This window comes from Mesorhizobium sp. CNPSo 4689, from assembly GCF_057784325.1.
On the sequence record NZ_JBWLUZ010000003.1, the window covers coordinates 164,778 to 278,008 of the forward strand.

Below are 113,231 nucleotides of genomic sequence, written 5' to 3' on the forward strand. Positions count from 1 at the left end.
GGCCTATGCGATGTCGCGCTTTCGTTTTGCCGGCTACGGTGCCTTCCGCCAGTTCCTGCTGGTGTCGCAGATGATCTCGCCGATCGTGCTGGTGCTTGGCCTGTTCCGGCTGATGGCCGCCTGGGGCCTGGTCGAATCAACCACCGCGCTCGGCTTCATCTACATGGCCTTCAACGTAGCCTTCACCGTGTGGATGCTGCAGAGCTATTTCGACACCATCCCGCGCGATCTCGAAGAGGCCGCATGGATGGAGGGAGCCGGCCGCTGGCTGACGCTGCGCAAGGTGTTCCTGCCGCTCTGCCTGCCGGCGATCGCGGTGACGGCCATCTTCACCTTCATCAATGCCTGGAACGAGTTCGTCGTCGCGCTCACCATGCTGCGCAGCCAGGAAAGCTACACGCTGCCGATCCAGGTCTTCTCGCTGGTCGCCGGCCGCTACACGATCGAATGGCACCATGTCATGGCCGCCACGCTGCTCGCCACCCTGCCGGTGGCGATCCTGTTCATCTGGCTGCAGCGCTACCTCGTCCGGGGCCTGGCGCTCGGGGCCGTCAAATAGCCTTCACTTTCCACGGAGCTTTCATGCGCATCTTCACCGCCTCGCTGGCGACGGAAACCAACACTTTCTCGCCGGTGCCGACCGACCGGGCCTCGTTCGAGATGGCCTTCTATGCCGGGCCAGGCAAGCACCCGGAAACGCCGACTTTGTGCTCGTCGCCGATCGTCGCCTTGCGGCGGCGTGCGGCCAGCGAAGGGCTGACCGTGATCGAAGGCACCGCCACATGGGCGGAGCCCGGCGGCCTGGTGCAGCGGCAGACTTTCGAGGCGCTGCGCGACGAGATCCTCGATCAGCTGAAGGCGGCGCTGCCGGTCGATGCGGTGATCCTCGGCCTGCATGGCGCGATGGTGGCGCAAGGCTATGACGACTGCGAAGGCGACCTGCTCGAACGCGTGCGTGCAATCGTCGGTCCGCAGGTGGTGATTGCCTCGGAGTTCGACCCGCACAGCCATCTGACGCCGAAGCGCGTGGCGGCGTCGGATATCATGGCCTACTTCCTCGAGTTCCCGCACACCGACTTCTACGAGCGTGGCGAACATGTCGTCGAACTAGGGCTGGCCGCGGCGCGCGGCGAGATCAAGCCTTTGATCTCGACCTTCGACTGCCGCATGATCCAGGTGCTGCCGACCAGCCGCGAGCCGATGCGTTCCTTCGTCGACCGCATCAAGGCGCTGCATGGCAAGGACGGCGTGCTGTCGGCCTCCGTCATCCACGGCTTCATGGCCGCCGACGTTCCGGAAATGGGCACGCGCATCCTGGTCGTCACCGACAATGACAAGGCCAAGGGCGATGCGCTGGCGGAAAGCCTGGGACGCGAGCTCTATGCGATGCGCGAAAAGACGGCAATGACGATGCTGAGTGCTTCCGACGGCATCGAGCGGGCGCTGGCCGTGCGGAAGGAAAACACGAACAAGCCAGTGGTCATCGCCGACATCTGGGACAATCCTGGCGGCGGCGTCGCCGGCGACGGCACCATCGTGCTGCGCGCCATGCTGGAGCGTGGCGTCAGCAATGTCGGCGTGGCGACGATCTGGGATCCGATCGCGGTGACGTTCTGTCAAGCCGCGGGCGAGGGCGCCGTCATCGATCTGCGTTTTGGTGGCAAGGCCGGCCCGCTGGCGGGCGAGCCGATCGACGCGCGGGTGCGCGTGCTGAGAGCGGTCACGGAAGGGTGGCAGAGTTTTGGGCCGAGCCGGGTGACGCTCGGATCGACAGCGCTGGTCCGCATCGAAGGCACCGAAGTCGATATCATCCTCAATACCAACCGCACACAGACCTTCGAACCCGATATTTTCTCCAATCTCGGCGTCAATCCACTCAGCAAGGACCTGTTATTGGTGAAATCGACCAATCACTTCTACGCCGGCTTCGCCCCGATCGCCGCCGAGATCATCTACGTCTCGGCGCCGAGTTCGTATCCCAGCAATCCGGCGGTCACCAACTACACGAAGCTGACGCGGCCGGTGTGGCCGCGGGTGGCTGATCCGTGGAAGGGGGCGGCCGGCGAGGCTGCCGATCTCCCCCCTCGTGGGGGAGATGCCCGGTAGGGCAGAGGGGGCGCGAAGGATCGCCAACCCTTCATCACCCTGCGAACCGGCGATAGCAAGCCCGTCGGCGCAAAAAGCCATCAATTGAGAGGCCGGAGGGACAGCGCCCCCCTCTGGCCTGCCGGCCATCTCCCCCACGAGGGGGAGATTGGCTAATTTACACCAGCCCCCGCTTCACCATCATCGCCTCCGGCGACGGCATCTTGCCGCGGAAGGCGGTGTAGAGTTCTTCCGGGTCCTTTGAGCCGCCGGCGGCGTAGATGTTCTTCCTCAGCCGCTCGGCCAGCGCCGGGTTGAAGGGGTCGCCGGTCTCCTCGAAGGCAGCGAAGGCATCGGCATCGAGCACTTCCGACCACATGTAGGAATAGTAGCCGGCTGAATAGCCGTCACCGGAAAAGACGTGGCCGAAATGCGGGGTGCGGTGGCGCATCGCGATGGTGTCGGGCATATCGAGCTTGTCCAGCGTTTCGGTCTCGAAACGAAGCGGCTGTTCCGGTGCATCCGGGCGCGCGTGATAGGCCATGTCGATGAGCGCCGAGGCCGTGAATTCGACCGTAGCGAAGCCGGCGCCAAAAGTGCGCGCCGCCAGCATCTTGTCGAGCAGCGCCTTCGGCATCGGTTTGCCGGTCTTGACGTGCAGCGCGTGCTTTTCCAGCACCGCCGGCACCGTCAGCCAATGCTCGTAGAGCTGCGAAGGCAGTTCGACGAAATCGCGGCTCACCGAAGTGCCCGACACCGAAGGCCAGGTGACGTCGGTCAGCATGCCGTGCAGTGCATGGCCGAATTCGTGGAACAGCGTCTTTGCCTCGTCGACCGACAGAAGCGCTGCCTCGCCGGCCGGCGGCTTGGCGAAGTTCATTATGTTGTAGATCACCGGCTTCGAGCCATCGCCGAGCTTGTAGCCGGATTTCAGCGCGCTCATCCAGGCACCGGAGCGCTTCGAAGGCCGGGCGAAATAGTCGGCGAGGAAGATGCCGCGCTCGCTGCCGTCGGCGTTCTTCACCACAAAGACTCGGGCATCAGGATGCCAGGCGGCGATGCCTTTCCTTTCCTCGAAAGTGATGCCGAACAGTTTTGCCGCCACGTCGAAGCAGGCGTCGATGACGCGCTCGAGCTGCAGATACGGTTTCAGCTCGGCCTCGTCGAAGGCGAATTTCTCGGCGCGCAGTTTCTCCTGGTAGAAGCGCCAGTCCCAGGCGGCGAATTGTTCGTTGCTGCCGGCCGCGGTCGCCAGCCGCTGCAGTTCGGTCTGGTCGTTGGCGGCCTTCTCCAGCGCCTTTTCCCAGACGGGATCGAGCAGCGCGTGCACCGCCTTCGGCGTCTTGGCCATGGTGTCGTCGAGCTTCAGCGCCGCGAACGAGCCGTAGCCGAGCAGTTTTGCCTTCTCGGCGCGCAGCTTCAACATATCCCGAACGACATTCGTGTTGTCGCTGGCGCCGCCATTCTGGCCGCGCATGGTGAAGGCGCGGAAGGCGGTCTCGCGCAGGTCGCGCCGTTCGGAGAAGGTGGTGAACGGCTCGTAGATCGACCGCGACAGCGTGACGGCGTAGCGGCCTTTCTGGCCGCGCATCTCGGCAGCCTCGGCCATGGCGCTCTTGAGGAAGTCGGGCAGACCGGCAAGGTCGGCCTCGTCGAGGAACAGCGCCCAGTCGCGCTCGTCGGCCAGCACGTTCTGGCCGAAGCGGGTGCCGAGTGAGGACAATTCCTCATTGATCCTGGCCAGCCGCTTCTTGCCATCGGCGTCAAGTTTCGCGCCGGAGCGGACGAAGCCTTTCCAGGTCTTTTCCAACACGCGCAGCGTTTCGGAGTCGAGCTTCAGGGATTCACGCCGTTGGTAGAGGTCGTCGATGCGGGCAAACAATTTCTCGTTCATCGAGATCGCCGAGAAATGCCTCGACATCTTCGGCGAAATGTCGCGCTCCAGCGCCTGGATCGCCTCGTTGGTGTGGGCGCCGGCCCGGCACCAGAAGATCGACGAGACATGGTCGAGCGGCTCGCCTGCAAGTTCGAGCGCGGCCAGCGTGTTGTGAACCGTCGGCGCGTCTGCGTTGCCTGATATCGCCTCGATCTCGGCTTCATGCGCCTTCAGCGCCGCGTCGAACACTCCGGAAAAATCACTGTCGCCGATGCGGGAGAAGTCGGGCAGGCCAAGCGGCCCTTGCCATGCGGTCAGCGGATGGGCGGCGAGGTCGACATCTTTGGTGGATGGCATGGATGATCTTTCGGCTGTTGGCGGCAAGGCAGGGCGGGATCGCCACCGATGTAGGGCGCGGGCCTGTTGCGCGCAACATCGCGGCCAGTCAGGTTTTCGTCAGTAACCGTCGCAGCTTTCCGCGATCGCGGCCTGCGAACTGGCGGTGATGCGGCTGTCGGTGACGGAGAACGTCTCCTGCATCAGCATGTCGTTGTTGGGGAAGTCGTAGCAGGCGATCACCGTGGTGACACCGCCTTCGCTCTTGGCGATGCGATGCCGGATCGCCGCACCGGCGACAGCACCTTGCCAGTTATCGATCGAGGCGATGAACTCCTGCTTGTTCTGCACGACGCCGAGGTCTTCGAGCTTGATGCGCACGTCGTCGGCTAGCAGGTCCGACAATTCGGTGCGGTCGGCGACAAGCAACGCCGAATACCAGCGGTCGATGATCGCACCGTCATCGGCGCGAGCAGCGGTGAGCGTCGGCATCAGTGCCGCCACGACGAAAGTGATCGCACGCCAATTCCGCATTGCCACCTCCATGTTTGACCATGATCCTATCCGAAAACCGGTCCCGCTTTTCGCTGACGCGGACCTTCGGTTCCGGGATCATGGTCTATGCCATCTCCGGCCGTTCGAAATCGCCGGTCTCCTTGTTCATCACCCAAAGCTCGCCGGTCGAGATGTCGAACCAGGCGCCGTGCAGCGACAGCCGGCCCTTGCCTTCAAGGATGGAGACGCAAGGAAAGGTCCTGAGATTGGCGATCGAATAGCGGATCGAGATGCGCTCCAGCGCGGTTTGGCGCTCCGTCGCCGTCATGAAGGTGCTGGACGACACGGTTTCGGCCGCCGGCGCGATCAGGCTCATCCATTTGCCGATGAAGTCGCCAGGCGACAGTGGCGCGGAGTTGGTGTCGAGTGCGGCGCGGATGCCTCCACAGCGGCCGTGCCCCATCACCACGATGTTTTTCACCTTGAGGCTCTGCACGGCGAACTCGAGCGCCGCCGAGGTCGAGTGGAACTGGCCGTCCGGCGCATAGGGCGGCACCAGATTGCCGACATTGCGCAGCACGAACAGCTCGCCCGGCCCGGCGTCGAAGATCGCCTCGGGCGCCGAGCGCGAGTCGCAACAGGCGACGATCATGGTTTCCGGCGCCTGGCCCTCGCGGGCGAGCGAGCGGTAGCGTCCGCTTTCGGCAAGGTAGCGGCCCTTCATGAAATTGCGGTAGCCGGCGAGCAAGTGTTCAGGGAGGTGAGGCATGGGCGGCGTCTGGACCCTTTCCGGGTTGGATGCGGCGGCACGTTTCAGTTTGGAATGGCTCTAACGGCAAAAGCCCGTCGCGAGCAATGCCGAATTGCGGATGGTTTCGTCGCAAAACGCGATGCGGCGCGCATAGCTCAGGCGTCGCTTCACGCCCAGATGGCGACGGGAATGCCGAAACGGTCGGTCAGCGGCGGGTCCGGGAACGGCCGTGCCTCGCCGCTGGCGATGCGGCCGGCGATCAGCATCATCACTGCTGCGTCGAGGAAATCGTCGGCGGCCGCGCCCTTCGGCGGCGCCCCGTCGAGGAAGTCCTTCTCATAGCCATGCCGGCACAGCAGCGCCTTGCGCTCTGCCATGCCGGCGGGGTTGACCATACCCTTGATCTTCTTCGGCAGCGACATGGCCTGACCGTCGTTCAGCCTGCAGAAGGCGACTTCCGGATGTGATTCGAAGATGCGACCGCGCAGCTCCGGCCGGGAGATCAGAAGTGAGTCGATCTCGCGGATCTTGGCGAAGATGCCAAAAGCCTGGATCGAGACGCCGCGTGGCGGATCGGAGGTCGTCTTGGCCACTTCGCTGGCGCGGCGATGCGCGACATACCAGGCTTCGACCGTGGTGAAGTCATCCGTGTCTGTGTAAAGGGCGGCGCGCGATGGAATGGCGAAGACGCTGGATTGGCGCTGCCCGAGCAGCGGCCGCACCAGCGCTTCCGGCCCGCGTCCGCCTTTTTGCGAATGATCCGGCAGGCCGATCGGCATGTCGACGGCGACCACGGCATCGGCGGGCAATGCGTCGACCAGCATCGCGAAGGTTGGAAAGACCGAGACCGACGGCCAAGCGCCCGGATCGCGGCGGACGGCGATCCAGCCGGCCTTGCAGCCGTCGACGCCAACAAGAGTCACGCCCTTTTGTCCCGCCCCGGGTGCAGGAGGTGGCGAAGCTGCACCATTGCCATCGGGTGCGACAGGCTCTGGGCGTCGGTCTCGAGCTGCAACTCGTCGCCGCCGCGCTTGGCCGTGCGCGCCAGAATCTCGTAGACCGCCGCCGTGGTCGACTGCAGCGCCTTGATCGCCGGCTGGCCGGAGAGGATGCGCGCCAGATAGACAGCCGCTGTCAGGTCGCCCAGCCCGTTGGGCGGTTTGTCGATGAGGCGGTGCTCGGCGAGCAGCGCCTGTCTGGCGTCGAGCAGCAGATTTCCGGTACCGCCAGCCATCATCGACGGCGCCGAGGTGACCAGCATGGTCCCAGGCCCCGCGTGAAGGGCGGCCGCGATCACCGATTTGAGGTCGGGCAGCGGCGCGCCGGCCATCCATTCCAGCTCGTAGCGATTGGGGGTGGCAATGTCGGCGATCGGCATCAGCCGGTCGCGTAAGGCGATCGCCGTCGCTTCAGGCACATAGAGCCCGCCCGAATCGCCCATTACCGGATCGCAGATATAGACGGCATCCGGCGTCCTGTCCTTGACCGCGGCGACCAGCGAGGCGACGGCTTCGGCCTGGCCGGCCTCGCCGAGATAGCCCGACAGCACTGCGCCGACCTCACCCAGCCAGGGCGCGCGCTCGAGATCGGCCATCAGCGCCTTGAACTGGTCGAGCGGCGGCACGATGCGGGTGGCGCGGCCATGGCCGGGGTGCCAGGGCAGCACGATGGTCGGCACCGCCCATACCGGAAAGCCGAGCGTCTCCAGTGCGAAGACGGCGGCGCGGTTGCCGACCGAGCCGCGGGCGACATGGCTGGAAATGACGATGACCGCACGCGGCGCGTCGTTTTTTTCGTTCATTGATCCTGATTCCTAACGGGTGGCGAAATACACGAGCCAGGCCAACAGGCCGATTGCAATGATGAGCCCCAGTCCCCGGCCGATGCGGGTGCCCCAAACTTCGATAGGGTCCGCGCGGTCGGCATCCGCGGCCGTGACGTGGTCGCTCGCGCTCTTCGCGGTCCGCGCGACGAACGAGGTGCCGCCAGGCGCGGTTTCGTGTTCCACACGCTCGAGAATGCGGCGCGATTCGGTGTCGCTGTCCTGGCGCTGCGCCATGGCAATATCCTGTTTTGCCGGGACCTTAGCCTGTTCGCGAGGCCATTCACAGGGCCTCGTGCCGGACGCGGAGATGCCAGCGGAGGCGTCCGGGCCGAGGTCATTTTCTTGCGCGCAGATTGTGGTAATGCTTCGCGTGCAACTTCCGACGAGGGATCCAAATCATGTTTGCCCAGCGCCTCACTTCACCCTCCATTGCCCGCAAGCTGCCGGCCTTCCTGATGATGGCGATCGTGCTGCCGCTGCTTGCCGGCTGCGGCTACAACACCATTCCGACGGCGGAGGAGAATGCCAAGGCGGCCTGGAGCGAGGTGCTGAACCAGTACCAACGCCGCGCCGACCTGATCCCCAACCTGGTCGAGACGGTCAAGGGCTATGCGGCGCATGAGAAGGATACGCTCGACGCGGTGGTCGAGGCGCGCGCCAAGGCGACGCAGGTGACGGTGACGCCGGAAACATTGAAGGACCCGGAAGCTTTCAAGAAATTCCAGGACAGCCAGTCCAGCCTGACCAGCGCGCTGTCCAGGCTGCTCGCGGTGGTGGAGAACTATCCCGACCTCAAGGCCAACCAGAATTTCCTGGCGCTGCAGGCGCAGCTCGAAGGCACCGAGAACCGCATCGCGGTGGCGCGGCGCGACTATATCCAGGCGGTCAGGGACTACAATTTGACGCTGAGGACCTTCCCGTCGGTGCTGTGGGCAACCTTCTGGTTCCGGAGCAACGAGCCGTTCGCGAACTTCACCATCGAGGAAGACAAGCTGCAGACGCCCAAGGTCGATTTCGGGACGAAACAGGGCGGGTGAACGGCGAAGCCGGCAAATCCAATACTTGCGACGAGACGGACCGCAGGCGTGTCCACACCCCCCTCTGTCCTGCCGGACCCAGCCCTCCGCTATCGCTCCGGGCGTTCGTCGTTCGGAAAGCCAAGCAATTGGCTTCCCGTCCGCTGCGCGGAGCACTCCTCACCCCCCTCAAGGGGGAGATGGCCGGCAGGACAGAGGGGGGTGGGACGGAACGCCACTCTGACGTTTCTGGCGATCATTCTAAGCTTCCTTTTCTTCCCCCTCGCCGCCTTCGCCGCCGATCTTCCCGCCCTCACCGGTCGCGTCGTCGACAATGCCGGCATCATCGATGCCGCGACCAAGGCGGTGCTGACGCAGAAGCTCGCCGATTTCGAGAAAAAAGGCTCCGACCAGATTGTTGTGGCGACGATCCCCAGCCTCGACGGCGAGGAGATCGAGCCCTACGCCAACCGCCTGTTCCGCTTCTGGAAGCTCGGCCAGGCCAAGGAGAACAACGGCGTCCTGCTGCTGGTGGCGCCGAACGACCGCAAGATGCGCATCGAGGTCGGCTATGGGCTGGAAGGCACGCTGACCGACCTGCACACCAAGCTGATCATCGAAAACGACATGGTGCCGGCCTTTCGCGCCGGCGATTTCTCCGGCGGCATCAGCAAAGCCGTCGACGACATGATCATGGTGCTGGAAGGCAATCCGGAGGAACTGGAAGCCCGCGGCGAGCGCAACCAGCAGGCACCGTTCAATTCCGACGACCTGTTCTTCACAATTTTCATCGCCATCTGGATCACCATCCTGGTCGGCAGCCTAGCCGCCTCGATCCTGCCGCCGATCTTCGGGCAGAAGATCGGACCCGGCCGCTATCGCTGGCTGGGCATGACCTTCGAACCCAGCCGGCGCTCGTCCAGCGGCTCGAGAAGTTCCGGCGGCGGCTGGTCGTCGGGGTCAAGCGGCGGCGGTTTTTCCGGTGGCGGCGGCTCGTCCGGCGGCGGCGGCTCCTCGGGAAGCTGGTGACGGCATGACGGGACGCGCCCTCGCAACATCCGGCTCTGTCGCCACGCGGATCGATGCCGCCCTGCTGGCCCTGGCGCTGCTGCTGTTCCTCGGCTTCACGGCTTTCGCCGCGGAGTTGCCGGCGCTAACCGGGCGGGTCGTCGACAATGCCGGCATCATCGATGCCGCGACCAAGGCGGCGTTGACGCAGAAGCTCGCGGATTTCGAGACGAAAGGTTCGGAGCAGATCGTCGTCGCGACGATCCCCAGCCTCGACGGCGAGGAGATCGAACCCTACGCCAACCGACTGTTCCGCTTCTGGAAGCTCGGCCAGGGCGGCGAGAACAATGGCGTGCTGCTGCTGGTGGCCAAGAACGACCGCAAGATGCGCATCGAGGTCGGCTATGGGCTGGAAGGCACGCTGACCGACCTGCACACCAAGCTGATCATTGAAAACGACATGGTGCCGGCCTTCCGCGCCGGCAATTTCTCCGGCGGCATTTCCAAAGCCGTCGACGACATGATCATGGTGCTGGAAGGCAATCCGGAGGAGCTCGAGGCGCGCGGCAAGCGCAATCCGGCTGACGACAGCTCGCCCATCGACCCAATCGTCGCGCTGTTCCTCATCCTGTGGGCGACGATGTTCTTCGGCGGCATGGCGATGGCCTTCCTGCCGCCGATCTTTGGCACGAAGCTGTCGCCGGGCGTGTATAAATGGCTCGGCATGACCTTCCGCTATGGCTCTTCGTCTTCCGGCAGTGGCTGGGTGACGGGATCCTCATCCGGCAGCGGCTGGTCGTCGGGCAGTTCCGGCGGCGGCTGGTCTTCCGGCTCGAGCAGCGGCGGTGGCGGATTTTCAGGTGGCGGCGGCTCGTCCGGCGGCGGCGGGTCTTCAGGGAGCTGGTGAGACGAGATGGCAACACGACCGATCAGCCCGCTGGACCATGACCGCATCGCCGAGGCGATCCGCGCCGCCGAGACCAAGACCGACGGCGAGATCTATTGCGTCGTGGCGCAGGCCAGCGACGGCTATTTCTTTCCGGCCGCCTTCATGGCGACACTGGCGATGCTGATCGTCAGTCTCGCCGTCGCCTACGGGCTGGAGGTCTGGTGGCTGTCGATCCGCCTGCCGCATTTCGTCTTCGACCAGCTGCTGGCGCTGGCCTCGGTGCTTGTCCTGCTGTGGGCGCTGCCCGGCTTGCGCATCCATCTCGTGCCGCGGCGACTGCGCTACCAGGCGGCGCATGCCAACGCGATCAAGCAGTTCCTTGCCCGCAACGTCCACCGCACCACGGCGCGCACCGGCGTGCTTGTCTTCGTCTCGATCGCCGAGCGCTATGCCGAAGTGATCGCCGACAGCGGCATCGACGCCAAGGTCGGCCAGCATGTCTGGGATGACGTGGTGGGCGACCTCACCCGGCATGCCGGCGACGACCGGCTCGCCGACGGTTTCGTCAAGGCGATCGAATCAGTCGGCGCGGTGCTGGCCGAGCATTTTCCGGTCACGGCCGGCGACGGCAACGAGTTGGACGACCACCTGGTCGAAATCTAACTCTTCAGTCAGCTCAACCGCGGCTTTTGCCTGCCGATCGTCTGTGCGAAAGCGTTGCAGCCGGCGACCGGACTCTTTGCAATCGGCCGATGCGGGTTTATGGTTAAGCAATTATGAACACGCTGACCATCGACATCAGGAAAGCCGAGCCGCGCGACGCCGGCGCCATCGCCGACGTGCACCAGGAGGCCTGGCGCGGCGCCTATTCCGGCATCATCCCGCACCGCACGCTGACATCGATGATCAACCGGCGCGGCCCCGACTGGTGGGCGAACGCCATCCGCCGCGCCGCCACCGTGCTGGTGGTCGAAATCGGCGGCAAGATCGCCGGCTATGCCACGATCGGCAAGAACCGCGCCCGCGAACTCAGGCAGCAGGGCGAGATCTACGAGCTTTACCTGCGCCCGGAATACCAGGGCATCGGGCTCGGCAGCCGGCTGTTCAAGGCGGCACGCGCGCGTCTCGCCGACCACGGCCTGAAAGGCATGGTGGTGTGGGCGCTGGAGGACAACCAAAACGCTCTCTCCTTCTATGCCGGCGCCGGCGGCCGCGATGTCGCCGAAGGCGTCGAGATCTTCGAACAGAAGGCGCTGAAGAAGGTCGCTTTCGTCTGGGAATGACGGCCTGAAAGCCTGCCGCCAGGTCCTGAGCACCATTCGCCGCATTGCACCATGCCGCGTCGCCCGCTATCGATCTCGGAAATCGAGAGAGGGAAAACCATGCGTATCGAAGCGATAGCCACCGGAAAGAACCCGCCGGAAGACCTCAACGTCATCATCGAGGTGCCGATCGGCGGCGAGCCGATCAAGTACGAGATGGACAAGGAGGCCGGCACGCTGTTCGTCGACCGCTTCCTGCACACCTCGATGCGCTATCCCGGCAATTACGGCTTCGTGCCGCACACGCTGTCGGGCGACGGCGACCCGATCGACGTGCTGGTCTGCAACACGCGCGCGCTGGTGCCGGGCTGCGTCATCAATGTGCGGCCGATCGGCGTGCTGATCATGGAAGACAATGCTGGCCAGGACGAGAAGATCATCGCCGTGCCGTCGCCCAAGCTGACGCTGCGCTACGAGAACGTCACCGAGTACACGCAGCTGCCCGACATCACGCGCCAGCAGGTGCAGCACTTCTTCGAGCACTACAAGGATCTCGAACCCGGCAAATGGGTCAAGATCGAAGGCTGGCACGATTCGAAATATGCCAAGAAGATGATCGTCGAGGCGATCGAGCGGGCGAAGGCGAGCAAGTAGTCGACGTTCGAGGTTGCGAGCAGGCGCTAAGCGCGGCGCTGCCCCTCATCCGCCTGCCGGCACCTTCTCCCCGTATAGTGACGGGGAGAAGGGGATGTCCGCAGCCTTGGTGCACTTTCTGCAGCGCTGACGATTGGCGAAATCCGTGACCGCAGCGTCTTTCTCCCCGTCACTATACGGGGAGAAATGCCCGGCAGGGCAATGAGGGGCGGCGCGGACCGACGATATGCGATCAACTTGCTCCGCAAGGCGTCTTAAGCGCAACTCGCTTTAATTATCCACCCGGCCGAAATCGGGCGCGTCGCCGATCACAACGCGCTTGTCCTTGCCGCAGGCAAAGCTCCTTGCCTTGTCGTCGGCCAGCTTGCGTGCTTGGTCGTTGGCTTGCGGGTTGCCGGTGGCCAGCACCAGTCCGACGGTGCAGCCGTCATGGGCCTCCGGCTGCGCGACCTTGGCCACGACGAGCACCTCGGCCGGCTTGTTCTCGTCCTCGGGATTGCTGATCGAACGACGGTGGATGACGGCGAAGGGGATGGCGATGTCGCCCTTGGTCTCGATGCGCCATTCGATCTTGGGACCGGCCGAGTTGAAGCCGGAAAAGCTCTCCCAGACCGCGGTCATGTCGTCGGACGGGAAGCCGTAGTAAAGCGACTCGCGGGCGTCGTCATAGGCGACCAGCACCGGATAGCCGCGATAGCCCGAGCAGGCGAGATTGGCCCAGTCGCCTTCGCCTTCCTCGGCTTTCGCATAGGTGACGCAATCCTTCTTCCAGTCGAGGTCGGTGTAGGCGCTGGATATGCCGTCGGCGTGGGCCGCCTGGCAGAGACCGGCGAGAGCAAGCGGGATCAGAAGAAAGCGCATGCGGACAACTCCGTTTCGAGCTGCCGCAGCGTATCGTCAAACGCTATTTCTTCAAGCTGGCTTCGATCAGCAGGTCCGCGTTGCGCGCCACCGACTGCGCCGGTCCGCCTAACCCGAACAGCTGGCCGCTGATATAGGCGCCCTCGATCAGGAGCAGCAGTCCGTCGCCGAGCGTGTCGGCGTCGGCGGCGCCCATGGCCCTCGCCATGGCGCGCAGGCGGCGGCGTAGTTCCTGCTTGTTGGCCTCGCTCACCACGCGGGCCGGGTGGCCGTGCTCGGGATATTCGATCGCCGCATTGGTCATACCGCAGCCGCGATAGTCGGGTCTTTGCGTGCGCTTGCCGACGCGGGTGAGGAAAGCGTTGATCTGCGCGCGCGGGTCGCCGGGATGGGCGGCCACCGCCTCGTCGAAGCGCTCCCAGAACTCAAGGTCGTATTGTCGCAGGTAGGATGCGGCCAATTCGTCCTTGGACGGAAAGCTGCGGTAGAGACTTGGCTTGGTGACGCCGGCGCGCTTGACGATCTCGTCGACGCCGATCGCCCTGATGCCTTGCCGGTAGAAGAGGTCGCGGGCCACGTCGAGGATCTTCTCGCCGGCTCTCGGCAGGACCGACGCGTGAGGGTCCTTGATGGACGGTTCAATTTTATTGTCCGATGGCATGCAAAAGACTCGCTTGACAATGTTACTGACCGGTACGTATGGGTATTGCCATCCAATTGCAACGTACCGGTCAGTAACATGATAGCTCAATCCCATCCGTTTGGCCAGCGCTACGCTTTCGTCGTGGTCGGCGTCATCTTCCTCTGCCTGCTGATCGCGGCCGGGCTGCGCTCGGCGCCCTCGGTCATGATGCTGCCGCTGGAAGAGAGTTTTGGCTGGCGGCGCGATGTCGTTTCGCTGGCAGCGGCCATTGGCATCTTCCTCTACGGCCTGACCGGGCCGTTTGCCGCGGCTCTGATGGAGCGCATCGGCCTGCGCCGCACGCTGCTCGCCGCGCTGCTGATCATGTCGGGCTCGACGGCGCTCAGCCTGCTGATGACCAAGCCGTGGCATCTGCTGATCACCTGGGGCGTGTTTTCCGGCATCGGGTCGGGTGCGGTCGCCACTGTGCTCGGCGCCACCATCGTCAATCGCTGGTTCAAGACCAATCGCGGCCTGGTGATGGGGCTGATGTCGGCCTCCAGCGCCACCGGCCTGCTGGTATTCCTGCCGCTGCTGGCTGCGCTCGCCCAGTCGGGCGGTTGGAAGCCGGTCGCCATCGCCATCGCGATCGCCACCGCCGCTCTGGTGCCGCTGGTCTGGCTGCTGGTGCCGGAGCGTCCGGCCTCGATCGGCATGGTGCGCTTTGGCGCGGAGGCCGACGACGTGCCGCCGACATCGCCGGCATCGCAGGGCAATTTCCTCGCGCATACGCTGGGCACGCTGCGGCGTGCCGCCGGCACGCGTGTGTTCTGGTATTTGTTCGCCACCTTCTTCGTCTGCGGCTTCACCACCAACGGGCTGGTCGGCACGCATCTGATCGCTTTCTGCGGCGACATGGGCATCGGCGAGGTGCAGGCCGCCGGCCTGCTGTCGATGATGGGTATCTTCGACCTGATCGGCACGACGCTGTCGGGCTGGCTCACCGACCGCTTCGATCCACGCAAGCTGCTCGGCGTCTACTATGCCATCCGCGGCCTGTCGCTGATCTACCTGCCCTATTCCGGCTTCTCGGCGACCAGCCTGATCATCTTCGCCGTGCTCTATGGCCTGGACTGGATCGCCACCGTGCCGCCGACGCTCAGGCTCGCCAACGAGGCGTTCGGCGACCGCAGCGGCCCGATCGTGTTCGGTTGGATCGTCGCCGGGCACCAGGTCGGTGCAGCCAGCGCCGCCTTCTTCGGCGGCACCATGCGCGAACTGCAAGGCAATTACGAACTCGCCTTCATGATCGCTGGCATGACCGCGATTGCCGCGGCCTGTCTTTCGCTGCTGATCAACACCAGCAGGCCGGCCTTCGATCCGGAGCCGCAGGCGGCCTAAGGCGGCTGGGCTAGGCTCTCCCTTCTCCCACAGGAGGAGAAGGGAAGAGGCCTGTTCACTGTTACGAAACCTTCATGGTTCCGAGATGCGCCTGAAACATTGAGGCTGGACCTTGGTGGCACCGTTCGCAGCCATCCAGGAGACAGCCATGAACACAATTTCCCGCCGCGCTTTCGTCACTTCCGCCAGCGCCCTTGGCCTGGTCGGCGCCTCGGGCCTCGCGATGCCCTATTATTCGCGCGCCAATCAGCGGCCGGGCTTCACCCATGGCGTCCAGTCGGGCGACGTCGACGCCGCCAGCGGCATGGTTTGGACGCGCACCGACCGTCCGTCGCGCGTCATGTTCGAAGTCTCGACGACGGAGAATTTCGCCAATGCGACGCGGCTGGCGCCGCTCGATACCTCGCCGGCCAGCGACTACACGGTGAAGCGGCTGCTCACCGAGCTTGCTTCCGACCAGGACATTTTCTACCGCATGATCGCCGCCGATCTCGCCGACATCAACGCCGTCTCCGAACCTATCGTCGGGCGCTTCCGCACGGCACCGGCCTCCAAGCGCGACATCAAGTTCGCCTGGTCGGGCGATACCGCCGGCCAAGGCTGGGGCATCGACGAGACCGGCATGAAGACCTACGCCACGATCGGCAAGCACACGCCCGACTTCTTCCTGCATTCCGGCGATACCATCTATGCCGACGGCGCGATGAAGGACGAGGTCGACCTGCCCGGCGGCGGCAAGTGGAAGAACGTCGTGCTCATCGACGGCAAGCGCAAGGTGGCCGAGACGCTCGACGAATACCGGGACCAGTGGAAGTACAACATGATGGACAGACATGTGCTCGGCCTCAGCGCCATCTGCCCGACCTTCTACCAGTGGGATGACCATGAGGTGCTGAACAACTGGTCGGATTCGAAGGATTTGAGCGCCGACAACCGCTATTCGGAAAAGTCCATCCATGTGCTGGCGGCCCGCGCTGCGCGCGCCTTCCATGAGATGACGACGATCCGCTACGAGCCGTCCGAGCCCGGCCGCGTCTATCGCAAGATCGCCTACGGACCGCTGCTCGACGTGTTCTTCCTCGACATGCGTTCCTATCGCGGCCCCAACGGCCCGGACATGCAGGACACGATGACGCCGCAGTCGCGCATGCTTGGCGAACAGCAGACGAAATGGCTGAAGCGCGAGTTGGCCAACTCCAACGCGACCTGGAAGATCATCGCCGCCGACATGCCGCTCGGCCTCGTCGTCTGGGACGACGGCACCAAGAAGGCCGGCGCCGAAGCGGTCAGCAATGGCGACAATGGTGCGCCAAAGGGTCGCGAGCTCGAGATCGCCGACCTGCTGCGCTACATCAAGAATGCCAGCATCAGCAACACGGTGTGGCTGACCGCCGACGTGCACTACACGGCGGCGCATTACTACAACCCGGACAAGGCACAATTCCAGGATTTCAACCCGTTCTGGGAATTCGTCTCCGGCCCGATCCACGCCGGCACGTTCGGCCCCAATGGTTTTGACATGACCTTCGGGCCGGAGCTGAAATTCATCAAGGCGCCGACCGCCGAACAGGGCCAGAACCTGCCGCCGTCGGCCGGCCTGCAGTTCTTCGGCCTCGTCGACATCAACGGCGCCAGCGAACAGATGACGGTGCGGCTGATGGATCGTGACGACAACGAGCTCTACAAGGTGACGCTCGATCCGGTGCGGTCGGCGTAAGCGACCGGCCGCAGGCGGCGGTCGTCAATCCGGATAGCAGGCGACGGGAATCTTCGGCCAGACCGCACTGTCGCAGCCGGCGGCCTTCTGCTGTTGCTTGAAGGCGGCGCTGACCGGGCCGGTCACCATGGGATCGACGCCATCGGGAGCGTCGGCGTAGAGCTGTTCGGCCGTCTGCGTGTCGGACGGCAAGGCAGGATTTCCCTTGAGCGTCGCGGCGGACTGCGCACCACTTGCCGCAAGTACGACGGCGAGCGCCGCCCAAGCGAGAATCGGCCGGAATTTGCTGACTTGATCGGTCATGACGTTCGAACTGCCCGGACCCCGAAAGGTTCCGCCTTGGTTAACAGAATCATTTCACACGCGGATGTTTAAGATTTGATGAGTATTTGGTGACGAGCCTCCTCTTTCGCAAATGCGAAAAACCCTGTATGAGCCGCGCAACCGAAAGAGGCTGCGCCTTTGGGCCTGCTGCCTGCAACGCTCCCGAGACCGTAAAATGAAAATTCGTAATATCGCGATCATCGCGCACGTCGACCATGGAAAAACCACCCTCGTCGACCAGCTTCTGAGGCAGTCCGGCTCCTTCCGCGACAACCAGCGCGTCGCCGAGCGCGCCATGGATTCCAACGACCTCGAAAAGGAACGCGGCATCACCATCCTGGCCAAGGCGACCTCGGTCGACTGGAAGGACACCCGCATCAACATCGTCGACACCCCCGGCCACGCCGACTTCGGCGGCGAGGTCGAGCGCATCCTGTCGATGGTGGATTCAGCCATCGTGCTGGTCGACGCCGCCGAAGGGCCGATGCCGCAGACCAAGTTCGTCGTCGGCAAGGCGCTCAAAGTCGGGCTGAAGCCGATCGTCGTCATCAACAAGATCGACCGGCCGGATGCCCGCCATGTCGAGGTGGTCAACGAGGTGTTCGACCTGTTTGCCGCACTCGACGCCACCGACGAGCAGCTCGACTTCCCCATTCTGTACGGTTCAGGCCGCGACGGCTGGGTCTCGGAAAACCCCGAGGGCCCGAAGGACCAGGGCCTGGCGCCGCTGTTCGACCTCGTCATCAAGCATGTGCCGGCGCCGACCGTGCATCCCGGCCCGTTCCGCATGATCGGCACCATCCTGGAAGCCAATCCCTTCCTCGGTCGCATCATCACCGGCCGCATCGAATCCGGCACGTTGAAATCCAACCAGCCGGTCAAGGTGCTGCACCATGACGGCACGCTGGTCGAAACTGGCCGTATCTCCAAGATCCTCGCATTCCGAGGCCTCGAGCGCCAACCGATCGAGGAAGCGCAGGCGGGTGACATCGTCGCCATTGCGGGCCTGTCGAAGGGCACTGTCGCCGACACGTTCTGCGACCCGGCGGTGACCGAGCCGCTGCATGCGCAGCCGATCGATCCGCCGACGGTGACGATGTCGTTCCTCGTCAACGATTCACCGCTGGCCGGCACCGAAGGCGACAAGGTGACCAGTCGCGTCATCCGCGACCGCCTGCTGCGCGAAGCCGAAGGCAATGTCGCGCTGAAGATCGAGGAATCGCCCGACAAGGATTCGTTCTTCGTTTCCGGGCGCGGCGAATTGCAGTTGGCCGTGCTGATCGAGACGATGCGCCGCGAAGGTTTTGAGATCGCCGTGTCGCGGCCGCGCGTCGTCATGCAGAACGGCGACAATGGCGAATTGCTGGAGCCGGTCGAGGAAGTCGTCATCGACGTCGATGAGGAGCATGCCGGCATCGTCGTGCAGAAGATGTCGGAGCGCAAAGCCGAGATGGTCGAACTGCGCCCGTCCGGCGGTAACCGCCAGCGCATTGTCTTCCACGCGCCGACACGCGGACTGATCGGCTACCAGTCGGAGCTGCTGACCGATACGCGCGGCACCGCCGTGATGAACCGGCTGTTCCACGCCTATCAGCCCTACAAGGGCGAATTGCCGGGCCGCACCAACGGTGTGCTGATCTCCAACGAACAGGGCGAGGCGGTGGCCTACGCCATGTGGAACCTGGAAGACCGCGGCCCGATGGTCATCGATCCGGGCGTCAAGGTCTATCAGGGCATGATCATCGGCATCCACAGCCGCGACAATGACCTCGAAGTGAACGTGCTGAAGGGCAAGAAGCTGACCAATATCCGTGCCGCCGGCAAGGACGAGGCTGTCAAGCTGACGCCGCCGATCCGCATGACGCTGGAGCGTGCGCTGGCCTGGATCCAGGACGACGAGTTGGTCGAGGTGACGCCGAAGACCATCCGGCTGCGCAAGCTCTATCTCGACCCGAACGAGCGCAAGCGTTTCGAGAAGTCGGCCAAGGTGGTCGGCGCGGCGTAAGTTTTTCGTCGAAGCATTTTCAGGGAGGGAGCACGCGCGTGCTCCCTCCCTTTGTTTTGTCTGCCGTTACCCCAGCGTTGAACCGTTTGCGGTGACGTAGACCGCGTACAGCGATGTCGTCGCGGTGATGAAGAGCCGGTTTCGGCGGGCACCGCCGAAGGTCAGGTTGGAGACGGCTTCGGGGATGTGGACCTTGCCGATCAGCGTTCCGTCCGGATCGTAGCAATGGACGCCGTCGCCTGCGCTGCACCAGAGGCGCCCCTTGGTGTCGACGCGGAACCCGTCGAACAACCCGTTCGTGCATTGGGCAAAAACCTCGCCGCCGCTCAGCCTGCCGTCATCGCCGACCCTGAAGCGGCGGATGTGGCGCGGCCCGTCCGGCAGATGCGAGGCGCCGGTGTCGGCGACATAGAGAAGCGTTTCGTCGGGTGAAAAGGCGAGGCCGTTCGGCTTGGCGAAATCATCGGCGACACGCATCACCTCACCGCTCGCGGGGCCGGCCCGGTAGACGTGGCAGCCGCCGATTTCCTCCTCGCCATACTCGCCCTCATAGTCGTGCATGATGCCGTAGGACGGATCGGTGAACCAGATTGCGCCGTCGCTCGCCACCACGACATCGTTGGGCGAATTGAAGCGCCTGCCTTCGAAGCGGTCGGCGATCACCGTCACCGACCCGTCGAATTCGGTGCGCGTCACCCGCCGCATCAGGTGCTCGCAGGTGACGAGCCGCCCTTGCCGGTCGACCGTGTTGCCGTTCGAGTTGTTGGCGGGCTGGCGAAACACCGAGACGGCGCCTGTGGTCTCGTCCCAGCGCATCATGCGGTTGTTGGGAATGTCGGACCAGACCAGATAGCGGCCCGGCGCGAACCACGCCGGCCCTTCGTGCCAGCGTCCACCCGTCCACAGCCGCTCGACCCGTGCATGGCCGACGAAGCAGCTGGCAAAGCGCGGATCCAGCACCTCGAATCCCGTACCCTCGATTTCTCCGAACATTCCGATTGCCTCTCTGCCGCGTTTCACTTTCCCGGCGCCGCGCGCTTTGCTAATTCGGGATCGAACTTCGCGGCGTGGTTGTTGTCAGATCGATGTGATATCGATAACATACCTAACACAATCCGATTTCCAAGGGGGATGCATGAACGACGCCGGACGCCCGATGCAGCCGCCGTCCAGTGGCCCGGCATCCGTCTGGACCGGGTCGACGCCGGCGGCTTGCGAGGAACACTGATGGGCAGGGCAGCATCGCCGAGACCGGGGGAGAACCAGACGCCGACGATGGCCGACGTGGCCGAGCGGGCCGGTGTGTCCGCAATGACGGTCTCGCGGGCGCTGAAGGAAGGCAGCCGTGTCTCCAAGGCGACGCGTGAAAAGATCATGGCCGCCGTCAACGAGCTCGGTTACGTGCTCGACCAGTCGGCCGGCAGCCTGTCGTCGCGCAAGACCGGCTTCGTCGCGGCGATCGTTCCCTCGATCAACAATTCGAACTTCGCCGACACGGCGCGCGGAATCACCGACGAGTTGGAGAGCACCGGGCTGCAGCTGCTGCTCGGTTACACCGACTACACCGTCGAGAAGGAAGAGAGGCTGATCGAGGCGATGCTGCGGCGACGGCCGGAAGGCATCATCCTGACCGGCGGCGCCCATACCGACCGCGCCCGCCGGCTGCTGGAGAGCGCCGGCATCCCGGTGGTCGAAACCTGGGAATTGCCGGCCAAGCCCATCGACCAGGTGGTCGGGTTCTCCAACGAAGAAGCGATGGGGCTGCTGGTCAAGACGCTGGCCAGAAAAGGCTACCGCAAGTTCGGCTATATCGGCGGCACGACGTCGCGCGATACGCGCGGCAGCCAGCGGCGCGAGGGTTTTGTCAGGGCCATCGAGGAGCTCGGCCTGCCGCCGGGCCGGCTGGTTTCCTTCGGTGTGCCGCCCATCTCCATCGAGCAGGGCGGCCAGGCCGTCGTCTCCATGCTCGAGCGCTGGCCCGACACCGAGGCGGTGCTGTGCGTATCGGATCTTTCGGCCTTCGGCGCGCTGATGGAATGCAAGCGCCGGGGCATGCGGGTGCCGCAGGACATCGCCATTGCCGGCTTCGGCGACTATGAGGTTGCCGCCTTCTGCCATCCCGGCATCACCACCGTGAATGTCGATTGCTACGGCATCGGCCGCGAAGCGGCGCGCCGGCTGATCCAGCTTATCCGCGGCGGCGAGAAGCAGCGCGGGCAGGAAATCGTCCTGACCAGTTATCGCATCGTCGAGCGCGAGAGCACCTGATTTCGCTATCATGCTCTAGCTAAATGCGATCTGGACTTTCATCGATTTGTTGCGGTCGCCGGCGATTTCGAACGCCGCGACCGCCTCGTCCATCGGATAGATGCCGGTCAGCAGCGGCTTGACGTCCACGCGACGGCGATTGATCAGGTCGACGGCAAGGGCGAACTCGTCGTGGAAGCGGAAGCTGCCGCGCATCTCGATTTCCTTGGCGACGATCTGATTCTGCGGCAGCGACACATCGCCGCCAAGGCCGAGCTGCATGAGCACGCCGCGCGGCTTCAGGACATCGAGCCCCGCCCACACCGCGCGCTCGTTGCCGGAGGCCTCGAACATTACGTCGAAACTGCCCTTGTCGGCATTGTAGGCGGCGAGCTTGTCGCCGTCGGTGGCGACATTGATGGTGCGGTCGGCGCCGATCTCACTAGCCTTGGCCAGCACGCCGTCCATGACATCGGTGGCGACGATCTCGCGCGCGCCATGGGCGCGTGCGGCGAGGATGCACAGCGCGCCGATCGGGCCGCAGCCGGTGACCAGGACCCGTTTGCCAAGCAGCGAGCCGGCGCGGTTCACGGCATGCAGCGTGACCGCGAAGGGCTCGGCGAAAGCAGCCTCGTTGATGGAGACATGGTCGGCGATCTTGTGGCATTGCCATGCTTCTGCGACGAGGCGCTGGCGGAAGGCGCCCTGGATATGCGGCATCGGCATGGCGCTGCCGTAGAAACGCATGTTGAGGCATTGGTTCTGCATGCCCTGCAGGCAGTAGCGGCAGGCATTGCAGGGTCGGCTGGGCGAGATGGCGACGCGGTCGCCGACGGCGAGGCTCGAGACGCCGGCGCCAAGCGCCTTCACCGTGCCGGCGACCTCGTGGCCGAGGATCATCGGCTCGCGAAGGCGAACCACGCCGAAGCCGCCATGGTTGTAATAATGTAGGTCCGAGCCGCATATGCCGCCGGCCTCGACAGCGATCTCGACCTGTCCGGCGCCAAGCATGCCCGGCTCGGTCTCTTCGATCCGCAGGTCCTTTGCCGCGTGGATGACGATCGACTTCATGGCCACGATCCTTTCTCAAACCACCGGCGTCAGCAAGGACTGGCCGCTGAAATGGGCGGCAAGATTGTCGCGCACGAGCTGGCCCATGGCCTTGCGGGTCTCCACCGTGCCGCTGGCGTGGTGCGGTTGTAGCACGACATTGGCAAGCCGCAGGAAGCGCTCGTCGATGGTCGGCTCGTTCCAGAACACGTCGAGTCCGGCGCCCTTGATGGCGCCGGTTTCCAGGGCGGCGAGCAAAGCGGTCTCGTCGACCGTGCTGCCGCGCGAAATGTTGATCAGGATGCCGTCCGCTCCGAGCGCGGCGAGAATCGCCGCATCGATTATGTGCCTGGTGCTGTCACCGCCGGCGAGCGTCACGATCAGGAATTCGCTCTGCCGCGCCAGCTCGACCAGATCACCGATGAATGCGTAGGGCAGGTCGTCGCGCTCATTCCGGTCGAAATAGGCGATGGTGCAATCGAAGGCCGCCGCACGCCTGGCCACCGCGGCGCCGACGCGGCCCATGCCGACAATGCCAAGCTTTTTTCCGCAGACGCGCGTGACCAGCGGCATGTTGCCCTTGCGCCAGCTGTTATTGCGCACATGGGCGTCGGCCTGCGGGATCTTGCGCGCCACGGCGAGCAGCAGCCCGATGCCGATATCGGCCACGTCCTCGGTCAGCACGTCGGGCGTGTTGGTGACGCGGATGCTGTTTTCCCTGGCATAGGCAAGGTCGATGGCATCGGTGCCGACACCATAGCAGGAGACGATCTCCAGCTTCGGCAGCTTTGCCATCAATGCGGCACTCGCGCCGAGCTCGCCGCGTGTCGCGATGGCGCGGATTGCGCCGGCGTGGCTTGCAATCAGCGCGTCCTTGTCCTCGACCTGCCACAGCTTGTGGACGCGATATCTCGCTTCCAGGTCCGCCATGTCCCAATCCGGGTAGGGGCCGGTCATCAAGATCTCGGTCACGGCGTCGTCTCCTCCAGCAGCGGCAATTTTTCCATTGACTATGTTATCGATAACATTCATGTCAATAGGCACTGGCGGTGGCGCGGCGGAAATCGTATCCGCTTCAGGCGACATGTCCTCAGGAGGAGCAGGTGAGCGGTTCTTTGTTCAATTTGTCCGGCATGCGGGCTTTGGTTACCGGCTCGGGGCAGGGCATCGGCCTGGCGCTGGCGGAAGGGCTGGCGCAGCACGGCGCCGAGATCGTGCTCAACGGGCGCGGCGCCGAAAAGGTCGCGGCCGCCGTCGAGACGCTGATGGCCAAGGGGCACAGGGCGCATGGCGCGGTCTTTGATGTGACCGATCACGCGGCGGTCGCCAAAGGTGTCGAAGAGATCGAAACCACCATCGGCGCCATCGATATCCTCATCAACAATGCCGGCATGCAGTTCCGCACGCCGCTCGAGGATTTTCCCGTCGACAAATGGGACGAATTGCTGCGCACCAACATTTCGAGCGTCTTCTTCGTCGGCCAGGCGGTGGCGCGGCACATGATCCCGCGCAAGCGCGGCAAGATCATCAACATCGCTTCGGTGCAAAGCGAACTGGCGCGAGCGAACATCGCGCCCTACACGGCGACGAAGGGCGCCGTGCGCAATCTGACGCGCGGCATGTGCGCGGACTGGGCCAAGCACGGGCTGCAGGTCAATGCCATCGCACCGGGCTATTTCAAGACGCCGCTCAACCAGGCGCTGGTCGACAATCCCGAATTCTCGGCCTGGCTAACCAACCGTACACCGGCTGGGCGCTGGGGCGATGTCGGCGAACTGGTCGGCGCGGCGGTGTTCCTGGCCGGCCCGGCCTCATCCTTTGTCAACGGACACACGCTCTATGTCGATGGCGGCATCACAACCTGCCTTTGAGGCTTCGCTCATCGTCGTGATGGGCGTCAGCGGCTGCGGCAAGACCAGCGTCGGCATCGACATCGCCGCGCGGCTAGGCTTTAGCTTCGTCGAGGGCGACACGCTGCACCCGCGCGGCAATGTCGAGAAAATGTCACTGGGCATCCCGCTCTCTGACGACGACCGCTGGCCCTGGCTCGATCTGGTGGGCGCCGCCTTGCGCCTAGCGCATGAGGAGGGAAGCGGGCTCGTCGTGAGCTGCTCAGCGCTGAAGAAATCCTATCGCGACCGGCTTCGCCATGCGGCGGGCGGGCCTGTGTTCTTCGTATTCCTTCAGGGGTCGCGCAGTGTCCTGCAGGCCAGGATGGCCGACCGCCGCGGGCACTTCTTTCCGCCGGCCTTGCTCGACAGTCAGCTCGCCGCGCTGGAAAATCCGGCCGGCGAGGAGCTGGTGGTCACTGTCGACATCGATGCTCCGGTCGACAGGATCGTCGATCGGGCGCTGAACGGGCTTGGCGCCGCACCCGCTGCCAGGACCAGGAAAGAGGCACGTTGAGATGACGCAAGCAGCAAAGGTCGCCCTTGTCGGCGCCGGCATCATGGGATCGGCAATCGCCACCCGGCTGATCGAAACCAAGCAGACGGTCACGGTGTTCGATCTCGACAAGGTCAAGGTCGCCGCGCTCGCCGCAAAAGGCGCTGCCGCCGCCGCGTCGGTCGCCGAGGCAGTGCGGGCGAACGACTTCGTCATCCTCAGCCTCAACCATGCCGATATCGTGCGTTCAGTGGTGTTCGGCGACGACGGCGTCGCGACTGCTGCTTCGCCGGAGAAGCTCTTGATCGACATGTCGTCGATCGACCCAGCCGACACCGCGCAGATGGCCAAGAAACTAGCGGCCGAGACCGGCATGAAATGGGTCGACTGCCCGCTTTCAGGCGGCGTTCCCGGTGCGCTCGGCGGCCGCTTGACGGTTATGGCAGGCGGCGAAACGGCAGACTTCGAACGCGCCCGCACGGTGATGCAGCACCTTTGCGCCAACTACACGCTGATGGGGCCAAGCGGCGCCGGCCAGACGACGAAGCTGATCAACCAGCTTTTTTGCGCGGTTCAGTTCCAGGCGGTTGCCGAGGCGGTGAAGCTCGCCGAAGCCGGCGGCGTCGATCCCAAGGTGATCCCCGCCGCACTCAAGGGCGGCCGTGCCGATTCCAGCATCATGCAGGAGTTCATGGCAAAGTTCGCCGCCCGCGATTTCTCGCCGACCGGCCGCATCGACAACATGCTGAAGGACCTGGATTCTTTGCAGTCATTTGCGCTGAAGACCAAGACGCCGTTGCCGATGACTGGCCAGCTTGTCGAGATTCACCGCCTGCTTTGCGCGGCTGGCCTGGGGCCGAAGGATTCGGCCGAAATGATGCGCCTGCTCGACGGCAAGATCGGCTGATCGGGGCCCCCTGATTTTGTTGCTTGACGCTCAGAAATGTTATCGATAACATCATTTGGCGATCTCGGGAGGAACGCGTTTTGGCCGCAGAGAAACTGATCGAGTTCAAGTCGATTACCAAGGAGTTCGGCGGCACCCGCGCGCTCTCCGACGTGTCGCTCGATCTCGGCAAGGGCGAGATCCTCGCGCTGCTCGGCGAGAACGGCGCCGGCAAGTCGACGCTGATCAAGACGCTTGCCGGCATCTACCGGCCGGATGGCGGCAGCATCCTGTTTCGCGGCGAGCCCTATCACCACCGCCCGCCGCAGCCGAACCAGCGCCAACCCGTCGCCTTCATTCACCAGGATCTCGGCCTTATCGAATGGATGACCGTCGGCGAGAACGTCGGCCTCGCCCAGGGATTTTCGCTGCGCTCGGGCCTCATCGACTGGCGCACCACCGAAGAACGGGCACGCGAGGCGCTAAAGCTCGTCGGCTGCGATTTCGATCCGACGACGCGGGTCCAGGACCTGACCCGTACCGAGAAATCACTGGTCGCCATCGCGCGCGCCTTGGCCACCGAGGCCGATGTGCTGGTGCTCGACGAACCGACCGCCAGCCTGCCCGCCGACGAGGTCGATCGCCTGTTTGACGCCATCCGCCCGCTCAAGCAGCGTGGCGTCGGCATGATCTATGTCTCGCATCGCCTCGACGAGATTTTCCGCATCGCCGATCGCGTCGCCGTGCTGCGCGACGGTCGGCTGGTCGGTCAAAAGAAGGTCGCCGACACCAGACCGGACGAACTGGTCGAGATGATCGTCGGCCGCCCGGTCAGCCAGGTCTTCACCAAGGCAGAGACGCAGGCCGGCGAGACGGTGTGTGCTGTCCGCGACCTCGTCTGCGCCGGGGCCGGGCCGGTGTCGTTCGACGTGCGCATGGGCGAGTTGCTCGGCCTCGTCGGCCTGCGCGGCGCCGGGCAGGAACTGGTCGGCCGGGCGCTGTTCGGCTGCCAGGGCTTTTCCGGTTCGGTGACGATCAACGGCGTCGTGCCCGATTTGTCGAGCCCGATCGCCGCCATGGGCTCCGGCGTCGGCCTGATCGCGCGCGACCGGACCGAGGAATCGATCGCCGCTTCACTGTCGATCCGCGAGAACAGCTTTCTCAATCCCGGCGCCGGCAAGCGCGGCCTGTTCTCGTTCCTGGCGCCTTACAAGGAGGCCGCGCTGGCGCGCGAGATCGGCGGATCGGTCGGGCTGCGTCCCAATGATCCGAGCCTGCCGATCGAGTCACTGTCGGGCGGCAACCAGCAGAAGGTGGTGGTCGGTCGCTGGCTGCATACCGGCCGCAAGCTGCTGATCGCCGAAGACCCGACCGCCGGCGTCGATGTCGGCGCCAAGGCCGAGATCTACCGGCTGATCGGCCGCGCGCTCGAAGCTGGCCTCGCCGTCGTCGTGGTGTCGACCGACTTCGAGGAGATCGCCCATATCTGCCATCGCGCTTTGGTGTTTTCGCGCGGCCGGATCGTGCGCGAACTCACTGGACCCGAACTGACCACGTCCGCGGTGATCACCGCGGCATCGGCTTCCGAAGCCGCCTGACTGTCCCGGAGGATCTCCATGCCATCGATCGAATCCAGCGCACTCGAGCCGACCCGCGGTGAAATGGCCAGCCTGCCGGCACGGCAGAAGATCACCCGGCTGCTGCCGGTCTACGGCCTGGTGATCCTGACCGTGTTGCTGATCCTGTTGTTTTCGATTCTTTTGCCGAATACATTTCCGACGCTGCTCAATTTGCGCTCGATCATCTCCGACAAGGCGATCATCGCGCTGCTCTCGCTGGCGGCCATGATCCCGATGGCCTCAGGTCGCATTGATCTGACCGTCGGCTACGGCATCGTGCTGTGGCACATCCTGGCGATCAGCCTGCAGACCATGTTCGGCATTCCCTGGCCGCTGGCGGTGCTGATCGTGCTTTTGCTCGGCGCCGCGACCGGCTTCCTCAACGGCCTGCTGGTCGAGGTCGCCCGTATCGACTCCTTCATCGCCACGCTGGGCACCGGCACCGTGCTCTATGCGCTGGCGCTTTGGCACACGGGTGGCAGGCAGGTCGTCGGCGTGCTGCCGGAAGGTTTTTATGCGCTCAACGGGACGATGGTGTTCGGGCTGCCGGTCACCGGCCTCTATGTGCTGGCAATCGCCGTAGCGCTGTGGGTCATCCTCGAATATCTGCCGATCGGCCGCTATGTCTATGCCATCGGCGCCAATCCGAAGGCGGCGGCGCTGAACGGCATTCCGGTGCGCCGTTTCGTCATCGGGGCCTTCGTCTCGTCCGGCTTCCTGACGGCGCTGACAGGCGTGCTGCTGGCGTCCAAGTTGCGCATCGGCCAGGCCAGCGTCGGGCTGGAATATCTTCTGCCGGCACTGGTCGGCGCCTTTCTCGGCTCAACCACCATAAAACCAGGGCGCGTCAACGTCTGGGGCACGATGACCGGCGTCATCATCCTGGCCGTCGGCATTTCCGGCATCCAGCAATTCGGCGGCTCATTCTTCGTCGAGCCGCTGTTCAACGGCGTGACGCTGCTCGTTGCCATCGGCATCGCCGGCTACGCCCAGCGCAAGCGCGGCGCGGCCGGAATTGTCCGCAAACCAGATCCGTCCGGAGGCTGAATACCGGACGGTCAGTCTGTTTCAAAAACCCAAGGGAGGAACCCAGCATGCAGCGCAGAACATTCCTGAAATCGTCCGTCGCCCTGATGGCGGTGGCCATCGCCGCACCGGCCCTGTTCGCCGGCCAGGCACGGGCAGACGCGATGGCCGACGCCATGGCGGTCGTGCAGAAATACGCCCAGAAGGTCACCGCTTGGGACGGTCCGACCACAGGTCCAAAGGCGCAGGAAGGCAAGACCATTGTCGTGCTCGCCGGCGATCTCAAGAATGGCGGTATTCTCGGCGTCACCACCGGCGTTGAAGAGGCGGCCAAGGCGATCGGCTGGGAAGTCAAGGTGATCGACGGCGCCGGCTCGATCGGCGGCCGCACCGCGGCCTTCGGCCAGGCGATGGCGCTGAAGCCGAACGGCATCGTCATCAACGGCTTCGACGCGGTCGAGCAGGCGCCGGCGCTGGAACAGGCGAAGGCCGCCGGCATTCCGCTGGTTTCCTGGCATGCCGGGCCGGTGATCGGACCCGACGACAAGAACGGCGTGTTCGCCAACGTCTCGACCGATGCGATGCAGGTTTCCACGGCCGCCGCCGACTGGGCCTATGCGGACGCCAAGGGCAAACCGGGAGTCATCATCTTCACCGATTCCACCTATGCCATCGCCATCGCCAAGGCCGACAAGATGAAGGCCGAGATCGAGCGGCTGGGCGGCAAGGTGCTCGAATATGTCGACACGCCAATCGCCGAGACGTCGCAGCGCATGCCACAGCTCACCACCTCGCTGCTGCAGAAATACGGCGATGCCTGGACGCATTCGCTGGCGATCAACGACCTCTATTTCGACTTCATGGGACCCTCGCTCGCCGCGGCGGGCAAGGCCGGCACCGACGCGCCGATCAATGTCGCCGCCGGCGACGGTTCGGAATCGGCCTATCAGCGCATCCGCGCCGGTCAGTTCCAGAAGGTCACGGTCGCTGAGCCGCTCAACCTGCAGGGCTGGCAATTGGTCGACGAGCTGAACCGCGCCATCGCCGGGGAAAAATGGTCCGGCTATCTGTCGCCGCTGCATGTCGTGACGGCCGACAATGTCGAATTCGACGGCGGACCAAAGAACGCCTTCGACCCCGACAACGGCTATCGCGACCAGTACAAGAAGATCTGGGGCAAATAGGCATCCACCGAAGCGGGCGCATGACAGGCGCCCGCGTCCCTACCCAAATCCAACCGGTCCTACAGGCCGTACGGTTGTTCGCCGTACGGCCGCGGAATTCTGTCGTGCAAGGAGAGACCATGATCGTCCGCTATGCCCTGTTCGAGGGCGAGATTCATCCGGGCAGCGAGGCCGAGTTTCGTCGCTTCGTGAAGGAGAGGCTGGTGCCGCTGTGGACGCAGTTTCCCGGAGCGCAGGAAATCCGCGTCCTCGACGGCGCGGCGCGTGACGAAGGCGCGCCGGTCTACGCCATGGCGCTCGCGATCCGCTATCCCGACATGGCGACGTGCGAACGGGCGCTTCAATCCTCGGTCCGGTTCGAGAGCCGCGAAGTGACCGGCGAACTGCTGAAGATGTTCACCGGCCGCGTTCACCACCATGTCTTCGATATGAACGAATACGCGCCGGCGGGATGATCCTACCGCGCGATGCGGCCGCGTACTCCCGTGCTTGCCGGCTCATCCGCCTGCGGCCGTCATGATGGCTTGCCGGTCGGGTTCGCTGAACAGATCGATACGGACCACCGTTCCGGTTCGGACCGGCTTGCGCAGAGCCTTTGCGCCGTCCGAGTCGACGCTCAGCGAGCGCCGCTGCTCCAGCGCCTGAAGGCGCGACCTGGAGATGCCGAGCTCGCCGGCGAGCAGGCGGTCAAGCCGCAACGACGTTGGCGTTTCAAGCGCGAGCCGAAGCTCGAGAGCGGTTGCGGCTTTCGGTCCATCGCCGAGCCTCTGCTTGTGGACGGCGACTTCTGGAAATTCCTCGATGCGCCCAGTTCGGCTGCGCAGCGCAACGACATCGAAGGCATGGCGGCGCGCCAGTGCCGGATCGTTGCTTTCGAAACCCTGCAGCAGGTCAGGTTCGATGTCGCGGCGGTTGCAGCGCTCCAGAATGCCGAAATTCCAGGAATTGTCGCAATCGATGCAGCGGTAGATCAGCCAGGCGTCGATGCGCTTGCCGTTGGCGTTGACGCGGAATTTGCCGCTGCATTGATACGCCTTGGTGCCGCCGCAGCGGTTGCAGTTGATGAGAGGTCGAGGCGCCATTTTGGGCGTGATCGCCCAGCGGATACGCAAGTAAGAAGACATGCCGATAAGCCCTTCCCGTCGGGAAGTTCGTCAGATCGGCGATGTCGAGAGCCCATGCGGGCACGGCGTGGCGAGAGGCTGCGGCGATTGGAAAACAGGCGTCACGGGCGGCTTGCGCGCGCGACAGCGGTTCAGCAGTGCCAAACCGGTCTCGAACCGCCACCCTGAGGAACATATGAAATGAAAACAGGCGCCGCGGATGCGGTGCCATGCATTGTGTCGGGGGAGTTGACGAGACCGGCGGTTACGTAGGCAAAGTGAAGCTCGAAAATCGTGTCGGGGCGGCATTTCTAGCCGCGCAGCGCCGGGCCGGCAAGGCTCCTGATTCCACAAACGCCGGCGCTGCCCCTCATCCGCCTGCCGGCACCTTCTCCCCGTGAACGACGGGGAGAAGGAAGAAGCTCCAACGTCGGCGGCGCCTCTCCCCGCTTTTTACGGGGAGAGGGTAAGGGTGAGGGGCAGCACCAACCCACGCGATTGTCTTGCCTTGCCAGCCTCCACAGTTGGGCTAGTCTTGGGCCGACCGCCTCGGAACAGGGATCCCGCCATGCAGCTCACGTCGCTCATGATCTTTGCCGCCGCTCTCTTCGTCGCTGCCGGCTCGCCCGGACCGTCGATCGCCGCCCTTGTGGCGCGGGTGATCGCCAAGGGGTTTCGCGATGTGTTCCCGTTCCTGCTCGCCATGTGGATCGGCGAAGGCATCTGGCTGTCGCTGGCGGTGTTCGGGCTGGCGGTGGTGGCGCAGACCTTCCATTTCGCTTTCGTCATCGTGAAATGGATCGGCGTCGCCTATCTCGTCTATCTGGCCTGGAAGATGTGGACCGCACCAGTCGAGGCGAAGGAAGGCGAGATGCCGCGCGAGGATTCACCGGCAAAGCTCTTCCTCGCCGGCATAGCGGTGACATTAGGCAATCCCAAGATCATGATGTTCTATCTGGCGCTGCTGCCGACCATCATCGATCTCGCCTCGGTCAGCGTCGTCGGTTGGGTCGAGCTGACGGCGACCATGGCCGTAGTCCTGGTCGCCATCGATCTTGCCTGGGTGCTCGCCGCGGCGCAGGCCCGCAAGCTGCTCAAGAGCAAGCGCGCGATGAAGATCGCCAACCGCATCAGCGCCGGCACCATGGCCGGCGCCGCTGCTGCAATCGCCGCGCGCTCCTGAACACGTCACGTCATTTCGATGATCGGCGCGATCTCGACGCTGAAGGCCGGATCCATCAGGATCGGGCAATCCTTGGCCTTGGCGACGGCATCGTCGATGTCCTTCGCTTCGACGATCGTGTAACCGGCGGTCGGATTGCTGCCGCCATTGTTCTCGACCTTTCCGCCGGGCAGCACCATCTTCGACATGCCGACCGGATTGCCGCCGTCGACCACGGCCGAGCCGAGCTTGCCGTACCAGCCGGTCCAGGCGTCCATTGCGGCCTTCCGCTCGGCCTCGTCGGTCGGCATCTTGCCCGAGCCATGATAGACATAGAGAAACTTCGCCATGTTCTCCTCCCTTGATCAGCGGCATCGAACCGGCATGCGGTCCATGCCGCCCGCTGATCATCGGACCAAACTGGCGAACACGCAACGAGAATGCGTAACTTCTAATGTACGGTGCGAGATCGTTACCGCGCCATGGCGTGGTATTCGTCGTTGGGCCGCATGTCGATTGCCGCCGCCACCCGGTTCGACATGTTGAAGAAGGCGGCGGTCGAAGCGATGTCCCAGATGTCGCGGTCGGAGAAACCGGCCTTTCGCAACGCTGCCCGGTCGGCCTCGACGATCTTTGCCGGCTCTTCGGTCAGCTTGACCGCGAATTCGAGCATGGCGCGCTGCCGGTCCGACAGGTCGGCGGCGCGGAAGTTCATCACCATCATTTCGCCAAACGTCGGGTCGCCGGAAAGCTGGCGCACGGCCGCGCCATGCGCAGTCAGGCAGTAGTAGCAATGGTTGATCGAGGAGACGACGACCGCGATCATCTCGCGCTCCAGCTTCGACAGGCCGGAGTCGCCCAGCATCAGATCGTTGTACGTATCGGTGAAGGCGCGCAGCTTCTTCTCGTCGAAGGCATAGGACAGCAGCACATTGGGAACGAGGCCGAGCTTCTCCTCGCATTTGGCGAAGTAGGCTTTTGTCGTCTCGCTCAGCTCCGCCTGTGCAAGGTCAAGCGCCATAATCTTGCCGGTCATCGGTATTCCTCCTCATGCGTTCGACGGTCAGTTTCGGCGCTGCGATATTTCTTCGCAAGCCGTCAAACCTTTGTCGCCAAATACCGGTCATCTGCTACCATAGTCGCAAAAGCATATGACGGGAGGGATTTGACACCATGGCCAGCCTCAAAACAGCAAGCCAGTCGAAAAAGGCGAGTCCGGCCAAGAAGGACGCGGCAAGGGGGAGCGAAAAAGCCGGCAAGCTTGCCGATTACCTGCTTGCCCGGGCGCCGGCCGAAGACGTCGCTGCCTATGATTCCTCCGACCTCGAACGCGCCGCCGATCTGGCCGGCCGTGCCGTCGCCAGGCACAGGAAGGGCGAATGCGTCGTCGCCATAGACGTCGAGTCCGGGGTCGTGCGCCAGGGCCGGCCGCTGACGGTCATCACCGTCGTCAACGACAACATGCCGTTCCTGTTCGATTCGATCCTCGGCGAGATCACCGAGAGCGCCGGCGAGCCGCTGCTGGTCACCCATCCGGTCGTCGTCGTCAGGCACGGCAAGAGCGGCGTCGATGAAATCCTCGGCGATGGCGGCTTTGCCAAGGGCGATCTCAGCCATGACCGTCTGAGCGTCGTCCATGTCCATATCGGTCGCATGTCCGCTGACCAGGCCGAGGCTTTGGCCGGACGGCTGAAGAAGCTGCTGGGCCAAGTGCGCGCCGCAGTCACCGACTGGAAGCCGATGCTGGCCCGCCTCGACCAGGCAATCTCGGAGTTCCGCTACGCGCCGGTGCCGCTCGACAAGGCGCATGTCACCGAGGCAATCGCCTTCCTCGAATGGCTGCGCGACGACAATTTCACCTTCCTCGGCATGCGCGAGTTCAAATATACCGGCGGCGAGAAGAGTGGCACGCTGGAGCGCGCCGAGAAGCCCGGCCTCGGCATCCTGTCCGATCCGGACGTGCTGGTTTTGAGGCGCGGCACCGAAGCGGTGACGACCACGCCCGAGATCCGCGCCTTCCTGCATGGGCCGGAACCGCTGATCGTCACCAAGGCCAACGCCAAGTCTTCCGTGCATCGGCGCATCTATCTCGATTACATCGGCGTCAAGACCTACACCGCCAAGGGCACGCTTTCGGGCGAACTGCGCATCGTCGGCCTGTTCACTTCGACCGCCTACACGCGCTCGGTGATGAAGATCCCCTATCTCAGGTCGAAGGCCGAGACCGTCATCACGAAATCCGGCTTCAATCCCGGCGATCACTCCGGCAAGGCGCTGATCAACGTGCTGGAAAGCTATCCGCGCGACGAGCTGTTCCAGGTGCCGATTCCGATCCTCAGGAAGCACGCCGAGGCGATCCTCGGACTGATCGAACGGCCGCGCGTCAGGGCGCTGGTGCGCGCCGACCAGTTCGACCGTTTCGTCTCGATCCTCGTCTTCGTGCCGCGCGACCGCTACGACAGCGTCGTGCGCGAGAAGGTCGGCACGTACCTCAAGACGGTGTTCGAAGGCCGGCTGTCGGCCTATTACCCGGCCTTCCCGGAAGGCGGGCTGGCGCGCGTGCATTTCATCATCGGCCGCTCCGGCGGCAAGACGCCGAAGGTCGAGCAGGCGGCGATCGAAGCGGCGATCCGCGACATCGTGCGCACCTGGGACGACGCGCTGCGTGAAACTGCGGCCGAGACCGGCACGGAAGCGGCGCTCACCGCGATCGCCGCGCGCTTTTCGGAAAGCTATCGCGATAGTTTCCCGCCGGCGGTGGCGCTGGCCGATGCCGGGAGCATCGCCAGGATCAGTGCCGCCAATCCGATCGCCATCGACTATTACCGGCATGCCGACCAGCAGCCGCACCAGGCGGCGCTGAAGATCTATCACCATGGCAGCCCCGTGGCGCTGTCGAGGCGGGTGCCGGTGCTGGAAAACATCGGCTTCCGCGTCATCAGCGAGCGCACCTTCGAGGTCGGTGAGGAAGCGACCGACAAGGTCTTCATCCACGACATGGAGCTCGAGAACAGCTACGGCAAGCCGATCGACCTCGGCGATGGCGGCGGGCTGTTCGAGGACGCCTTCCTGTCGGTCTGGCGCGGCGACATCGACAATGACGGCTATAACGGCCTGGCACAGACCGCCGGACTGTGGTCGGACGAAGTCACCATCCTGCGCGCCTATGGCCGCTATCTGCAGCAGGCCGGCATCCCGCAGAGCCAGGATTTCATCGCCGCAGCGCTCAACCGCTATCCGGATATCGCGCGCGGCCTGCATGCGCTGTTCGTCGCCCGCCTCGGGCCAACGGCCGAGACAGAAGGCGTGGTGGCGGCCAAGCACCTCAAGGCCAAGATCAGGGATGCGCTGGAAGAGGTGCCCAACATCGATGACGACACCATCATCCGCCGCTACCTCAACCTGATCGAAGCTTCGCTGCGCACCAATCATTTCGTTGCCGATACGAAAGCGAAGGGCCAGTCGCTGGCGATCAAGCTCGACTCGCAGGCGGTCGACGGGCTGCCGGCGCCACGGCCGTGGCGGGAGATCTTCGTCTATGGCTCGGAGGTCGAAGGCGTGCATCTGCGCTTCGGCCCTGTCGCGCGCGGCGGCCTGCGCTGGTCGGACCGCGCCCAGGACTACCGCACCGAGGTGCTCGGCCTGGTCAAGGCGCAGCAGGTCAAGAATGCGGTGATCGTGCCGGTCGGCGCCAAGGGCGGTTTCTATCCGAAGAAGCTGCCGATGAGCGCCGGCCGCGACGCCATCTTCGAGGCCGGAACCTCGGCCTACAAGAACTTCGTCTCCAGCCTGTTGTCGATCACCGACAATATCGGCATCGACGAGGTCATTCCGCCGGCCGGCGTGATCCGGCGCGACCAGGACGATCCCTATTTCGTGGTCGCCGCCGACAAGGGCACGGCGACCTTCTCCGACACCGCCAACGCGATAAGCGAGAAGCACGGCTTCTGGCTCGACGATGCCTTCGCCAGCGGCGGCTCGGCCGGCTACGACCACAAGAAAATGGGCATCACCGCCAAGGGCGGCTGGGAAGCGGTGAAGCGGCATTTCCGCGAGATGAACCGCGACATCCAGACCGCGCCCTTCACCGTCGTCGGTGTCGGCGACATGTCGGGCGACGTGTTCGGCAACGGCATGCTGTTGTCGCCGCAGACAAGGCTGATCGCCGCCTTCGACCATCGCGACATCTTCATCGATCCCGATCCGGACATGGCGGCCTCGATGGCGGAACGCCAGCGCGTGTTCGCTTTGCCGCGCTCGAGCTGGCAGGACTATGACAAGACCAAGCTGTCGGAAGGCGGCATCATCGTCTCGCGCAGCCAGAAGTCGATCACGCTGCCGGCGGCGGCTGCCGCGGCCATCGGCCTTGGCAAGACCACCGCGACGCCGGTCGAGATCATGAACGCCATTCTCAAGGCGCCGGTCGATCTTTTGTGGTTCGGCGGCATCGGCACCTATCTCAGGGCCTCCACCGAAACCAATGCGGATGTCGGCGACCGCGCCAATGACGCCATCCGCATCACCGCGCTCGACGTGCGCGCCAAGGTCATTGGCGAGGGCGCCAATCTTGGCGTGACGCAGCGGGCGCGCATCGAGTTCGGGCTTGCGGGCGGCCGCTGCAATTCCGACGCCATCGACAATTCGGCGGGCGTCAACTGCTCCGACGTCGAAGTCAACATCAAGATCGCGCTGGCTTCGGCCATGCGCAAGGGATCGCTGACCCGGCCGGCGCGCAACAAATTGCTCGCCGAGATGACCGATGAGGTCGGCTCACTGGTGCTGTCCAACAACTACCAGCAGACGCTGGCGCTTTCGATGGCGCGCAAGCGCGGGCTCGCCGATATCGCGCATCAGAGCCGGTTCATGTCGGCACTCGAAGCACGCGGCCTGCTCGATCGCGCCGTCGAGACGCTGCCGTCGCCGGCGGCGCTTGCCGAGCGCGAGGCGCGCGGCGAGCCGCTGACCCGAGCCGAGCTCGGCGTGCTGCTCGCCTATGCCAAGATCGTGCTGTTCTCCGACATCGTCGCCAGCGACGTGCCGGACGATGCGCATTTCGACCGCGACCTGATGGGCTATTTCCCGGACCGGATGGCGAAGAAATACGCCGCCGAGATCCGCGGCCACCGGCTGCGCCGCGAGATCATCACCCGCGTCCTGGCCAACGACCTGGTCAATCGCGGCGGACCTTCCTTCGTCAACCGGCTGCAGGAAGCCACCGGCCGAACCGCCGCAGACGTAGTGCGCACCTTCGCCGTGGTGCGTGACGGCTTTGCCTTGCCGGCGCTCTACAGCGAGATCGACGCGCTCGACAACCAGATCGACGGCCAGGTGCAGCTCGACCTCTATCAGGCGATTAGCCGGCTTATCTTCGTGACAAGCGGCTGGTATCTTAAGAACGATGCCGGCACGGCAACGCTCGGCCAGCGGATTGCCGAGCTCCAGGAGGCGCGCAAGGCACTGGAGCCGAAACTCGCCTCGCTGCTGCCCGCCTTCTCGCGCGAGCGGATAGAGGAGCGGCGGCATGGTCTGTTCAAGGCCGGCGCGCCGGAGAAGCTCGCCGCGCAGCTGGCGCTGACCGATGTGGCGGAACTGATCCCCGACATCGCGCTAACGGCGCGCATGGCCAATGCCGATATCGTCGTCGCCGCCAAGGCCTTCTTCGCCGTCAGCGACGCCTTCCGCATTCCGCGAGTCGAGGATGCGGCGCGCTCGATCACGCCCTCCGACTACTACGACCAGCTCGCTCTGTCGCGCGCGACCGACACGATCGGCGCGGCCAGGCGCGGCATAGCGGTGGCGGCGCTCACCGGCCATGCCAAGGCGGCCGACCCGGTGGCGGCCTGGCTGGAGGCCGGTGGCGAGCGGGTCGGGCGCATCCGCGAGCGGCTGCAGGCGCTGACCGAGGGCGGCGACATCACCGTGTCGCGGCTGTCGGTGGCGTCAGGGCTGATGAGCGATCTGACGGGGATGTGAGCCAGATCGGGCGAGATTGCTGGCAGGAACTACGCTATAGAGCTACACGGCGCCCTGCTTCGGGCGCCGTTCTGCGGGAGGGGACATGACCGAGGTGGCAGTGCAGCGGGCATCGGGACGCGGCATCTGGGGATGGATGCTGTTCGACTGGGCGGCGCAGCCGTTCTTCACGGTTGTCACCACCTTCATCTTCGGGCCCTACTTCGTCTCGCGCATGGCCAGCGATCCGGAGACGGGCCAGGCGGCCTGGGGTTACGGCATAGCAGCGGCGGGCCTGGCTATCGCCGTGCTGTCGCCGATCCTCGGCTCGATCGCCGACCAGACCGGACCGCGCAAGCCGTGGATCGCGTTCTTCGCTGCGATCAAGATCACCAGTCTGACCCTGCTTTGGTTCGCCGCGCCCGGTTCGAACCTTTTCCTGATCGTGGCGCTGTTCTCGATCGCCTCCGTCGCGGCTGAGTTCTCGACGGTGTTCAACGATTCCATGATGCCGCGCCTGGTGCCGAAGAGCGAGATCGGCCGAATTTCCAACATGGCCTGGGGCCTTGGCTATCTCGGCGGCATGATCGCGTTGATCTTCGTCGTCGCCTGCATGGCCGGTTCGCCGGAGACCGGCAAGACCATCGTCGGTCTCGATCCCATCTTCGGGCTCGATCCGAAGCTCGGCGAGGATGCGCGGGCCACCGGACCGCTCTCGGCCGGCTGGTACTTCCTGTTCATCCTGCCGATGTTCTTCTTCACGCCGGACGCCATCAGGGGCATTGCGATCGGGCCGGCAGTGCGCGAGGGCCTGTCGGAACTGAAGTCGACGCTCGCCGAAGTGCGCCAGCGCAGCGGCATCTTCCGGTTCCTCATTGCCCGCATGATCTATCAGGACGGCGTCAACGCGCTGCTGGCACTGGGCGGCACCTTTGCGGCGGCAATGTTCCATTGGTCGATCACCGAGATCGGCATGTTCGGCATCATCCTCAATGTCGTCGCCATCGTCGGTTGCCTGGTTGCCGCCCGTCTCGATACGGCGCTTGGCTCCAAGACCATCGTGCTTATCTCGCTCGTCCTGCTCAGCATCGCCACCATCGGCATCGTCTCGACCGGCCCGGGCTATACGCTGTTCGGCGCCTGGATGATGCCCGAAACCGATAGCGGCGGATTGTTCGGCACGCCGGCTGAAAAGGCCTATATCTTCTACGGCCTGCTGATCGGGCTTGCCTTCGGTCCGGTGCAGGCCTCATCGCGCTCCTATATGGCGCGTAGCGTCACCGCCGCCGAATCGGGCCGCTATTTCGGCATCTATGCGCTGGCTGGTCGAGCGACCAGTTTCGCCGCACCCTTCATGGTGGCAACCATCACCTTGGCCAGCGGCTCATCGCGGCTCGGCATGGCGGCCATAGTGCTGTTCCTGGGCGCTGGCATGGCGATATTGATCAGGACGCCATATCCGGCCGACCAGCCAGTGGAGTGAGCCCTTTTTCCCTCTCCCCCTTGTGGGAGAAGGTGTCGCCGAAGGCGACGGATGAGGGGTGCTGGACAATGAGGCGTTGAGTTTCTTCCAACACCCCTCATCCGTCTCGGCGCTGCCCGCCGATCCACCTTCTCCCGCAAGGGGAGAAGGAAAGAGCGCGCCTCAATGCCGGAAGTGCCTCACACCCGTAAACACCATGGCGATGCCATGTTCGTCGGCGGCGGCGATGACGTCGTCGTCGCGCATCGAGCCGCCCGGCTGGATGACGGCGGTGGCGCCGGCTTCGATCGCCGATAACAGCCCGTCGGCGAAGGGGAAGAAGGCATCGGAGGCGACGACCGAGCCCTTGGTCAGCGGTTCCGCCAGCCCGGCCGCCTCGGCGGCGTCGAGCGCCTTGCGGGCGGCGATGCGCGAGGAATCGACGCGGCTCATCTGGCCGGCGCCGATGCCGACGGTGGCGCCGTCCCTGGCGTAGACGATGGCGTTCGACTTGACATGCTTGGCGACGCGGAAGGCGAATTTGAGATCGGCCATCTCGGCCGGCGTCGGCGCGCGCTTGGTCACCACCTTCAGCTCAAGGTCGTCGATCACCGCATTGTCGCGGCCCTGGACGAGCAGTCCGCCGGCGACGGATTTGACCGTCGTGCCGGCGGCGCGAGGATCGGGCAGGCCGCCCGCGACCAGCAAGCGCAGGTTCTTCTTGGCGGCGACGATGCGAGCCGCTTCCTCGGAGGCGTCGGGCGCGATGATCACCTCGGTGAAAGTCTTCACGATCTCCTCGGCCGCTTCGGCGTCGAGGATGCGGTTCATGGCGATGATGCCGCCATAGGCAGAGACCGGGTCGCAGGCCAGCGCCTTGGCATAGGCCGCCTTCAGCGACGCCCCCTCGGCGACGCCGCACGGGTTGGCATGCTTGATGATGGCGATCGCGGCCGAGCGGGCCGGGTCGAACTCGCCTGCCAGTTCGAAGGCGGCGTCGGTGTCGTTGATGTTGTTGTAGGAGAGCTGCTTGCCCTGCAACTGGCGGGCGGTGGCGACGCCCGGCCGCTTGTCGCCGTTGACGTAGAAGCCGGCGCCCTGGTGCGGGTTCTCGCCATAGCGCATCACCTCGACCAGCCGGCCGCCGAAGGCGCGCCATGTCGGATGTTCGATCTCCAGCGCCTCGGCGAACCAGCCGGAAATCGCCGCATCGTAGCTGGCGGTACGGGCGAAGGCCTTGGCCGCCAGCTTCTTGCGGAAATCCAGCGACAGCGAGCCGATATTCATCTCCAGCGCGTTGAGCACCGATGCATAGTCGCCGGGGTCGGTGACGATGGCGACATAGGCGTGGTTCTTGGCCGAGGCGCGGATCATCGCCGGGCCGCCAATGTCGATGTTCTCGACGATCGAAGCATAGCCGGCGCCGGAGCGGCGGACCTCCTCGAACGGATAGAGGTTGGAGACGACGAGGTCGATCGGCTCAATGCCGTGGGTCCGCATCGCGCTGGCATGCTCGGCGTCGTCGCGTATGCCGAGCAGGGCGCCATGCACCGACGGATGCAGCGTCTTGACGCGGCCGTCCATGATCTCGGGAAAGCCGGTCAGCTCGGAGACGTCGCGCACGGCCATGCCGGCTTCGGCGATCGCCTTCGCGGTGCCGCCGGTGGAGACCAGCTCGACTCCGGCCGCGGCGAGCGCCTTGGCGAAATCGACGAGGCCGGTCTTGTCGAAGACGGACAGCAGCGCGCGGCGGATCGGGACGAGGTCGGGCGCTGGAATGTTTTTGCTGGCGACGGCCATGGGCTGGCGGCCTTTCACGGCTGGATTGGGAAGCGTGACCGGGCCGTAGCATATGAGGCCCGGAAATCAAGCCGGGCGCTTCGTCACGGCAGGCACTTAAAGCGCGTCGATCCAAACGGATTCATACGCCGCGCATTAAGTTCTTGGTTCTTTGCATGTCGTTATCGCAAAACCGCTGCGCACTTTTTGCGCGACATGCACTAGTTGTTTTCGGGATAGCCGGCGATGCTGGTCCGTGTCAGCTGCCAGTGAACCTCCGATATCTCGGAGGCCTTGAAGGCCAGCACGATCTGGCGGCTGCGGCGCGGGCCGCCAAGGCCGGCGAAATAGATCGATTCCTCGACCTCCGGCACGACCTCCTTGCAGGTCAAGACCCAGGTGTCGGTCTGATCGCCGGTCAGCACCAGCCGGTCATGCTCGTCCTGCAGCAGATCTACATCGGGATGGATGTGGAAGCGCACCGTGACAAAGTCGCGGCCGTTGTTGCGGATCGCAGCACCGCCGGGGCGCAGGAAGCGGTCCCTGCCGGTCAGTACATTGCCGTTGTTCGCCAGCGTCAGCTCGCGCTCGTGCAGGAAGCCGAAGCGCGCGGCATAGCCGTCGTGGCGGGCGATGAAGCCCTGGCTGCCCTTCTGGTCGGTGCGTTTGCAGGGCGTATGCTGCGGACCGCCGATCAGCGGCGAGCCCAGGAGATCGTTGACGCGTAGCGAATGGCTGAAACGCGCCGACGAGGTGTCGTTGATGGTGGCGGTGGAGTGCGCGGCCGTGGCGCGGGCCAGCGGCCGGAATTCGGCGGCGCCGTAGGTGTCGATGCCGGCATTGACGACATAGTGCTGGCGGCCGGAGGAGAGTTCGAAGGCGAGGCAGCCGGCATGCGCGGCGTTGGAAACATCGATGGGCGGCGGCAGGCCGGTGTCGGCGATGACGGTCACGCCGCCCATCGACAGGCGCTCATAGCCCGAATGCGGCGCATGCAGCAGCGGCGCGCCGACAGTGTCGTCGTGGCGCAGGATGGTGGCGATGCGGTCGTGGATGGTGGCGCCCATGCCGTTGAAGCGGGCGAGGCTGCCGTCCTGGTGGCGAAAGAAACGCAGCGCCGGCAGCATGCGGTCGATGGCGCCCATCAGCGCCGGCGGCGGCGTCTCGGCCTGGTTGGCGTAGGTCTGGCGCAGCGGAAGGAGGTCGGCGAGAAGTTCGAGCACCGTCATCGGGTTGCGCGAAATATGGCCGCCATCCGGGAGGATCTGGCGCTCGAGCTCCTCCGCCAGGTTGCGGGTGGCAATGCGCAGCGCCGATGCCGGCGCTGGCAGGGATAAAGCGGCGAAGGCGAGCGCGATACGGGCGCGCAGCCTGTCCTTGCCATCAGGCATTTCGCGCGCCATCGACCGGAGATAGCGTATCTGCATGGCAAGTGATTTCAGGAAGGCGCGATAGAAGGGAAATTCCGCACCTTGCAGCACCACTGACGAATGCTGCAGCCAGGCAATGACCCGCTTGGCCGTCGTGCCGGGTTCCCAGGCGATGCCCGAAATCTGGTTGCCGTGTATGGCGATCCAGTCGGAAACCAGGGCGCGGGCGTTGGCGGCGGCAAGCTCGGTGCCGGCGGCGCGCATGTGGCGAAGCCAGCGAAAACCGTGCAGCGTCTTTTGCCAGCCGCGATTGGGCACGGCGATCTGGAACGGCGACTTGCCGCCGGTCTCGACCATATGGCCCGACAGCGGATAGCGGCCGTAATAGATCTCGAGCGCAATCTGCGGATCGGCGAGCCTCAGGTCCGGTGGTGCGATCAGGACGCGTTCGGGCGTGCGGCCGGAGTAGCGCCAGCGATAGATCGGCCCGGCACGCAGGCGCCGGCGCGTCTTGCGCCAGAACTCCCTCGCGACAAGCGTCCAAAGACGCGTCGTGCTGCCGGCAGCAAGTGCCAAATCCCCTCCTGGTCGTCCATACCCAAGGACAAGCTTATATGATTCAAGAACTTATGCGAAGGTGGATTTCGCCATCGTGAAGGAGTTCACGCTGCTGCGGCCTGATTCTCCTTAGAAAAGTCAGCAAATTTTAGTGAAAAACGATTTTAGCCGGCCCGGCGCATGCGGGCGGCGAAGAAGCCGTCGAGACCGGAAATCCCAGGCGTTTCAAGCATCAGATCGGCGGGCGTGGTGCGCAGCGTGCCCTGCGGCGTCAGGAACGCATCGATGCCGGCAAACTCGCCAGGCCGAACGGGATCGTCGACGACATCAGCCGTGCCAGCAAGGAAGGCGCGGTAAAGGTCCTCGCCTTCGATCGGGTCGAGCGAACAGTTGGAAAAGACGATCCGCCCGCCCGGTTTGACCAGGCTGACGGCGCGGGCGAGCAGCCTTGCCTGCAGCCCGGCGAGCTTTTCGACATCGGCCATGGTCTTGGTCCATGGCACGTCGGGATGCCGCCGCACCGTGCCGGTCGAGGAGCAGGGCGCGTCGAGGAGAATTGCTTCGAACAATTCCTCCGGTTGGTAGTCGAGCAGGTCGGCCTGGACGATCTCGGCGGAGAGGCCGAGCCGCTCGAGATTCTGCGTCAGCCGCGCCAGCCGGTTTTTCGACGTGTCGACCGCGGTGACCTTGGCGCCGGCAAGAATGAGCTGCGCGGTCTTGCCGCCGGGGGCGGCGCAGAGATCGGCGACACGAAGCCCTTTCACTTCGCCGAACAGCCGGGCCGGCAGGCTGGCGGCGGCGTCCTGCACCCACCAGGCGCCGTCGGCGAAGCCGGGCAGGTCGGGGACGGAGGCACAGAGTTTTTCCACGCGCACCGTGCCGGTCGGCAGCACTATGCCGCCGAACCGTTCGGCCCAAAGTGCCGGATCGGACTTGGCGGTGAAATCGACCGGCGCCTCATGGCGATGGGCAGCCAGGATCTGCCCGGTCCTGTCGGCGCCATAGGCCGCCTTCAACCGGTCGGAAAACCATTTTGGCGCTTCGTCGGTGGCGGCAAGGGCGGCAGGCAATTCCGCCTCCTTGGCGCGCGCCAAGGTGCGCAGCACGCCGTTGACGAGGCCAGAAAAGCGCAGCGTGCGCGGGTCGGACTTGGCGTGGGTGACGGCGAGGTCGACAGCGGCGCTGTCGGGAATGTCGAGGAACAGGATCTGCGCCGCTGCCACATGCAGTATGTGCGACAGCACGGTGGCATTGGCCGGCAGCGGCTTTTCCAGGCGCCGCGCCAGCAGGCCCGCAATCGTCATGCGATAGCGCAGCGCGGTGACCAGTATGGCGCGCACCAGCGCGCGGTCGCGCAGGTCGAGCGCCTTGTATTGCGGGTGGCCGTTCTCGTGATCGGTCAGTCCGTCGAGCGGCGTGCGCGCATCGATGACGGCGGCGAGCAGGCGCGCCGCCGCCATGCGCGCGGCGAGGCCGGCTACCGCCTCGCCGCCTGCGCTGTCTTCACGATCGCCTGGTGTCCTCTGCCGGCGTTTGGCGCCGCTCACGACCACGGACCTTTGGGTCCGGTCGGGTTGCGTCCCCACGGGTTGGACTTGGGCCGCGCCGGCTCGGCCGGCTGCTCCTGCTCAGCTTGCTTGCCCCACGGTCCCGCCGATGGCTGCTCGTCCGCCTGGCGTGGCGTCGGCGCCTGGCGCGGCGCTGCCTGCGACGCACCGCCGCGCGCCATCGCCTGCAGGGCGGCGATGCGGTTGTCGGTGTTTGGATGTGTGGAGAACAGATTGTCCATGCGCTCGCCGGAAAGCGGGTTGATGATGAAGAGATGGGCCATGGCCGGGTTGCGCTCGGCATCCGGGTTGGGGATGCGTTCGGCGCTGCGGGCGATCTTGTCAAGGGCCGAAGCCAGCCAAAGCGGGTTTCCGACGATCTCGGCACCGCGCCGGTCGGCCTCGTATTCGCGGGTGCGGCTGACCGCCATCTGCACGATCATGGCGGCGAAGGGCGCCACCAGCATGGCCACCAGCACGCCGACGAAGCCGAACGGGTTGTTGTTGTCGCGGCTGCCGCTGAAGAAGAAGGCGAAATTGCCGAGCATCGAGATGGCGCCGGCAAGGGTGGCGACGACGGTCATGGTCAGCGTGTCGCGGTGCTGCACATGGGCAAGCTCGTGCGCCATAACCGCCGCGACCTCCTCATGCGACAGCCTCTGCAACAGCCCGGTCGAAGCGGCCACCGCGGCATTCTCGGGGTTGCGGCCGGTGGCGAAGGCGTTGGGCTGAGGGTTGTCGATCAGATAGGTTTTCGGCATCGGCAGACCGGCGCGTTGGGCGAGCGCCTGGACGATGGCGTAATATTCGGGCGCATTCTTCTCGTCGACCTCGACGGCGCGGTTCATCGACAGCACCATCTTGTCGGCGTTCCAGTAGCTGAACAGGTTGGTGCCGGCGGCGATCAGCAGAGCGATCATCATGCCGCCCGTTCCGCCGATCAGAAAGCCGACGCCCATGAACAAAGCCGTCATCGCGGCGAGAAGCATGGCGGTGCGAAGGGTGTTCATCGGCTGCTCCGTCCGTGGCGGCGAAAAGGGGTCGATCCAAGCGGGCTCATCGCTATATGATGGGAAACGCCTGCCCCTGTTTCAATCCGCCGGGACTATCGCATGACCGACCAGACCAGCAAAGCCGACACCGGCCCGGATCGCGACACACCGCAAAAAACGCTGACGCCGGCGGCCAGCCGCGCGCTGGCGGAAGCGCGGGCAAGGCGCGAGGCATATCGCGAAAAGGAAGCGGCGCTGCCGAAGGAAATCGGCGGCCGCGGCGGCAAGGAGCCCGGCCGCTATGGCGACTGGGAACTGAAAGGCCTGACCAGCGATTTTTAGGCTGGGCTGATATTCAGGTGATGCCGGCCTGCAAATGGCGGCTTCCTGCGCTTCCGGTGCTTGTGTTGCCGATCACGCACTTCGGAGATTAGCGGAAACGCCCCTCCCATTCGTCATCCCAGGGTCTCCGCGACGTCGCTTCGCTCCTGCTTCGCCCTGGGATGACGAAGCTAGGGGCCTTAAGCCGCGGCCAGCTCCGGTGCGGGAGCGATCCAGCCGCGATCGTCGACGGCGATGCCGAGCCCGTCGTAAGAGGCGATTGCCATGTGTGGCGTCTGCAGCGGATAGCCGTGCGTGGCGCTGATCACCATGACCGTGGCTTCGGCCGCCTCGGCCGCGGCAATGCCGGCTGGGGCATCCTCGAAGACGAGGCAATCGCGCGCATCCACGCCGAGCCGTTCGGCGGCCAGCCGGAAGCAATCGGGCGCCGGCTTGCCGCGCGTGACATCCTCGGCAGCGACTATGACGGCTGGTATCGGGATGCCGGCCGCCTTCATGCGCAGCAGCGCCAGCTCGCGCGGCGCCGACGTGGCGATGGCCCAGCGTTCGGGTGGCAGCGACTTCAGAAAGGCGACCGCGCCGGCGATCGGGAGGATGCCGTCGAGGTCGGCCGCCTCGGCCTGCAACAGCGCATCGGCCTCGCTTACCGGGTCGACGCCTGGAAGATTGAGCCGGCCGATGGTCTCGATCGCCCGCACCCCATGGATCGTCGGCAGGAAGGTGGCGACGTCGAGGCCCTGGCGCTGCGCCCACTGCGCCCACACCCTTTCGGCGGCGGCAATGGAGTTGATCACCGTGCCGTCCATGTCGAACAGAAAGGCCGCGAATTTTCTGCCTGCAAACATCTGATATCCTGGCGTTGTTTTGGGGGGTCGGTTCGGGAGGGTGCGACCCTAGCGTCATGGCCTTGCCATTGGAAGCCGTGGCGTCACCTTTTCGACCCGTCGCGGGGGAACCATGGTCCTCTTGGCGCGTTGAGGTCATTCACTTTCAAGAAGACCGAAGGGGGACCGCGATGCTGATCAGGCTCGGCTACGAAATTGCTATTGAGAGTGACGCTGCAACGCCGATCATTTCACTGCTCGACATCCACCGGGAGCGCCAGGCCGACATCAAGCGGCAGACCCGCGTGCTGACGTCGCCTTCGGTCCCGACCCGGGTCTATCACGACCGCCATGGCAACAGCTGCCGCCGTTTCACCGCGCCCGCCGGCGGGTTCCGCATCCTCTACGACGCGGTCATCGAGGACAGCGGCGAGACCGACGACGTCAACACGCTGGCCGGGGAAACGCCGGTGGCGCAACTGCCCGATGAGGTGCTCGTCTATCTGCTTGGCAGCCGCTACTGCGAGACCGACCATCTCAGCGACCTCGCCTGGCAGCTGTTCGGCAACCTTCCGCCGGGCTGGGCGCGGGTGCAGGCGATCGTCGACTATGTCCACAGCCGCCTGTCGTTCGGCTACGGCTATGCGCGCTCGACCCGCACGGCGGCGCAGGCGCATGAGGAGCGCGTCGGCGTCTGCCGCGACTTTGCCCATCTGGCGATCACGCTCTGCCGCTGCATGAACATCCCGGCCCGCTACGTGAACGGCTATCTCGGCGATATCGGCGTGCCGGTCGATCCAGCGCCGATGGATTTCTCGGCGTGGATGGAAGTCTTCCTCGACGGCAAGTGGTACACGTTCGATCCGCGCCACAATCGCCCGAGGATCGGCCGCGTCGTCATCGCGCGCGGCCGCGACGCCACCGACGTGCCGCTGCTGCACAGTTTCGGCCAGCACCGTCTCAGCCTGTTCAAGGTCTGGACCTATGAGCAGGAGCGCAATCTGTTCAATCCGCCCCATCATGGCGTCGACAGGACCGTCAGCGCCCAGATGCTGGCCTGACGACGCCGCCCGAGACCGGCCTGAGATCGACGGGTGATCCGCTTCGGGACAGTCGGTCTGTGCCGGACCGGGACCGAAAAGCACCACGGGCGGGATCATGGTAAGCACTTCGTAAAGGAAGTTGCGGCTCGGGTTTTCTGTTTACCGGCCATTCACCTTGCCCGACTTCGAAGCCGAGTGAAAACAATGGCTTGACAGGAGATGGCGGCTTTTGCGGTCGCGGCAGCGCCATCCGGCCGGATTCCTGCAACTCCCCTCATGCGGTTTCGAGGCCGCGGCAAGTGGAGGCGGAAAGATGCGGCGGTTCAGAGGTCTTGTTCAGGCGGCCGGCGGCTTTGCCAGGGATCGTGGCGGAAACTTTGCCATCGTCTTCGGCTTCGCGGCGTCGGTGCTGGCGCTGGGCGTCGGCTTCGCAGTCAATGTCTCCCAACTCTACAACGCCAAATTGAGCCTGCAGAGCATCGTGGACGCGGCGGTTACCTCGACGGCGCGCGATCTCACCACCGGCGTCATCAAGGAAGCCGATGCGAACAAGTCCGTGCAGGCCTTTCTCGATGCCAACAGCGCGGCCGGCATCCTGCAGACCGACCAGATCGTTCTCGACAAATTGACGGTCGACAAGACGGCCAAGACCGTCCGGGCGGACGTCCATGCCGATGTCGCCTTCTATTTCCCGCTGTTCAGCATGGGCGACATGCAGCGCGTGGGCGTCTCCACCACGGCACTTTATTCGGACAAGACGATCGAGGTGGCAATGATGCTCGATGTGACCGGATCGATGACCGGTCAAAAGATAAAGGACTTGAGGGCCGCCGCCGCAAATGCGGTCGACAGCTTCCTCGACAATCAGAACCAGGCCAACCCCAGGGTGCGGGTGTCGATCGTGCCCTACGCCAATTCGATCAATGCCGGTTCGCTTGCGGAAAGCAGCGTCTATGTCGAAACCAAGGCCGGCCAGCGCAAACAGGCTCCGGGCAATGACGACCCGAAATATGTCGCGGCCTCGTCGCGCCCGGACAATTGCGCCACCGAGCGCAAGGGCACCTATCAATATTCGGACACCGGCCCCGACGTCAGCATGGTCAATCGCGACTATTTCCTGTCGGACTTCGCAAAGAGCAGCCGCACGGCAGCTTGCCCGGCCGCTGCCCTGATGCCGCTGACGGCGGATGCCGATGCGCTGAAGAATGTCATCAAGACCTTTGCCGCCTCGGGCGGCACTGCCGGTCATATCGGCGTGCAATGGGCCTGGTACATGCTTTCCGAGAACTGGGGCAGCGTGATGAAGGCTTCGCAGCGGCCGGCAAAGATGGACCCGAAAAGGGTCGCCAAGATCGCGATCCTAATGACCGACGGCGAGTTCAACCTGTCCTATTTCGACGCCAGCAGCGTCGGCGAGGTCTACAACGACGCCGGCAAGGAACCGACCCGCACCGCGGCAAAGACACTGTGTGCCGCCATGCGCGACCAGGGCATCGAAATCTTCACCATCGGCTTCGACCTCCAGGAGAAGAACGCTAAGGCGACGCTGCAGGATTGCGCGAGCGCCGACACCGGCAAGATCAAGCACTTCTATCAGGCGGCCAACGGGACCGAACTCAACGCAGCATTCCTTGAAATCGCACGCAACATCGAGACGCTGACTATCAAGCGCTGATCCGCCGACTTCGGGCAGTCCGTGAGAACGGAAAAGGCCGCCGCTTCTTTCGAAGCCGGCGGCCTTCCGTGTTTCCGTCCATGGCGCGGTCTCTGGCGGCGACGCTCTCACGTCACCTGCCGCGCATCTCGCGCCTTAACGGGAAGACTGCTTCCCGAAAGTGCAATCCGCTGAGGCCACGTTCTGGAAAACGAAATCACTCGACATCGGATCACCTCCTTTCGATCTGTTGAACACACCCTCATGATGGGGTGCGTTGCAGCAAAAGACAAGACGCAGGTTTGAAAAAGCCAGAGGCGCCTTGTCAGACGAACCGCATCGGCGCGCCAACCTCGACCCGCCCCGGCCGGTCGACCGTGCAGTAGACGCCGAGATTATGGGCGTTGTGGCGCACCAGGTTGCGCAGGATTCCGGGATCGTTGTCGAAACCGTCCTGGGCGATGATGGTAAAGCCGCAGCGGCGGCAGGGTTCGGAGATAGTCAGCAGCAGGTCGCCGATCGCTAGCTTGCGGCCGATCCATTCCGTTTCGGGGAACGAGCCTTCGACCGGCTCCATGTCGACGACGATGTTGGGGCGGAAGCGGCGAGGATCGGCGGCACCTTCCGGATGCAGTGCCTTCAGCCGCGCCAGCGAGGCGGTGGTCAGCAGATGGATGGGGTTCTTGGCGTAGCGCTCCGCGGTCAGCGGGCCGGCATAGTCGGGCGCGGCGTTTTCGCGGCGGAACGGCCGGATCGAAGCTTCAAAGCCGAGAAAGGCTGAAATGGCGCGGTCGCTTTCGGCGCCGGATGCGGCCAGCCAATCGCCGTCGGGGAGGGCGATCTCCAGTTCGCGGTTGTTGGTCAGCCGGGTGCGGATGCGCGGCACCTTGTGCCATTTCACGTCGCGGTCGGGCCGTGCGATCTCATTGTCCGATCGATCGACGAGGCCGAACATGCGGTCTCCGTCGATGCTTTCGGGGCCGACCGAGATCGCGTCCAGGCGCTCGCCGGCGAGCGAGCTCGCCGGATAGCGCCAGAGCTGGGCAACCGCACCCAGGGCAGTCTTGTCCTGCATCATGCCTTCTTGTTCTGCCGGTTGGCGACAAGATCATCGACGACGGCCGGATCGGCCAGCGTCGAGGTGTCGCCGAGCGCGCCGAAATCGTCCTCGGCGATCTTGCGCAGAATGCGGCGCATGATCTTGCCGGAACGGGTCTTGGGCAGGCCCGGCGCGAACTGGATCTTGTCAGGCGTGGCGATGGCGCCGATCTCCTTGCGGACATGGTCGACCAGTTCCTTGCGCAGCGCCTCGCTCGACGCCTCGCCTGCCATCAGCGTGACATAGCAGTAGATGCCCTGGCCCTTGATGTCGTGCGGGTAGCCGACGACGGCGGCCTCGGAAACCTTGTCGTGACTGACCAAAGCCGATTCGACTTCCGCCGTGCCCATGCGGTGGCCGGAGACGTTGATGACGTCGTCGACGCGGCCGGTGATCCAGTAGTAGCCGTCTTCGTCGCGGCGGCAGCCGTCACCGGTGAAGTACTTGCCCTTGTAGGTGGAGAAATAGGTCTGCACGAAGCGCTCGTGATCGCCATAGACGGTGCGCATCTGGCCCGGCCAGGAATCGGTGATGCAGAGATTGCCGTCGGCCGCAGCCTCGAGCACCTTGCCATCGTTGTCGACCAGCTGCGGCTTGACGCCGAAGAAGGGCCGTGTCGCCGAACCCGCCTTGAGGTTGGTAGCGCCGGGCAGCGGCGTGATCAGGATGCCGCCGGTCTCGGTCTGCCACCAGGTGTCGACGATCGGCACCTTGCCGTTGCCGACGACGTTGAAATACCACTCCCAGGCTTCCGGATTGATCGGCTCGCCAACCGAGCCCAGCACGCGCAGCGACTTGCGCGAGGTCTCGGTGACGTGGCTGTCGCCGGCGCCCATCAGCGCGCGCAACGCCGTCGGCGCGGTGTAGAAGATGTTGACCTTGTGCTTGTCGATGACTTCCCAGAAGCGCGACTGCGACGGGTAGTTGGGCACGCCCTCGAACATCAGCGTGGTGGCGCCATTGGCGAGCGGCCCGTAGACGATGTAGCTGTGGCCGGTGACCCAGCCGACATCGGCGGTGCACCAGTAGATGTCGCCATCATGGTAGTCGAAGACATATTGGTGCGTCATCGAGACATAGACGAGATAGCCGGCGGTGGTGTGCAGCACGCCCTTCGGCTTGCCGGTCGAGCCCGATGTGTAGAGGATGAACAGTGGATCCTCGGCCTTCATCTTCTCCGGCTTGCAGTCGGCCTTGACCGTCGCGATCTCGTCATGGTGCCAGAGGTCGCGGCCCGCCACCCAGTTGATCTTGCCGCCGGTGCGGCGCACGACCAGCACCTTCTCGACCTTGGTGCCGGCCTTGGCGGCGATGTCGATCGCCTTGTCGGTGTTTTCCTTCAGGGGCACGTGCTTGCCGCCGCGCAGGCCCTCGTCGGCGGTGATGACGAAGGTCGATTTGCAGTCGTCGATGCGGCCGGCCAGCGCATCCGGCGAGAAGCCGCCGAAGACCACCGAATGGATGGCGCCTAGCCGCGTGCAGGCGAGCATCGCATAGGCCGCTTCCGGGATCATCGGCATGTAGATGGTGACGCGGTCGCCCTTCTTGACGCCGTGCTTCTTCAGCACATTGGCGAAGCGGCAGACATGCGCGTAGAGCTCGTTGTAGGTGACCTTCCTGTCGTCATAGGGATTGTCGCCTTCCCAGATGATGGCGGTCTGGTCGCCGCGCTTCTTCAGGTGCCGGTCGATGCAGTTGTATGAGACGTTGGTCTCGCCGTCCTCGAACCATTTGATCGAGACCTTGCCGTCGAAGGAGGTGTTCTTGACCTTGCTGAAAGGCTTGAACCAGTCGATGCGCTTGCCGTGCTTGCCCCAGAACTTGTCCGGGTTCTTGACGCTGTCTGCATACCATTTGAGGTAGGTGTCGTTGTCGATCAGCGCGTTCTTCTTCCACGCCGGCTGGATGCGATGGACATGAACCTCGGACATTTTTATTCCCCTCCCGAAACCAACGCGCCGGCTTGGGCGCCGGCGCCATCGCGGCAAAGCGGCCGCGAATTCGCGCGCATTATTAACAGTTCCACGATGACGGCAATATTAGACGTTGGATTCGCGCGGCGGGATGCCGCAGGGGCATGATCCGATGCTGTCAGCACTCGACCACGGTCGCTGCTAACTGCATGTTTTGGCGAGGAAAACCCGGATACGATCAGGAAAAATCAATAGACAGTTAAATAACAAGGCGCACAATCTGATGTCGGGAGGAAAGGAGAATCGACCCAGGGGGCTGCAATGCATGACCATTCCGAAATGGACCTGATGCTCAAAGGCTATGGCTTGACCACGGCCAAGATTCTTTATCATTTTCCCGACCATCCGCATCTGCTGCAGAGCTACATCTGGCAGGACTACGACATCGCGCCGAAATTCCCGGTGCTGATCCGCTTCATCGAGTTCTGGAAGACCAAGCTCGACGGCCCGCTGCATTCGGTGACCTATACGCACCAGAAGCTGATCGCGCCGAATGAGTGGCGCAAGGTCGATGGCGAGTTCGTGCTGCACTGAACGGCGAAGGCCGCCGTTCGGTGCGAGATCGCCGGTTTCAGACGGCGGGCGGGTTCAGCCGGGCGAAACCTTCCTGGCGGCGATAGGGGAAATAGGGGTAGGGCGCGGTGACCTCGCTTGCGGCATCGAGCCTCTTGATCTGCTCGGCGGTGAGCGTCCAGCCCACGGCGCTGAGGTTCTGGCGCAATTGCTCCTCGTTGCGGGCGCCGATGATGACGGAGGAGACCGTCGGGCGCTGCAGCAGCCAGTTGATGGCGATCTGCGGCGCGGTCTTGCCGGTTTCGGCAGCCACAGCGTCGAGCGCATCGATCACCCGAAAGAGAATCTCGTCCTCGACCGGCGGCCCGAAGCTTGCCGTGTCGTGCAGCCGGCTCTTTTCCGGCAAGGGCTGGCCGCGGCGGATCTTGCCGGTCAGGCGGCCCCAGCCGAGCGGGCTCCATACCAGCGCGCCGACGCCCTGGTCGAGGCCGAGCGGCATCAGCTCCCACTCATAGTCGCGCCCGACCAGCGAATAATAAACCTGATGGGCGATGTAGCGCGGGTAGCCGTGCCTGTCGGCGAGGCCGAGCGATTTCATCACCTGCCAGCCGGAGAAATTGGAGACGCCGACATAGCGCAATTTGCCGGCGCGCACGAGGTCGTCCAGCGTCGACAGCACCTCCTCGATCGGCGTGCCGGCATCGAAGGCATGCAGCTGCAGAAGGTCGATGTAATCGGTGCCGAGACGCCTCAGCGCATCTTCCACCGTCCTGATAAGCCGCGATCGCGAGGAGCCGAAGTCGGTTGGTCCATCGCCCATCGGCAAAGAAGTCTTGGTCGAGATCAGCACGGCGTCGCGGCGACCCTTGATGGCCGCGCCGAGTACCTCTTCCGACGCGCCGTTCGAATAGACGTCGGCGGTGTCGAAGAGATTGACGCCTGCCTCGAGGCAGATGTCGACCAGCCGCCGCGCTTCCTCGGCGTCGCTGTTACCCCAGGCCCCGAACAGCGGTCCCGAGCCGCCGAAGGTGCCGGCGCCGAATGAAAGCACGGGAACCTTCAGGCCCGATGCGCCAAGACGTCGATAGTCCATTTTTTGCTCCTGTGAGGTCGAGAGAGTTGTTGCTTTGAGGGTTCGTCACGAGCGGGCGGATGCCGGTTCGCCGAGCGCCGAGCCACGATCGAGGCGCAGCGCCAGTGCGGCCACGCCGAGCGCCGAAAGCGGCAGCAGGGCCGCGACCCAGGTGACGGCGCCGAGGCCGGGGCCGTGGGCGATCACCACGCCGCCCAGCCAGGCGCCTGCGGCGTTGCCGAGATTGAAGGCGGCGATGTTGAAGGACGAGGCGAGGCTTTGCCCGGCGCCTTCGGCCTTGTCCAGCACCCACATCTGCAGCGGCGCCACGGTGGCGAAAGCGGCGGCGCCGAGGAGGCCGACATAGAGGACGGCCGTCACCTGGTTGTGCAAGGCGAGGGTCATGGTGGCGAGCACCAGCGCCAGCACGACGAGGCTGCCGAGCACGGACGGCACCAGCCAGCGGTCGGCTGCCTTGCCACCAATGAGATTGCCGGCGATGAGGCCGCCGCCGAAGACGAGCAGGATGGGCGACACCGCCGCTTCGCCAAAGCCGGTGATCTCGGTAAGCAAAGGAGCGATGTAGGTGAAGACGGCGAACACGCCGGCATAGCCAAGCACGGTGGTGGCGAAGCCAAGCAATACCGGTGCGCGGGCAAGGACGGCAAGATCGGCGCTGAGCTTGCTCTTCTCCGGCTCTGCCTGGTCGCGCGGTACCAGAAGGAGAATGATGGCGAAGGCAGCGAGCCCGACCAAGGTCACCGCAAAGAAGGTCGCGCGCCAGCCGAGGGCCTGGCCGAGCCAGGTGCCGAAGGGAACGCCGAGGATGTTGGCGATGGTGAGCCCGGTGAACATCAGGGCTATCGCCGACGCCTTCTTGTTGGGCGCGACCAGCCCGGTCGCCACGACCGAGCCGACGCCGAAGAAGGTGCCATGGGCAAAGGCGGTGAGCACGCGGGCGCCCATCAGCGTCCAGTAGTCGGGGGCTAAAGCGCAGGCGAGATTGCCGATGGTGAAGATCGCCATCAGCGCCAGAAGCACCGTCTTGCGCGGCCAGCGGCCGGTGGCGACAGTCAGGAGCGGCGCGCCGATGACGACGCCGAGCGCATAGCCTGAAATGAGCTGGCCGGCGGCCGAGATCGAGACGCCGAGATCGGTGCTGACGTCGAGCAGCAGGCCCATGATGACGAATTCGGTAACGCCGATGCCGAAGGCGCCGGCGGCAAGGGCATAGAGAGCAAGAGGCATGGCGGTCGTCCTGTTGGTCGCGGAAGGACGCCTGTCAGCGCGTCCCGACCCGGAAGATCGTGTCGCAACCAACTGTGAACCAGCCTTGCTCCGGGCATACTTTCTGTGAAATAGATTCACGAATGGCGAGACCAGAGACAAACCGCTCCGGCGAGATCGAAGTGTTCGTCCGCGTCGTCGAGGCGGGCAGTTTTTCGGCGGCGGCGCGGGCGTTGCGGATGACGCCGTCGGCGGTGAGCAAGCTGATCGCGCGGCTGGAGGCCCGGCTTGGCGCGCGCCTGGTCAGCCGCTCGACGCGACGGCTGCAGCTCACGCCGGAGGGCATCGCCTTCCATGACAGCGGCGTGCGCATCCTCGCCGACATGGCGGCGGCCGAGCGAGAAGCAGCTGCAGGGGCAGCACCGCGCGGCCTGCTGCGGGTCAACAGCTATGTCCCCTTTGGCCAGCACCGGCTGATCCCGCTGCTGCCGCGCTTCCTCGAACGCTATCCCGAGATCTCGGTCGACCTTGTGCTGACCGACCATGTCATCGATCTGATGGAGGAGCGCGCCGATGTCGCCATCCGTGCCGGGCCGCTCGGCGAATCGCGGCTGGTGGCGCGCAAGCTCGGGCAAAGCCGGACAGTCGTGGTCGCGGCACCCTCCTACCTCGACGCCCATGGCACGCCGCGGACACCGGTCGATCTCGACCGCCACAACCGGATGGGCTTCCGCTTCGCGCGCCATATCGACGGCTGGCCGTTTGTCGACAGAGCCGACCGCTCCATCGTGGTCCCGACCACCGGAAGCGCGCTGGTCAGCGATGGCGAGGCGATGCGGCTGATGGCACTTTCAGGCGCGGGCATAGCCCGGCTGGCGCGCTGGCATGTCGCGGCCGACATCGCCGCCGGCCGGCTGGTGCCTTTGCTCGAGGACTTCAACCCCGGCGATGAGGAACTGACGCACGCTGTCTATGTCGGCCAGGGCAAGCACCTGCCGGCGCGGGTGCGGGCCTTTCTCGACTTTCTGGTCGAGACAGTACGGCTCTGAAAGACGTTCGGGAGCCGGTGGCTCCCGAACTGTCAGCTAGGGATGGCTGTTGCTTACGCCTTCGGTGCGAACGGCGCCGGGCGGCGGCCTGCCGCCTGCCGTTCCAACATCCAGCCGGGATATTCGGCCGGCAGAGCGCTCACCTCATCCAGCCTGGCGAGGTCGTCGGCGTCGAGCTTCAGCGCGGTCGCGGCAAGGTTCTGCTCGAGCTGCTCCATGCGGCTGGCGCCGATGATGACGCTCATCACGAAGGGTTTTGCCAGCACATAGCCGAGCGCCACCGTGGCGACGCTGACGCCGTGCTTCCCGGCAATGTCGCGCATGACGGCAACCGCTGCCCAGGCACGGTCCTCGTTGACCGGCGGGAAATTAAAGGACGCGCGGCGGCCTTCGCCATTGCCGGGCGCGCCCGGACCGTACTTGCCGGAGAGCAGGCCGCCCGCCATCGGCGACCACCCCATCAGGCCGAGCTTTTCCTCGTTGATCAAAGGCACGATCTCGCGCTCGAGATCGCGGCCGGCGATCGAATAATAGGATTGCACGGTCTCGAAGCGGGCAAAGCCCTTGCGCTCGGCGATGCCCAGCGCCTTGGCGATGCGCCAGGCCTGCCAGTTCGAGACGCCGACGTAACGCACCTTGCCGCTGGACACAAGATCGTCGAGCGCCCGCAGCGTCTCGTCGATCGGCGTCACCGCATCGGTGCCGTGCAGCTGGTAGAGATCGATATGGTCGAGCTGCAGCCGCTCGAGGCTGGCATCGACCGAATCCATGATATGGCCGCGTGAGGAGCCGCGCTGGTTCGGGCCACTGCCCATGGCGCCGTGGACCTTGGTGGCGATGACCACGTCCGACCTGACTACACCGAGGTTTTTCAGCGACTGGCCGAGCAGTTTTTCGGACTCACCGAACGAATAGACGTCGGCCGTGTCGAAGAAATTGACGCCCGCGGCAATGGACCGGCCGACGATCTCGTCAACGCCCTTCTGGTTCAGGCTGGCGATCAGGCCCCATTGGGCGTTTTCCCCGGCGGCGCCGAAGGTCATGGTGCCGAGGCAAAGTTCGGAGACGAACATCCCCGTGTTTCCGAGTTGGTTGTAGCGCATGGTGCGGCTCCGGGAGGTTTGGTGATGACGTCCGGAAAATAGGAACGGTACGTTCCGTTTCAAGCGCTGGCGCAATTGCGCTGTTGGGATTGGCTCAAGCTTCTGCTAGCGGCTGCCGAAGATCGCCGAGCCGACCCTGACGCTGGTGGCGCCGAAGGCGATGGCCGTATCGTAGTCGCCGGACATGCCCATCGACAGTCTTGCGACGCCGGCTTCCTTGCTGAGCTTCTCCAGCAGGGCGAAATGCGGGCCGGGATTCTCGTCGGCCGGCGGGATGCACATCAGGCCTTCGATGGCGAGGCCGTGAACCTCGCGGCAACGGGCGACGAAGGCGACGGCCTCGCGCGGCTCGATGCCTGCCTTCTGCGGCTCGGAGCCGGTGTTGACCTGCACGTAGAGCCTTGGTGTCCGGCCCTGCCGGGCGATCTCCTTGGCAAGCTCGGCCGCGATCTTCTCGCGATCGATCGTCTCGATGACGTCGAACAGGGCGACCGCTTCCTTCGCCTTGTTCGACTGTAGCGGACCGATGTGGTGCAGTTCGATTTCCGGGAATGCTGCCTTCAGCGCCGGCCATTTGGCTTGTGCTTCCTGCACGCGGTTCTCGCCGAAGACGTGTTGGCCGGCCTCGATCACCGGACGGATATCGGCGGCTTCGAAGGTTTTCGACACCGCGACCAGCGTCACAGCACCGGCATCTCGCCCGGCCTCGCGCTCGGCGGCGGCGATCCGCGCCTTGACGGCAAAAAGCTGTTCGACGGCGTTCGCCATGCCTAAATCCTGCCTGTCTTTATCGCTCTCGGCCGGATCGCCGCAGTTGACGGGTCCGGCAATCCATGGTGAACACCGCGACGACATTTTCCCTGGCCGCCGGCCATTGTCCGGTGGCTCGTGCCTGCTTTTAAGTGAAAAACATCCGATGGCAACCGAACGATACAATCCGCGCGCGTCAGAGCCCAAATGGCAGAAGGCCTGGGACGCCAAGAAGCTGTTCGAAGCGCAAAACGACGACCCGCGTCCGAAATACTATGTGCTGGAGATGTTCCCCTATCCGTCGGGGAAGATCCATATCGGCCACACCCGCAACTACACGATGGGCGACGTGGTGGCGCGCTACAAGCGGGCCAAGGGGTTCAGCGTGCTGCACCCGATGGGCTGGGACGCCTTCGGTATGCCGGCCGAGAACGCGGCGATGCAGAACAAGGTCCATCCCAAGGACTGGACCTATGAGAACATCGCCGCCATGCGCGAGCAGCTCAAGGTCATGGGCCTGTCGCTCGACTGGGCGCGCGAATTCGCCACTTGCGACGTCGACTACTACCACCGCCAGCAGATGCTGTTCCTCGACTTCGTCGAGAAAGGGCTGGTGACGCGCAAATCCTCCAAGGTCAACTGGGACCCGGAGGACATGACTGTGCTCGCCAACGAGCAGGTGATCGACGGGCGCGGCTGGCGCTCGGGCGCGCTGGTCGAACAGCGCGAGCTGACGCAGTGGTTCTTCAAGATCACCGACTATGCGCAGGACCTCTTGGATTCGCTCGAAGGCCTCGACGAGTGGCCGGAGAAGGTCAAGCTGATGCAGCACAACTGGATCGGCCGCTCGGAAGGGCTGCTGATCCGCTGGCCGCTGGCCGCACCGATTGCCGGCGAGCATGAACTCGAAGTGTATACGACCAGGCCCGATACCATCTTCGGCGCCTCCTTCATGGCTGTCGCCGCCGATCATCCGCTGGCGAAAAAGGCCGCGGAAGACAATCCGGCGCTGGCCAAGTTCATCGAAGAGGTCCGCCACATGGGCACCTCGGTGGCGGCGCTGGAGACGGCCGAGAAGAAGGGTTTCGACACCGGCATCCGCGTCGTCCATCCGTTCGACGACAGCTGGACGCTGCCGGTCTATGTCGCCAATTTCGTGCTGATGGAATACGGTACCGGCGCCATCTTCGGCTGCCCGTCCGGCGATCAGCGCGACCTCGACTTCGCCAACAAATACGGCCTGCCGGTGGTACCGGTGGTGATGCCGGAAGACGCCGATGCGAAAACCTTCCAGATCATCGAGGAGGCCTATGACGGCGACGGTGTGATGATCAATTCGCGCTTCCTCGACGGTATGACGCCGGAGAAGGCGTTCGACGAGGTGGCGAAGCTGCTCGAGCAGAAAACCATCGGCAACCGGCCGATGGCGGAGCGCAAGGTGAACTTCCGCCTGCGCGACTGGGGCATTTCGCGCCAGCGCTACTGGGGCTGCCCGATCCCGATGATCCATTGCGAGGATTGCGGCGTGGTGCCGGTGCCGAAGGCCGATCTGCCGGTCAAGCTGCCCGACGACATTGAGTTCGACCGGCCGGGCAACCCGCTCGACCGCCACCCGACCTGGCGGCATGTCAACTGCCCGCAATGCGGCAAGGCGGCACGGCGCGAGACAGACACGATGGACACGTTCGTCGATTCGTCCTGGTATTTCGCGCGCTTCACCGCGCCCTGGGCCAACGATCCCACCGACCCGCGGGCGGCCAATGAATGGCTGGCGGTCGATCAGTATATTGGCGGCATCGAGCATGCGATCCTGCATCTGCTCTATTCGCGCTTCTTCACCCGTGCCATGCGCGAGACCGGACATCTCGACCTGGCCGAGCCGTTCAAGGGCCTGTTTACGCAAGGCATGGTGGTGCACGAGACCTACCGGGTCGGCAGCGCGTCCAACGGCCGCTGGCTGTCGCCCGGCGAGGTCAGGCTGGAGGACGTCGACGGCAAGCGCAGCGCCATCGAGATCGCCACCGGCGATGAGGCCGTGATCGGCCCGCTGGAGAAGATGTCGAAGTCGAAGAAGAACACGGTGAGCCCGGAAGAGATCACCGACGGCTACGGCGCCGACACCGCGCGCTGGTTCATGCTGTCGGATTCGCCGCCCGAGCGCGACGTCGAATGGACCGACGATGGCGCGGCCGGCGCGCACCGCTTCGTCCAGCGCGTCTGGCGACTGGTGTCAATGGCTGCCGAGTCGCTGGCCGGCATCCAGCCGGCGGCGGCGCAGGACGGTGAGGCGGGTGCTGTTTCCAAAACCGCGCACAAGATCCTGAAAGCGGTCGGCGAAGACATCGAGAAGCTCGCCTTCAACCGCGCCATTGCCCGCGTCTACGAGCTCGCCAATGCCTTGACCGCGCCGCTCAACGAGGTCGCCGAAGGCAAGGCCGATCCGGCGCTGAAAGGCGCTTGCCGAGAGGCGGTGGCGATCCTGGTACACCTGGTCGCGCCGGTCATGCCGCATCTGGCCGAGGAGTGCTGGGAGACGCTCGGCGGCACCGATATGGTCGCCGAACGGCCGTGGCCTGTCTACGATCCGGCGCTGGTCGTCGACAACGAGATCGTGCTGCCGGTGCAGGTCAACGGCAAGAAGCGCGGCGATTTGACAATTGCCCGCGACGCGGACCAAGGTGCCGTCGAAAAAGCGGTGCTGGCCCTCGACTTCGTGCAGAAAGCGCTCGAAGGTAAGGCGCCCCGCAAGGTGATCATCGTGCCGCAGAGGATCGTCAATGTCGTTGCCTGAGCTTGGAAGGACGACGCGTTTTCTGCGCCGTGCAGCACTGTGCGGCCTGGTCGCCTCGGCCGCGCTGGTTTCGGCCTGCACGGTGCGTCCGCTCTATTCGAACGCGCCGCTCACCGCCGGTTCGACCGTCGGCGCCGCCGCCGAACTGGCGTCGATCTCGATCAAGCCGGTCAAGACCCGTTACGCCCAGCAGGTGCGTAACAATCTGATCTTCGGGCTCGGCCAGGGCGCGGGCGAGCCGGCCTCGCCGGTCTACACGCTCGATCTCGGCGTCAGCGAATTGGTCGAATCGGCGGCCCTTGTGCAGATCCAGACCGACGAGGACGAGCCGACGGCCGGCACGGTGACGCTGACCTCGAACTATGTGCTGACCGACGCCAGGACCGGCGCGGTGATCGCAACCGGCAAGCGCTCGGTGCCGTCATCGTTCGACAGGCCAACCCAGGAATACGCCTCCTACCGGGCACAGCTCGACGCGGAAAACCGCGCCGCGCGCGAACTGGCGGAACTGCTGCGGCTATCGGTCGCCCAGGATCTGGTCAAGCACGGCAAGAAGGCCTGATCACTTCCCATTTTGCCGGTATGGAATACGCAAGAAAAAAGGCCGATTGCTCGGCCTTTTTTCACAAATCCCGTTAGCTCCGTATCAGCCGATCTTCTGGCCGGTCTTGGCCCAGTCGGCGAGGAACGCCTCGAGGCCCTTGTCGGTCAGCGGGTGCTTGACCAGTGCCTTCAGCGTCGCCGGCGGCGCGGTGATGACGTCGGCGCCGATCAGCGCCGCCTGCTTGACGTGGTTCACGGTGCGGACCGACGCCGTCAGGATCTCGGTCGGGTAGTCGTAATTGTCGTAGATCTGCCGGATCTCCTGGATCAGTTCCATGCCGTCCGAGCCGGTATCGTCGATGCGGCCGACGAAGGGCGAGATGAAGGAGGCGCCGGCCTTGGCGGCCAGCAGCGCTTGGTTGGCGGAGAAGCACAGCGTCACATTGACCATCCGGTTCATCTGCGTGCGGATCGTCTTGCAGGCCTTCAGCCCGTCCAGCGTCAGCGGCACCTTGATGCAGACATTGGGCGCGATCTTGGCCAGCACCTCGGCCTCCGCCATCATGTCCTTGAATTCGGTGGCCACCACTTCGGCCGAGACCGGACCGTCGACGATGTCGCAGATCTGCTTGGTGACATCGGCGATCTTGCCGCCGGACTTCAGGATCAGCGAGGGATTGGTGGTGACGCCATCGAGCAGGCCAAGATCGTTCAGCTCACGGATTTCCTTGACATCGGCGGTGTCGACAAAAAATTTCATGATGGGGTCTCCTGAAGATTTTCATGTGCATGCCATGCACATTCGGGGTCGGTCTTTGCTCTAGACCAAAGTCGGGGCAAGGTCACGCCTCATGGAAGAAGATTCGCCCTTTGTCGCAGCCGCGCCCGTGCTGGTGCCGATGCCCGCCGAGCGGCCCTACACCTATGCTGTGCCGATGGGCATGCGGGTGGTGCCGGGCTCGATCGTGCGCGTGCCGCTGGGACCGCGCCAGGTTGCCGGCATCGTCTGGGACGGCGTCGTCGAAAAGGTCGACGCAAAGAAATTGCGACCGATCGAACAAGTCTTCGACTGCCCGCCGATCGACCGCGCGATGCGCCGCTTCGTCGACTGGATCGCCCAATACACGCTGTCGCCGCCCGGCATGGTGGCGCGCATGCTGCTGCGGGCGCCGGAGGCCTTCGACCCGGAGCCATGGATAGAAGGGCTGCAGCGCACCATGCTCCGGCCCGACCGGATGACGGAGGCGAGGACACGGGTGCTGGAGACGGCCGAAGGCGGGCTTGCCTGGACGCGCTCGGGCCTGGCGCATGCCGCCGGCGTGTCCTCGACCGTCATCGACGGCTTGCGGGCTCAAGGCGTGTTCGAGGCCGTGATGATCCCGCCGCGACCGGTGGTCGCAGCGCCCGACCCTGCCTATGCCCAGCCTGCGCTGATGCCCGACCAGGAGGATGCGGCCGTGATGCTGCGCGCCGGTGTGTCGGCCGACGCGTTCGGCGTCACCTTGCTCGACGGCGTCACCGGCTCCGGCAAGACGGAAGTCTATTTCGAGGCGGTGGCGACGGCACTCGACAAGGGCAGGCAGGTGCTGATCCTGCTGCCGGAAATCGCGCTGACGCACGCCTTCCTGGAACGCTTCCAGGACCGTTTCGGCGCCAAGCCGGCGGAGTGGCATTCCGACCTGCCGCCGCGGATGCGCGAACGCGTCTGGCGGCAGGTTGCGGAAGGCGGCGTGCGCGTCGTCGCCGGCGCGCGCTCGGCGCTGTTCCTGCCGTTCCGCGATCTCGGGCTGATCGTCGTCGACGAGGAGCACGACCCCGCCTACAAGCAGGAGGACCGCGTCTTCTACAATGCGCGCGACATGGCCGTTGTGCGCGGCCATATTGGCGGCTTTCCGGTGGTGCTCGCCTCGGCGACGCCGTCGGTCGAAAGCCGGGTCAATGCGAGCCAGGGCCGCTATAGCAGGGCGGTGCTTTCGGGGCGCTTTGCTGAAGCCGCGCTTCCCGACCTGAAGACCATCGACATGCGCCGCGCGCCGCCGGCACGTGGCGGCTTCCTGTCGCCGCTGATGCTCGACCATATGAAGCGGACACTGGAGCGGCAGGAACAATCGTTGCTGTTCCTCAACCGGCGCGGCTACGCGCCGCTGACGCTGTGCCGGGTCTGCGGCCATCGCTTCGGCTGCCCGGTCTGTTCGGCCTGGCTGGTCGAGCACCGCTTTCGCGGCCAGCTCGTCTGTCACCATTGCGGGCACAATGAACGCCGCCCGGATGCCTGCCCGGAATGCGGCACGCTCGACCATCTCGTCGCCTGCGGGCCGGGTGTCGAGCGCATCGCCGAAGAGGTCGTCACGCATTTCCCCGACGCCCGCACCATCGTCCTGTCGTCCGACCTGATGGGCGGGGTGCGGCGGCTGCGGCTCGAACTCGAGGCCATCGCCAATGGCGAAGCCGACATCGTCATCGGCACGCAGCTTGTCGCCAAGGGCCACAATTTTCCGAACATGACATTGGTCGGGGTGGTCGACGCCGATCTCGGTCTTGCCAATGGCGATCCGCGCGCCGCCGAGCGCACCTTCCAGCTGCTCAGCCAGGTGACGGGGCGAGCCGGCCGCACGGGCAAGAAGAGTCTCGGCCTGCTGCAAACCTTCCAGCCCGAGCATCCGGTGATGCGCGCGATCGTCTCCGGCGACGCCGAGGCTTTTTACGAGCGCGAGATCGCCGAGCGCGAGCGGGCGGCCCTGCCGCCCTTCGGCCGGCTCGCCGGCGTCATCGTTAGCGCCGTGACGCGGGCGGGAGCGGAGGGCCATGCACGCGGCCTGCGCCGCGCAGCACCTCAGGCCAGCGACCTGTTCGTGCTCGGCCCGGCTGAGGCGCCGCTGTCATTGCTCGGCGGCCGCCATCGCTTCCGCCTGCTGATCCAGGGCGAGCGGCGCGCCGACATGCAAGGTTTCATCCGCGCCATGCTGTCCGAAGGGCCGAAGCTGCGCGGCTCGGTCCGGGTGCAGGTCGATATCGATCCGCAGAGCTTTTTGTGAGATTGATCATGCAAATCGGAGGGCGGATCAGATGAAAACCCTGGGCCTGCTCGGCGGCATGAGCTGGGAATCGACCGCGATCTATTATCGCCTGCTGAACGAGATCGTGCGCGAGCGGCTGGGCGGGCTGCATTCGGCGAAGCTGCTGCTCTGGTCGTTCGACTTCGCCGAGATCGCCGAACGGCAGCACCACGGCGATTGGGACGGCGCTGGCGTGCTTCTCGTCGAAGCCGCGCGCAAGCTCGAAGCCGGCGGTGCGCAGGGGCTTCTGATCTGCACCAACACCATGCACAAGCTCGCGGATGAAGTGCAGGCGGCGGTGTCTATCCCGCTGATCCACATCGCCGATGCCACCGCGGTCGCCGTCAAGGCCGCCGGCGTCAGGCGCCCGGCGCTGCTGGCGACGCGGTTCACCATGGAGCAGGATTTCTACAAGGGCCGGCTTGCCGACCGATACGGCCTGCAGCCGGTGGTGCCGGATCAGGCCGGGCGCGACATGGTGCATCGCGTGATCTATGACGAACTCTGCCAGGGCATCGTCAACGGGCCATCGAAGGCGGCCTATATCGACGAGGTCGACCGCTTGCGCCGCGATGAAAAGATCGATGGCGTCATCATGGGCTGCACCGAGATCACCATGCTGATCGGCCAGCCGGACTTCGACATTCCGGTGTTCGACACCACCCGCCTGCACGCCGAGGCGACGGTGGAATTCGCGCTCTCCTGATGCGACCTTCCTAAATTGCCGGCCGCCATCTGGCGCAAGGGTTTTCGTTCGCTAGAATGCTCGCAATTTCAAACAGGCATTTCGAGGGGACAAAATGGATTTTGTGTTTCCATGGCCGACGAGCCAGGGCGAGTGGCTGGCGTGGTCGAGCGCCGTCGTGACCTTGGCTCTCGGGCTTGTGCTGTTCCTGGCGCCGAACCTAGCCTTCCGGATACTCAGGCTGCAGGTCAAGCCCGAGAAAGCGGCGGCGATTGCCGAAGGGCGCGGCCGGATGTCGGGCTTCTATCTCGGTGTCAGCCTGTGCTGCATTTTGCTGGCGCAACCATGGCTCTACATGGCGCTCGGCTTCTCCTGGCTGTTCACAGCCTTCGGCCGCTTGCTGTCGATGATGTCGGACGGTGCCAACACGCCTTTCAACTGGGCGTCGATCATTGTGGAACTTGTGCTGGCGGCGCTGCCGCTTGCCTTTGTCTTCGGCTTTTTGCCCTGAATCCAACGGCTTCGGTCGAACTCCGCAACCGGATGCGACAAAAGTGCCTGAAAACCATGCGGAACGACGCATTGCGGTCTTAAAAGGCCTGTGCTAGACGGCAATCGACTTTCGGCCGGGGATAGCGGAAGCCGCGCCTCCGTGCTTGGAAAAATGCAGTAAGGTCAAAGATTTAGCCAGAGTTCTCGCTCGCGCCAACAATCTGCGGCCTGTCAGACAAGAGAAAAGACGGTCCGTGGCCCAATCGTCATCGCCAATCTCAGGTGTCGCAGAACGCTACGCGGGTTCGCTGTTCGAACTCGCCCAGCAGGCAAATTCCGTCGCCAAGGTCGAAACCGACCTCAACAGTTTCGAGGCGATGCTGGAAGGCAGCGCCGACCTCACGCGGCTGATCAGGAGCCCGGTGTTCTCCAGCGAGGACCAGGCCAAGGCGATCGCGGCGATCGCCGACAAGGCCGGGATCGCCGGGTTGACCGGCAATTTCCTGCGCGTCGTCGCCAAGAACCGCCGGCTGTTCGCCGTGCCGGGCATGATCAAGGCGTTTCGCCAGATCGCCGCCGAACATCGTGGCGAGGCTGCTGCCGAGGTGACGTCCGCGCATGAGCTGACCCCTGCCCAGCAGACCGAACTGAAGGCGGCGCTGAAAAGCGTGGCCGGCAAGGATGTGGCCATCACCGTTACCGTCGATCCGTCGCTGCTTGGCGGGCTGGTGGTCAAGATGGGCTCGCGCCAGATCGATACGTCATTAAAAACCAAACTCAATTCGCTCAAGCTTGCACTGAAAGAGGTCGGCTGATGGACATCCGCGCCGCGGAAATTTCCGCAATTCTGAAAGACCAGATCAAGAATTTCGGCAAGGAGGCCGAGGTCTCCGAAGTCGGCCAGGTGCTGTCCGTCGGTGACGGTATCGCCCGCGTCTACGGCCTCGACAACGTCCAGGCCGGCGAAATGGTCGAGTTCCCCGGCGGCATCCGCGGCATGGCGCTCAACCTCGAAGCCGACAATGTCGGCGTCGTCATCTTCGGCGCCGACCGCGACATCAAGGAAGGCGACACCGTCAAGCGCACGGGCGCCATCGTCGACGTTCCGGTCGGTCCGGGCCTGCTCGGCCGCGTCGTCGACGCGCTCGGCAATCCGATCGACGGCAAGGGTCCGATCAAGGCAGTCGAGCGCAAGCGCGTCGACGTCAAGGCGCCCGGCATCATCCCGCGCAAATCGGTGCATGAGCCGATGTCGACCGGCCTCAAGGCCATCGACGCGCTGATCCCGGTCGGCCGCGGCCAGCGCGAGCTGGTCATCGGCGACCGCCAGACCGGCAAGACCGCCATCATCCTCGACACGATGCTGAACCAGAAGTCGGTGCACGACAACGGTCCCGAGAAGGAGAAGCTCTACTGCGTCTACGTCGCCGTCGGCCAGAAGCGCTCGACCGTCGCGCAGTTCGTCAAGGTGCTGGAAGAGCGCGGCGCGCTCGACTATTCGATCATCATCGCCGCCACCGCGTCCGACCCGGCGCCGATGCAGTTCCTGGCGCCGTTCGCCGGCTGCACCATGGGCGAATATTTCCGCGACAACGGCATGCACGCGCTGATCAGCTATGACGATCTGTCGAAGCAGGCCGTCGCCTATCGCCAGATGTCGCTCTTGCTGCGCCGCCCGCCGGGCCGCGAAGCCTATCCGGGCGACGTGTTCTACCTGCATTCGCGCCTGCTCGAGCGAGCCGCCAAGCTCAATGACGACAATGGCAACGGGTCGCTGACCGCGCTGCCGATCATCGAGACGCAGGCCAACGACGTGTCGGCCTACATCCCGACCAACGTCATCTCGATCACCGACGGCCAGATCTTCCTGGAAACCAATTTGTTCTTCCAGGGCATCCGTCCGGCGGTCAACGTCGGCCTGTCGGTGTCGCGCGTCGGTTCGTCGGCGCAGATCAAGGCGATGAAGCAGGTCGCCGGCTCGATCAAGGGCGAGCTCGCGCAGTACCGCGAAATGGCGGCCTTCGCGCAGTTCGGCTCCGACCTCGACGCCGCCACGCAGCGCCTGCTCAACCGCGGCTCGCGCCTGACCGAGCTTTTGAAGCAGCCGCAGTTCTCGCCGCTCAAGGTCGAGGAGCAGGTCGCGGTGATCTTCGCCGGCGTCAACGGTTACCTCGACAAGCTGGCGATCAATCAGGTCGGCAAGTTCGAACATGGGCTGCTCAGCCACATGCGCTCGGCCGGCAAGGACGTGCTCGATGGCATCCGCAAGGAGAAGGCGCTGTCGGATGATCTGCGCGCCAAGCTGAAGGCGGAAATCGACGCCTTCGCCAAGACCTTTGCTTGAACGAAGCCGGACGCACGGGATCAGGTTTGAAGCATGCCTTCATTAAAAGACCTTCGTAACCGTATCGCCTCGGTTAAGGCGACGCAGAAGATCACCAAGGCGATGCAGATGGTCGCCGCGGCGAAGCTGCGCCGCGCGCAGGAGGCTGCGGAAGCGGCGCGTCCCTATTCCGAGCGGATGGGCGCGGTTCTGGCCAACATCACCCAGGCGGTCGGCGGCGGTGGCGATGCCCCGGCGCTGATGACCGGCACCGGCAAGGACGACGTGCATCTGCTCGTCGTCTGCACCGCCGAGCGTGGCCTGTGCGGCGGCTTCAACTCGCAGATCGCGCGTTTCGCCCGGGATCACATCCGCCGGCTGCTGGCGGACGGCAAGCAGGTCAAGATCATCTGCGTCGGCAAGAAGGGTTTTGACATATTGCGCCGTGACTACGCGTCACAGATCATCGACCGTGTCGATCTGCGCGAGGTCAAGACGCTTGGCTTCGTCAACGCCGACGCGATTGCCCGCAAGGTCATTCACCTCTTCGGCGAGGGCAGCTTCGACGTCTGCACGCTGTTCTATTCGCAGTTCAAGTCGGTGATCAGCCAGATCCCGACCGCGCAACAGATCATTCCGGCCGGTGTGGCCTCCGCTCCGGCCGCAGCGGCGGACGGCGGCAATGCCGTCTACGAATATGAGCCGGAGCCGGGCGAGATCCTCTCCGACCTCATTCCGCGCAACATCTCGGTGCAGGTCTTCCGCGCGCTGCTCGAAAACGCAGCTGGCGAGATGGGTGCCAAGATGAGCGCCATGGACAATGCGACGCGCAACGCCGGCGACATGATCAACAAATTGTCGATCACCTACAACCGCCAGCGGCAGGCGCAGATCACCAAGGAATTGATCGAAATCATTTCGGGCGCCGAGGCGCTCTAGGCACGCTCGCAAGAAGGTCATCGACCTTCCGGCGTGCGAAAAACAAAGAGACGAAAAAGGGCAAAGACGATGGCGAAAGCAGCGACCCCCCAGAAGGCAGCCTCGAAGACGGCGACCCCCAAGGCGGCAGCGCCGGCAAAGGCTCCGGCAGCAGCAGCGAAGGCGGCTCCGGCCAAGAAGGCGGCAGCGCCGGCCAAGGCCGCTGCAGCCAAGACGCCAGCCGTTACCATCAAGAAGACGGGTGCGGTCGGCAAGGTTCGCCAGGTCATCGGCGCCGTCGTCGACGTGCAGTTCGGCGAGCATCTGCCGGCGATCCTGAACGCGCTGGAGACGGTCAATGTCGGCAACCGCCTCGTGCTCGAGGTCGCACAGCATCTTGGTGAAAACACCGTGCGCTGCATCGCCATGGACTCGACCGAAGGTCTGGTTCGCGGCCAGGACGTCTATGACACCGGCGCGCCGATCACCGTGCCGGTCGGCCCGGGCATGCTTGGCCGCATCATCAACGTCATTGGCGAGCCGGTCGACGAAGAGGGCCCGGTCGACGGTATCGAAATGCGCGCCATCCACCAGCCGGCGCCGACCTATGTCGAGCAGTCGACGGAAGCGCAGATCCTGGTCACCGGCATCAAGGTTCTCGACCTGCTCGCGCCCTACGCCCGCGGCGGCAAGATCGGCCTGTTCGGCGGCGCCGGCGTCGGCAAGACCGTGCTGATCCAGGAACTGATCAACAACGTCGCCAAGGCGCATGGCGGCTTCTCGGTGTTCGCCGGCGTCGGCGAGCGCACCCGCGAGGGCAATGACCTCTATCACGAGTTCATCGAGTCCGGCGTCAACAAGAAGGGCGGCGGCGCCGGTTCCAAGGCAGCACTCGTCTACGGCCAGATGAACGAGCCGCCGGGTGCGCGTGCCCGCGTCGGCCTGACCGGTCTGACGGTCGCCGAATATTTCCGCGACCAGGGCCAGGACGTGCTGTTCTTCGTCGACAACATCTTCCGTTTCACGCAGGCGGGTTCGGAAGTGTCGGCGCTGCTTGGCCGTATTCCTTCGGCCGTGGGTTATCAGCCGACTCTCGCCACCGACATGGGCGCGCTGCAGGAGCGCATCACCACGACGACCAAGGGCTCGATCACCTCGGTGCAGGCGATCTACGTGCCGGCCGACGACCTGACCGACCCGGCGCCGGCGACCTCGTTCGCCCACCTCGACGCGACGACCGTGCTCAACCGCGCGATCTCGGAAAAGGGCATCTACCCGGCCGTCGACCCGCTTGACTCGACCTCGCGCATGCTCGACCCGATGGTCGTCGGCGAAGAGCACTACCAGGTCGCCCGCCTGGTGCAGTCGATCCTCCAGCGCTACAAGTCGCTGCAGGACATCATCGCCATCCTGGGCATGGACGAGCTGTCCGAAGAGGATAAGCAGACCGTTGCCCGCGCCCGCAAGATCGAGCGCTTCCTGTCGCAGCCGTTCTTCGTCGCCGAAGTGTTCACGGGTTCGCCGGGCAAGCTGGTCGACCTCGCCGACACCATCAAGGGCTTCAAGGGCCTCTGCGCCGGCGACTACGATCACCTGCCGGAGGCGGCCTTCTACATGGTCGGCGGCATCGACGAAGCGGTCGAGAAGGCTCAGCGCCTGGCGGCTGAAGCGGCGTAATCAAGCGAATAGGGAGTAGTGAGTAGTGAGTAGAGAATAGCAGGTGAGTGAGTTGGGCCAACTGGACCCCTTCACTACTGACTACTCACTATTCCCTCCTCACTAAAATGATCATGGCTGAAGCTTTCCAATTCGAACTGGTCTCGCCGGAGCGGCTGCTGGTGTCCGAGCAGGTCGAGTTCGTCGTCATTCCGGGCGCCGAAGGCGAGATGACCGTGATGGCGCATCACGCGCCGGTCATGACCACGATCAAGCCGGGCGTCGTCACGGTGAAGACCGCTGCCGGCAAGGAAGAGCGTTATGTGGTGTTCGGCGGCTTTGCCGACATCGTTCCTTCAGGCTGCACGCTGCTCGCCGAATCGGCGGTCGCCGTCGGCGACATTGACCGCACCGACCTCGCCCGCCGCATCCAGGAAGCCAGGGAAGACGCAGCCGACGCCAAGGACGACGAGGCCCGCAGCAAGGCCGAGCAATTTCTTAGCCAGCTCACCACGCTGGAAGGCGCCATCCTGCCGGCTTGAGGCACCCCACACCAATAGATTGAAAAAGCGGGCTTGCCCCGCTTTTTTCTTTGGTGGACAGTCCTGCTGCCTTGGCATGGGGAGCGGCCGATGACGGAAGAAACAGCGCAACGAGAAACAGGCTCGCGATCCAGGTGGTCGACGGCCCTGGTGTCGGCCTTTGGCGGCCCGTTCGGTGGATTCCTGTGGATTGGCAGCGGCAAACTGGCCGTCGCCAGCCTGGTGGTCATTTGCGCCATCACTTTCGCGATCACCTACACCGGTTTTCCGGTGTTGCCGGGCGTCGATCTTGGCTGGTTGGCCAATCTTTCAGGTATCGGGTTGATGGTCTTGTGGGTGGCGCTCGTCTTGCCCTTCGCGCCACGGTTCAAGCCGGACAAATGGTACGCACATGGGTTTTCGGTGCTGGTGCTCGTCTTTCTGACCTCGTATCCGGCTGCATTTGCAATACGCGCGTTCCTGCTCCAGCCGTTTTCGATTTCGTCCAGCAGCATGGTGCCAACGCTCGCGGAAGGGGACCATCTCTTCGTCTCCAAATTCGCATACGGCTACAGCCGCCACAGCGTTCCCTTCGGTTTGCTGCCGATCGAAGGGCGGATATTCGGCGCGGAACCCAAGAGGGGGGATGTGGTGGCCTTCAAATTCCCGCCAGACCCTACCGTGGACTACATCCAGCGGATCGTCGGCCTCCCCGGCGAGAAGATCCAGATCATTGATGGGGTGCTTCACATCAACGATGTGGCGGTTGGACTCGAGGATATCGGTTCTTTTTCGTCCGAAGAGTTCTCGAAAGCCAAACTTCAACGCGAAATCCTGCCGGGTGTCACCCATTCCGTTCTCGACCTGTCAGGCAATTCCATCGGCGACAACACGCGCGAGTTCGAGATCCCCGAGGGCCACTATTTCGTGCTTGGCGACAATCGCGACAATGCCTCCGACAGCCGGTTCTCTGTCGGATTTGTTCCCCATGAAAATCTGGTCGGCAAGGCCGTACGGCTGTTTTGGAATTCCAAAGGCACCGACTATTCGACTCGGCAGACGCTGGATGGTTCGGTCGGCAAGTAAGTCTGAAGCGAGCCGGGTTCGAGCCAGTTCGAGGTCCGGCCTATAATTATTCGCTCTCTATGCCGAGCGCGGCGAAGGCCAGAGCCGGACCGTCCCGGCGCAGATGCACGAGATGGACGGCCACGAGCTCGATCAGCGTCTGGCGCTCGGCATGGTCCCTGGCGAAGCCGGCCAGGTCGAACACTGCCGCCACGGTTTCGTTCGCCGGCAGTTGCTGGCCCAAAAGTGGCGTCAGTGCCGCGTCGAGCGGATCGGTGAAGTGAGCTTCCGGCAAGGTTTTGCCACGCGCCGCGCAGGCGGCGATCCAGGCGGCCACCACCAGTGTGAGATGCACCAGCTCAGTGCCGGCTTCGATGCACTCGACGGCGGAGGCGACGATGCGCTGCGGCAATTTCTGGCTGCCGTCATTGGCGATCTGCGCCGTTCGGTGGGCGAGTGCCGTATTGGAAAAACGCTCGGCGAGCTCTGCCGTATAGGCGGCTGTGTCGAGCCCGGCGTCCTCGGGCAACGTCGGGATGGCTTCGGCCCACAGCCTGTCGACGAACTGCCGGATCGTCGGATCGGCGAAGGCGCGGTCGACCGTCGCATGGCCGCTGAGCAGGCCGAGATAGGCGATCGCCGAATGCGAGCCGTTGAGCAATCTCAACTTCATGTCCTCGAAGGGCTCGACGTCGCCGACCATGGTGGCGCCGAGCTTTTCCCAAGCTGGTCGTCCTGTAGGGAAGTCGTCCTCGATCACCCATTGGCAGAATGGCTCGGTCATCACCGGCCAGGCGTCCTCGACGCCCAGCTCTCCAGCGATCCTCGCCCGGTCGGCATCGGTGGTCGCCGGCACGATGCGGTCGACCATGCTCGACGGGAAGGCGATCTCGTCGGCGATATGACGGGCGAGGTCGGCATCGCCAGACGCGGCATCATGCAGCGCGGCGAACTCGACCAGCAGCCGGTGCAGCGTGGCACCGTTGGCCGGGAGATTGTCGCAGCTGAGCACGGTGAAGGCCGGCGTGCCGGCGGCGCGGCGGCGCGCCAGTGCCTCCCTCAGGAAGCCATGCGCGGTCTTCGGCGCATGCGGGTTCGCCAGGTCATGGACAATGTCGGGATGGGCGGCGTCCAGCCCGCCGCCCGCTGCCCTCAGATAGGCCTTTTCGGTGATCGTCAGCGTGACGATGCGGGTGCGCGGATCGGTGAGCATGGCCAGCACCGCGCCCGGATCCTCCGGCGCCACCAGCATCGACAGGATCGAGCCGACGACGCGCAGTTGTTCGCCGCCGCTGCTCCTGACCGCCAGCGTGTAGAGCCCGTCCTGCGGCGCCAGCGCATCGCGCGTGTCGGGGCTGCGCAAGGAAACGCCAACAATGCCCCAATCCGTCTCGCCCGCCGCCAGGCAGTCGTCGACATAGACGGCCTGGTGGGCACGATGGAAGGCGCCGACGCCGAGATGGACGATGCCTGGCGCGATGCTGTTGCGGTCATATGAAGGCACGGCGGTTGCAGCAGGCAGTTCCGGCACCGTGGCGTTGGAAAGGCGTCTGTTCATCATGGGCAGTGTCCGATCGGACGTCGTGAAATCGTCCCGAGGATGGGTCGGCAAGCGGCGTATCACCCGCTTTCCCGCCACACAATGGACCGAAAAGTCATCATACAACAATCTAATTTTTGTATGTTGACATTATTTCTGTCCAATCCTACCGATAGCGGCCCTGGGAGGACCAACGTGGCAGGATTGACCGATCCGGATCTGCTGTTTGCCGCCGAAGGGCGCCAGCTTGCGCTTGCCCGCGACCTCTACGCCGGGGTCAAGGACCTGCCCATCGTCAGCCCGCATGGCCACACCGATCCGCGCTGGTATGCGCGCAACGAGCCGTTCCCCGATCCGGCGCAATTGCTCGTCGTGCCCGACCACTACATTTTCCGCATGCTGCTCAGCCAGGGCGTGCGGCTCGAGGACCTCGGCGTGCCGACCTTGGACGGCGGATCTGTGGAGACCGACGGCCGAGTGATCTGGCGGCGCTTCGCCGAGCATTATTTTCTGTTTCGCGGCACTCCGACCCGGCTGTGGCTCGACCATGTGTTCGCCCATCTGTTCGGCATCGAGGAACCGCTGAACGCCAGCACGGCGGACCGCCACTACGATACGATCGCAACATTGCTGCAACGCGACGACTACCGCCCGCGCGCTTTGTTCGAGCGCTTCAACATCGAGGTGATCGCGACGACCGAGGGCGCGCTCGACGATCTCAGATGGCACAGGACGATCCGCGACAGCGGCTGGCAGGGCCGCGTGGTCACCGCCTACCGGCCGGATGCCGTCGTCGATCCCGATTTCGAGGGGTTTGCGGCCAATCTCGACCGGTTGGGCGAGATCACCGGTTGCGACACCGGCATATGGGCCGGCTATCTCGATGCGCACCGCCGGCGGCGCGCCTATTTCAAGGAGTTCGGCGCGACATCGTCCGACCACGGCCATCCGACGGCGGAGACCGCCAACCTTTCTGACGCGGCGGCCGCGGAACTGTTCAGCCGCATCCGACGAGGCTCCGACGACGAGCGCGAACGAAAGCTGTTTCGCGCCCAGATGCTGACCGAAATGGCCAAGATGAGCCGGGACGACGGGCTGGTCCTTCAGATCCATCCCGGCTCCTGGCGGAATCATTCGCCGGCTATTTTCCAGAAGTTCGGCCGCGACAAGGGTTTCGACATCCCGACCCGGACCGACTATGCGGCGGCCCTGAAGCCGCTGCTCGACTGCGTCGGGCTGGAGCGCGATCTCACGGTCATTTTGTTCACGCTCGACGAGACTAGCTATGCGCGCGAACTGGCGCCGCTCGCAGGTGTCTATCCGGCGCTGAAGCTCGGACCGGCCTGGTGGTTCCATGACAGCCCGGAAGGCATGCGCCGTTTCCGCGAAATGACCACCGAGACGGCCGGTTTCTACAACACCGTCGGTTTCAACGACGACACCCGTGCCTTCCCGTCCATACTCGCGCGTCACGACGTGGCGCGCCGGGTCGATTGCGCCTTCCTCGCGCGTCTCGTCGCCGAGCGCCGGCTGCGCGAGGACGAGGCGCACGAACTGGCGCGGGAGCTTGCCTACACGCTTGCAAAAAAGGCGTACCGGCTCTGAGCCGGGCGCAACGATCTAAAGGGAGGAAGTCATGTTGCATCTTTCGAAATTGACGGCAGCCACATTCGCCTTCGGCGCGCTGCTGGTTGGCATGGCCCATGCCGAAACCGTGCTGCGCTCGGCCGACACCCATCCGGACGGCTATCCGACCGTCGAGGCGGTCAAATATATGGGCGAGCTGATCAAGCAGCGCACCAGCGGCCGCTATTCGGTCGAGGTCTATCATTCGGCGCAGCTCGGTGAGGAGAAGGACACGATCGAGCAGACGCAGACCGGCGTCATCGACCTCAATCGTGTTTCGATGGGGCCGTTCAACGGCATCGTGCCGGAGACACAAGTGCCGTCGCTGCCCTATATCTTCCGCTCTGTCGACCAGATGCGCCACGTCATGGACGGGCCGATCGGCGACCAGATCCTAAAAGCGTTCGAGGCGCACGGCCTGGTCGGCCTGGCCTTCTACGATTCCGGCGCGCGCTCCTTCTACAACACCAAGAAGGACATCACCTCGATTGCCGACCTGAAGGGCATGAAGTTCCGCGTCATCCAGTCGGACGTGTTCGTCGACATGGTCAATGCGCTTGGCGCCAACGCGACGCCGATGGCCTATGGCGAGGTCTATTCGGCGCTGGAGACCGGCGTCATCGACGGTGCCGAGAACAATTGGCCGAGCTTTGAATCCGCCAAGCACTACGAGGTCGCCAAGCACTACACGATCGACCAGCACCAGATCGTGCCCGAGGTGCTGGTGATGTCGAAAGCGAGCTGGGAAAAGCTGTCGCCGGAGGACCAGGCGATCGTCAGGCAGGCGGCCAAGGACAGCGTCGTCAAGATGCGCGAATTGTGGGACGCGCAGGAGAAAAAGTCGCGCGACATCGTCGAAAAGGCCGGCGTCAAGGTCAGCGAGATCGACAAGCAGCCGCTGATCGATGCGATGAAGCCGGTCTACCACAAGTATCTGTCGACGCCCGAGCTGAAGGATCTCGCCGCACGCATCCAGGCGACCGAGTGAGGTTGATTGCGGGGCCGGCTATCGCGGCCGCCCCGCAACCATTTTGACAGGTTTTTGGGAGGCCCAGATGGCGACAGAACCGGCAAGGAGCAAGGCGCTGCACATGCAGCGCGTCAGCGCCGCTCTTTCGAGGGTCTGCGATGGCGCGTTGTATCTGGCCGGCACCGGGCTGGCCGCCATGACAGCACTTGTCGCCTACCAGGTGTTCTCCCGTTTCGTGCTCAACGCGTCGCCGAGCTGGACCGAGACCAGCGCCATCATGGTGATGAGCTGGTTCATCTTCCTCGGCGCCGCCGTCGGTGTGCGCGAGAATTTCCACATGGGATTCGACGTGCTGCTCTATGTCCTGCCCAAGGGCAGCAAGGGCGCGCTGCGGACCATCTCCGACCTTGTCGCATTCGCCTTCGGCATCGGTATGGTGTGGTACGGAATCAAGCTGGTTGCGCTGACCTGGCATTCGACCATCCCGGCGCTCGGGCTTCCCGGCGGCTTCGACTACCTGCCGCTGACCGCGGGCGGCGGGCTCATCAGCCTGTTTTCGCTGGAGCGCATGTTGCTCAGATGGGCTGGGATCGACGTCGACAAGGATATCAATCTCGAAGAGGTGCCCGAAATGCCAGCGGTGCAGGAGGCGTAGATGGAAATCTGGATCCTGTTCGGCGTCTTCACACTGCTTATGTTCATAGGCACGCCGATCGCGTTCTGCCTCGGCGCCGCCAGCTTCGCCACCATCGTCTATCTCGGCCTGCCGCCGCTGGTGGTGTTCCAGCGGTTGAATTCCGGCATGAGCGTGTTTTCGCTTATGGCGATCCCGTTCTTCATCTATGCGGGCGATCTGATGGTGCGCGGCGGCATCGCGCAGCGCATCGTCGCCTTCGCCGGCTCGCTCGTCGGGCATATGCGCGGCGGCCTCGGCCAGGTCAACATCATCGCCGCCACCATGTTCGGCGGCATTTCCGGTTCGGCGGTTGCGGAGGCCGCGGCCGTTGGCGGGTTGATGATCCCGCAGATGAAGGAGCGCGGCTACGGCGCCGACTACGCCGTCAACGTCACCTCGATGGCGGCGCTGATCGCGCTCTTGTTGCCGCCGTCGCAGAACATGATCATCTATTCGATTTCGGGTGGCGGCAAGATCTCGATCGCCGACCTTTTCACCGCCGGCATCCTGCCGGGCCTTCTGCTCGCCGCGTCGCTGATGGTCACCGCCTATGTCGTGGCGCGCCACCGCGGCTATCCCACCGAACCGTTTCCCGGCTTCGCCAGGGCGGGCCGGCTGTTCCTCATCTCCATTCCCGGACTGCTGCTAATCGGTATTATTTTCGGCGGCGTCCGTTCGGGCGTCTTCACGGCCAGCGAAAGCTCCTGCATCGCCGTCATCTACGCTCTACTGGTCACCGTCCTTGGCTATCGCTCGATGCGGTGGAACGACTTCGTCCACGCCACGAAGGGCGCGGTGCGGACCACGGCAATGGTGCTTTTGATCATCGGCATGGCCGCTTCGTTCAGCTGGCTGATGGCCTATCTCAGGGTGCCGGCGGCCTTGATCGCCGGCATGAACGCCATCTCCACCGATCCGCTGGTCGTGCTCCTGCTGCTCAACGTCCTGATGCTGCTGCTCGGCACCTTCATGGACATGGGGCCGATGATCATCATCTGCACGCCGATCTTCCTGCCGCTGGTGACGCATTATGGCGTCGATCCGGTGCATTTCGGCGTCATCACCATCCTCAATCTCGGCATCGGGCTGAACACGCCGCCGGTCGGCACGGTGCAGTTCGTCGCCTGCGCCGTCGGCAAGATCACGGTGTGGGAAGCGATGCGCTCGATCTGGCCGTTCTATGGCGCGGGTATCGTGGTTCTCGGGCTGGTAACGTATATTCCGGCGATCTCGCTCTGGTTGCCGAGCGTGTTCAAATAGGGGAGCGACATGGCATCGGACACCGCTACCGACCTCAGGGTCGAGCGCAAGCCAAAGCTTTCGGAGACGGTCGTCACGGCGATCCGCAAGCAATTGCAGGCGGGCGAGATCCAGCCGGGACAGAAGTTGCCGACCGAGGGCCAGCTGACCGAGACCTTCGGCGTCAGCCGCACCGTCATCCGCGAGGCGCTGGCCAAGCTTGCCGCCGACGGGCTGGTCGAGCCGCGCCAGGGCGCCGGCGTCTTCGTCACCGAGCACATCTCGACGATGTTCGGGGCTCTTGCTGCCGACATGGGCAGCAAGGATTCGATCGCGCTCAACGTGCTCGAAGTGCGTCTGGCGATCGAGATCGAATCGGCCGGACTCGCCGCCATCCGCCGCAACGCGGCGCAGGAAGCGGCGATCCAGGAAGCCTTCTTCGAATTCGAGCGGCTGCTGCTTGCCAGCGAGCCGACCGGCCCCGCCGACCTTGCTTTCCACCGCGCGATCGCCAGCGCCACCAACAATCCGTTCTATGTCGAGATGCTCGATGTGCTCGGACGCCGCGCCATTCCTTGCGACGTCACCTCGCCCTGGTCGACCGAGCTCGTGCAGTCCGACAGCTACCAGCGCGGACTGCAGCGCGAGCATCTGGTGATCCTGAACGCGATTTCGGCCGGCGACGCGGCGGCCGCGCGCGAAGCGATGCGCGCGCATCTCTCCGCCAGCCAGCAGCGCTATCGCGAGCGCCTGCAGGCGCGGCAGGCCTTCTACGCCAACTCGGTGAAAGCCGCCTCGACAGAGTGAAGATTTCAAGCAGGTAGCAATGGATCAGAAACACACCGATTTTTCCTCGCGCTTCGGCATTGACCCGGCCGCCGCGGCGGCCATGGGCACCGATGAGCTGCGCCACCATTTCCATATCGACGGGCTGTTCCAGGCCGATCGCGTCAGCCTGACCTACACCCACTACGACCGCATGATCGTCGGCGGTGCGATGCCGGTCGGTTCGGTGTTGCCGCTGGAAACGATCAAGCCGACCGGCACGAAGGCGTTCCTCGATCGACGCGAACTGATCGCCGTCAATATCGGCGGCGCCGGCGCAATCGAAGCAGGCGGCCACTCGTACGATCTCGCGGCGCGCGACATGCTCTATCTGGGCATGGGCACGCAGGATGTTTCTTTCGCATCGGCCGATCCGGCCGTGCCGGCAAAATTCTATCTGCTGAGCGCGCCGGCGCATCAGGCCCATCCGAACCGGCTGATCCGCATCGGTGACGCCAAGCGGCTCGACCTCGGCAGCAAGGACACCTGCAACGAGCGCTCGATCTTCCAGTTCATCCATGCGGAGGAACCAAAAACCTGCCAGCTGGTCGTCGGCATGACGCAACTGGCGCCAGGCTCCATCTGGAACACCATGCCGTGCCATGTGCATGACCGGCGCATGGAGGCCTATCTTTATTTCGACCTGCCGGAGACGGCGCGGGTGTTTCATTTCATGGGCGAGCCGGACGAAACACGCCATCTGGTCATGCGCAATGAAGAGGCCGTGCTGTCGCCGGGATGGTCGATCCATTCGGGCGCCGGCACCTCCAGCTACGCCTTCATCTGGGCTATGGCCGGCGACAATGTCGACTACACCGATGTCGACCCGGTGGCGATGGATGAATTGCGATGAGCGATCTGTCGGCCTTCAGCCTCGCCGGCAAGCGCATTCTGGTCACTGGCGCCAACACCGGCATCGGCCAGGGCATCGCCGTATCGATCGCGCGCGCCGGTGGTTGGGTTGTTGGCGTCGGCCGCTCGGCTATGGACGAGACGGCTGGCAAGGTCGCGGGTGTGGGTGGAAGTTTCGAGGCAGTGCGCTGCGATCTAGCCGATCCGATGGCTGCCCAGGCGATGCTCGACCAGGTCTGGCATGAAAGTCGGCCGCTCGACGGGCTGGTCAACAATGCCGGTATCATTCGGCGTGCCGACGCCGTCGATTTGACAGAGACCGACTGGGACGACGTCATCGACGTCAATCTGAAGACGGTTTTCATGCTCAGCCAGGGCTTTGCCAGGCGCGTGCTTGCCGATCCGGGACGGCGCGGCAAGATCGTCAACATCGCCTCGGTGCTCAGCTTCCAGGGTGGCATCCGCGTCGCCTCCTACACGGCGTCGAAGCATGGCGTGCTCGGCATCACAAGGCTGCTCGCCTGCGAATGGGCGGCAAAAGGCATCAACGTCAACGCCATCGCGCCGGGTTATATCGAGACCAACAATACCGAGGCGCTGCGTGCCGATCCCGACCGCAGCGCCGCCATCCTGGCACGCATTCCGGCGGGACGCTGGGGCAGACCGGAGGATATTGGCGATGCCGCCGTCTTCCTGCTGGCGCCGGCGTCCAACTATATGCATGGCGCCGTGGTGCCGGTGGATGGCGGCTGGCTGGCGCGATGAGGACGGGCAAATGACCGCGACGAAACTCTTCCGGCATGCCGGCGAGGGCGCATGGACGCCGACGCCCGACGGCAATCGCCGCCGCGTGCTTCTCCACACCGACGAATTGATGATGGTCGAGTTCGCCTTCGACAAGGGGGGCATCGGTGCGCTGCATTCGCATCCGCATGTGCAGGCGAGCTATGTCGCCGAAGGCCGCTTCGAGGTCACCATCGACGGCAGGAGCGAGATTCTGGACGCGGGCAGCAGCTTCATCGTCCCGTCCAATCTGGTGCATGGCGTCAAGGCACTTGAGGCCGGACGCCTGGTCGACAGTTTCACGCCGCAGCGCGCCGATTTCCTCGGCTGACCTTTTTCGGGCCATTCCAGAAATGGAAAACCCGCGCCTCCGGAGAGGCGCGGGTGTGTTGCCTGGGCGCTTGTGGCGCCGCGGTACTCAAAACATCGCCGCAGGACCGCAAGCGTGCCGCATGATGGTGAAAATAGACTTAACAGGGCTGGAACTACCCAGCTTTATCGGCCAAGCAGGACGGCAGGTCTTTTGGCGAGTCGAACGCCAGCGGAATCGCGCGGGCGGACTCAAATCCGCGCACGCATTTCAACAGCGGGCGAGAAGGTGATGCAGATATCGGCTGCAAACGTCCCTGCGGACGAACACAACGCCAGGCGGCGCGTCCTGAAGGACGTGTTCGGCTTCGACGATTTCCGCCCCGGCCAGGCAGCCGTGACGGAGGCATTGCTGGCCGGGCGTCACGTGCTGGCCGTCATGCCGACGGGTGCGGGCAAGTCGCTCTGCTACCAGGTGCCGGCCCTGGTCCTGGGCGGGCTCACCATCGTCGTTTCGCCGCTGGTGGCGCTGATGCAGGACCAGGTTGCGGCGCTGCGCCTTGCCGGCGTCGCCGCCGACACGATCAATTCCTCTTTCGACCGCGAGGCCAATGTCGCGGCATGGCGCCGCGTCGCGGCGGGCCAGACGCGGCTGCTCTATCTCGCGCCGGAACGGCTGATGACCGATCGCATGCTCGACGCGCTTGCCAGGCTGGACATCAGCCTGATCGCCATCGACGAGGCGCATTGCATCTCGCAATGGGGGCCGGCGTTCCGGCGCGAATATGAGGAGCTGTCGCGGCTGCGCGACATTTTTAAGAAAGTGCCGATCATCGCGCTGACGGCGACGGCGGACGAGGCCACGCGCACTGATATAGAGGCGCGGCTGTTTGCCGGGCGCGTCGAAACGCTGGTGCTGGGTTTCGACCGGCCGAACATCAAGCTCGGCATCGAGCCCAAGCAGGACAGCAAGCGCCAGCTGCTGGATTTCGTGCGCCGTCATGCCGGCCGCAGCGGCATCGTCTACTGCCTGTCGCGCAAGAAGACGGAGGATGTGGCGGCGTTCCTCGAGAAGAACGGCGTCACCGCGCTCGCCTATCATGCCGGCATGAGCAAGGAGGCGCGCGACGCCAACCAGAACAGCTTCATGACCTCGCCCGGCGTGGTGATGGTGGCGACCATCGCCTTCGGCATGGGTATCGACAAGCCCGATGTCGCCTATGTGTTTCACACCGATCTTCCGGGCAGCCTGGAGGCCTACTACCAGGAGATCGGCCGCGCCGGTCGCGACGGGCGGCCGGCAGAGGCTCGCATGCTGTTCGGCCTCGGCGATATCCGCATGCGTCGGCTTTTCATCGAGGACGAGGCGACGCCGGCGGAGCACAAGAGGCGCTCGCATGGCCGGCTCGACACGCTGATCGGCTATTGCGAGACGGCCGAATGCCGGCGCCAGGTGCTGCTCGGCTATTTCGGCGAGGAAGCGTCGTCCTGCGGCAATTGCGACAATTGCCTGGATCAGGTGCCGCGCGCCGATGGCGCCGCCGAGGCGCGGATCATCCTGGCGGCGATCGCGCAGACCGGCGAACGCTTCGGCGCCGCCCATGTCATCGATGTGCTCCTCGGCCATGAAACCGAGAAGATCCTGGCCAGGAGTCACCATAGGCTCGCCAGCTTCGGCAGCGGCGTGGCGCACAAGAAGGATTTCTGGCTGTCGCTGATACGGCAGCTCGTCGCGGGCGGGTTTCTGATGCCGGATCCGGAGGGCCATGGCGGCCTCGCCATCGCCGAGAAGGGCCATGCGCTCGGCCGTGGCGAGATTCCGTTCCTCTACCGTGTCGAGACGCGGCAGCGCCGCGGCAAGATGCGTGCCGCCCAAGGTGCCGCCATCGATACGGAAGGCCTGGATGCCTCGCTGCTGGCCGCGCTCAAGACACTGCGGCTGCGGCTCGCCAAGGAGCGCCAGATGCCGGCCTATGTGATCTTCTCCGATCGCACGCTGATCGACATGGCCGCGCGCTGCCCAAGCGACCTCGACGCCTTCGCCGAAGTGAATGGCGTCGGGGCGGCGAAGCTCAGGGAGTTTGGAGAGATTTTTCTGGGCGCGATTGCGGCGCACGAAGGAAATCAGGTGGGAGAAGCGGGTGATTTGGCGAGATGAGTGAAGGCAGACGCCTGTCCGTCCGAGACGATCACGCCGAAGCACCGCCCCGGCCCCCAGGCGCGCAATTAGATAAGTTAAAGGCAACTTTGGTGTGTTATATACGCTGCGTTCTCGGTGCGGATACGAGATCGATGGATCAGGAAAGACTTCTAGCCGCAGTCCTCTTAGCTGATGTCGTGGGCAGCACGCCCCTCTATGAGCGCATCGGCGACGATGCCGCTCTGCAGCAGGTCTCGGATTGCCTGGACGCGATGCGCGAGATCGTCGCCCGGCACGGCGGTGATTTCATTCACTCGAAAGGCGATGACGTACTCAGCCTGTTCGAGAACCCGGAGGCGGCGCTGAGGGCCGTCTGCCAAATCAGCCGCCAACTGACGAAAGGGCCGTTGAGCGCCCGTATCGGATTGCATTTCGGGGCGGTCATTCGCACGCGGGGCGAGGTATTCGGTGACGCTGTCAATGTCACCGCAAGGTTGTCCACCACGGCCAACCCCGGGGAGGTGCTGATCAGCCAGAGCTTCTGCGAAGCCCTTTCCGCAAGAAGCCGCAGGGCACTGCGGCTCCTCGACAAAATGGCCTTGAAGGGGAAGCAAGAACTCTTCGATGTCTATACCCTGTGGAGCGACGATGGGGCCCTCGGTACGCAGATCACCAGCCGGGGCACAATTACCGATACGCGCTCCGCCTCGCTGCGGCAGATCAATCTGGTCATCCGCTATGGAGATCAGTTGCGATCCTGTCGAAACAACGAATTCGTGACCATCGGCCGATCTCCGGAATGCAATATTGTCATCGAGCGGCCCTGGGTTTCAAGGCACCACGCGACCTTCACTATTTCGAATGGCAGGGCCCGGCTTGTCGAGCGAAGCTCGTCGGGCACATTTGTGTCGATGGGGCCCGGCCATGAAGTATTCGTACGCCGCGAAGATATTCTCCTCTTCGGCTCCGGCGTCATCTCGCCTGGACTGAGGTTGTCCCTCAGCGACGCTCAGGTTCTTCACTACGAAATTGTCTCAGACTGACCCGGCCGGACTCCTCCTGATCGTCGGCCGCCGGGGCCACCGGGATTTACCGACAGGCGGGGGTGGGGGCGGTTTGTGGGGCCCCCTATCAGGCGACGGCCGCCAACTTCGCGTAATCCTGCGCCTAGCCCCACTACCGAGGCTGCGCCTTACCTTCCGATTTGCGACGCGACCGACATCATCGCCTCAGAGTTCGGGTGGGCGCCCAAGCCGCCATCGAAAACCTCGGAGAACGTCCAGCGAACGACGCCGTTGCGGTCGAGCAGGAACTGGCCCATGAGCTGGCCCACGCCGGTCGCAATCATTTGCTGGTCCGCTTCAGTGATATCGTAATTGTCTTTTTTGTTCAGATATTCGAGCGTGGCAAACGGATCCATCGGCTCAGGCATTTCGCCCGGCACGTTGAGCCGCATCGCCTTCACATCGCTCATCGAAGCCTTTTGCGGCCATGCGCTCTCGTCTTCGGTGATCTGCATATTCGGCAATCCAAAGGCGCGGTGTGAAGTCCGCTCCGGATCGGATGCCGCGAGCAGGCGGAGCATCGGATGGTACCGCAGATAAAGGCGCGCCCGCTCGATGGGCGTGTTCACCACCGTGAGGCTTTCGATGCCCTTCTCGTTGAGGGCTGGTGTGAGCAGCGAAACCGTCGCGATATGACGCCTGCAAAACGGACAATGGAGACCTCGATACAGCCCAACCAGCACTGGTTTCTCGCCTCGGAAATCGTCGATGGCGATCTTGCCCTCGCGGGTAATCGCGTCGAGCACGAAATTGGGCGCCGTTTCGCCAGGTTGCAGCGGGCCTATGTCGAGACGTTCTGACATGCTGATCCCTCCTCGCGGGCCAATCCACAACGGATGTGCGGCGGGTGGCTTGAGCCCATGTTGCGGCACATACGTCCTTGGGCATGCTGCAATGGCGGTCGGCCTAGGACGGCGTCGAGGTCGGCGCCGGTAGTCCATTTATAGCACGGAGGGCAACGCTTTTACACTAGATGGCGCCCACGAACGCTGGACCTTCTCGCGCAGACGATCCCACAGCCAACTGCTGGTCCTCGTCACTCCATAGCTCATTGCAACCGGATGTGAGTTAATCTCCGCTGGGTCGACTGAGCAACCCCCGGCTTCATCGGCAGCCGGGGGGTGGGGTGGCTTGTGGGGCCTCTATCCAGCGCCAGCCAACTCAAACGATGCCGGTCTGTCTGACTTCGGCTGCGAAAGGCCATCACCAGGCGCCAGCACGACCTCTACTTCGTCGCCTTCGATCTGTTGCACCTCAACGGCCATGATCTGCGCGACATGCCGCTGGAGGATCGTCGCGAGATCCTGGCCGAGATGATACCGGACGGCGGTCGCATTCAATTTAGCCAGGCGCTTCCGGGCGATGCAAAGGCGATCTTCCATCTGGTCGACCAGGCCGGGCTCGAGGGCATGGTTTCGAAGCGGAAAGACAGCAAATATCGAAGCGGCCCGTCGACGAATTGGCTGAAGGCGAAATGCTATGCGATCGCGGAATACGATCTGCTCGGCGTTGAGCGAGAGGCCGGCAAGCCAGCATTCGCTCTGATGGCCGAGCGCGGCACAGGGCGCTATGTCGGATCGGCGTTCATCACCTTGAACCGCGAGATGCGGGAACGCCTCTGGGAGCGCGTCCGGGAACATGCAGGGCCACCGCCGAAGGGCATGAAGCGGCCGGCGACGCAATGGGTCAAGCCGGGGCTGATCGGCCGTGTGAAGCACCTGCGGGGCGAGGACGACTTGCGGCACGCCTCTTTGCAAGACTTTCGGGAGGAATGACAATGGCCAAGAAGGATCAGGACCGCGTCAACCAAACCTCCGCGCGTGGCCGATAGAGCCGAAGTCCGGACTGCACACCTTCGGTCAAGTCGGTGCCGCGCCGCGCCGCTCGAGCGCGGTCTTGCGGATGACTTCCGCGATCTCCGGGCTGCTGCTGCACAGCATCTGGAAATCCGCCGAGTGCAGCGACAGGAGTGAGACCACCGTTGCGGCGCTGACGGTCGCCGAACGCGGTTCGCCGCTGATCAGCGCCATCTCACCGAAGAAGGCGCCGGGGCCAAGCTCCACCGGGTTCGGCGTCGCGACGCTGACGCGTCCCTCCACGACGAAGAACATCTGATCACCGGGCTCGCCATTGCGGCAGATCACGCCGCCCGCCGGCACCGTGCGAGGTCTTAACGCGCGCACGATCTCGACCAGCACGGCCGGGCCGAGCTTCTGAAACAACGGCACGGCGGCGACCAATTGCCAATTACGGACGAAATCCGCGCGACGGACTTCTTGATAGAAGCCGGTGGCAAGAATGCCAGCCCAGAGCGCGAAGATGCCGATGCCACTCATCATGACCCCCCCGGCAAGGACGCGGCCGGCGAAGCTTTGCGGAATAGCGTCGCCATAGCCTGTGGTGGACAGGGTGACCACCGCCCACCACATTGCCTGGGGGATGCTGCCGAACTTTTCCGGTTGGATGTCGCGCTCGATGACATAGGCCGCGAGCGCGACAGCGAACAGAACGACGCCGAAGAGGGTGGTGACGCCGATCAGATTGCGCGCTTCGTTGGCCAGCACCCTGCCCAGCACCGGGAAGAAAGTCGAGGCGCGCAGCGGTTTCAGTAGCCAGACAGCACAGTAGAGGCTTCGGTCGGGCGTGCCGACGAGCAGAAATGCCGCGAGTGGAACCAAGACCGCGAGCACATCGATGGCGATTGCCGGCGTCCTGTTCCGAACGTCTCCCGCCCGGCGCTTGAGCAGCGTCGCCGCCATCTGCAGGAGATAGGCGCCCCAAATGACAGCGAGCAGGGCAGCCAGAACCAGTCTGGTTCGTCCGGACATGTCCGGTATCGTGAGCGCAGCCACCGCCAGAAGCCCAGGCGCAGCCAGCACCGCGTTTAGCGGCGCGTAAATTCTTAAGAAAGGCAGTACCGACATTCTGTGCCCACGAGCGGCTACTACCCTCCAAAATAGATGCCTTCAAGGCAAGCGCAAAGGTGCTTGTCGCTGCGATGTGCATCATCAACGGTCGCACTCGGCAGCGAAAAATACTTGCCGGCCTCAGCTCTATTAGGAATATAATCCTCCAATTGCGGCGAACCCCTTTCAACGGAGATCGCCATGCCCCAAAAGACTCTTGCCGACACCTTAGCCGCCAACGAAACCCTCTATGTCAATTGCGCGCATCCGATGTGCGGCAGATCGACAAAGCTAGATGTCCAAGCACTGATTGACAGGCTCGGCGCCGATCACGGCTCGATGCATCAGGATTTGGTCGGGCTCTTCGGCTGCTCGAAATGCAAGGCAGAGGGCCGCCACCGCAGCCCGGTGTTTTTCACATGCATTCCTGACTACGAAGGCCAGCAGCGGGCGCGGAATCGCGGCTGGAAGCCGACTTTCGATCGCCACTAGTCCGGTTGATGCATCTCAAGTCAGTCGCGGGGACGGACTACTGCTGAGGAAGCAAATTGTTGATGGGGCAGTTGGGTTGCGAGCGGCACATCAAGGCCGAGATATTCAAAAAAGAGGCTGGCGTTGCGTTCAAACCTGAAGTCGAAGATTATCCTTGTGGGTTGGGAGCAAGGGGCTCCTCCGCTAGGCCAGATTGCTTCCAAAGCGGCCTTGCGAGGCGGGATGAAGTCGATCAGATCGAGACCTGAAACTGTGGTGTTCCATGTGAGTAAGAATAGCTTACCCACCGCAAAAGCACTGGTCTGCAGGTTCATCCGCGCAGCAGCGTCGCCCGGTTGCGTGACTGCCGCCGCTCGGTGGATCAGATTGCCATGCCATCTCCAACCCTGGTACCTGCCGATCCAAACCCGCCAGTTCTCAGGGATGCATTGCGTCTCGGCAAAAGCGCGACGCTGCTCAGTTGGCACCGCTATTGTCTTGTAGTCCAAGTGCTCGGCGACCATAGTAAACATTACTGCCCATTTCGACAGCAGATGCTGCTCCTCGGGCGTCAGCACACGACGAACGCCTGCCGCCGATTCGCCTAGCGAGTTTCCCAAAACGAGATCCAACAAGACAGGCTTGACCAGGCTTTGCAGCCTACTCATCCAGCCGCCGTTGCAGTTTCGGCAGACGCATCTGAGTTTCTTCGACCTCGGGTCGCCCTGCTTGACGTTGACGCGCCGGTCCACTTCTTGCGGCGGCCCCTCTTGGTCGAACTTCATGAAGTTGGCAGTGTGTTTGGAACTATCACCAATTTTTGGCGCGTACGCAGCAAGCCAATCCGGCCAGATATGTTCCTTTGTTAAGCCGTTGCCGCCGCAAAAGATGCAGCGGCCCGTTTCCTTCGAGTTCGCCATACGATGGGACCCGAATCACGGCTTAGGGCTAATTGCGTTTAAGTCCTTGTCCAATTGAGCTTTATTCTGCTCAACACATTTCTGGACATCCTCGCTATCCTTGCAACTAGCGGCGATCTCCTCTTGAGAAGGGGCGCACCCAATCAACAGGTAAACAACTAGGGCAAGGGATGCGTAGCACATTTTCATCATGCGACCACAGTACACAACAGCCAGCCTCGAGCCTAGGGATGTTTGGCACGACCGAGGCCTCCCAAGCTAGAGCGCCTTTCGGCTCGTATCAATGCCTTGCCTCTTAAAGCTGGATGCCGATTATAACTGGCTGCGCACTCAAACGTTGCAGGGCCTACCAATGACGACGCAAAACGCCCGCTTTGCTAAAAACTTGGCAAGCCGCATTGATGATCTGCGTAAACTGGTACCTGTTGGCGCTTCTGACGCGAATGTTCGAGCAGCTACTGCCTGGCTTCGCGATATCCACGACAATCTTCAGGAATTCTGGGCCTATGTTGGGCTATCTGGAGACCCAACTATCAAAGCTTATGGATTGGAATGGAATCCTTTGCCGGGCGACATCACCGCTATTCTTTTTGGAGGCGAGGAGACCCCACAGTTCGGACATGCTGGGCCACTGAAGCCTATTGTCCACTCCGTGGATGCTCAGGGAGCGCCAATCGAGCACCCTAGTATTGGCCTGAGCTCGATAATCATGAGCCAAACTACGTCTATCGACTTCACCATGGGAGGGGATCCTTTTCACGATAGAGATAGGAGCCTCGCCGATTATTTTGCATGCAGTGTCGGATGTTGTGAAGGCAAGTCATTCAGCCGTTTTGACGTCATCGAGTACGCGGCATATCGACTTGGATACATCCATGCTCAGGGGGATCGCTACCTTAAGCGCAGCCCGGTGGCAGCAGCCGCACTCGACAAAATTGACGAATTCTATCCGCTCTACAAACGCAACAACCTCGACTATGTCCTTCTATCAATTGCACAAGAGCTACTGAACTCGGAGGCTATCGAACGGTACCGAGTAGCCGCGGGCAGATTGTGAATAGGTGGCATTTTTAGAGCACGGGCGCTAGGCGCTGGCTGGCTGTTTCATTTCCGCAGCCTCACCCCGGCGCCGCCGCCATTCTCGGGATGAACTCGACGCCCGGCGGCCAGGTGAACAAAAGGTCAGGGGCTCGTGTAGTTGCCGTCAACGACGCCACCGAGTTTCTCGTCAATGCTTCCCTTTATGATGGCTACGCCCTTGCCATGCGTGTCAGCGGCATCGCAATACGCAGCGATCGCGATGCTCAGTCGCCCCTCGTGGCCGGCATCCCCCCATCTTTCGGTCGAGACGTGTACGAATATTTGAGGTCCGCTGAAATCGGTGGCGTCGCTGCGCCTGATGCTGTCTATCGTGTTATCCCACGAAGCAAGCACGGCTTTCGCGTTGATCTTGGCGCAGTCTCCGTAGACACCGGCATTGACGCCCGAAGCAACAACGCCACTGGTAGAGCTCGCGCTGCCCGTCGGACTCCTGTCATGGCCCTTGAACATCCAAACAAGGCCGATCGCGACGACAGCGACGGCCGCAATCCTTGTCCTTTCGCCCATACTTCGACGCCCCCTCACGTCGCGCCAAGGATGCAGCGCAAGCTTCGCCCTCGCAAGGGCGCGCTTGACGATTTCAGCCCCGGCAGCGACACGGCGCCGAGCCTATGGCTCGCTACAGGGCCAATCTTCAGGCCTCGTCAAGCCAGAAGGCAACTCGGTCCGGGCGTCTCCGCAAGCCATGTTGAGCTGCCACTGGGATAGACCCGCCGAATTGGAAAGATCGAGGCCCTCGATACGGGTCAGAAAGAAAAAAGCGCGGTCAAAGTCTATCGGCGCGGTGAACGTCGCTCCTCGGAAGTCCGCCCGCGCGAGATTGGCAAACGAAAAGCGGCTGCCGCTGATATCGGCGTCATGGAACTGCGCTCGCCCCAATTCCGCCTTTGTGAAATCAACATTGGTCAGATTGGCGTCCTGGAAATTCGAGCGCTGCACTTCCGCGCTCGTAAACACAGCGCCCTGCGCGTCCATATGGCTGAAGTCGGTCCTGTAGGCCTCGATTTTGTCGAACCGGGCGCCTTTGGCGGTCGAGTCGGCCAGGGAAGCACGCACAAGCGTTGCCTTCTCAAAATTTGCCGCAAGGAGATTGCTGTTCCTGAGGTCGGTCGAAGTGAAATCAACACCGATCAGGTTCGCCCCGCTCAGGTCCTGTCCTTTTAGGATGAGAAGCTTTTTGTCACAGTCCTGCCAATTGACGCCAGGCGTCGCGGCTGCGTCGCAATTTTGAGCGGCAGCGGCGTTCTGCCAAGCAAATACAATGCAAACCGCTAGAACCAAGCCGGATGTGCCGTAAGCTCTGGTTCGTCTCAAAGTCATTGTTGCTGGACCTCTGCTACTCGCCGACAATCAACCTTACCACATCTGCTGACACTCGAAAGCGACGGCATTTTGCCCGCTAATCCCGCTAGTCCCCACCGCCAAATGAAAAGCCCGCCACCGTGAGGCAGCGGGCCAAATATGGGTCGGCGTCGGACCTATTGAATGCAAGAGCCCGGCGGATAGTACTCAGGGTCGTAATGCGACGGAGCGACGAGCATGAACTCTTCGTCGTCGGTGCGTATAGGAATCATCCCGAAGCATGTCGTTGCTCGGCTCTATCGTCAGAGGTGCGCGCCGGCTCATAGCGACACCAGCATTTCCTGCGACTTCAGATCGTCCGGCCACATGACGGTTTCGCCGGCGATGTCCGGACACGGTTCTGCGTCGCCGCCTTCCTCGTCGTCGCAGTTGTCCATTTCGAGGTCGAGCACGTCACCGGCCGGAAGGTTCGGCGCAAGGTATGACGCTGAACCGTGTCCGCCCCGCTCCGTCCATCCAAGGGACGGCTCGTCGTCTGCCGTCTCCTCCAGATCGCAATCGACCTCCATCAAGTCGAGCGCCGTTATCAGGCTCATGGCGCGGTCTAGGAGGTCGTTCAGGCGCTTCTCGACCGACTGGCGCCACTCGCGCGGATCCATGCCCTTCGGCATGCCAAGGGGCTTCAGAATGGGCGTGTGGGCGTTCATGACACGCCCCTATCGTGGTTTTTATAGTAGATGCCGAGGCCAGTTGAGGCCGGCCATACATGCGCCTCCCACAAGGCATGGGGATGGCCTGAGTGGCTGATGTCGGCCATCCAGTCATCCATCGCGTGGGCAAGTTCCGCAGCGAGCCGATTGACGCGCTGGACAGGTAATTCACGCGGCTCGGGAAGCGCCAGGACGGGCGGCGGCGCTGCCGAAGCAATGGCAGGAACGGAGGCGACTGCGCCGACAAGCAAGGCACGGCGAGAGAATCTCCCGACGATCGGGTTTTCGGTCTGGTCTGAAAAGCGGTGCATAATCAAGGTCTCCTTCGGGTGCATTTTCCTTGGGAAACGCATTGGGAAGGAGGCAAAGGACGCGGACAACTATCCTACAAAATCAATCTGTTAGGAGAGAAATCTGGCGGAGAGGGAGGGATTCGAACCCCCGATGCCCTTGCGAGCATGCCGCATTTCGAGTGCGGTGCATTCGACCACTCTGCCACCTCTCCGCGGTCATGGTCCGCCGTTGCCGGCGCGGCGCACTAGATAACGGCTGGGCGGGCAGGTTACAAGGCCCTATCAGCCTGATTTCCGGCCTTCGCGAACCACCGCCGTGTCGCGATGGCGCGAACCCCTCCGGGCAGGGTGTTTCACGGGTGTCCTCGTCGCCTTGCCGGAAGCAACCAGCGCGGCGACCGGTGATGGCGCGGCGGGCGGGTCAGAGATACAGCCACTTGCCTTGACTTCGGCCCAACCTTCGGTTAGGGACAGCGCGCAATCGGCGTGGAGGGGTCTTCCGCGCCGCTTGTTTTTTGAACCCGCAGACTGACAAAAAGACGGCCGAACCGCCTGAAGCGGTTCATCAAGGCCGACCGAACAGCGAAAGGCAAAAAATGTTCGCAGTCATCAAAACGGGCGGCAAGCAGTATCGCGTTGCCGCCAACGATCTCCTGAAGATCGAGAAACTCGAAGCCCAGGTCGGCGATATCGTCGAGATCGGCAATGTGCTGGCGCATGGCGAGGGCGAGAACGTTACCTTTGGCGCGCCGTTCGTCGATGGTGCCACCGTCACCGCCGAAGTCGTCGAGCAGGGCAAGAACCGCACCGTCATCGCTTTCAAGAAGCGCCGCCGGCAGAATTCGCGCCGCAAGATCGGCCACCGTCAGCTTCTGACCACCGTCCGGATCGCCGAGATCCTGCTGGGCGGCGCCAAGCCGGCGAAGAAGGCCGCGGCGAAGCCGGAAGCCAAGGCAGAGGCTGCCGTCGAGGCGAAGGCCGAGGCCGCGCCGAAGGAGGCCAAGGCCAAGAAGGAAGCCAAGGCTGAGGCTGCTCCGAAGGAAGAAGCCAAGGCCGAGACCACTGCCGCCGCGCCGCTGTTCAAGGCGCCGAAGGGCGAGCCTGACGACCTGACCGTGATCAAGGGCATCGGCCCGGTCGCGGCCAAGGACCTCGCCGAGCAGGGCATCATCACCTTCGCGCAGCTCGCCAAGCTGACCGACAAGGATGTCGCCAAGATCGACGAGCACATGCCGTTCAGCGCCGACCAGATCAAGGACTGGCGCGAGCAGGCCAAGGAGCTGGCGAAGAAGTAGGAACGAACCGGCGAAACGATCGCCGGATCGGACTTGAAACGGAACGCGAACGCGTTCATAAGACCATTCAAGCGCCCCCAGGGCGCATCGGAGTTAGTTAGATGGCACACAAGAAAGCTGGCGGTTCGTCGCGCAATGGTCGCGACTCGCATTCCAAGCGTCTCGGCGTGAAGAAGTTCGGCGGCGAAGCCGTGATTCCGGGCAACATCATCATTCGTCAACGCGGCACCTCGTGGCATCCCGGCGTCAATGTCGGCATGGGCACGGACCACACCCTTTTTGCGCTGGAAGCTGGCGCAGTCACCTTCAACAAGAAAGCCAACGGCCGAACCTACGTATCGGTGAACCCGATTTCCAAAGCAGCGGAGTAGCCGGTTCCGCACCACAACACCGGCGCCCATCTCGGGAACCGGTGTCTGGCCAGGCCAGGAAAAGGATCAGGGGAGATGGGTTTCCATCTCCCCTTTTTTCTTGCGCCTGGAGGACTTTGACATGGTTGCCGAAGCGGACGACACGGACGACGAAAGTTACGCGATAGATTGCCCGGTGCTGGCCACCGAGCGGCTGGTCATGCGGCGCCCGCACGAAGGCGATATCGGGCAGCTGGTGGCGCTCGCGGACAACCGCCACATCGCCGAAATGCTGGCCCGCATGCCGCATCCCTATGGCGAGGCCGAGGCCCGCGCCTTCCTCGCCATGACGGCAGCGCGCCGCGCCGGCATCGTCTATGCGCTGACGCTGGCCGGCACCGACACTTTCGTCGGCTGCGCCGGCCTCAACACCACCGATCGCGGGCTGGAGCTCGGCTACTGGATCGGCGAACCCTACTGGAAGCGCGGCTATGCGACGGAGGCCGCGCACGCGCTGGTCGACCTCGCCTTCCAGAGGACGTCGACCCAGGTGCTGCATGCTTCGACCAGGGTCATCAACCCGGCCTCACGCCGGGTCATCCACAAATGCGGGTTCCAGTATGCCGGGCAGGGCATGTTGAACTCGATCGTCGCCGGCCAGGTGCCGGTCGAGCGCTACCGGCTCGACAGGAAGACCTGGACGAGCCTCAGGAACTGGGTGCACTTTTAGGTGTGTCGATATTCAGGTGAGGCCGGCCTGCGAATGGCGGTTTCCTCCGCTTCCGGTGCTCACGTACTTTAAGTACGCTCCGCTCCGGTTCTCGGAAACCACCATTCTCGGCGCGGCCTGACCTGAATCTCGACGCTCGGCGCGTAGGCTCGAAGCAGAGGTTTGAGGTCAAGCCGTTTCGACCCAAACCGGCAGATGGTCCGAGCCGACCGCCTGCCGGTCGACCCACAGGCGCTTCAGTGTTCCGGCGAGCGAGGCTGAGGTGAAGACATAGTCGATGCGTTTGTGGCGGCCCGCATCGTCGGGCCGCTTGGGATCGACCCAGGTGACCAGATCGGGCGTGTCGAGGCGCTGGGCGGCGTCGACGGCGAGGTCGGCGGTCAGCGGCATGCCGAACTCATGATCCGGGCGGCCGACCAGTTCGACATATTCGGGCGATCCGGGCAGCATATTGAAGTCGCCCATGACGATGAAGGCTTCCGGATAGGGCAGGTCGGGCAGACCGATCTCGGGAATGCCGGACAGGCCGCCGCCTTCCAGCGCATAGTTCAGCAGGCGCTGGCGCAGGAAGCGGATCTGGCCCTGGCGTTCAACCGGGCTGCGATGGTCGAGATGGGTGGAATAGAAGCGGATGAAGCCGAGCGGCGTTTCGATCAGCGCTTCCAGCGCGCCGCGTTGGAAGTTCATCGCTTCCAGGCTGCGGCTGCGCGGCAAAAGGAGGTTGCGCGACAGATGAATGGGCGTTTTCGACAGCACCATGTTGCCGAGCTGGAACGTCGTGGTGATAGCGCGGCCGGCTTCCAGGTGAGAGCCGACATTGACCTCGAAATTGCTGCCATAGGCGGCAAAGTAATCGGGCAGCGCGTCGCAGAGTTCGGCCACCATGTCGTGGTTGCCGTTCCTGGGGTTGTTGCGGGTAACCTCTTGCAGCGCGATCACGTCGGCGCCGCGCACGGCGTCGGCAATGCGGCCGACATCGTAGTGGCCGTCGAGCCCGATGCCGTACTGGATGTTGTAGGTCACAAGCTTCATGCCAGCATTCCCCAGCCCGGCGTCCTGACCCGAAAGCCGAAATCGACCTTCGCCGGGGCACGTGCAGGCTCACAGTGCTACCGCGTCCCGCGCCTCAGCAAAAGCCGGCGTCGGCGCAATCCTTCGCAGAACGGCCTCGCCCTTCGCCTCGCCTTGGTTTAGAGCAATCGCGCAAGCCCACTAGCAGAAACCCGAAAATCCGATGAAATTTCTCGATCAAGCCAAGGTTTACATCCGCTCCGGCGACGGCGGTGCCGGTTCGGTGTCGTTCCGGCGCGAAAAATTCATCGAGTTCGGCGGGCCGGATGGCGGCGATGGCGGCCGCGGCGGTGATGTCTGGCTGGAGGCGGTCGACGGGCTGAACACGCTGATCGACTATCGCTACCAGCAGCATTTCAAGGCCAAGACCGGCACGCATGGCATGGGCCGCAACATGACCGGCGCCAAGGGCGCCGACGTGACGCTGAAAGTGCCGGCCGGAACCCAGGTTTTCGAAGAGGACAACGAGACGCTGATCTGCGACCTCACCGTGGTCGGTCAGCGCTTCCTGCTGGCCAAGGGCGGCAATGGCGGCTTCGGCAACCAGCATTTCAAGACCTCGACCAACCAGGCGCCGCGCCGCGCCAATCCCGGCCTGCCGGGCGAGGAGATGAACATCTGGCTGCGGCTGAAACTGATCGCCGACGCCGGCCTGGTTGGCCTGCCCAATGCCGGCAAGTCGACCTTCCTGGCGGCGGTCACCGCGGCCAAGCCGAAGATCGCCGACTATCCCTTCACCACGCTGCATCCCGGCCTCGGCGTCGCCCGCATCGACGGCCGCGAATTCGTCATCGCCGACATTCCCGGCCTGATCGAAGGCGCACATGAGGGCGTTGGCATCGGCGACCGCTTTTTGGGCCATGTCGAGCGCACGCGGGTGCTGCTGCATCTGGTCTCCGCGCAAGAGGAAAATCCGGGCAAGGCCTACAAGACGGTACGCGCTGAGCTTGATGCCTATGGCAACGGGCTGATCGAGAAGGTCGAGATCCTGGCGCTGTCCCAAGTTGACATTCTCGATGCCGATGAGCGCAAGAAGAAGGCGGCTTCGCTGAAACGCGCCGCCGGCCGCGCGCCGATGCTGCTTTCGGCCGTCACCGGCGAAGGCGTCGAGGCGGTGCAACGGGCGCTGATGGCCGTTGTTGCCGAGGCGCGCGACAAGGTCGTCGTTCCGGTTGGCACGCGCTGGCAATGACCATGCAGTCGTTGAAGAAATACCGGCGTATCACCGTCAAGATCGGCTCGGCATTGCTCGTCGACAGGACGACGGGGCTGAAGCGCGACTGGCTGGATTCGCTGGCCGACGACATCGCCGTGCTGGCCAATGGCGGCGCCGAGGTGATGGTCGTGTCGTCCGGCGCCATCGCGCTCGGCCGCACCATTTTAGGCCTGGGAAAAAGGGCGCTGAAGCTCGAGGAGAGCCAGGCCGCCGCCGCCGTCGGCCAGATCGCGCTGGCCGGCGCCTGGTCGGATGCGCTTGGCAAGGGCGGCCTGAAATCAGGCCAGATCCTTTTGACGCTCGGCGACACCGAGGAGCGCCGCCGCTACCTCAACGCACGGGCGACGATCTCGACGCTGCTCAAGATGAAGGCGGTGCCGGTCATCAACGAGAACGACACGGTGGCGACCTCCGAGATCCGCTATGGCGACAACGACCGGCTGGCCGCGCGCGTCGCCACCATGATGGGCGCCGATCTGCTGGTGCTGCTCTCCGATATCGACGGGCTCTACACGGCGCCGCCGGCCAGAGACCCAGGCGCAAAATTCATTCCGGTGGTCGACCGCATCACGCCCGATATCGAAGCGATGGCCGGTGCGGCTGCCTCCGAACTTTCGCGCGGCGGCATGCGGACAAAACTCGACGCCGGCAAGATCGCCACCGCCGCCGGCACGGCCATGGTCATCACATCAGGCACGCGGCTGTCGCCGCTGATGGCAATCGAGCGCGGCGAGCGGGCCACCTTCTTCCGGCCGAGCGCCAACCCGGTCAAGGGCTACAAGACCTGGATCGCCGGCCAGCTCGAACCGGCGGGCCGGCTCACCGTCGATGCCGGCGCCATCGGTGCGCTCTTGTCGGGCAAGTCGCTGCTGCCGGCCGGCGTCAAATTGGTCAGCGGCAATTTCTCGCGCGGCGACACAGTGGCAATCTTGTCGCCAGAGGGCCGCGAGATCGCGCGCGGGCTGGTTGCCTATGATGCCGCCGATGCCGTAAGGATCGCAGGCCTGAAGACGGCCGAGATCGAAACGGTGCTCGGCTATGAGGCCCGCTCGGCGATGATCCACCGCGACGACCTTGTGGTGAGCGGCGGCGCCGACTGAGATGCGGTCCCGCGATTGAGGGCGCGCTACTTGTCAGGTTCACGCGGCCATTTGGGTGGGTTGCGATAACGACCCTGAAACGCCTGCTGCATTTTCAGAAGCTCGCTGCAACCTCCCAACTCCGCTTCGATGGCTGCCTTGGCACGTCGATCCATTTCGGCTTGGGGAACATCCTTCTCGTCGCCGAAGACGATGTCGCGGATGAGCGCGTCGGTCGTCATTGCTTCCGCGCCTTTTTCCTCTTCCATCTTTTTCTTAAATTCCGCCTCAAGCCGAGCACGCGGCCACATCCGTGGCCCTCCTCTACAACGACAAAGATCTGGGAAAGCGGTGTCGGTGGCGCGCCGCAATAGCGCTCGGCGAGCGCGAGGGACACCATCGTACCTACCATAGTCATGGCCTTGCCGTCGGGGCTCTCGCCGGGTTCGATCTTGTCGTCGCAGTAGCCATTGCCGCGAAGGCCGGCCGCGTGTAAATCCACGAAGCTTCACTGGAGCGGTCAAATGCTGAACAAACACCAAGGCGAAGATGTAGCCAGTTTGATGGCACGGATAGGCCGCAAGGCGCGCGCTGCCGCCCGACCGCTGGCTATCGCGACCACCGCCGCCAAGAATGCCGCGCTGCTGGCCATGGCCGAGGCGATCATCGCCCGTGAGCGGGAGATACTCGACGCCAACGCCCTCGACATCTCGAGCGGCCACGAGTCCGGGCTTTCCGGCTCCTTCATGGAGCGGCTGAAGCTCGATCCGGCGCGCATCCGCGCGATGGCCGATGGTATTCGCGAGATCGCCGAACTTAAGGATCCCGTCGGCGACGTCATCGCCGCCTGGGACCGGCCGAACAGCCTGCAGATCGAACGGGTGCGCACGCCGCTCGGCGTCGTTGGCGTCATCTATGAGAGCCGGCCGAACGTGACGGCGGATGCCGGCGCGCTCTGCCTCAAGGCCGGCAATCCGGTCATCCTGCGCGGCGGCTCGGATTCGCTGAATTCCTCGGCCGCCATCCACGCCTGCCTGGTCGAGGGGCTGAAGGCCGCCGGCCTGCCGGAAGATGCCATCCAGCTGGTGCCGACCACCGACCGCGCCGCCGTCGGCGAGATGCTGAAGGGGCTTTCCGGCAATCTCGATGTGATCATTCCGCGCGGCGGAAAAAGCCTGGTCGGGCGCGTGCAGAGCGAGGCGCGTGTGCCGGTCTTCGCGCATCTCGAAGGCATCTGCCATCTCTATATCGACCGCTCGGCCGATCTCGACATGGCGATCAGGATCGCCGTCAACGCCAAGATGCGGCGCACCGGCGTCTGTGGCGCCGCCGAGACGCTGCTGGTCGACCGTGCCGTGGCGTCCACGCATCTCGTGCCGATCCTCGACGCGCTGCGTGCGGCCGGCTGCGAGATCCATGCCGATCAAGAGGTGCTGAAGCTGTTCTTCGACGCCAAACCGGCGACCGAAGCCGACTGGATGACCGAATATCTCGATGCCATCCTTGCGGTAAAACTGGTCGACGGCGTTGCCGGCGCGGTCGAGCATATCGAGACCTTTTCCTCGCATCACACCGAAGCCATCGTCGCCGAGGACGCCAAGGCGGTCGAAAAATTCTTCAACGAGATCGATTCGGCGATCCTCCTGCACAATGCCTCGACCCAGTTCGCCGATGGCGGCGAGTTCGGCATGGGTGCGGAGATCGGCATCGCCACCGGCAAGATGCACGCGCGCGGCCCGGTCGGGGTCGAACAGCTGACCTCGTTCAAATACCGCGTGCGCGGGTCTGGCCAGGTGAGGCCGTGACGTTTTTCGTCCCAAGGGCTTGAAGGTTGCGCCCAGCCACCCGCCTCTGTCCTGCCGGACATCTCCCCCTCAAGGGGGGAGATCGACTGTCCTTTCCGGTTTCGACAACTACCAGCGTTGCAGAATTTCTCCCGTCGGTGAAACTGCCAATCTCCCCCCTTGAGGGGGAGATGTCCGGCAGGACAGAGGGGGGTGCCTAGCACCATGCTGTCCCCTTCTGACTCCGCCGTCCCCTCCCACTACCTCCACATGCCGCACGCCGGCAAAGGCCTTGCCGTCGGGCTGTTCGGCGGCTCGTTCAACCCGCCGCATGCAGGTCACGCGCTGGTCGCCGAGATCGCACTGAGACGGCTGGCGCTCGACCAACTGTGGTGGATGGTGACGCCAGGCAATCCGCTGAAGAGCACGCGGGAACTGGCGCCGCTCAGCGAGCGCCTGCAGCAGTCCGAGCAGATCGCCAAGAACCCGAAGATCAAGGTCTCCGCCTTCGAGGCGGCACACTATGTCCGTTTCACCGCCGACACGCTGGCGCTGGTCAAGGCGCGCAATCCCGGCGTCGACTTCGTCTGGATCATGGGCGCCGATAGCTTGCGCGACTTCCACCGCTGGCAGCGCTGGCGCCAGATCGTCATGACCTTCCCGATCGCCGTCATCGACCGGCCAGGGGCGACGCTCTCCTTCCTGTCGTCGGTGGTTGCCAAGACCTTCGACTATGCCCGCGTCGACGAGGGCGACGCGCCACGCCTCGCCCGCATGAAGGCGCCGGCCTGGACCTTCATCCACGGCCCGCGCTCGTCGCTGTCGTCAAGCGCCATTCGCAAGGCTGCAAAAGACTGAGCCAGGCCGCCCGGCCATGTCGCATTTGCGGCTGCGTTTGTTCGTTTGGTAGGCGATCCTGACCGGACATGGCGATTTCAAAGAAGAATCAATTCGAAACCGGTTCGGAAGATGGCAACCCGCCGGCGCCGGTGATCGCCATTGCCAGCGTCGTGCTGTCGATGGCGCTGATCGCGGTCGGCAACGGGTTGATGTTCGCCTATATCCCGGTCCGCCTTGGCGTCGAGGGGTTCGATCCGACCTGGGCTGGGCTGATCATCACCGGCCTTTCCGCAGGCGGCCTTGCCGGCTGCATCCTGACCGGTCCGCTGGTGCGCAGGGTCGGGCATGCGCGCGCGTTCATGGTGCTGTCGGCGCTGATTGCGCTGTCCAATGCCGCCATTGGCGCCGGGACCTACCCGCTGCTGTGGATCGCGGCGCGTGCGCTCTACGGCTTTTCCATCTGCGGCCTGTTCATCGTCGCCCAGAGCTGGCTGAACGATGCCGTCGCCAACGCTATACGCGGACGCGTCATGGCGGTGTTCTACGTCGCCTATGTCGCCGGGCTCGGCGTCGGCTATGCCACGCTGGCGGCGATCGATATCCAGACCGCGGCCGCGCCGCTGATCGGCATCGCGTTTACCGCTCTGTCGATCCTGCCGGTCGGCATGACGCGGCTTGCCCAGCCGCCAGCGCCACAGGCCGCGTCGGTGGCGCTCGGCCGTGCCTGGCGGATCTCGCCGGTCGGTGTCGCCGGCATGCTTGCCGTCGGCGGCCTGTCGATGGCGATTTCGGGCTTTGCGCCGATCCATGCCACCGCCGAGGGGTACAGCCAGGCCGATGTGGCCTTGCTCCTGGCGGCGATGCCGCTCGGCACGCTGATCCTGCAAATACCGCTCGGCTGGATCTCCGACCGCACCGACCGGCGCTATGTGCTGATCGCCGCCTCCGCGCTGGCGGTGGCGGCGGGCATGCTTGCCATCGGCTTCGATGGCGGCGCACTGGCGGCGCTGGTGGTGATATACATCGTGTGGGACGGCGCCTCGGAATCGATCTATTCGCTGGCCAGCGCGCATGCTGCCGACCGCGCCAGCAAGAACGACATGGTGGCGCTGTCGAGTTCGCTTTTGTTTGCCTGGTCGCTGTCGGGCTTCGTCGTGCCGGGCATCGTGACCGGGCTTTCCGCCCTCTATGGCACACAGGCCTTCATCTACGTGGCGATCGTCATCGCCTCGGCCTTCTGCCTGTTCGTGCTGTGGCGGGTGCTGACAACGCAGCCGGTGCCGACGGCCGAGACCGGCAGCTTCGCGCCGATGAGCGCGCAGGCGCCGTTGCCGGTGGAGCTTGCCTTCGCACCGGATCAGCAGCGCGACAGCTGAAGGTGCCTCGCTATTGCCGGGTGCTGGAGGGTTCCAGCCGCTGCGCGTCCGGCGGCGGCGCGGGAACCGAAAGCCCTTCGGCATCGAAGGCCTGCTTGATGCGCTTGGTGAGATCGATCTGGGTGGCGAAGAAATCCGCCGCCGAGGTCCAGTAGCGCAAGGAAACGGCGACGCTGGTGTCGCCGACGGTCGAGACGAAGGCGATCGGCGCCGGTTCCCGCCTGACGCGCCGTTCGGCGGCCGCGACACTGAGCATCGTCTTTTGCGCGAAATCGATGTCGTTCCACGAGCCGATGGTCAGCGTGATGTCGCCACGGCGGACGCCGTTGCGGGTAAAATTGCGGACGGGCTGGTTCCAGAGGGTCGAGTTGGGCGCCAGCACATACACGCCGTCGACCGTCCGCAACCTGGTGGCGAACAGGCCGACCTCCTCGACGGTGCCTGAAATGGCACCGACCTCGACATATTCACCGATACGGAACGGCCTGAGCGCCAGCAGCATGATGCCGGCCGCGATGTTCTGCAGCGTGCCCTGCAGCGCCAGGCCAATGGCGAGACCGATGGCGCCGACGGCGGCGATGATCGAGGCGGTCTGCACGCCGAACTGGCCGAGCACCATGATGACGACGAGGATCAGGATGGCGTAGCGGACGATCTTTGAGAAGAAATGGCGCAGCGTCGCGTCGAAGCCATGGATGTGTTTCAGGCCGGCGGAGATCGAGCGCTCGGCGAGGCCGGCCACGATATAGCCGACAACGAGCAGGATGACGGCGCCGATGGCGGAGAATGAGTAGGAGACGATCAGGGTGCTGAGTTGGGCAAGGCCCGCCTGCACGGTGAGGAGCGTGTTCTGAGGATCGATAGGCATTCTGGGAAATCCGATTTTGGGGGGAAAGCCGATAAACCCGCCAATGAGCCCAAAGTTCCGATATTTGCAGGCATTTGGAACCAAACGCAGAGCATCGCGTTGGCGGCGGCCGCGACCCACGTCTTGAAACTGCAACGGAACTCTGCCTATCTAAGTGGTGTCACCTGATTTGGCGGGTGATTTGGTTGTTCTTGCTGCGAAAGGAAATACACTGAGAACAGCACTGCGGAAGAAGGCCGACATCGTGCCTTCGCCGGCCGGGATCAGCGTAAACGACGCCGTGTCCCGCGCCATCAAGACAGTCCTTGCCAGTCTGGAAGACTCCAAGGCCGAAAACATCGTCTCAATCGACATTCAGGGGAAATCGAGCCTCGGCGACTATATGGTTGTCGCGTCGGGCCGATCGCACCGTCATGTCTCGGCTGTCGCCGATCACCTCCTCAAGGCGCTCAAGGATGCCGGCCTCGGCATGGCGCGCGTCGAGGGGCTGGCCGGTGCCGACTGGGTCCTGATCGATTCGGGCGACATCATCGTCCATGTCTTCCGCCCCGAAGTCCGCGAATTCTACAATCTCGAAAAGATGTGGCAGGCGCCGGACCTCGAGGAAGAGACGCTCCACTGAGCCGCATCTGTTTTGATGCATGCCGCTCAGCATGCATCGACGGCTCTTCGAGGCAGGGATGAAGATTACGGTTCATGCCGTGGGCCGGATGAAAGCCGGCCCCGAGAAGCTGCTCGCCGACCGTTATTTCGAGCGCTTCGCCAAGAGCGGTCCCCCGGTCGGGCTCGAATTCTCAGGCGTTGTCGAGATTGCCGAAGGCCGCGCCCAGACCGCCAATGAGCGGCGGCGCGAAGAAGGCCAGAAGCTGCAGACGCAGCTGCAGCAAGGCACCGCGCTGATCCTGCTCGACGAACGCGGCAAAAGCTTTTCCTCCGAGGATTTCGCCGGCCGCATCGGCCTGCTGCGCGACAGCGGCCGCAAGGCGCTGGTCATCGCCATCGGCGGCGCCGACGGCCACGACCAGTCGCTGCGCGACCAGGCCGATCTGGTGGTGTCGTTCGGCGCGCTGACCTGGCCGCATCAGCTGGTGAGGGTGATGCTGGGCGAACAGCTCTACAGGATCGCCACCATCCTTTCGGGACATCCCTATCATCGCTCCTAGACCAGGCCGAATCCTGTGCATCGGCGCCCGCCCGCCCGGATTTCCGCCCCAATGCAGCGGCAGAGTGTACGCCATTGGCAAACCTATCGAACATGGTTGATTGTTCGTTAACGAAGCCACGCATAGAGTCGGGCTTCAATGTCTGAATTTGGACGAACCAGAGCGAGCATTCTGCGCGGCTGCGGCATTGCGGCGGCGGCGTTCGTGCTGTTACTCGGTGCCGCCAGGGCCGAGAACACGCTCGACCTGGCGCCCGATCCGGACAAGAGCCGCGCCGAATACGAGCAGGTCTCGAAGGAGATCACGCTGTCTTCCGAGCGGCTGGCCAAGCTTGCGGCCGACATAGCGGCGGTCAAGAAGGATCATGCCTCGATCACCGCGGCGCTGATCCAGTCGGCGATGACCGAGCAGAAGCTAGGCCAGGACATCGAGGACATCGGCGCCAAGCTGGAGGGGCTGAAGGGCGAGGAGCAGAAGATCCGCGCCTCGCTCAACGCAAGGCGCGACGTGCTGGCTGAGGTGCTCGGCGCGCTGCAGCGCATGGGGCTCAATCCGCCGCCGGCAATCCTGGTCAAGCCGGAAGACGCGCTGTCGTCGGTGCGCAGCGCCATCCTCTTGGGCGCCGTGGTGCCGGAACTGCGCCAGCAGACCGATATATTGCTGGCCGACCTCAAGGAACAGACACGGGTGACGGCCTCGATCGAGGCCGAGCGCGCCAGGCTGACGGAAGCGGTCGGCGAGCAGACGGCGGAAAAGAAGCGGCTCACCATGCTGCTTGAAGCCAAACAGAGGCTCGAAGCCGACACGCAAACGGCGCTGGCGGCGGAAAAGCAGCGCTCCGAGGCACTGGCGGCCAAGGCCGGCAGCCTGAAGGAGCTGATCGCCTCGCTCGAGGCCGACAAGGCGCGCAAGGCGGCGGACCAGACCAAGGCCGGCGAGCAGAAATCGGCCGACGGCGACACGGCTCCGGCGCAAGAGGTTCCCGCACAAGCAGGGGCTCCGGCGCAGACGGAACTGGCTGCACTGCCGGTGCCCGAAGGTAACCGGCTGACCGCTTCAGCGCCGTTTTCGGCGCTTCAGGGGCAGATCGCGCTGCCGGTCATCGGCAAGATAAAACAGCGTTTCGGCACCGATGACGGTAACGGCGCGGTGATGCTTGGTGACATGGTTGCGACACAATCGGGCGCCATCGTCACCGCGCCGGCGGATGGAAATGTGCTTTATGCGGGGCCTTTTCGCTCCTATGGTCAACTCTTGATCCTGAACGCAGGCGACGGCTATCATGTCGTCCTGGCGGGGATGAGCAGAATCAGCGTCGCGACTGGCCAGCCGGTGCTCGCAGGAGAGCCGGTCGGCGCGATGGGAGAGGCCCGGGTGGCGAGCACCTCGGCCTCGAAGAATGGAAATGCCACGCCGGAGCTCTACGTCGAGTTCCGCAAGGATGGAAAACCCGTCGATCCGGCCCCATGGTGGGCGGACCGTTTTTCTGGAAGGACGTGAAATGATGCGGAAACTGTCGCTTCTGTTTGCCGGTGCGCTGATGGGCGCATCAGCGATGAGCCTGGTCTACGGCGCACCCGGCTCGACGGCGAACGCTGCGGGCTCCGAGACCTACAAGCAGCTGGCCATCTTCGGCGACATCTTCGAGCGCGTCCGGGCGCAGTATGTGACGCCGCCGGACGACAAGTCGCTGGTCGAAAACGCCATCAACGGCATGCTGACCTCGCTTGATCCGCACTCCTCCTACATGAATGCCGAGCAGGCGCAGGACATGCGCGTGCAGACCAAGGGCGAATTCGGCGGCCTCGGCATCGAAGTCACCATGGAAAACGACCTGGTTAAGGTGATCACGCCGATCGACGATACGCCGGCCGCCAAGGCGGGCGTGCTTGCCGGCGACTACATCGCCAAGATCGATGGCGATGAGGTGCGCGGCCTGACCCTCAACGACGCCGTCGAGAAGATGCGCGGGCCGGTCAACACGCCGATCAAGCTCACCATCCTGCGCCAGGGCGCCGACAAGCCGATCGAGCTGACCGTCGTGCGCGACATCATCAAGGTCAAGGCGGTCAAGTTCCGGGTCGAGAACGACATCGGCTACATGAAGATCACGTCGTTCACCGAAAAGACCTATGACGACCTCGAGAACGCCATCGACAGCATCAAGAAGCAGGTGCCGAACGACAAGCTCAAGGGCTTTGTGCTCGATCTGCGCCTCAATCCTGGCGGCCTGCTCGACCAGGCGGTGAGCGTGTCCGACGCCTTCCTCGACCGTGGCGAGATCGTCTCGACGCGCGGCCGCGATCCGAAGGACGTCACCCGCTTCGACGCCCGTCCGGGCGACGACATCAAGGGCAAGCCGCTGATCGTGCTGGTCAATGGCGGTTCGGCGAGCGCCTCGGAAATTGTCGCCGGGGCGCTGCAGGATCTGCGCCGCGCCACGGTGGTCGGCACCCAGTCCTTCGGCAAGGGTTCGGTGCAGACCATCATCCCGCTCGGCGAGAACGGCGCGCTGCGCCTGACGACGGCGCTCTATTACACGCCGTCCGGCAAGTCGATCCAGGGCAAGGGCATCACGCCCGACATCAAGGTCGAGCAGCCGCTGCCGCCGGATCTGCAGGGCAGGGACCTGACGCGCGGCGAATCGGATCTCAAGGGCCATATCAAGGGCGCCGATGAGGGTTCGACCGGCTCCGGCTCGGCTGCCTATGTGCCGCCGGATCCGAAGGACGATTTGCAGCTGATCTATGCCGAAGAGCTGCTGCGCGGCCAGAAGACCGATCCGGCGTTTCCGCCGAATCCGGACAAGGCCGTGCTCAACCAGTAAGGACCGAGTGGTCAGAGCAAGGCTCTGGCCGCCCGATCAAAGCAATGCGATGCTGCCGGGGCCGCGAGGTTCCGGCAGTTTGATTCGGGGGACCGCGGTTGGAGCGCCACGCGTCTGGGTTAACGCGCCGGCGATTGCGAATTTTGCGCAGCATGTCTCGTAAAAGGTGACTTTCACTTAAGGGTCGTGCTTCCGGGGACACAAGTTGGCTGACATCAGCAAGGACATCGAACGCCCGCTCGGACAGACGATCCGGCCGCCGCGTGCCGCGTCGCGCGGGCTCAGCGCCGGCACGGTCGGGGCCACGCTGGCGGTGCTGGCCGTGGTCGGTATCTCAAGCGCGATCGCGCTGCGCGAAAAGCCGTTCCGCAAGCCGGAAGAGGTTGCCGTTTCGACGCCGAAGGTGACCGCCGCGCCCAAGACGGAAACGCCGCCCAAGGAAACCTCTCCCAAGACCGACGGGCCGCAGATCATCCATGTGCAGACCGAAGAAGGCGACGGTCCGCCGAAGGCGGCGATCGTCATTCGCGACCCCTCGACGGTCGGCCAGAACCTGAAGATCGCGCATATTCCCGACAAGGCGCTGATCGAGACCAGCGAAACCGGGCCGCTGCCGATGCGTGCCGCCGACGGCAGGCGTCCGTTCGACGTCTATGCGCGGCCGTGGTCGGGATCGCGCGGCGCGCGCGTGGCGATCGTCATCGGCGGGCTCGCCGTGTCGCAGACCGGTACCCAGGCGGCCATCGCCAAGCTGCCGGCCGAGGTGACGCTGGCCTTTGCCCCGCAAGGCAACAGCATCGGCCGGTGGATGCAGGCGGCGCGACAGAGCGGGCACGAGATCGTCATGCAGGTACCGCTCGAGCCGTTCGACTATCCCAACGTCAATCCCGGCCGCAACACGCTGACGGTGGTGGCGAGCCCGGACGAGAATTTGAAGAGCCTGCACTGGGCGCTGTCGCGAACCACCAACTATACCGGCGTGATGAACTATATGGGCGCCCGCTTCTCGGCCGATTCCGCGGCGATGGGGCCGTTCATGGCCGAGCTCGGCAAGCGCGGCTTGGCCTATGTCGACGATGGTTCGTCGGCGCGCAGCCTGGCGCCCGACCTGGCGCTCAAGGACGGCGTGCCGTTCGTCGCCGGCGACACGTCGATCGATGCGGTGCAGGACCGCGGCGCCATCCTGAAGAAACTGGACGAGCTCGAGGCCACGGCGCGGGCAAAGGGTTTTGCTGTCGGCGTCGGCTCGGCATTCGATCTGACGGTCGACACGGTGTCGTCCTGGGTGACGGAAGCCAAGAAGCGCGGCATCGAGATCGTGCCGATTTCGGCGGTGGCCATCGATCCGCAAAAAGGCTAGCAGCCGTTCTCGATAATTCTCTCCCGAGCGAATTCTCAAAAGCGGCGGAAAGCTGGAAAGACTGACTGATGGCGAAGACAAAACCGGTCGATCCCGAGACGCTGCCTTACCGCCCCTGTGTCGGATTGATGATCCTCAATGGCGAAGGGCTGGTCTGGGTCGGTCACCGCATCGCCGAGCCGGACAGCGAATTCGCCGGCACCACGCAGCTCTGGCAGATGCCGCAGGGCGGCATCGACAAGGGCGAGGATCCGCTCGAGGCGGCCGCGCGGGAACTCTACGAGGAGACCGGCATGCGCTCGGTCTCGCTGCTGGCCGAGGCGCCGCACTGGATCAATTACGACCTGCCGCCGCATCTGGTCGGCATCGCCTTCAAGGGCCGCTATCGCGGCCAGACGCAGAAATGGTTCGCCTATCGTTTTCACGGCGACGAGAGCGAGATCCAGATCAACCCGCCACCGGGCGGCCACACGGCCGAGTTCGACCAATGGGCGTGGCGGCCGATGCGCGACTTGCCCGACCTGATCGTGCCGTTCAAGCGCAAGGTCTATGAGGACGTGGTGGCGGCGTTCCGGCATCTGGTGGCGTAACCAGCGCGATCGCGCATGGTCGCTGCGTCGGTTTCGTGGTCTTATGGATGCTGAGCTGCTTCGCACAGGGTCGGTATGAACGACGCCTCCAAAAACGTTCCCGAAAGCATCGCCACGCAAGGTGAGCTGGTCAGTGAAGCGGTGGCCGGCGCCATCCTGACCATCGATCTCGGTGCCATAAGCGAGAACTATCGGCGGCTGAAGGCGCAGCTTGGGAGCGTGCCGTGCGCCGGTGTCGTCAAGGCCGACGGCTATGGCCTGGGCGCGGCGCCCGTGGCGAGGGCGCTGTCGGCCGAAGGCTGCACCACATTCTTCGTCGCGCTGCTCGCCGAGGGCATGGCGCTGCGCGGGGAACTCGGACCCGGACCGGCGATCCATGTCCTCAACGGCCTGCCGCCTGGCTCCGAGCCGGAAGCGATTGCGGCGGAGCTTGTTCCCGTCATCAACAGCGTCGGACAACTGAAGGCCTGGAGCAACGCCGGCCAGCAGGCCGACCGCAAGGTCCCGGCCGCGATCCAGGTCGACAGCGGCATGTCGCGGCTCGGCATGCCGCCGGCGGAGGTCGAGGCGATCAGCCAGGATCGGCGCGCTTTCGACGGCGTCGAAATCGTCCTGGTGATGAGCCATCTCGCCTGCGCCGACGAGCCGCAACATCCCGCCAATGAGCGGCAGTGGCTGGCCTTCGAGCGCTTGCGCAAGATGCTGCCAGAAGCGCCTGCTTCGCTCGCCAATTCGTCCGGCATCTTCCTGGGGTCGGCCTTTCATTTCGACCTCGCCCGCCCGGGGGCGGCGCTCTACGGCATCAATCCGACGCCGAGCGAACCGAACCCGATGCTGCCGGTGGTGCGGCTGCAGGCGAAAGTCGTCCAGACGCGCAGCCTCGAGAAGGGCGCCGGCGTCGGCTATGGCCATACGTTTCGTGCAACCGGCCCGTTGGAAGCGGCGACGATCTCGCTCGGCTATGCCGACGGCTGGCATCGCCGCGCCGCCTCGGCCGCCTGGCTCGGTACGGTCCGCCTGCCCTTTCTCGGACGCGTATCGATGGATTCGATCATCCTCGACATTTCCGCGCTCCCCGTGGGCACGCTCGGCGAGGGCGATCTAGTCGAATTGCTCGGCCCGTCGCAAAGCGTCGATGACGCGGCCGGCCATGCCGGCACGATCGGCTATGAAATCCTGACCAGCCTCGGGGCCCGCTTTCATCGGCGCTACGTGCACGGATAGCAACGCGGTACTTGGCGGGCGCTCGAAAATCCGGCAGACAGAGCATGACGACCCGGCCTGACGAGACGTCGTCGTGGAGAGTGATGCGATGAAGATCTTCGTGTTGGGCGGCGGCGTGATCGGGGTCACCACTGCCTATTATCTCGCCGAGGCCGGCCATGAGGTGACGGTGTTCGACCGCCAGAAGGGGCCGGCGCTGGAAACAAGCTTCGCCAATGCCGGCGAGGTCTCGCCGGGCTATGCCTCGCCATGGGCGGGGCCTGGCATTCCGCTGAAGGCGATCAAATGGCTGCTGATGAAGCATGGCCCGCTGGTGGTGCGGCCCGCCTTCGATCCGCATATGTGGACATGGCTGCTCAAGATGCTGCGCAATTGCACGGCCGAGCGCTACGCGCTGAACAAGTCGCGCATGGTGCCTTTGGCCGAATACAGCCGCGATACGCTGAAGGCGCTGCGCGCGGCGACAGGCATCGCCTATGACGAGCGGACCAAAGGCACGCTGCAGCTGTTTCGCACGCAAAAGCAGCTCGACGGCACCGGCGGCGACGTCGAGGTGCTGAAGAAATACGGCGTCCCCTACGAACTTCTCGATCCCGAAGGCTGCATCGGAGCCGAGCCGGCACTGGCCAACGTGCGCGGCAAATTCGTCGGCGGCCTCAGGCTGCCCGGCGACGAGACCGGCGATTGCAAGATGTTCACCGACCGCATGGCCGAGCTCTGCGTAGCGCGCGGCGTGACCTTCGAATACGGGACGACGATCTCGTACATCGTCAGGACCCGCAATCGCATCAAACACATCAACACCGACAAGGGCGGACGATCGGCTGACGCCTATGTGATGGCGATGGGCAGCTATTCGGCCCAGTTCATGCGCAAAGTAAAGCGGCCGATCCCGGTCTATCCGGTCAAGGGCTATTCGATCACGGTGCCGATCAAGGACGCCGACGCGGCACCCGTCTCGACTGTGATGGACGAGACCTACAAGGTGGCGATCACCAGGCTTGGAGACCGCATCCGCGTCGGCGGTACGGCGGAGATTTCTGGCTTCGATCTCAGGCTGCACGAAACGCGCCGGCGCACGCTCGAGCATTCGGTCGGCGATCTGTTTCCGGGCGGCGGTGACCTCAAGGCGGCGAGCTTCTGGTGCGGCCTGCGGCCGATGACGCCGGACGGGCCGCCGCTGATCGGCCAAAGCGAATTGTCCAACCTCTACCTCAACACCGGCCACGGCACGCTCGGCTGGACCATGGCCTGCGGCTCGGCCAGGGTGCTGGCCGACATCATCTCCAACCGGGTGCCGGAGATCAACGCCCGCGACCTCAGCCCAGACCGCTATCTGAAGTAGCTTTTGAGCATGATATTTACCGAACCTTCGGTTCGAGATCACGCTTATCTCTTTGTTTGATGCAATCCCGGACGGAAAACCGCTTCACACTTTTCCTGGAATTGCTTCAGAACGCCTGCTTCACCCAGCCTTCTGAGAACAGCAGCCGGTAGGCCCAGGGGATCGTCACGTTGGTGGATACCGGGTTCGAATGGGCGAGATAGTCGTCATAGATCGGCTTCATGCGGCGATAGAAGGCGGGATCGAGCACCATCATGCCGTTTTCCGAGTCGTGGAAGAAGCTGCGGTTGTTGAGGTTGACCGACGAGATCGTAACCAGCCTTTCGTCGATCATCATGATCTTGGAATGCAGCACGACGTCCGGCGCCTTGAATTCGCGGATGTCGATGCGGTCGCCATACTTCTCGACGAACAGCTTGTTGAGCGCGGTGAGGAATTTGCCGCCGATGTCGCCCTTGAGGTCGATGCGGCCGACGATATCGATCTTCACGCCGCGCGCCAGCGCCCGGTCGAAGGCCAAAGCGAGCTTCGGCGTCAGATTGAGATAGGGATTGACGATCTGGATGTGATGCTCGGCGGTGTCGATCAGCTCGACGAAATAATTCTCCAGCGCATGCCCGTCCTCATAGGGCACGGAAATGAAATGCCGCGCCACGCCTGACGGAAGCCGGCTGCCTGAGCGGACGGGGATGGAGAACGGCCGGGAGATGTTGGTGTCGGCGTCGTGCAGCCACAGGGTCGAAAGATGCGCGGCGAGCGTTTCGACTGTTGCCGGGTCGGCGATCTCGATGTCGAAGTCGCTCCAGTTCGAGTAGTAGTTCAGCGAGAAGCCGTCGGTCTTGCCGTATTGCTGCAGGTAGGGGTAGCGCGACAGGTCGACCGGCTTGTGGAACAGGAAGCCGTCATGAATGTTGCGGCCTCCGATGATGACGCGTGAGCGGCCGGGATCCGCGGCCAGCGTCGCCAGCATCTTGACGTGATGGGTCTTGTGCAGCTGCGACAGCTGCTCGTCGATCGGCGCGCCGCGGTCGGCCTTCCAGCGGTATTCCTGCAGTTCGACATTGGGGAATTCGGCCGCCAGCCGGTGCAGCATGGCGTCGTCCTTCTCGCGCTCGAGCACGTCGGTCACCATGATGCGCAACTTGGTGCCCAAAGCGGCGTGGTGGCGGATCAGCCGCTCGATGATGCGTCCGGAAAAATCCGCCTTGAACTCCAGCGACGACAGATAGATCAGCCTGAGCTTTGGCGCGTGCGAGAAATCGAGCGGCAACTCCGGGTCGCCCTTGTCGAAGGCGCTGTCAGGCAGCGTCGCGCCCAGCAAGGCTTCGACCTTGGCGTTAAAACCGTCGCGCGATTTGCGCAGCAGGCGCGGCTTAGCGAGCGGCATCGCGCAGCTCTGCGACAGCCAGCGGCTGGCGTAGAAGACGCGGTCGAGTTCCTTCAGCCCCGCCGGATCAGGTTCCGGGCAGCGCTCGTATAGGCTGTCGAGTGCGGCAAGCGCCGGATCGGCGGTCTCTTCGCGCAGGATGGTGAGCGGCGCGCCGGCCGGCGCCAGGCTGGAGCGGATTTTCAAGTCGCAGCGGTTCAGGGTCTCGTCCGGAAACAGGCTGATCGAGGTGTCGCTTGCCGGCAGGCGGAAGCTGAAGGCCGCACCCCGCTCTATGGTGCGGGAGCGGCCATCGGCGCGGATCGCCAGCGCCCCGTCGCAGGTGCCGCCAATGTCGACCGCCTTGGCGCCGGCCTGGCGCAGCGCGATCTCGACCGAGCGGGACTGCAGGCCGGAAAAGGTGAACGTCTTCGCCTCGGAAGGCCGAGCCGCGGCATCGACATAAAGCGTCTGCCGCGACGCCCGCCAGCGCGCCGTGAAGTGGCCTTCGCCGGGTTTGCCGTGCGTCGGCGGTACCTGTGTCGCGGCGACAGGCTTTGCCAGCCGTTCCAGCGTCCGGTATGTCGCCTGGAAGTCACTGTTGGCGATGTCGTGGCGGTCGTGACCGAAGGGGCCTGTGCCGTTCGCCCGGTCCATGGCACCGATCTCGTTGTGGGCGAGCAGCGCCAGGAACTGCTTCTCGTAGTCGCTCTCGCCAGGGCCGCCGAAATACTGGGCAGCCGCGATGTCCGGTCCAGGCGCCTTGGCCGACAGGGACGGGCGCGTGCAGGTGTTTTCGCCGGGAAAGAAATCGCATGTGCCGCGATGCGGGCCGGCGCAACCGGCCAGCGCCATCCACGCCAGCCAGAGCA

Annotated in this window: 105 protein-coding genes, 1 tRNA gene and 1 pseudogene (1 of these 107 only partly in view); 67 read left to right on the forward strand and 40 right to left on the reverse strand. The window is 64.2% G+C overall.

Annotated elements, in window-relative coordinates; genetic code table 11:
* Together AC04SI_RS05840 and AC04SI_RS05845 are read left to right on the forward strand one after the other, a co-directional pair.
* On the forward strand, positions 1 to 559 hold the 3' portion of the coding sequence (locus AC04SI_RS05840) for a carbohydrate ABC transporter permease (protein WP_192181918.1). The gene continues 269 nt to the left of window position 1, outside the view; 559 of the gene's 828 nt are visible here — the last part of the coding sequence; the start codon falls outside the window, past its left edge; it ends in the stop codon at positions 557 to 559.
* 23 nt (positions 560 to 582) lie between these two features.
* The gene (locus tag AC04SI_RS05845) at positions 583 to 2,106 is read left to right on the forward strand and encodes a M81 family metallopeptidase (RefSeq protein ID WP_404278623.1); all 1,524 of its coding nucleotides are present in this window, start codon (positions 583 to 585) and stop codon (positions 2,104 to 2,106) included.
* Between the two features lie 157 nt (positions 2,107 to 2,263).
* Here AC04SI_RS05845 and AC04SI_RS05850 read toward each other — a convergent pair whose 3' ends face one another.
* From AC04SI_RS05850 to AC04SI_RS05875, 6 genes are all read right to left on the reverse strand, one after another.
* Positions 2,264 to 4,318, reverse strand: a complete 2,055-nt coding sequence (locus AC04SI_RS05850; RefSeq protein ID WP_488474003.1) for a M3 family metallopeptidase — start codon at positions 4,316 to 4,318, stop codon at positions 2,264 to 2,266.
* Between the two features lie 99 nt (positions 4,319 to 4,417).
* On the reverse strand, positions 4,418 to 4,831 hold the full coding sequence (locus AC04SI_RS05855; protein WP_404278627.1) for a nuclear transport factor 2 family protein: 414 nt from the start codon (positions 4,829 to 4,831) through the stop codon (positions 4,418 to 4,420).
* Positions 4,832 to 4,916: 85 nt separating this feature from the next.
* Positions 4,917 to 5,561 carry a carbonic anhydrase gene (locus tag AC04SI_RS05860; RefSeq protein ID WP_404278629.1) on the reverse strand — a complete coding sequence of 215 codons (645 nt, stop codon included), beginning with the start codon at positions 5,559 to 5,561 and terminating at the stop codon, positions 4,917 to 4,919.
* 149 nt (positions 5,562 to 5,710) lie between these two features.
* The gene (locus AC04SI_RS05865) at positions 5,711 to 6,466 is read right to left on the reverse strand and encodes a DUF429 domain-containing protein (RefSeq protein ID WP_404278631.1); all 756 of its coding nucleotides are present in this window, start codon (positions 6,464 to 6,466) and stop codon (positions 5,711 to 5,713) included.
* Positions 6,463 to 7,344, reverse strand: a complete 882-nt coding sequence (gene pdxY, locus AC04SI_RS05870; RefSeq protein WP_404278633.1) for a pyridoxal kinase PdxY — start codon at positions 7,342 to 7,344, stop codon at positions 6,463 to 6,465. Before pdxY ends, AC04SI_RS05865 begins: the two co-directional genes overlap by 4 nt.
* 12 nt (positions 7,345 to 7,356) lie before the next feature.
* A complete protein-coding gene (locus AC04SI_RS05875) occupies positions 7,357 to 7,602 on the reverse strand; it encodes a hypothetical protein (protein WP_404278635.1) in 246 nt (81 codons plus the stop codon).
* Between the two features lie 164 nt (positions 7,603 to 7,766).
* Here AC04SI_RS05875 and AC04SI_RS05880 point away from each other — a divergent pair, with 164 nt between their 5' ends.
* The 6 genes from AC04SI_RS05880 (at position 7,767) to ppa (ending at position 12,197) form a co-directional block, all read left to right on the forward strand.
* A complete protein-coding gene (locus AC04SI_RS05880) occupies positions 7,767 to 8,405 on the forward strand; it encodes a LemA family protein (RefSeq protein ID WP_404278637.1) in 639 nt (212 codons plus the stop codon).
* A 201-nt stretch (positions 8,406 to 8,606) separates the two neighbouring features.
* Complete coding sequence (locus AC04SI_RS05885) at positions 8,607 to 9,413, forward strand: TPM domain-containing protein (RefSeq protein WP_404278639.1); 807 nt, start codon at positions 8,607 to 8,609, stop codon at positions 9,411 to 9,413.
* A gap of 4 nt (positions 9,414 to 9,417) precedes the next feature.
* On the forward strand, positions 9,418 to 10,299 hold the full coding sequence (locus AC04SI_RS05890) for a TPM domain-containing protein (RefSeq protein WP_488474004.1): 882 nt from the start codon (positions 9,418 to 9,420) through the stop codon (positions 10,297 to 10,299).
* A gap of 6 nt (positions 10,300 to 10,305) precedes the next feature.
* Positions 10,306 to 10,944: a TPM domain-containing protein gene (locus tag AC04SI_RS05895; protein ID WP_404278643.1), complete on the forward strand. Its 639-nt coding sequence runs from the start codon at positions 10,306 to 10,308 to the stop codon at positions 10,942 to 10,944.
* A 113-nt stretch (positions 10,945 to 11,057) separates the two neighbouring features.
* Complete coding sequence (locus AC04SI_RS05900) at positions 11,058 to 11,564, forward strand: GNAT family N-acetyltransferase (protein ID WP_192181929.1); 507 nt, start codon at positions 11,058 to 11,060, stop codon at positions 11,562 to 11,564.
* A 99-nt stretch (positions 11,565 to 11,663) separates the two neighbouring features.
* Positions 11,664 to 12,197, forward strand: a complete 534-nt coding sequence (ppa, locus tag AC04SI_RS05905; RefSeq protein WP_404278646.1) for an inorganic diphosphatase — start codon at positions 11,664 to 11,666, stop codon at positions 12,195 to 12,197.
* Positions 12,198 to 12,467: 270 nt separating this feature from the next.
* Here the strand turns inward: ppa and AC04SI_RS05910 are convergent, their stop codons facing one another.
* A complete protein-coding gene (locus AC04SI_RS05910; RefSeq protein ID WP_404278648.1) occupies positions 12,468 to 13,058 on the reverse strand; it encodes a hypothetical protein in 591 nt (196 codons plus the stop codon).
* A 43-nt stretch (positions 13,059 to 13,101) separates the two neighbouring features.
* The gene (locus AC04SI_RS05915) at positions 13,102 to 13,719 is read right to left on the reverse strand and encodes a TetR/AcrR family transcriptional regulator (protein WP_404278650.1); all 618 of its coding nucleotides are present in this window, start codon (positions 13,717 to 13,719) and stop codon (positions 13,102 to 13,104) included.
* 78 nt (positions 13,720 to 13,797) lie between these two features.
* On the opposite strand from AC04SI_RS05915, the gene AC04SI_RS05920 reads away from it, so the two are divergent.
* Together AC04SI_RS05920 and AC04SI_RS05925 are read left to right on the forward strand one after the other, a co-directional pair.
* A complete protein-coding gene (locus AC04SI_RS05920) occupies positions 13,798 to 15,081 on the forward strand; it encodes an MFS transporter (RefSeq protein WP_404278652.1) in 1,284 nt (427 codons plus the stop codon).
* Between the two features lie 148 nt (positions 15,082 to 15,229).
* Positions 15,230 to 16,798 carry an alkaline phosphatase D family protein gene (locus AC04SI_RS05925; protein WP_404278654.1) on the forward strand — a complete coding sequence of 523 codons (1,569 nt, stop codon included), beginning with the start codon at positions 15,230 to 15,232 and terminating at the stop codon, positions 16,796 to 16,798.
* A gap of 24 nt (positions 16,799 to 16,822) precedes the next feature.
* Here AC04SI_RS05925 and AC04SI_RS05930 read toward each other — a convergent pair whose 3' ends face one another.
* Positions 16,823 to 17,101, reverse strand: a complete 279-nt coding sequence (locus AC04SI_RS05930) for a hypothetical protein (RefSeq protein ID WP_488474005.1) — start codon at positions 17,099 to 17,101, stop codon at positions 16,823 to 16,825.
* A 196-nt stretch (positions 17,102 to 17,297) separates the two neighbouring features.
* Between AC04SI_RS05930 and typA the strand changes: the two genes are divergently transcribed.
* Positions 17,298 to 19,127, forward strand: coding sequence for a translational GTPase TypA (typA, locus tag AC04SI_RS05935; RefSeq protein WP_404278658.1), 1,830 nt, complete (start codon positions 17,298 to 17,300; stop codon positions 19,125 to 19,127).
* Between the two features lie 66 nt (positions 19,128 to 19,193).
* Here the strand turns inward: typA and AC04SI_RS05940 are convergent, their stop codons facing one another.
* Entirely contained in the window at positions 19,194 to 20,120 is a 927-nt protein-coding gene (locus AC04SI_RS05940; RefSeq protein WP_404278660.1) for an SMP-30/gluconolactonase/LRE family protein, read from the reverse strand.
* A 234-nt stretch (positions 20,121 to 20,354) separates the two neighbouring features.
* On the opposite strand from AC04SI_RS05940, the gene AC04SI_RS05945 reads away from it, so the two are divergent.
* Positions 20,355 to 21,395, forward strand: coding sequence for a LacI family DNA-binding transcriptional regulator (locus tag AC04SI_RS05945; protein WP_488474006.1), 1,041 nt, complete (start codon positions 20,355 to 20,357; stop codon positions 21,393 to 21,395).
* 15 nt (positions 21,396 to 21,410) lie between these two features.
* Here AC04SI_RS05945 and AC04SI_RS05950 read toward each other — a convergent pair whose 3' ends face one another.
* Positions 21,411 to 22,445 carry an L-idonate 5-dehydrogenase gene (locus tag AC04SI_RS05950; protein WP_404278662.1) on the reverse strand — a complete coding sequence of 345 codons (1,035 nt, stop codon included), beginning with the start codon at positions 22,443 to 22,445 and terminating at the stop codon, positions 21,411 to 21,413.
* Positions 22,446 to 22,460: 15 nt separating this feature from the next.
* The gene (locus tag AC04SI_RS05955) at positions 22,461 to 23,381 is read right to left on the reverse strand and encodes a 2-hydroxyacid dehydrogenase (protein WP_404278777.1); all 921 of its coding nucleotides are present in this window, start codon (positions 23,379 to 23,381) and stop codon (positions 22,461 to 22,463) included.
* A 176-nt stretch (positions 23,382 to 23,557) separates the two neighbouring features.
* Here AC04SI_RS05955 and AC04SI_RS05960 point away from each other — a divergent pair, with 176 nt between their 5' ends.
* The 7 genes from AC04SI_RS05960 (at position 23,558) to AC04SI_RS05990 (ending at position 29,979) form a co-directional block, all read left to right on the forward strand.
* Positions 23,558 to 24,295 carry an SDR family oxidoreductase gene (locus AC04SI_RS05960; RefSeq protein ID WP_404278779.1) on the forward strand — a complete coding sequence of 246 codons (738 nt, stop codon included), beginning with the start codon at positions 23,558 to 23,560 and terminating at the stop codon, positions 24,293 to 24,295.
* Positions 24,264 to 24,830, forward strand: a complete 567-nt coding sequence (locus AC04SI_RS05965; protein WP_404278664.1) for a gluconokinase — start codon at positions 24,264 to 24,266, stop codon at positions 24,828 to 24,830. The genes AC04SI_RS05960 and AC04SI_RS05965 overlap by 32 nt, the downstream gene beginning before the upstream one ends.
* A gap of 1 nt (position 24,831) precedes the next feature.
* Positions 24,832 to 25,716, forward strand: a complete 885-nt coding sequence (locus AC04SI_RS05970) for an NAD(P)-dependent oxidoreductase (RefSeq protein ID WP_404278666.1) — start codon at positions 24,832 to 24,834, stop codon at positions 25,714 to 25,716.
* Positions 25,717 to 25,796: 80 nt separating this feature from the next.
* Positions 25,797 to 27,293, forward strand: a complete 1,497-nt coding sequence (locus AC04SI_RS05975; RefSeq protein WP_404278668.1) for a sugar ABC transporter ATP-binding protein — start codon at positions 25,797 to 25,799, stop codon at positions 27,291 to 27,293.
* A gap of 18 nt (positions 27,294 to 27,311) precedes the next feature.
* A complete protein-coding gene (locus tag AC04SI_RS05980; RefSeq protein ID WP_404278670.1) occupies positions 27,312 to 28,361 on the forward strand; it encodes an ABC transporter permease in 1,050 nt (349 codons plus the stop codon).
* Between the two features lie 47 nt (positions 28,362 to 28,408).
* A complete protein-coding gene (locus tag AC04SI_RS05985) occupies positions 28,409 to 29,524 on the forward strand; it encodes an ABC transporter substrate-binding protein (protein WP_404278672.1) in 1,116 nt (371 codons plus the stop codon).
* Between the two features lie 119 nt (positions 29,525 to 29,643).
* Entirely contained in the window at positions 29,644 to 29,979 is a 336-nt protein-coding gene (locus AC04SI_RS05990) for a hypothetical protein (RefSeq protein WP_404278674.1), read from the forward strand.
* Positions 29,980 to 30,021: 42 nt separating this feature from the next.
* Here AC04SI_RS05990 and AC04SI_RS05995 read toward each other — a convergent pair whose 3' ends face one another.
* Positions 30,022 to 30,648, reverse strand: coding sequence for a DUF1062 domain-containing protein (locus AC04SI_RS05995; protein ID WP_404278676.1), 627 nt, complete (start codon positions 30,646 to 30,648; stop codon positions 30,022 to 30,024).
* 547 nt (positions 30,649 to 31,195) lie between these two features.
* On the opposite strand from AC04SI_RS05995, the gene AC04SI_RS06000 reads away from it, so the two are divergent.
* Positions 31,196 to 31,810, forward strand: coding sequence for a LysE family translocator (locus AC04SI_RS06000; protein WP_404278678.1), 615 nt, complete (start codon positions 31,196 to 31,198; stop codon positions 31,808 to 31,810).
* A gap of 5 nt (positions 31,811 to 31,815) precedes the next feature.
* Here AC04SI_RS06000 and AC04SI_RS06005 read toward each other — a convergent pair whose 3' ends face one another.
* A complete protein-coding gene (locus AC04SI_RS06005; RefSeq protein WP_192181949.1) occupies positions 31,816 to 32,139 on the reverse strand; it encodes a YciI family protein in 324 nt (107 codons plus the stop codon).
* Between the two features lie 122 nt (positions 32,140 to 32,261).
* Positions 32,262 to 32,825, reverse strand: coding sequence for a peroxidase-related enzyme (locus AC04SI_RS06010; RefSeq protein WP_404278681.1), 564 nt, complete (start codon positions 32,823 to 32,825; stop codon positions 32,262 to 32,264).
* Positions 32,826 to 32,962: 137 nt separating this feature from the next.
* Here AC04SI_RS06010 and AC04SI_RS06015 point away from each other — a divergent pair, with 137 nt between their 5' ends.
* Positions 32,963 to 37,762, forward strand: coding sequence for an NAD-glutamate dehydrogenase (locus AC04SI_RS06015; protein ID WP_488474007.1), 4,800 nt, complete (start codon positions 32,963 to 32,965; stop codon positions 37,760 to 37,762).
* 85 nt (positions 37,763 to 37,847) lie between these two features.
* Positions 37,848 to 39,224, forward strand: a complete 1,377-nt coding sequence (locus tag AC04SI_RS06020) for an MFS transporter (protein WP_404278685.1) — start codon at positions 37,848 to 37,850, stop codon at positions 39,222 to 39,224.
* A 162-nt stretch (positions 39,225 to 39,386) separates the two neighbouring features.
* Here AC04SI_RS06020 and purH read toward each other — a convergent pair whose 3' ends face one another.
* The 4 genes from purH to htpX form a co-directional block, all read right to left on the reverse strand.
* A complete protein-coding gene (gene purH, locus AC04SI_RS06025; protein ID WP_404278687.1) occupies positions 39,387 to 41,003 on the reverse strand; it encodes a bifunctional phosphoribosylaminoimidazolecarboxamide formyltransferase/IMP cyclohydrolase in 1,617 nt (538 codons plus the stop codon).
* 200 nt (positions 41,004 to 41,203) lie between these two features.
* Entirely contained in the window at positions 41,204 to 42,928 is a 1,725-nt protein-coding gene (locus AC04SI_RS06030; RefSeq protein ID WP_404278689.1) for a heparinase II/III family protein, read from the reverse strand.
* A 146-nt stretch (positions 42,929 to 43,074) separates the two neighbouring features.
* Positions 43,075 to 44,463, reverse strand: coding sequence for an RsmB/NOP family class I SAM-dependent RNA methyltransferase (locus AC04SI_RS06035; protein ID WP_488474008.1), 1,389 nt, complete (start codon positions 44,461 to 44,463; stop codon positions 43,075 to 43,077).
* Positions 44,454 to 45,467: a zinc metalloprotease HtpX gene (gene htpX, locus AC04SI_RS06040; RefSeq protein WP_488474009.1), complete on the reverse strand. Its 1,014-nt coding sequence runs from the start codon at positions 45,465 to 45,467 to the stop codon at positions 44,454 to 44,456. The genes AC04SI_RS06035 and htpX overlap by 10 nt, the downstream gene beginning before the upstream one ends.
* A 102-nt stretch (positions 45,468 to 45,569) precedes the next feature.
* On the opposite strand from htpX, the gene AC04SI_RS06045 reads away from it, so the two are divergent.
* Positions 45,570 to 45,791, forward strand: a complete 222-nt coding sequence (locus AC04SI_RS06045; RefSeq protein ID WP_404278695.1) for a DUF1674 domain-containing protein — start codon at positions 45,570 to 45,572, stop codon at positions 45,789 to 45,791.
* Between the two features lie 179 nt (positions 45,792 to 45,970).
* On the opposite strand, the gene AC04SI_RS06050 is transcribed toward AC04SI_RS06045, so the two are convergent.
* On the reverse strand, positions 45,971 to 46,636 hold the full coding sequence (locus AC04SI_RS06050; RefSeq protein WP_488474010.1) for an HAD-IA family hydrolase: 666 nt from the start codon (positions 46,634 to 46,636) through the stop codon (positions 45,971 to 45,973).
* A gap of 170 nt (positions 46,637 to 46,806) precedes the next feature.
* Between AC04SI_RS06050 and AC04SI_RS06055 the strand changes: the two genes are divergently transcribed.
* Together AC04SI_RS06055 and AC04SI_RS06060 are read left to right on the forward strand one after the other, a co-directional pair.
* On the forward strand, positions 46,807 to 47,676 hold the full coding sequence (locus AC04SI_RS06055; protein ID WP_404278699.1) for a transglutaminase-like domain-containing protein: 870 nt from the start codon (positions 46,807 to 46,809) through the stop codon (positions 47,674 to 47,676).
* A 295-nt stretch (positions 47,677 to 47,971) separates the two neighbouring features.
* Complete coding sequence (locus tag AC04SI_RS06060; protein ID WP_404278701.1) at positions 47,972 to 49,333, forward strand: pilus assembly protein TadG-related protein; 1,362 nt, start codon at positions 47,972 to 47,974, stop codon at positions 49,331 to 49,333.
* 304 nt (positions 49,334 to 49,637) lie between these two features.
* On the opposite strand, the gene AC04SI_RS06065 is transcribed toward AC04SI_RS06060, so the two are convergent.
* Together AC04SI_RS06065 and acs are read right to left on the reverse strand one after the other, a co-directional pair.
* The gene (locus tag AC04SI_RS06065) at positions 49,638 to 50,387 is read right to left on the reverse strand and encodes an MOSC domain-containing protein (RefSeq protein WP_404278703.1); all 750 of its coding nucleotides are present in this window, start codon (positions 50,385 to 50,387) and stop codon (positions 49,638 to 49,640) included.
* Positions 50,387 to 52,342 (reverse strand): acetate--CoA ligase, encoded by a 1,956-nt coding sequence (acs, locus tag AC04SI_RS06070; RefSeq protein WP_404278706.1) that lies wholly within the window; start codon positions 52,340 to 52,342, stop codon positions 50,387 to 50,389. The genes AC04SI_RS06065 and acs overlap by 1 nt, the downstream gene beginning before the upstream one ends.
* 303 nt (positions 52,343 to 52,645) lie before the next feature.
* Here acs and AC04SI_RS06075 point away from each other — a divergent pair, with 303 nt between their 5' ends.
* Positions 52,646 to 52,918 carry an usg protein gene (locus AC04SI_RS06075; RefSeq protein ID WP_192181965.1) on the forward strand — a complete coding sequence of 91 codons (273 nt, stop codon included), beginning with the start codon at positions 52,646 to 52,648 and terminating at the stop codon, positions 52,916 to 52,918.
* Between the two features lie 37 nt (positions 52,919 to 52,955).
* Here the strand turns inward: AC04SI_RS06075 and AC04SI_RS06080 are convergent, their stop codons facing one another.
* Positions 52,956 to 53,990: an aldo/keto reductase gene (locus AC04SI_RS06080; RefSeq protein WP_404278709.1), complete on the reverse strand. Its 1,035-nt coding sequence runs from the start codon at positions 53,988 to 53,990 to the stop codon at positions 52,956 to 52,958.
* Between the two features lie 45 nt (positions 53,991 to 54,035).
* On the reverse strand, positions 54,036 to 55,217 hold the full coding sequence (locus tag AC04SI_RS06085; protein ID WP_488474011.1) for an MFS transporter: 1,182 nt from the start codon (positions 55,215 to 55,217) through the stop codon (positions 54,036 to 54,038).
* 122 nt (positions 55,218 to 55,339) lie between these two features.
* Between AC04SI_RS06085 and AC04SI_RS06090 the strand changes: the two genes are divergently transcribed.
* On the forward strand, positions 55,340 to 56,245 hold the full coding sequence (locus AC04SI_RS06090; RefSeq protein ID WP_404278713.1) for a LysR family transcriptional regulator: 906 nt from the start codon (positions 55,340 to 55,342) through the stop codon (positions 56,243 to 56,245).
* A 53-nt stretch (positions 56,246 to 56,298) separates the two neighbouring features.
* Here the strand turns inward: AC04SI_RS06090 and AC04SI_RS06095 are convergent, their stop codons facing one another.
* Positions 56,299 to 57,348, reverse strand: coding sequence for an aldo/keto reductase (locus tag AC04SI_RS06095; protein WP_404278715.1), 1,050 nt, complete (start codon positions 57,346 to 57,348; stop codon positions 56,299 to 56,301).
* A 105-nt stretch (positions 57,349 to 57,453) separates the two neighbouring features.
* Positions 57,454 to 58,116: a YggS family pyridoxal phosphate-dependent enzyme gene (locus AC04SI_RS06100; RefSeq protein ID WP_404278717.1), complete on the reverse strand. Its 663-nt coding sequence runs from the start codon at positions 58,114 to 58,116 to the stop codon at positions 57,454 to 57,456.
* Positions 58,117 to 58,264: 148 nt separating this feature from the next.
* Between AC04SI_RS06100 and leuS the strand changes: the two genes are divergently transcribed.
* Positions 58,265 to 60,889: a leucine--tRNA ligase gene (leuS, locus tag AC04SI_RS06105; RefSeq protein ID WP_404278719.1), complete on the forward strand. Its 2,625-nt coding sequence runs from the start codon at positions 58,265 to 58,267 to the stop codon at positions 60,887 to 60,889.
* Complete coding sequence (locus AC04SI_RS06110) at positions 60,876 to 61,451, forward strand: hypothetical protein (RefSeq protein WP_404278721.1); 576 nt, start codon at positions 60,876 to 60,878, stop codon at positions 61,449 to 61,451. Before leuS ends, AC04SI_RS06110 begins: the two co-directional genes overlap by 14 nt.
* Positions 61,452 to 61,535: 84 nt before the next feature.
* Here the strand turns inward: AC04SI_RS06110 and fsa are convergent, their stop codons facing one another.
* On the reverse strand, positions 61,536 to 62,192 hold the full coding sequence (gene fsa / locus AC04SI_RS06115) for a fructose-6-phosphate aldolase (RefSeq protein WP_404278723.1): 657 nt from the start codon (positions 62,190 to 62,192) through the stop codon (positions 61,536 to 61,538).
* A 91-nt stretch (positions 62,193 to 62,283) separates the two neighbouring features.
* Here fsa and AC04SI_RS06120 point away from each other — a divergent pair, with 91 nt between their 5' ends.
* From AC04SI_RS06120 to lepB, 9 genes are all read left to right on the forward strand, one after another.
* Positions 62,284 to 64,467 carry a primosomal protein N' gene (locus AC04SI_RS06120; RefSeq protein ID WP_488474012.1) on the forward strand — a complete coding sequence of 728 codons (2,184 nt, stop codon included), beginning with the start codon at positions 62,284 to 62,286 and terminating at the stop codon, positions 64,465 to 64,467.
* A 31-nt stretch (positions 64,468 to 64,498) separates the two neighbouring features.
* Entirely contained in the window at positions 64,499 to 65,194 is a 696-nt protein-coding gene (locus AC04SI_RS06125) for an aspartate/glutamate racemase family protein (protein ID WP_404278727.1), read from the forward strand.
* A 94-nt stretch (positions 65,195 to 65,288) separates the two neighbouring features.
* Positions 65,289 to 65,684 (forward strand): AGROH133_08824 family phage infection protein, encoded by a 396-nt coding sequence (locus tag AC04SI_RS06130; protein ID WP_006206550.1) that lies wholly within the window; start codon positions 65,289 to 65,291, stop codon positions 65,682 to 65,684.
* A 235-nt stretch (positions 65,685 to 65,919) separates the two neighbouring features.
* Positions 65,920 to 66,480, forward strand: a complete 561-nt coding sequence (locus AC04SI_RS06135; protein WP_488474013.1) for a F0F1 ATP synthase subunit delta — start codon at positions 65,920 to 65,922, stop codon at positions 66,478 to 66,480.
* Positions 66,480 to 68,009, forward strand: a complete 1,530-nt coding sequence (gene atpA, locus AC04SI_RS06140) for a F0F1 ATP synthase subunit alpha (protein WP_006206552.1) — start codon at positions 66,480 to 66,482, stop codon at positions 68,007 to 68,009. The genes AC04SI_RS06135 and atpA overlap by 1 nt, the downstream gene beginning before the upstream one ends.
* Positions 68,010 to 68,042: 33 nt before the next feature.
* A complete protein-coding gene (locus AC04SI_RS06145) occupies positions 68,043 to 68,927 on the forward strand; it encodes a F0F1 ATP synthase subunit gamma (protein WP_404278732.1) in 885 nt (294 codons plus the stop codon).
* A gap of 69 nt (positions 68,928 to 68,996) precedes the next feature.
* Entirely contained in the window at positions 68,997 to 70,583 is a 1,587-nt protein-coding gene (gene atpD / locus AC04SI_RS06150; RefSeq protein WP_404278734.1) for a F0F1 ATP synthase subunit beta, read from the forward strand.
* Positions 70,584 to 70,696: 113 nt separating this feature from the next.
* The gene (locus AC04SI_RS06155; RefSeq protein ID WP_404278736.1) at positions 70,697 to 71,104 is read left to right on the forward strand and encodes a F0F1 ATP synthase subunit epsilon; all 408 of its coding nucleotides are present in this window, start codon (positions 70,697 to 70,699) and stop codon (positions 71,102 to 71,104) included.
* Positions 71,105 to 71,194: 90 nt separating this feature from the next.
* The gene (gene lepB, locus AC04SI_RS06160) at positions 71,195 to 72,169 is read left to right on the forward strand and encodes a signal peptidase I (protein ID WP_404278738.1); all 975 of its coding nucleotides are present in this window, start codon (positions 71,195 to 71,197) and stop codon (positions 72,167 to 72,169) included.
* 46 nt (positions 72,170 to 72,215) lie between these two features.
* On the opposite strand, the gene AC04SI_RS06165 is transcribed toward lepB, so the two are convergent.
* Positions 72,216 to 73,709 carry a mannitol dehydrogenase family protein gene (locus tag AC04SI_RS06165; protein WP_404278740.1) on the reverse strand — a complete coding sequence of 498 codons (1,494 nt, stop codon included), beginning with the start codon at positions 73,707 to 73,709 and terminating at the stop codon, positions 72,216 to 72,218.
* A 174-nt stretch (positions 73,710 to 73,883) separates the two neighbouring features.
* On the opposite strand from AC04SI_RS06165, the gene uxaC reads away from it, so the two are divergent.
* The 10 genes from uxaC to AC04SI_RS06215 all read left to right on the forward strand — a co-directional run bounded on the left by uxaC (position 73,884) and on the right by AC04SI_RS06215 (position 84,151).
* Complete coding sequence (gene uxaC, locus AC04SI_RS06170; protein WP_404278743.1) at positions 73,884 to 75,293, forward strand: glucuronate isomerase; 1,410 nt, start codon at positions 73,884 to 73,886, stop codon at positions 75,291 to 75,293.
* Positions 75,294 to 75,324: 31 nt separating this feature from the next.
* Positions 75,325 to 76,302 carry a TRAP transporter substrate-binding protein gene (locus tag AC04SI_RS06175; protein WP_488474014.1) on the forward strand — a complete coding sequence of 326 codons (978 nt, stop codon included), beginning with the start codon at positions 75,325 to 75,327 and terminating at the stop codon, positions 76,300 to 76,302.
* Positions 76,303 to 76,369: 67 nt separating this feature from the next.
* Positions 76,370 to 76,939 carry a TRAP transporter small permease gene (locus tag AC04SI_RS06180; RefSeq protein ID WP_404278747.1) on the forward strand — a complete coding sequence of 190 codons (570 nt, stop codon included), beginning with the start codon at positions 76,370 to 76,372 and terminating at the stop codon, positions 76,937 to 76,939.
* Positions 76,940 to 78,220 (forward strand): TRAP transporter large permease, encoded by a 1,281-nt coding sequence (locus AC04SI_RS06185; protein ID WP_404278749.1) that lies wholly within the window; start codon positions 76,940 to 76,942, stop codon positions 78,218 to 78,220.
* Between the two features lie 9 nt (positions 78,221 to 78,229).
* Entirely contained in the window at positions 78,230 to 79,006 is a 777-nt protein-coding gene (locus tag AC04SI_RS06190; protein ID WP_404278751.1) for a FadR/GntR family transcriptional regulator, read from the forward strand.
* Between the two features lie 19 nt (positions 79,007 to 79,025).
* Entirely contained in the window at positions 79,026 to 79,877 is an 852-nt protein-coding gene (gene kduI / locus AC04SI_RS06195) for a 5-dehydro-4-deoxy-D-glucuronate isomerase (protein WP_404278753.1), read from the forward strand.
* The gene (gene kduD / locus AC04SI_RS06200; RefSeq protein WP_488474015.1) at positions 79,874 to 80,641 is read left to right on the forward strand and encodes a 2-dehydro-3-deoxy-D-gluconate 5-dehydrogenase KduD; all 768 of its coding nucleotides are present in this window, start codon (positions 79,874 to 79,876) and stop codon (positions 80,639 to 80,641) included. Before kduI ends, kduD begins: the two co-directional genes overlap by 4 nt.
* 10 nt (positions 80,642 to 80,651) lie before the next feature.
* Positions 80,652 to 80,990, forward strand: coding sequence for a cupin domain-containing protein (locus AC04SI_RS06205; RefSeq protein ID WP_404278758.1), 339 nt, complete (start codon positions 80,652 to 80,654; stop codon positions 80,988 to 80,990).
* 270 nt (positions 80,991 to 81,260) lie between these two features.
* Positions 81,261 to 83,126 carry a DNA helicase RecQ gene (recQ, locus tag AC04SI_RS06210; RefSeq protein ID WP_404278760.1) on the forward strand — a complete coding sequence of 622 codons (1,866 nt, stop codon included), beginning with the start codon at positions 81,261 to 81,263 and terminating at the stop codon, positions 83,124 to 83,126.
* Between the two features lie 134 nt (positions 83,127 to 83,260).
* Positions 83,261 to 84,151: an FHA domain-containing protein gene (locus AC04SI_RS06215; protein WP_404278762.1), complete on the forward strand. Its 891-nt coding sequence runs from the start codon at positions 83,261 to 83,263 to the stop codon at positions 84,149 to 84,151.
* A gap of 149 nt (positions 84,152 to 84,300) precedes the next feature.
* Here AC04SI_RS06215 and AC04SI_RS06220 read toward each other — a convergent pair whose 3' ends face one another.
* Positions 84,301 to 84,975 carry a peroxiredoxin-like family protein gene (locus AC04SI_RS06220; protein WP_192181984.1) on the reverse strand — a complete coding sequence of 225 codons (675 nt, stop codon included), beginning with the start codon at positions 84,973 to 84,975 and terminating at the stop codon, positions 84,301 to 84,303.
* A gap of 361 nt (positions 84,976 to 85,336) precedes the next feature.
* On the opposite strand from AC04SI_RS06220, the pseudogene AC04SI_RS06225 reads away from it, so the two are divergent.
* Positions 85,337 to 85,947: pseudogene (locus AC04SI_RS06225) on the forward strand (ATP-dependent DNA ligase); the annotation flags it as partial.
* Between the two features lie 84 nt (positions 85,948 to 86,031).
* Here AC04SI_RS06225 and AC04SI_RS06230 read toward each other — a convergent pair.
* Entirely contained in the window at positions 86,032 to 87,096 is a 1,065-nt protein-coding gene (locus tag AC04SI_RS06230; RefSeq protein WP_488474016.1) for a cyclic nucleotide-gated potassium channel, read from the reverse strand.
* A gap of 183 nt (positions 87,097 to 87,279) precedes the next feature.
* Between AC04SI_RS06230 and AC04SI_RS06235 the strand changes: the two genes are divergently transcribed.
* Entirely contained in the window at positions 87,280 to 87,570 is a 291-nt protein-coding gene (locus AC04SI_RS06235; RefSeq protein ID WP_404282837.1) for a hypothetical protein, read from the forward strand.
* 20 nt (positions 87,571 to 87,590) lie between these two features.
* On the opposite strand, the gene AC04SI_RS06240 is transcribed toward AC04SI_RS06235, so the two are convergent.
* Positions 87,591 to 88,469 (reverse strand): hypothetical protein, encoded by an 879-nt coding sequence (locus AC04SI_RS06240; protein WP_404282839.1) that lies wholly within the window; start codon positions 88,467 to 88,469, stop codon positions 87,591 to 87,593.
* Positions 88,470 to 88,821: 352 nt separating this feature from the next.
* Here AC04SI_RS06240 and AC04SI_RS06245 point away from each other — a divergent pair, with 352 nt between their 5' ends.
* A complete protein-coding gene (locus AC04SI_RS06245; RefSeq protein ID WP_404282841.1) occupies positions 88,822 to 89,526 on the forward strand; it encodes a hypothetical protein in 705 nt (234 codons plus the stop codon).
* 125 nt (positions 89,527 to 89,651) lie between these two features.
* On the opposite strand, the gene AC04SI_RS06250 is transcribed toward AC04SI_RS06245, so the two are convergent.
* The 5 genes from AC04SI_RS06250 to AC04SI_RS06270 all read right to left on the reverse strand — a co-directional run bounded on the left by AC04SI_RS06250 (position 89,652) and on the right by AC04SI_RS06270 (position 92,087).
* The gene (locus tag AC04SI_RS06250) at positions 89,652 to 90,077 is read right to left on the reverse strand and encodes a hypothetical protein (protein WP_404282842.1); all 426 of its coding nucleotides are present in this window, start codon (positions 90,075 to 90,077) and stop codon (positions 89,652 to 89,654) included.
* Between the two features lie 102 nt (positions 90,078 to 90,179).
* Complete coding sequence (locus tag AC04SI_RS06255) at positions 90,180 to 90,890, reverse strand: pentapeptide repeat-containing protein (RefSeq protein ID WP_192182180.1); 711 nt, start codon at positions 90,888 to 90,890, stop codon at positions 90,180 to 90,182.
* A gap of 302 nt (positions 90,891 to 91,192) precedes the next feature.
* Positions 91,193 to 91,579 carry a hypothetical protein gene (locus AC04SI_RS06260; protein ID WP_404282844.1) on the reverse strand — a complete coding sequence of 129 codons (387 nt, stop codon included), beginning with the start codon at positions 91,577 to 91,579 and terminating at the stop codon, positions 91,193 to 91,195.
* On the reverse strand, positions 91,576 to 91,893 hold the full coding sequence (locus tag AC04SI_RS06265) for a hypothetical protein (RefSeq protein WP_488474017.1): 318 nt from the start codon (positions 91,891 to 91,893) through the stop codon (positions 91,576 to 91,578). The genes AC04SI_RS06260 and AC04SI_RS06265 overlap by 4 nt, the downstream gene beginning before the upstream one ends.
* Positions 91,894 to 91,997: 104 nt before the next feature.
* Positions 91,998 to 92,087 (reverse strand) — tRNA-Ser (locus tag AC04SI_RS06270).
* A gap of 384 nt (positions 92,088 to 92,471) precedes the next feature.
* Between AC04SI_RS06270 and AC04SI_RS06275 the strand changes: the two genes are divergently transcribed.
* The 3 genes from AC04SI_RS06275 to AC04SI_RS06285 all read left to right on the forward strand — a co-directional run bounded on the left by AC04SI_RS06275 (position 92,472) and on the right by AC04SI_RS06285 (position 94,250).
* Entirely contained in the window at positions 92,472 to 93,170 is a 699-nt protein-coding gene (locus AC04SI_RS06275; RefSeq protein ID WP_404282848.1) for a 50S ribosomal protein L21, read from the forward strand.
* A 101-nt stretch (positions 93,171 to 93,271) separates the two neighbouring features.
* A complete protein-coding gene (gene rpmA, locus AC04SI_RS06280; protein WP_006206376.1) occupies positions 93,272 to 93,541 on the forward strand; it encodes a 50S ribosomal protein L27 in 270 nt (89 codons plus the stop codon).
* A 121-nt stretch (positions 93,542 to 93,662) separates the two neighbouring features.
* Positions 93,663 to 94,250, forward strand: a complete 588-nt coding sequence (locus AC04SI_RS06285) for a GNAT family N-acetyltransferase (RefSeq protein ID WP_404282851.1) — start codon at positions 93,663 to 93,665, stop codon at positions 94,248 to 94,250.
* 168 nt (positions 94,251 to 94,418) lie between these two features.
* Here AC04SI_RS06285 and AC04SI_RS06290 read toward each other — a convergent pair whose 3' ends face one another.
* Positions 94,419 to 95,282 (reverse strand): endonuclease/exonuclease/phosphatase family protein, encoded by an 864-nt coding sequence (locus AC04SI_RS06290; RefSeq protein WP_404282852.1) that lies wholly within the window; start codon positions 95,280 to 95,282, stop codon positions 94,419 to 94,421.
* 202 nt (positions 95,283 to 95,484) lie between these two features.
* On the opposite strand from AC04SI_RS06290, the gene obgE reads away from it, so the two are divergent.
* Both obgE and proB read left to right on the forward strand, forming a co-directional pair.
* Positions 95,485 to 96,513: a GTPase ObgE gene (gene obgE, locus AC04SI_RS06295; protein ID WP_006206379.1), complete on the forward strand. Its 1,029-nt coding sequence runs from the start codon at positions 95,485 to 95,487 to the stop codon at positions 96,511 to 96,513.
* A gap of 2 nt (positions 96,514 to 96,515) precedes the next feature.
* Complete coding sequence (gene proB / locus AC04SI_RS06300; protein WP_404282853.1) at positions 96,516 to 97,637, forward strand: glutamate 5-kinase; 1,122 nt, start codon at positions 96,516 to 96,518, stop codon at positions 97,635 to 97,637.
* Between the two features lie 26 nt (positions 97,638 to 97,663).
* Here proB and AC04SI_RS06305 read toward each other — a convergent pair whose 3' ends face one another.
* Entirely contained in the window at positions 97,664 to 97,927 is a 264-nt protein-coding gene (locus AC04SI_RS06305) for a hypothetical protein (protein ID WP_404282855.1), read from the reverse strand.
* Positions 97,928 to 98,140: 213 nt separating this feature from the next.
* On the opposite strand from AC04SI_RS06305, the gene AC04SI_RS06310 reads away from it, so the two are divergent.
* The 3 genes from AC04SI_RS06310 (at position 98,141) to AC04SI_RS06320 (ending at position 101,616) form a co-directional block, all read left to right on the forward strand.
* Complete coding sequence (locus AC04SI_RS06310; RefSeq protein WP_404282857.1) at positions 98,141 to 99,421, forward strand: glutamate-5-semialdehyde dehydrogenase; 1,281 nt, start codon at positions 98,141 to 98,143, stop codon at positions 99,419 to 99,421.
* 249 nt (positions 99,422 to 99,670) lie between these two features.
* Positions 99,671 to 100,258 (forward strand): nicotinate-nucleotide adenylyltransferase, encoded by a 588-nt coding sequence (locus AC04SI_RS06315; RefSeq protein ID WP_404282985.1) that lies wholly within the window; start codon positions 99,671 to 99,673, stop codon positions 100,256 to 100,258.
* 68 nt (positions 100,259 to 100,326) lie between these two features.
* A complete protein-coding gene (locus AC04SI_RS06320) occupies positions 100,327 to 101,616 on the forward strand; it encodes an MFS transporter (protein ID WP_404282858.1) in 1,290 nt (429 codons plus the stop codon).
* A gap of 10 nt (positions 101,617 to 101,626) precedes the next feature.
* Here AC04SI_RS06320 and AC04SI_RS06325 read toward each other — a convergent pair whose 3' ends face one another.
* On the reverse strand, positions 101,627 to 102,484 hold the full coding sequence (locus tag AC04SI_RS06325) for a mechanosensitive ion channel family protein (protein ID WP_404282859.1): 858 nt from the start codon (positions 102,482 to 102,484) through the stop codon (positions 101,627 to 101,629).
* A 244-nt stretch (positions 102,485 to 102,728) separates the two neighbouring features.
* Between AC04SI_RS06325 and rsfS the strand changes: the two genes are divergently transcribed.
* The 8 genes from rsfS to AC04SI_RS06365 all read left to right on the forward strand — a co-directional run bounded on the left by rsfS (position 102,729) and on the right by AC04SI_RS06365 (position 110,993).
* Positions 102,729 to 103,106, forward strand: a complete 378-nt coding sequence (gene rsfS / locus AC04SI_RS06330) for a ribosome silencing factor (protein WP_006206388.1) — start codon at positions 102,729 to 102,731, stop codon at positions 103,104 to 103,106.
* 58 nt (positions 103,107 to 103,164) lie between these two features.
* Positions 103,165 to 103,647, forward strand: coding sequence for a 23S rRNA (pseudouridine(1915)-N(3))-methyltransferase RlmH (gene rlmH / locus AC04SI_RS06335; protein ID WP_404282862.1), 483 nt, complete (start codon positions 103,165 to 103,167; stop codon positions 103,645 to 103,647).
* 138 nt (positions 103,648 to 103,785) lie between these two features.
* A complete protein-coding gene (locus AC04SI_RS06340) occupies positions 103,786 to 105,147 on the forward strand; it encodes a murein hydrolase activator EnvC family protein (RefSeq protein ID WP_404282863.1) in 1,362 nt (453 codons plus the stop codon).
* Position 105,148: 1 nt separating this feature from the next.
* Entirely contained in the window at positions 105,149 to 106,474 is a 1,326-nt protein-coding gene (locus tag AC04SI_RS06345; protein ID WP_192181996.1) for a S41 family peptidase, read from the forward strand.
* 205 nt (positions 106,475 to 106,679) lie between these two features.
* Entirely contained in the window at positions 106,680 to 107,834 is a 1,155-nt protein-coding gene (locus AC04SI_RS06350) for a divergent polysaccharide deacetylase family protein (RefSeq protein WP_404282864.1), read from the forward strand.
* Between the two features lie 68 nt (positions 107,835 to 107,902).
* A complete protein-coding gene (locus AC04SI_RS06355; protein WP_404282866.1) occupies positions 107,903 to 108,424 on the forward strand; it encodes an RNA pyrophosphohydrolase in 522 nt (173 codons plus the stop codon).
* Between the two features lie 75 nt (positions 108,425 to 108,499).
* Complete coding sequence (gene alr / locus AC04SI_RS06360) at positions 108,500 to 109,648, forward strand: alanine racemase (protein ID WP_488474018.1); 1,149 nt, start codon at positions 108,500 to 108,502, stop codon at positions 109,646 to 109,648.
* A gap of 88 nt (positions 109,649 to 109,736) precedes the next feature.
* Positions 109,737 to 110,993, forward strand: a complete 1,257-nt coding sequence (locus AC04SI_RS06365) for a D-amino acid dehydrogenase (RefSeq protein ID WP_404282869.1) — start codon at positions 109,737 to 109,739, stop codon at positions 110,991 to 110,993.
* Between the two features lie 106 nt (positions 110,994 to 111,099).
* On the opposite strand, the gene AC04SI_RS06370 is transcribed toward AC04SI_RS06365, so the two are convergent.
* Positions 111,100 to 113,214 carry a phospholipase D-like domain-containing protein gene (locus AC04SI_RS06370; RefSeq protein ID WP_404282987.1) on the reverse strand — a complete coding sequence of 705 codons (2,115 nt, stop codon included), beginning with the start codon at positions 113,212 to 113,214 and terminating at the stop codon, positions 111,100 to 111,102.
* Positions 113,215 to 113,231 lie beyond the last annotated feature (17 nt).

Coding starts and splice junctions, on each gene's coding strand:
- AC04SI_RS06145 (WP_404278732.1), top strand. CDS start 68,043: ATGCCTTCATTAAAAGACCTTCGTAACCGTATCGCCTCGGTTAAGGCG.
- AC04SI_RS06325 (WP_404282859.1), bottom strand. CDS start 102,484: ATGCCTATCGATCCTCAGAACACGCTCCTCACCGTGCAGGCGGGCCTT.
- AC04SI_RS05950 (WP_404278662.1), bottom strand. CDS start 22,445: ATGAAGTCGATCGTCATCCACGCGGCAAAGGACCTGCGGATCGAAGAG.
- AC04SI_RS06250 (WP_404282842.1), bottom strand. CDS start 90,077: ATGGGCGAAAGGACAAGGATTGCGGCCGTCGCTGTCGTCGCGATCGGC.
- AC04SI_RS06090 (WP_404278713.1), top strand. CDS start 55,340: ATGGCGAGACCAGAGACAAACCGCTCCGGCGAGATCGAAGTGTTCGTC.
- kduI (WP_404278753.1), top strand. CDS start 79,026: ATGGATCAGAAACACACCGATTTTTCCTCGCGCTTCGGCATTGACCCG.
- ppa (WP_404278646.1), top strand. CDS start 11,664: ATGCGTATCGAAGCGATAGCCACCGGAAAGAACCCGCCGGAAGACCTC.
- AC04SI_RS06320 (WP_404282858.1), top strand. CDS start 100,327: ATGGCGATTTCAAAGAAGAATCAATTCGAAACCGGTTCGGAAGATGGC.
- atpA (WP_006206552.1), top strand. CDS start 66,480: ATGGACATCCGCGCCGCGGAAATTTCCGCAATTCTGAAAGACCAGATC.
- AC04SI_RS06005 (WP_192181949.1), bottom strand. CDS start 32,139: ATGGCGAAGTTTCTCTATGTCTATCATGGCTCGGGCAAGATGCCGACC.
- AC04SI_RS06000 (WP_404278678.1), top strand. CDS start 31,196: ATGCAGCTCACGTCGCTCATGATCTTTGCCGCCGCTCTCTTCGTCGCT.
- AC04SI_RS05955 (WP_404278777.1), bottom strand. CDS start 23,381: ATGACCGGCCCCTACCCGGATTGGGACATGGCGGACCTGGAAGCGAGA.
- AC04SI_RS06125 (WP_404278727.1), top strand. CDS start 64,499: ATGAAAACCCTGGGCCTGCTCGGCGGCATGAGCTGGGAATCGACCGCG.
- lepB (WP_404278738.1), top strand. CDS start 71,195: ATGACGGAAGAAACAGCGCAACGAGAAACAGGCTCGCGATCCAGGTGG.
- AC04SI_RS05965 (WP_404278664.1), top strand. CDS start 24,264: ATGTCGATGGCGGCATCACAACCTGCCTTTGAGGCTTCGCTCATCGTC.
- AC04SI_RS06345 (WP_192181996.1), top strand. CDS start 105,149: ATGATGCGGAAACTGTCGCTTCTGTTTGCCGGTGCGCTGATGGGCGCA.
- AC04SI_RS06240 (WP_404282839.1), bottom strand. CDS start 88,469: ATGGCGAACTCGAAGGAAACGGGCCGCTGCATCTTTTGCGGCGGCAAC.
- AC04SI_RS06165 (WP_404278740.1), bottom strand. CDS start 73,709: ATGATGAACAGACGCCTTTCCAACGCCACGGTGCCGGAACTGCCTGCT.
- AC04SI_RS06055 (WP_404278699.1), top strand. CDS start 46,807: ATGCTGATCAGGCTCGGCTACGAAATTGCTATTGAGAGTGACGCTGCA.
- AC04SI_RS06130 (WP_006206550.1), top strand. CDS start 65,289: ATGGATTTTGTGTTTCCATGGCCGACGAGCCAGGGCGAGTGGCTGGCG.
- AC04SI_RS06285 (WP_404282851.1), top strand. CDS start 93,663: ATGGTTGCCGAAGCGGACGACACGGACGACGAAAGTTACGCGATAGAT.
- recQ (WP_404278760.1), top strand. CDS start 81,261: ATGCAGATATCGGCTGCAAACGTCCCTGCGGACGAACACAACGCCAGG.
- AC04SI_RS06110 (WP_404278721.1), top strand. CDS start 60,876: ATGTCGTTGCCTGAGCTTGGAAGGACGACGCGTTTTCTGCGCCGTGCA.
- htpX (WP_488474009.1), bottom strand. CDS start 45,467: ATGAACACCCTTCGCACCGCCATGCTTCTCGCCGCGATGACGGCTTTG.
- AC04SI_RS06180 (WP_404278747.1), top strand. CDS start 76,370: ATGGCGACAGAACCGGCAAGGAGCAAGGCGCTGCACATGCAGCGCGTC.
- AC04SI_RS06305 (WP_404282855.1), bottom strand. CDS start 97,927: ATGTGGCCGCGTGCTCGGCTTGAGGCGGAATTTAAGAAAAAGATGGAA.
- AC04SI_RS05925 (WP_404278654.1), top strand. CDS start 15,230: ATGAACACAATTTCCCGCCGCGCTTTCGTCACTTCCGCCAGCGCCCTT.
- AC04SI_RS06015 (WP_488474007.1), top strand. CDS start 32,963: ATGGCCAGCCTCAAAACAGCAAGCCAGTCGAAAAAGGCGAGTCCGGCC.
- AC04SI_RS05985 (WP_404278672.1), top strand. CDS start 28,409: ATGCAGCGCAGAACATTCCTGAAATCGTCCGTCGCCCTGATGGCGGTG.
- AC04SI_RS06190 (WP_404278751.1), top strand. CDS start 78,230: ATGGCATCGGACACCGCTACCGACCTCAGGGTCGAGCGCAAGCCAAAG.
- AC04SI_RS06075 (WP_192181965.1), top strand. CDS start 52,646: ATGCATGACCATTCCGAAATGGACCTGATGCTCAAAGGCTATGGCTTG.
- AC04SI_RS05940 (WP_404278660.1), bottom strand. CDS start 20,120: ATGTTCGGAGAAATCGAGGGTACGGGATTCGAGGTGCTGGATCCGCGC.
- AC04SI_RS06365 (WP_404282869.1), top strand. CDS start 109,737: ATGAAGATCTTCGTGTTGGGCGGCGGCGTGATCGGGGTCACCACTGCC.
- AC04SI_RS05915 (WP_404278650.1), bottom strand. CDS start 13,719: ATGCCATCGGACAATAAAATTGAACCGTCCATCAAGGACCCTCACGCG.
- AC04SI_RS06045 (WP_404278695.1), top strand. CDS start 45,570: ATGACCGACCAGACCAGCAAAGCCGACACCGGCCCGGATCGCGACACA.
- AC04SI_RS06275 (WP_404282848.1), top strand. CDS start 92,472: ATGTTCGCAGTCATCAAAACGGGCGGCAAGCAGTATCGCGTTGCCGCC.
- proB (WP_404282853.1), top strand. CDS start 96,516: ATGCAGTCGTTGAAGAAATACCGGCGTATCACCGTCAAGATCGGCTCG.
- AC04SI_RS05880 (WP_404278637.1), top strand. CDS start 7,767: ATGTTTGCCCAGCGCCTCACTTCACCCTCCATTGCCCGCAAGCTGCCG.
- atpD (WP_404278734.1), top strand. CDS start 68,997: ATGGCGAAAGCAGCGACCCCCCAGAAGGCAGCCTCGAAGACGGCGACC.
- AC04SI_RS05990 (WP_404278674.1), top strand. CDS start 29,644: ATGATCGTCCGCTATGCCCTGTTCGAGGGCGAGATTCATCCGGGCAGC.
- AC04SI_RS06260 (WP_404282844.1), bottom strand. CDS start 91,579: ATGAACGCCCACACGCCCATTCTGAAGCCCCTTGGCATGCCGAAGGGC.
- AC04SI_RS06065 (WP_404278703.1), bottom strand. CDS start 50,387: ATGCAGGACAAGACTGCCCTGGGTGCGGTTGCCCAGCTCTGGCGCTAT.
- AC04SI_RS05970 (WP_404278666.1), top strand. CDS start 24,832: ATGACGCAAGCAGCAAAGGTCGCCCTTGTCGGCGCCGGCATCATGGGA.
- alr (WP_488474018.1), top strand. CDS start 108,500: ATGAACGACGCCTCCAAAAACGTTCCCGAAAGCATCGCCACGCAAGGT.
- AC04SI_RS06235 (WP_404282837.1), top strand. CDS start 87,280: ATGCCCCAAAAGACTCTTGCCGACACCTTAGCCGCCAACGAAACCCTC.
- AC04SI_RS06220 (WP_192181984.1), bottom strand. CDS start 84,975: ATGTCAGAACGTCTCGACATAGGCCCGCTGCAACCTGGCGAAACGGCG.
- AC04SI_RS05900 (WP_192181929.1), top strand. CDS start 11,058: ATGAACACGCTGACCATCGACATCAGGAAAGCCGAGCCGCGCGACGCC.
- AC04SI_RS05850 (WP_488474003.1), bottom strand. CDS start 4,318: ATGCCATCCACCAAAGATGTCGACCTCGCCGCCCATCCGCTGACCGCA.
- fsa (WP_404278723.1), bottom strand. CDS start 62,192: ATGAAATTTTTTGTCGACACCGCCGATGTCAAGGAAATCCGTGAGCTG.
- AC04SI_RS06155 (WP_404278736.1), top strand. CDS start 70,697: ATGGCTGAAGCTTTCCAATTCGAACTGGTCTCGCCGGAGCGGCTGCTG.
- AC04SI_RS05980 (WP_404278670.1), top strand. CDS start 27,312: ATGCCATCGATCGAATCCAGCGCACTCGAGCCGACCCGCGGTGAAATG.
- AC04SI_RS06175 (WP_488474014.1), top strand. CDS start 75,325: ATGTTGCATCTTTCGAAATTGACGGCAGCCACATTCGCCTTCGGCGCG.
- AC04SI_RS06340 (WP_404282863.1), top strand. CDS start 103,786: ATGTCTGAATTTGGACGAACCAGAGCGAGCATTCTGCGCGGCTGCGGC.
- AC04SI_RS06245 (WP_404282841.1), top strand. CDS start 88,822: ATGACGACGCAAAACGCCCGCTTTGCTAAAAACTTGGCAAGCCGCATT.
- AC04SI_RS05910 (WP_404278648.1), bottom strand. CDS start 13,058: ATGCGCTTTCTTCTGATCCCGCTTGCTCTCGCCGGTCTCTGCCAGGCG.
- AC04SI_RS06185 (WP_404278749.1), top strand. CDS start 76,940: ATGGAAATCTGGATCCTGTTCGGCGTCTTCACACTGCTTATGTTCATA.
- obgE (WP_006206379.1), top strand. CDS start 95,485: ATGAAATTTCTCGATCAAGCCAAGGTTTACATCCGCTCCGGCGACGGC.
- kduD (WP_488474015.1), top strand. CDS start 79,874: ATGAGCGATCTGTCGGCCTTCAGCCTCGCCGGCAAGCGCATTCTGGTC.
- AC04SI_RS06290 (WP_404282852.1), bottom strand. CDS start 95,282: ATGAAGCTTGTGACCTACAACATCCAGTACGGCATCGGGCTCGACGGC.
- AC04SI_RS05930 (WP_488474005.1), bottom strand. CDS start 17,101: ATGACCGATCAAGTCAGCAAATTCCGGCCGATTCTCGCTTGGGCGGCG.
- AC04SI_RS06020 (WP_404278685.1), top strand. CDS start 37,848: ATGACCGAGGTGGCAGTGCAGCGGGCATCGGGACGCGGCATCTGGGGA.
- AC04SI_RS05960 (WP_404278779.1), top strand. CDS start 23,558: ATGCGGGCTTTGGTTACCGGCTCGGGGCAGGGCATCGGCCTGGCGCTG.
- acs (WP_404278706.1), bottom strand. CDS start 52,342: ATGTCCGAGGTTCATGTCCATCGCATCCAGCCGGCGTGGAAGAAGAAC.
- pdxY (WP_404278633.1), bottom strand. CDS start 7,344: ATGAACGAAAAAAACGACGCGCCGCGTGCGGTCATCGTCATTTCCAGC.
- AC04SI_RS06080 (WP_404278709.1), bottom strand. CDS start 53,990: ATGGACTATCGACGTCTTGGCGCATCGGGCCTGAAGGTTCCCGTGCTT.
- AC04SI_RS06315 (WP_404282985.1), top strand. CDS start 99,671: ATGCCGCACGCCGGCAAAGGCCTTGCCGTCGGGCTGTTCGGCGGCTCG.
- AC04SI_RS06095 (WP_404278715.1), bottom strand. CDS start 57,348: ATGCGCTACAACCAACTCGGAAACACGGGGATGTTCGTCTCCGAACTT.
- rpmA (WP_006206376.1), top strand. CDS start 93,272: ATGGCACACAAGAAAGCTGGCGGTTCGTCGCGCAATGGTCGCGACTCG.
- typA (WP_404278658.1), top strand. CDS start 17,298: ATGAAAATTCGTAATATCGCGATCATCGCGCACGTCGACCATGGAAAA.
- AC04SI_RS06100 (WP_404278717.1), bottom strand. CDS start 58,116: ATGGCGAACGCCGTCGAACAGCTTTTTGCCGTCAAGGCGCGGATCGCC.
- AC04SI_RS06050 (WP_488474010.1), bottom strand. CDS start 46,636: ATGTTTGCAGGCAGAAAATTCGCGGCCTTTCTGTTCGACATGGACGGC.
- AC04SI_RS05890 (WP_488474004.1), top strand. CDS start 9,418: ATGACGGGACGCGCCCTCGCAACATCCGGCTCTGTCGCCACGCGGATC.
- rlmH (WP_404282862.1), top strand. CDS start 103,165: ATGAAGATTACGGTTCATGCCGTGGGCCGGATGAAAGCCGGCCCCGAG.
- AC04SI_RS05855 (WP_404278627.1), bottom strand. CDS start 4,831: ATGCGGAATTGGCGTGCGATCACTTTCGTCGTGGCGGCACTGATGCCG.
- AC04SI_RS06310 (WP_404282857.1), top strand. CDS start 98,141: ATGCTGAACAAACACCAAGGCGAAGATGTAGCCAGTTTGATGGCACGG.
- AC04SI_RS05945 (WP_488474006.1), top strand. CDS start 20,355: ATGGGCAGGGCAGCATCGCCGAGACCGGGGGAGAACCAGACGCCGACG.
- AC04SI_RS06370 (WP_404282987.1), bottom strand. CDS start 113,214: ATGGCGCTGGCCGGTTGCGCCGGCCCGCATCGCGGCACATGCGATTTC.
- AC04SI_RS06060 (WP_404278701.1), top strand. CDS start 47,972: ATGCGGCGGTTCAGAGGTCTTGTTCAGGCGGCCGGCGGCTTTGCCAGG.
- AC04SI_RS05875 (WP_404278635.1), bottom strand. CDS start 7,602: ATGGCGCAGCGCCAGGACAGCGACACCGAATCGCGCCGCATTCTCGAG.
- AC04SI_RS05995 (WP_404278676.1), bottom strand. CDS start 30,648: ATGTCTTCTTACTTGCGTATCCGCTGGGCGATCACGCCCAAAATGGCG.
- AC04SI_RS05895 (WP_404278643.1), top strand. CDS start 10,306: ATGGCAACACGACCGATCAGCCCGCTGGACCATGACCGCATCGCCGAG.
- AC04SI_RS06205 (WP_404278758.1), top strand. CDS start 80,652: ATGACCGCGACGAAACTCTTCCGGCATGCCGGCGAGGGCGCATGGACG.
- AC04SI_RS06265 (WP_488474017.1), bottom strand. CDS start 91,893: ATGCACCGCTTTTCAGACCAGACCGAAAACCCGATCGTCGGGAGATTC.
- AC04SI_RS06010 (WP_404278681.1), bottom strand. CDS start 32,825: ATGACCGGCAAGATTATGGCGCTTGACCTTGCACAGGCGGAGCTGAGC.
- AC04SI_RS06085 (WP_488474011.1), bottom strand. CDS start 55,217: ATGCCTCTTGCTCTCTATGCCCTTGCCGCCGGCGCCTTCGGCATCGGC.
- AC04SI_RS06255 (WP_192182180.1), bottom strand. CDS start 90,890: ATGACTTTGAGACGAACCAGAGCTTACGGCACATCCGGCTTGGTTCTA.
- AC04SI_RS05860 (WP_404278629.1), bottom strand. CDS start 5,561: ATGCCTCACCTCCCTGAACACTTGCTCGCCGGCTACCGCAATTTCATG.
- purH (WP_404278687.1), bottom strand. CDS start 41,003: ATGGCCGTCGCCAGCAAAAACATTCCAGCGCCCGACCTCGTCCCGATC.
- AC04SI_RS05920 (WP_404278652.1), top strand. CDS start 13,798: ATGATAGCTCAATCCCATCCGTTTGGCCAGCGCTACGCTTTCGTCGTG.
- AC04SI_RS06355 (WP_404282866.1), top strand. CDS start 107,903: ATGGCGAAGACAAAACCGGTCGATCCCGAGACGCTGCCTTACCGCCCC.
- AC04SI_RS06230 (WP_488474016.1), bottom strand. CDS start 87,096: ATGTCGGTACTGCCTTTCTTAAGAATTTACGCGCCGCTAAACGCGGTG.
- leuS (WP_404278719.1), top strand. CDS start 58,265: ATGGCAACCGAACGATACAATCCGCGCGCGTCAGAGCCCAAATGGCAG.
- AC04SI_RS05845 (WP_404278623.1), top strand. CDS start 583: ATGCGCATCTTCACCGCCTCGCTGGCGACGGAAACCAACACTTTCTCG.
- AC04SI_RS06215 (WP_404278762.1), top strand. CDS start 83,261: ATGGATCAGGAAAGACTTCTAGCCGCAGTCCTCTTAGCTGATGTCGTG.
- AC04SI_RS06120 (WP_488474012.1), top strand. CDS start 62,284: ATGGAAGAAGATTCGCCCTTTGTCGCAGCCGCGCCCGTGCTGGTGCCG.